Genomic DNA, 115343 nt, shown 5'->3' with positions numbered 1-115343 from the left:
CGCCAAGCGCAAAGCCGGCATTGTTTATTAAAATATCAATTGGGGGAAGATCCCGCAATTGATACGAGAAATTTTCTACGGATTTTGTACTTGCCACATCAAGCTGCAAATATTCCAGTCGTCCTTCTACATGACTTTCCTTGCTCAACTGTTTAATATAGGCTGATTTTTCCATGTTTCTCATTGTTGCAATGACAAAGAAGCCTTTCTTTGCCAGTTCAATTGCGGTCAGCAGCCCAAAACCACTGGATGCACCAGTAATCAATACCGTTTGACTGTTCATTTCTATTCCCTCGCTTAACTTGGTTGAACCTTCCTTATCATTATAAATGAAAAAGAAGGGGAAATTCTTTTAATCAAATGCGCCTTGGCGTATTTGCGCCTAGATTTTATCGAGCTTAAGCTCGATAAATTTCCTCTGAAAATCTGTGGCATCCGCCGGAGGCTTTCACTTTATTCAGCCGGGGTTTGAACCCCCACTGAATGGAATACCAATAGGCATTCATCTCACCACTTACTGAAGTGGGAGACTTCTGCTGAATGAAGTTAAAAGTATATCAACAAAAAAATCCCACCTCTATTAACATAGAAGTGGATTTGTTTTTATATCGATTTTATATATTTTTATACCTTTTCTTTTCATTTAAAAAATCCTTATAGACTAAAACAGCAACAAAAATAAAACTTAGACTAACAACCCGGAAGATCATCTCTAAACTAATCCATTCAGCTAAAATCCCTAATACAAATGCGCTAACTCCAACACCGACGTCAAAACTGGAAAGAAAGGTCGCGTTGGCTGCGCCACTTTTTTCTTGACTTACCTTTTGAACCGTCCATGTTTGTAAACATGGCATAACATTTCCATAACCTGCACCAAATAAAATCGCTGCAATAATAAGATAAAGATTATTTGTCGTATAAGACAGCATTACAAGTGACAAAAATCCTAGCACTGCTGACACAATGATGATAGACCAAGGTCCTTTTTCGTCATACCACTTTCCTGTAAACGGACGTAGTAAAGTTGAGACAGTCGCATTGATAAGGAAGAATAGAAAAATATGATCTAATCCCTTTTGATTTCCAAAAAGAACTAAAAAAGTAATAATCGCTCCAAAACCAAGTGTTGTAATAACAGTCAGCAATGCTGGGAACCATGCGTCTTTTTCAAAAATCGCTTCAAAAAATTGAAATAGTTGCTTCTCATGTTTAACAGGAGTAGGTGAATATACAAATTGAAGCGCAATGACTGCCAATAGACTGAGTACTACTGATGACCAAATTAAAATATTGAAGGAAAAAGAGTCATAGATAAGGATACCTATACTAGGCGCAATGATAGCCCCGACCGTTGTTGAAATAGAAAAATACCCTATACCTTCTCCTAACCGTGTCTTAGGAATTAAATCGACTACAATTGTACTATTGGCTGTGGTTGATACTCCCCACGCTGCGCCATGGAAAAGTCGTAACAATAGTAAAAGCCAAATAATATTAAGAAAAGGATACAGCATTGTAATAATCATTAAAGCTGCACTTGCAATAATGGCAAGACTTTTCCGTTGGTTACTAATTAAATAGTACCCTACAAAAGGTCTGATTAGAACAGCGCCTAGTGTAAATAATGTTGTCATTAGACCAACTTGAATGGAAGATGCATTCATGCTTAACAAATAGGCTGGTAAAATAGGGAGCAACATTTCAAACCCTATAAAAACTAAAAAGTTACTTATAAATAAAAATAGAAATGATCTATTAAAGATTTTCTGTTTTTTCATATTATTATTCCTCGCTTCTAATTATTTTTCTAAATTAGAAGCGTTTGGAACACTGAGACGTTTCTATATTGCCTAAGATTTTTAAACAATTGTCTCACCCTTTCTATAACTCCTTTATTGGGATCACACCAATTATTACAACTTGGTTTTTCGTTATTTTGTGGTCTCTTACCTGAACCATTGACCACTTTTTCATGAATTTCATCCAACAAGAGGCTGTATACACATTCACCTCTCAATTCTTCTCCTGTAAAACGAAAAAAGACGCTATATAAAACCTGCGTCTAGTTATTGCTTAGTATTTAATCAAAATGCACAAACAATTTAAGGGTTTTCTACAGATTCTAAAATAAAAAGACAAAAAGCTTCCGGTAGCTGGTCTCTATATGAAGTTTGCTTAAAAAAGGACAGACTGGTCCCATTGAAAGTAAATCTCCTAAATGTAAATATGACTTTACTTCTGTTGCAATTCTTCTGAAAACAGTTCCCATGGCTTTTTGCCTCCTTTCTTAATACTAGTAAATAGATTTATCTACTTTAATATATGTTGATAAAAAAAGCAAATCCAACTGAGGATCCGTTATTGGCGTTACTAATCAGAACACCACTATATATAAGGGATGTACTTAAATTTGATAAAATGTGTGACATTAAAGACAAGTTGTTATTATCATAATAAAATCATACATTCACTTGTCTTTAATTTTACAAAGTACCCCTACTGTTTAAAAGTGATTAGTTGCTTTCAATGTCATTTGCAGTCCGTGGATTCTGATCAATATACGGCTGCAAGTAATTTTCCCTTAATTCATGACGCATCCATCCCATCAAGCTTAACACAACAAGAAAGGTGGTTAACGAAAGCATCAGATATCGTTTAACATCATGCTTTTGCAATTGATAGAGGAAAAAGACCATGACCAAGGTCAAAAGAATAGACACTAGCAACAGTGTTGTCAACAAAAGGTCCTCTCCCATATACAGCATCATAATTGGCCGTTCAAAGCTAATTAATAGGATGGTGCCGAAAATAAGCTGCAGTAAGGTTGTCCAAATCGCAACTTGCAGACCCAACCTTTTCCCATGTACATAGACTATGAACTTTTCCTGTTTTTTATTGTTTTCCATGGATTGGGTGTTCAGTTTTTTCTGCAGCCTGTTATTCCAAAAATAGAGGTAAATTCCCGTAACTGCAAAACTAGCCAAAATAAAATGAAAATACCGCTGCCAGATTTGAGGATAATAGAATAATCCATGAAAAAATCCTTTTGACCCCGCCCACATTTCCGGGTATAGCATAGATACAACATTAACAATGAAAATCAGCGGAACGAAAAGAAGTAGCAAACTGCCGCTTGCACCTATGGCAACATGCAGTACTTTTTTACCACCTTTATCCATTTTTCTCCAAAGAAACTTATAAGCATATAGAATCAGAAATGCGGTGATTAAAATAATAAGGAGTGAGAGCCAAGCCTTACCAATCAACAGCGTTGAAGGGTAGAAATATTGCGTATAGATGACACTGATGAGCAAAAGTGGCGCTACTCCTAATACGACGGCAATACTTTTTAGGATAGATGTGTGATTCGCCAATTGAAAAGCAAACTCATCAAATACCTTCTCTTTTTTCCGCATTCCTCTAACTTCTTGAAATACTGCAAGGGTTGATGAGCCCACAGTAATGTTGACAAATAAAATATGCATCAGAAAGCTCACTACAATTAACACTTCAAAAAAACCAATGTTTCCAGGAATGGCTAGTTCTATATCTTTCGGTATGATGGAAAATAATTGCAACATATCACTTTCCCTCCAATGCTGTGGATACCGGTTCTTTTTTAGTCACTTCAGCCAAATAGTGTGCCAACGCATTCAATTCATCTTCAGTTCCTACAAATGGTGGCATAAACGGTCTAGTTTCATGGAGAGTTTGGATATACGATGCAATGCTTTCTTCGTCCCAGCCAGCAAGCCTTTGTTTAAATGCCCGCTTCTCTCTCCAGCCGTCCACTGTGTGGCAAGACATGCATTGCCCCCTGTATAGTTCCATCCCTGCCTCAGCCCGATTGTCCTCCGTTACCTCTTTGACCTTTGAAAAGGTAGAATGCTTAAGGTACCCTTCCTTTTTATACAGTTCTTCATTTTTTGCCAAAACGCCGTTGGCATACATATAGTCATAAATAATAAATGGTTTTCGGACAGACTCGCGCACTGCTTCAAATTCTGCGATAAAAGCCATTGAGGTGCCAAATATTGCAATGGATAAAATAAGCGGCAGCTTCTTAGGCTTCATTACCATCCAGAAAGCAAAAATCACAAAAGCAAACAGACCCAAAAGATTCAGAACTTTAAACACTTGATCAGTCATTCCTGTGGACCAGACAATCATGTCATATGCTTCCGGGGGAATGCTCTGCAAATACCAAAGCCCACTAATTAATATTCCCGGCAAACAAATGGCTGTCCAAAAGCCCAAAACCTTGAATACATCTTCTTGAAGTGACTTGTTCTTGACAAAAATCTTTATTGGGAAAGATAGAAGTGCAACAGCCAACATCACAGCAAGAAATGTCCTGAAAGCTAAAGACGGCAAATAGGTAGGATTAAAGAAGGCATTCCAAAAAGAAAAGGTTTCCGTCCACCTGCCCGGTGTAAGCTTTGCTGATAAAATACCTGTAATGATAGCGGCAGTGATCCATGAGAATATAGCAAGTGCAACACCGATTCGGTTATGGATGATCCTTTTAGCACCTTCCCACTTATCCCACGTGTAATAATAAATAATGAGCAGAACAACCTCAGTAACAAATACAACCCATTCAACAAACCATGCCCAAAAAAAGATCCTCAGCAATGAGCCGATAGAGTCAGGTTGAATCACTGTCGTTGAAAACCAAATTCCAACACCTGTAATGGCTCCTATTGTTGTAGTTAAGATTAATACCCACTTACTAAGCTTTCTTGCCACATTCCTTAATTGCTCGTTATTAGTTTGTATTGCACGATATTCCGCAGTTACCATGAGCGTTGTAATCCCTATAGCCACACCATGACTGATAATGACATGAATAATAGCTATGATTGCTATGACAGTACCATTTCCCAGCCACGGGAACTCTACAACCGGAAAGTTCATGCAGGTCCCTCCCTTTGATGTTCTCCATTTCATCATAAGAGGACGTTGTGTGGTATCTGTTAAATTAGATTGACTTTTATTGGGCCATTCTTTGTTGGATGTGTGAATAACATGATCGGTGCAAAAGAAATGCTGTCTATGGAGCAATATGCTCCGTAGACAGCATCATATGAAGGTAAGTACTAGAATCTCACATTTACATTACCGCCACAGTTCCCAAGGATACTCTTTTGGCGGTCTTGATTCGAATCTGACCATTTCTTTTTTCGTTGGATGAGCAAATTCAAGAGTATTCGCCCACAGTGCTATTTGCTGCCCAGGACGATTCACATTCTGCCCGTATTTTTGATCTCCATACAAAGGATGGCCAATAGATGAAAGCTGTACCCGTATTTGATGGGAACGCCCAGTAAGCAGCCTGACAGACAACAGACTGAGGTTCTCCGCCATGCCGAGCACTCTATATTCCAAAATCGACTTTTTTCCTTGCTTATGATTAGAGGAAACCACCTTAACGATATTATTTCGCTGATCTTTATATAAGTAATGCACGAGCCGGGCTTCTTCCTGTGGAACCCCCCTGACAACAGCAAGATATGTCCTTTCGAACTGTTGCCTCCTGATTGCATCAGACAATCTGGAAGCTGCTTTGGAGGTTTTTGCAAAAACCATCACGCCTCCTACCGGGCGATCTAGGCGATGTACAAGCCCAAGATATACGTTTCCCGGCTTTTCATAGCGAATCTTAATATCTTCTTTTAATGCTGTAAGCAGATCCTTATCACCACTGTTATCCTCCTGTACAGGTAGATTCACTGGCTTTTCCACCACAAGAAGATGATTGTCTTCATACAAAATTTGAATCTTCATCTGCGCAACAAAATCCTTTCAATGCTTATTCGAATTCTTCCAAGCTGGAAGAATCAACAATCCAAGGCTCAAGGGTTTCTGCATCAATACAGTGAATCGTTCCACCAGAATCTTGAAATTCGGGCAAATAGACCAATTCATAATAAGGATCATCCCCTTCGCCCTCTTCCTTGGCCCAATTGAGCTTCATGAAAAATGCCGATTCATAAAGCTTCATGGCCTCCTCTACGGAAGCAGTTTCAGCTCCAGTCAATGTCTTATAATCTTGATTAACCTCTCCCCATACACACCATTCACACAATTCCCCCGTAGCGGCACAAATTGTAATGGATACCTCGCACCCTTCGACTTGAATGCCATTCTCAAAACGCACAAAATTGAACTGAAAAGCAAAAGGAGTGATTTCCTCATCTTCATATTCAATCAGCCCAGCCTCCTCAATCCGTAGTTTGAAAACCCGGTGGGCTTCTGGAAATTGGTTAAAAAGAATTCGTAAAGCGGCTTCGTATGCTACAGCTTCACTTACTCGATTTCTATCACGGTTTTCGTCTATGACAGTTATCATTCTGTTCAGTTTTCCGTCTTCACAGTCAAACGCCATTTTTATAACATGCTCAATCCCAATATCTAAGTCAAGCAAATCAGTATCTTCATATTCACTAAAAAGGTGACCAGCCGGTAAATGGCTCCAGACCTCGACTTTGCCTTGGTCTGAATCAGCAGTTAATATTTTCTGCATCGTTTCTGCACCAACAGTCCGATAAATGGAGGTCTCAGCTATTGGTAATTGAGGTAAAGATCCGTATTCGTATGTTTCCATTCCCAAATCTTCAAGGTTGGTCAACGCGCCGTCCATTTTGACATCCAAAGCAGCAGTATTGAGAAAATCATAGACTAATTTAAATTCATTGTTCCCGCGAATATACATTTCCTGATCATATTGCATAATCTTTAACTGAGGCTTTAAAGCTTTCAGGTACAATTCCATGGCATCTTGCTCAGTTAAAAGCTCCTCCGGATAGACCGCCTTAACATTCCCCAACTCATTTGTCATATCCAAAATAATCCCATTTATACTTATGGAAAAAGAAACACCTGAATTAGGAAGAGAAAGACCTAATTTATCATCTTTTTGTACATAATCGAATATGTAAAAGTCATCAACATCCACTATAGATGACAGATGAAGTTTCTGGATTGAATCCGGAAAAATCTCCTCAAGAAACCTCTCAACTATTCTACAAAGCTCTTCTTTCGACTTAACCACAAATAACCTTTTCTCATCGAATTCCACAAATTTCTTTAACCGTCCATTTACATCAAGAACGATTTCTCCTGCCTCTTCTCCGCTTTCCGCAAAAAGAAGCCTATATGTATCATCTTCATATTCAATTGGTACGGCTGCAAGCTTTTCCATCTTTCGCCTTTGAACAAATGCTCTCAATTTCATTAATAAATGATCCATAAGATATACTCCCGCTTCTCATATTGCTTTTTTTATTTCTATTTTCTTTCTCTTATGTTGGCTCGTTGTGGATACATAGACTCCAAATATGACCATCAGCATTCCTGCGATTTGCTGCCAGCTGATGGATGCATCGTAGAGGAAAAAAGCGATCCACGCAGCATTTATTGGAACAAGGTTCATATACATACTAGCTCTACTTGCACCAATTTTCTGAATCCCTTTATTCCATAAGAAGAAACCAACGATGGATGCACAAAAAACCATGAATGCCATCTCACCCCATGCTTGGTATGACATGCTTAAAACCTTTCCCCACCCTTTTTCCAATAAAGAGAGCAATGTAAGGAATATGGAGCCGACAATCGTTGTAACAGTTGTTGTCAAAAAAGGAGAGACTTTTGCCAAGACGACTTTTCCAATCAAACCGTGGACGACCCAGCAAATAAGGGCCGCAATAAAAAGCAAATCCCCCGCATTAAATTGTAATTCCTTTAATGTTTGGAAAGACCCATTAATAATGACAAGGAAGACCCCTGTTAACGATATAATGAGCCCAAGCCCTAAACGGGCACTCCAAGTTTCTCCCAAAAATAGAACAGCACCGAGCGTAACAAAAACGGGTGTCGTGGCAACGATTAATGATCCATTGACGGCCGATGTGTATTCCAGCCCCATAAAGAAAAAAACATTATATCCAAAAATTCCTGTTAATGCCATCAAAAGCAGCGCCATCCATTGTTCCTTTATTTTTGTACTGTTCCATTCCGAGCTAAACCGGGCTGCTGCAAATAAAATCAGGCCTGCCAGCCCAAAGCGAAATGCTGCAGTTGTAATCGGCGGCACTTCTGTGATAATATGCTTTGCTGCACCGAAAGCCCCTCCCCAAAATAAAGGAACCAATAATAATAAAAAATACATACCGGTAGTTTGTTTGTTCTCCTGCTGCATTATTTCACTCCCATTGCTGATCAACAAGACTTATCAACGGTTTCGGTCCTATGCATCCGAACGAATACGGTCATGTCCATCGAAGCTTCTGAATAAATTATTAATATAAGAATAACTTAAGTTTAACAAAATATTGGTCATTTTATATAATCTCATTAAAAGGAGGCTTTATCTATTGATAAAATCAGTTGCAGTTTTTTGCGGATCTAGACCCGGTGCATCCGATGCATATATAAAAGGAGCTAAAGCTGTTGGCAAAGAACTGGCCAAACGAAAAATAACCCTTGTTTATGGAGCTGCTAGCGTTGGTATTATGGGGGCTGTAGCAGACTCAGTGCTGGAAAATGGCGGACATGCCATCGGTGTCATGCCTGAATTTTTAAAAAGAAAAGAAATTGTCCATCCCCGCCTGTCAGAGCTTATCATTGTTGATTCCATGCATGAAAGAAAAGCAAAGATGGCGGACCTTGCGGATGGATTCATCGCTCTCCCAGGAGGCCCCGGAACACTCGAAGAATTTTTTGAAATTTATACATGGTCACAGCTTGGACTCCATCAAAAGCCATGCGGCGTTTTAAATATCAATCAATATTATGACCCTCTCATCACCCTATACCAGCACATGCTGAAAGAAAAGTTTTTGGATGAAAAGTTCCGGGACATGGCGCTGGTCGATGTAGAGATCGCCAGCTTACTGGACCAATTTGATTCATACGAGCCGCCAAATGTAAAAACATATTTGACGGAAGACCGAACATAAATATCCACCGCTCTTGTTTTTAGGAAAATATACATTCAGGGGTATTGATGATGTTAAAAATTAAAAAGTTAAGTGACATTCCCATCAGGGATGCCTGCGAGGTCTGGAATCAAGGATTTGTTGATTATTATGTAAACATGCAAATGACCGTCAGCCAATTCACTTTTAGATTAGGGTGGGACGAGCTCTCTCCCGATTATTCTTTTATCGCTTATTATAATGGCCTTCCCGCTGGAATTATTTTGAATGGAATCAACGAATTGAATGAAAAAAGGGTGGCCTGGAACGGAGGTACTGCAGTGGCCTTTTCTTTCCGGGGCAAAGGGATTGCAAAAAAGCTAATGGAATCAACAGTGGCTCTATACAAACAGGAAAATGTCGATACTGCAAGCTTAGAAGCTTTCACCGTCAATGAGCGCGCCATTCGTCTATATGAGAGTTTTGGATACCGAGTGGCAGATGAATTGGTATTTTTGAAGAAAACAGAAAGTAAAGAAAATAACCCAGATAGTATGTTAGAAATGCCAGGTTATTCAATCCATCACGGACTCGCGCATGACATTCGAGAACTATCGTTCTATCAGCATGATGCCCCATGGAAGACACTATGGAATTTCATCCGCAATGGAGAATCAATCGTTATGAAGGATGAAAATGAGAAGGCGGCAGCGTATGCCTTGTTTCAAAAAAAGAATGGAAACATCATTCTTTATCAATGTGCGGCAGATGAAAGAAGACCAAACAAACCAGAGCTTTTTCAGTATTTGATAGATTATTTACAACAAACGGAGTCCCGCATTATATCAACTTATAATCTGCCGGGAAAAAATCAGTTCCTCATAAACATTTTAGAAAAAGCCGGATTTAAACAAGAATTTGCGGACCAAAAAGTTCCATTAAAACAAGTGTGGATGAAGAAAGAAATACCATAGTGCAAACTGTAAAGAAACTGCCCAGCAGCTGACTGGGGAGTTTTTTTTGCCTTCACCTTATGATCCCCCTACCTATTACCGTGCGCCCTCCCTAGTAGTTTAATTCTTTCTCCTACTTCCAATTTTTCATAAAATTAGATATTTCAGTATAACAATTTTATAAATATCTGGATGGGATTCCATTATTCCCCATAATTACCGTCACAAAAAATACAATACTAAGAACCTTTTGTGACAACGACGTTATAATTATTGTCTTTTTTTGTCGATAGGAATATTATTTTTTCGCATGGGATTTTCTTGAAGAGTTTTACAAAAATTTGAAGTTTATTACTATTCTCAAATACAATTCCACGCAATTCCGAATGAAATGAGGGGAGTATTCCGTGAAGACTAAATGGTTGCTTTTGTCACTTACCGTCTTGATTTCTTCCGTCCTTTCGGGGTGTGAAAATTCATTAATGATTTTTGATCCGAAAGGTCCGCAAGCAAAAACATTATCTGACACCATTCTGTTCTCTATCTTCATGATGATTGGTATTTTATTAGTCGTCTATATTTTGTATACTTACATGCTTTTAAAATATCGTTCATCCAAACTGGACAAAGACTATGAGCCTCCCCACGAAGAAGGCAGCAAATGGCTTGAAATCACTTGGACAGTCATTCCAATTCTCATTGTGATCGTACTATCCGTCGTTACTGTACGTACAACGGGGGATGTTGAGAAAGCACCGAAAGCTTACGCTGATGATAAGCCACTGGTTATATATGCATCTTCATCCAACTGGAAATGGCATTTCAGCTATCCCGAAGAACAAATCGAAACAGTAAACTATGTGAACCTTCCGATAAACAGACCAGTTGAATTCCGCTTATATTCTTACGGGCCAATTACAAGCTTTTGGATCCCTCAGCTTGCAGGTCAAAAATATGCGATGAGCGATATGGTGACAAGAATCCATCTCGTTGCAGAAACTCCCGGTTCATATATTGGGAAAAACTCAAACTTCAGCGGTGAAGGCTTTGCTCATATGGAATTTGAAGCTCAGGCAATGACTGATAAGGAATATCAGGACTGGATTCGCGATGTGAAGGATACAGCACCAAAACTGACAGAAAAAGAATTTGATAGTCTGTTAGCAACACCGCACGTTGGAAGAAAAACCTATATGTCAACACATCTAGATTTCAGGCCGGCTCCAGAGGGTAAAGACGCAGGCCATCATCATAACGATGCTGAAAAGAATACAGACTCTTCAGATGTACATGATCATATGCAACATGGACATGCTGCACACGAATCATAAGAACCTCAGCCATGAAACCCAATCTTGAAAGGGGATAAAATAATGAAATGGGATGAATTTTTCGTAACTGGCGAGCCGATGATCTACGCTTCAATGGTAGCCATCGCACTTGTTTCCATCGCAATTCCCGTTGCTCTCACCTATTTTAAAAAATGGGGATACCTTTGGCGGGAGTGGCTGACAACAGTCGATCATAAAAAAATCGGCGTTATGTATATTATTTCTGCTTTATTGATGCTTTTCCGCGGAGGAGTTGACGCTCTTTTAATGAGAGCTCAGACGGCCATCCCAGAAAACGGCCTTTTAGATGCACAACATTACAATGAAATATTCACAACACACGGGGTCATTATGATCCTGTTCATGGCGATGCCCTTTGTAATCGGGTTGATGAACGTTGTCGTTCCGCTTCAAATAGGAGCCCGCGACGTTGCTTTCCCGCGCTTGAATGCAGTCAGCTTTTGGCTCTTCTTTGCCGGAGCAATGCTGTTCAATATTTCTTTTATTATCGGGGGATCTCCTGATGCTGGTTGGACAGCCTATTTTCCTCTTTCCAGCCTTGAGTTCAGCCCAACTGTCGGAAACAACTATTATTCCTTGGCGCTCCAAATTTCCGGTATCGGTACTTTAATGACAGGAATCAACTTTATTGTCACCATTATTAAAATGCGTGCACCAGGCATGACATTGATGAAAATGCCGATGTTTAGTTGGTCAATTTTAATCACAAATGTCATCATCGTTTTCGCATTCCCTGTTTTGACCGTTGCGCTTGCATTAATGATGCTTGACCGTCAATTCGGAACTCAATTTTTTGCTATGCAAAATGGCGGAATGGACATGCTTTGGGCCAACTTGTTCTGGGTTTGGGGCCATCCTGAAGTTTATATCGTCATTTTGCCTGCTTTTGGTATTTACAGCGAAGTCATTTCCACTTTTGCTCGTAAAAACCTATATGGATACAAATCCATGGTGTTCAGCATGATTGCCATCTCCGTTCTTTCTTTTCTCGTATGGGTTCACCACTTCTATACGATGGGTCACGGAGTCATGGTCAATAGCGTATTCTCCATCACAACGATGGCCATTGCAGTGCCGACCGGGGTAAAAATATTCAACTGGCTCTTTACACTGCGAAAAGGAAAAATCAGCTTTACGACACCAATGCTGTATGCACTCGCCTTCATTCCGATTTTTACAATCGGCGGCGTAACCGGAGTTATGCTAGCCATGGCAAGTGCTGACTATCAATACCACAACACGATGTTTCTTGTTGCCCATTTCCATTACGTCTTGATTCCGGGTACTGTGTTTGCGGTAATTGCCGGATACCATTACTGGTTCCCGAAAGTGTTCGGATTCCGTTTGAATGAAAAGCTTGGAAAGCTTGCCTTCTGGTTTATTGCAATCAGCTTTAACGTTACGTTCTTCCCTCTCTTTATACTGGGATTGAACGGAATGACAAGAAGGATGTATACCTATTCTGCAAGCACCGGCTTTGGACCGCTGAATATGCTGTCCGCTATTGGCGCGTGCGGTCTCGCAATCGGGTTTATCCTGCTTGTCTATAACATTTACTACAGTGTCCGCTATAGTCCAAGAGATGAAACAGGCGACCCTTGGGATGCCAGATCTTTGGAATGGAGTACACACAGTCCAGTTCCGGTTTACAATTTTGCAAAAGTCCCTGAGATCCATAGATTGGATGAATTTTGGTTTGCCAAAAAAGAAAAGCGCTCATTAGCAGAAGGAGCATTTGAGCCGATCCACATGCCAAGCAATAATGGGCAGCCCTTCATTATGGGCGTGATCTTCTTTTTCCTTGGATTCTTCATGGTGTTCAGCTTGTGGATCCCGGCAATCATTTCAGGGATTGCCATTCTTGGCACTATGGCCTATCGCTCATTCGAGCGTGACCACGGCTATTATATATCAGTCGAAGAAATCAAAAAGACTGAAAACACGACGCGAGGTGAAGCAATGTGAAGATCGATCATTCAGTACCTCTTGAATACAGTACAGAAGAAAATCAATTGAAGGTTATCGGTTTTTGGGTTTTTCTTGGAGCAGAAATCGTCTTGTTCTCTACCCTGTTCGCCGTCTATTTCACCTTGCAAAACAATGTAGGAAACGGCCCCAGCGGCAGCCATATTTTCGAATTAACACCAGTCATGGTAGAAACAATTGTCCTGTTATCGAGCAGCTTTACGATTGGGCTCGGCATTCATGCCATGCGGCTCGGCTTAAAAAAAGCGATGTTGGCATTCTTTTCGATCACACTATTGTTAGGTCTTGTATTCCTTGGAGTGGAGATCACCGAGTTTGTCACGTACGTGCACGAAGGTGCAACAATGCAGACAAGTGCCTTCCTTTCAAGTCTCTTTACACTACTAGGAACGCATGGTGCCCACGTTACATTTGGCTTGCTATGGGGAATAGCCATTTTGATCCAGGTGAAAAAGCAGGGCTTTACACCTGAAACAGCCAACAAATCATTTATTTTCTCACTCTATTGGCACTTTCTTGACGTTGTCTGGATCTTCATATTCAGCTTCGTCTACCTGAAAGGAATGATGTAAGATGAAACAATTATTTCCCTTGCCACACGTGATGGGATTCGTCTTCTCACTCATCCTTTCACTTGTTGCCCTGGTTGTTGTCTTATTTGATATCCCCTTCAAAGCCGGAATGGCTATACTTGTTATAACCGCATTGATACAGGCAAGCCTGCAGCTATTCCTTTTCATGCATGTGAAGGAAAACGGCGACAGCAAAACACTTTACACAAATATCGGTTATGCGCTATTTGTTGGAGTCGTGACGATTTTTGGAACTCTGTTCGCCATGCTTTGGGGTTACAATATGATTTAAACAGTACTAGCCCGGCATTGTCCGGGCTTTTTTACATTCTGAATTACGAGATTGACTTCTCCTAAAAAAATTTGAACTCCCCTCCCCCTCCTGAATATCAGAATCTACCAAAATTATTTTTAAAATATGTCTAAAAATATTGTCTTTTCTAAATTATTCATGTATGATAGTCACTATAAAACGCTTACATAAATATAAAATATTAAAAGAAATCCTATCATTTTAATAAAAACAATCGAATGAATTACTGGAAATCGGAGACTTTATTGTTCAATCAATAAGGTTCCGAAGCAGTTATTGCCCTTCATTAAACCTTGTTGACCGAGGTTAAGGAAGCCGCAATTAAAAAGATGCATGTCGCCTCTTTTTTAATTGCGGCTTTTTTCGTTTCTAAAACAAAAACAACAATTCAAAGTTTGGAACATAAAGAGGTGATGGAACAAAATGAAACCAAAAGCTTCCCACCCCAAAGTCTACCTGCCCATTCTTTATTTACGAGGCTCTCCAACCTATTGTTATGCTCTCAATCACAATACCAAAGGAGGAATATTTAAATGAATAAGCATTTAGGTTTCTGGAAGCTGGGGACATTTGGCATGCAGCATGTTCTTGCCATGTATGGCGGGGCAGTCGTGGTCCCTTTGATCGTCGGTCCTGCAATCGGTTTAAACGAAGCAGAAGTTGCCTATTTAATCTCCATTGATTTATTCACTTGCGGATTAGCAACATTTTTACAGGTGATCGGGAATAAATTTTTCGGCATCCGAATGCCGATCGTCATGGGAGTTGCCTTTCAAGCTGTTGGACCTATGATCGCAATTGGTACAATGCAAGGTGTTCCCGCTATTTTCGGCGCGATTATTGCTGCAGGTGCCATCGTGATTTTTTTAGCTCAATTTATGGACAGGATCATCCCTTTTTTTCCTCCAGTGGTTACAGGCACAGTGGTCATCATAATCGGCACCTCCCTAATTGGCGCTGCGATGGGCAATATTACTGGACAACCTGATTCATCCGGTTACGGAAGCCTTACAAATCTATTATTAGCCGGGCTTACTCTGGTAATCATTGTCTTGCTAAACCGCTTCTTCCGAGGTTTCATGAGAGCTATTTCAATTTTAGCATCTTTGGTTATCGGTACCATCATCGCTGCTTTTATGGGACTTGTTGACTTTTCAAGTGTTGGTGAAGCTTCTTGGTTCCATATGGTTACTCCGTTTCGTTTCGGTCCCCCGGAATTCCATTTAAGCGCGATCCTTAGCATGGTTCTAGTTGGAATTGTCAGTATGATGGAAGCAACAGGAGTCTATTTTGCCCTGGCAGAAGTAATTGATAAAAAGTTAACTGGAAATGATATAAAGAAAGGATTGCGTGCAGAAGGACTTGCACAAATAATTGGCGGTATTTTTCAAGCTTTTCCTTATACGACATTTTCACAAAATGTCGGCCTCATTGCTTTAACAGGGGTCAAACAAAGAAGGGTAGTTGTAGCATCCGGTTGTATTCTAGTCATTCTTGGCCTTTTGCCAAAAGTGGCAGCCCTGACTCTAATTATTCCGGATCCTGTACTTGGAGGAGCAATGATTGCCATGTTTGGAATGGTCATGGCTTCCGGAATCCGCCAACTATCATCTGTTGACTTCCGAAGAACAGAAAATCAACTGGTCATTGCATTATCAGTCGGTCTTGGCTTAGGCGTATCCATCGCTCCCGATGTATTTGCTAATGTACCGCAAAATATTCGGATCCTTTTTGAAAACGGGATTGTGACAGGCGGATTCGCTGCTGTCGTGTTAAACCTTATATTAAATGGTGTCAGCAAAGGTGATGGAAGGGACATTAAATTGGATCATACATCTGATATTGCTTGAATGAAATGTCGGCAATGATGAACATGTCATTGTCGACATTTCATTCAAATGCGCCTTGGCGTATTTGCGCCCAGATTTTATCGAGCTCCGCTCGATAAATTTCCAATAAAAATCTGTGGAATCCGCCGGAGGCTTTAACTTTGTTCAGCCGGGGTTTGAACCCCGCTGAATGGAATACCAATATCCATTCATCTCACCACGTACAGAAGTGGGAGACTTCTGCTGAATGAAGTTAAACTAAAAATGCTGAAGGTTCTTGTTCCCTCTCTCCTACATTATTTCTGCTTATCAAAGAGCTACTGTTGGAATATGTCCTTTTGGACTCCTGAACGGTTCATTTTTGAAAAATCAATTCTTGTAAAAACTGCACTGGAAAGCATAAAACACAAGATTCCGAACGAAAGTACAATGACAAAGCTGATTTGAGGTGTGATAACAAAGCCGCTGACTTTAAACGCAAGCTGTTCCGCAATCAGTTCATCCGTTGTCAATGACATCTTTTCCAAAGTTAAAGTTCTGAAAAATGCGGCTGCATACGTCATCGGATTTAATAGAGCGATATATTGAAGACCGTTGGGGAGCAAGCTAAGCGGCACATAGACTCCGCATAAAAAAGTGATAGGTGTTGTAACAGCCATGGTAACAATTTGGAATGTCTGGGAATTCTTCACTGATGCAGCTAAAAGTAAACCGAAAGAAGAAAATACGAACCCTACAAATATCATAGATACAACGACTGCGATGGGAGTTAAAATAGAATTGTATTTCAGGCCAATAAAATAACCGACGATGAGAATTAGAAATCCTTGAATGGTAGCTACAGTTGTGGAAGACAATATTTGGCCGGCAGCGATCTGGATTCTTTTTACAGGGCTGACAAGCACTTCTTTCATATAGCCCGAAACAATATCTTCAATCGTAGACGTGGCAATATTCAATGATGTTTGAAAAACAACGATGATCACGATTCCTGACAAAACATAATGAACCGGATTGCTGATGAAAGCACTTTTGAAAATGGTGCTCAGCAAATACAAATAGAAAAATGGCATAATCAGAATCAATACCAGTTGCGTACGATTCCTGAAAAACAATTTTATATTTCTTAACCATAACGCCAAAACGATGCGCACCGTTAATTCCCCCTTATATCCCTTCCTGTAATCTCTAGAAATACATCGTTCAATGTTCCTTTCTTAATCTCCAAATCTGTGATAAAGGGCCGATGGACCGTCAAAGTCATTAAAAGATTCGTAAGCTCATTAAATTCAACAGTAAAATGATTTTCCTCTCTTTTAAATGTTAGTTGATGCTGTTTCAACACTGTTTCCAGTTCTTGTGGATTAGCGCTTTCTATGTGAGCTTTGTCTTTTGTATACTGCCGCTTCAATCCGTACGGAGTGTCAAGTGCGATAATTTTACCATTGTCCATTACCGCCACTTTATGGCAAATTTCAGCCTCATCCATATAATGTGTTGTTAAAAAGATCGTTATCTTCTTTTCCTTTTGGAGCTTGATAATATATTCCCAAATTTTCGCTCTTGTTTGCGGATCAAGCCCTGCGGTTGGCTCATCTAAAAACAATACTTTCGGAAAATGCAGAAGACTTCTCGCTATTTCTACGCGTCTTTTCATGCCTCCCGATAAACTGCTGACCATTGCCTTTTTCCAATCTAACAAATCGACGATTTCCAAGACAAAGTCAATCCGATCAGAAATCAGTGATCTTGGCAAATTGTAAAAATGGCAATGCATTTTCAAATTCTCTTCAACTGTCATTTTTTGATCAAGTGTAGACTCCTGAAAAACAACACCGATGGCACTTCTAACAGCATTTTGACTGCTGACATCTGTCCCATCTATTAGAAGATCTCCAGAAGTCTTTTCAAAAATTGTGCAAAGTGTATTGATGGTTGTGCTTTTCCCGGCTCCGTTTGGCCCCAAAAAAGCGAAGATGCTGCCGCTTTCCACTTCAAATGAAACATGGTCAACCGCCGTATAATTTCCATATTTTTTCACAAAGTCTTTGACGACAATCATATTCTCCATCCATATCACCTTGATTTGTTTTTTAGAAATCCCAATACGTTATAAACTTTATTAAAAGCGCTGCCTATATCTTTTGAACTTGATAATTCATTCGCTAAAACTTCTTCAAAAGCATCCAATACTTTTTGACAATCCTCGGTATTAACACCTGATTTCTCTGATACTTTGGCAATCATTTCCGAATTATTCATTTGGTTTTCTCTCCTTTTCGTTGTCATACATTCCAAGGATGTAGGCAAAGCTACCTTTTTCAGCACCCAAAGTGGTCTCAATGATGTGAGTCAATGCCGTGGCCTTTTGCATGATTTCTTGATGCTCCCATTGAAAAATACCTTCATCAAGCAAAAACTGGGAAGATGCCAATAAAAATTCAACCGTTTCTTTTGGAAAAGGGGTTTTGAAAACCCCTTCTTCAATCCCCTGTTCAATCACTTCAGTAAGAACCGGGGTCAATTGAAGGATCGTTTCCACCAGACTTTTCTGATGCATTTCTGCATTGTTCACTTGGTGAAGCTCCTCGATCATTTGTCCTTTTTGCCCATCATCTGCTCTTTGTCCCACGATGATTTGGAACAGCTTTTCAGGTGCCTTCAGGTTGGGATCCGCAGCGACCGCCTTTGCCGCTTCTACCCCCTTATCAATGAATCGCATGACGATTGCGTCCATCACCTCTTCTTTTGATTGAAAATAATAATAAAAGGTACCTTTTGCGATGCCTACTTTGCTGAGAATGTCATTAACAGTGGTTGCCGAATAACCTTTTGTGGTAAATAGCATCTCAGCTGCGTCTAATATTTCAGTTTTTCGATCTTCTGGATTTTTTGAGATTCTCATAAATGAAAATACCTCCATTATTATAGACCGACCGTCGGTCTATAATAAACTTAACATGAGATAAATTGGAAAGTCAATACTCATTTTCATAAAAACACAAACCTCTGGGAAATTTCGTACTAAAACATTTTTTTATTGATAAAGCCGGACATCCTGTCAAATGTCAGCTGTGCCGATTGTTTGTTGAAGACCGGAGAAAACGGATCACTGAAACCATGTTCCCCTTTGACTGTATGTATTTCGATATATTTTTCCTGCAAGTACACAATTAATTCGGACACATTGAAAGAGTGCTCTTGTTCCGGAAAAAACAACAGTGTTGGACAAGTCGGGGATATTTGTTTGTAATCTCTAATTCGTGAACCATAATATCCCACAATACCATTGAGCCCTTTTTCTTGGCTGCATAACCAGGCGATGGTGGCACCAACGCTAAACCCGACAATAAATATTCGGTTGTACTCAGCCTTCATTTCACGAAAAGCATCCTTCACTTTATTGAATGCATACATGAAACCAACATGATCCATGAAGTATCGATAGGCTTCTGCTTCCTGGGCATAGTCAAAAGATATGCCTTGTTTATATAAATTGGGGCAAATGACATCAAGGCTTTCTTGTGATAACATTTCACAAAACCACTTCATATGATCATTGATTCCGTAAATTTCATGAACAACAATAATTAACGTATCTGAATAATTATTTATGCGTATCATTCCGCACCTCGACAATAAGGACATTAATCTTAATATTTTTCATCAATTCCGAAGGCCATTTAGCCTGCATTATTTCATCTTTTGGCAGTAACTCTTTAATCGCTTCATATCAATGATTATTGGTAGTTCCTAAGTTTATATAACTTCTTTTGCATAAATAAAAGCACCTAGTGTAAAGTTACAATAAGGTTATAAAATTTTTTCACCCAAACACATAAAACCCCGTCCTCATGGGAACGGGGTAAAAATAAAGATGTTAAATGTAATTACTTCATTGCACATCAAATGCGCCTTGGCGTATTTGCGCCCAGATTTTATCGAGCTTCGCCCGATAAATTTCCTCTGAAAATCTGTGGCATCCGCCAGAGGCTTTAACTTTATTCAGCCGGGGTTTGAACCCCCACCGAATGGAATACCAATATGCATTCATCTCACCACTTATAGAAGTGGGAGACTTCTGCTGAATGAAGTTAAAATTTAACAATAAAGTCGTTTAAATCTTAGCGTTATTCCATAATAGCGCCCTATAACGGAATAACTTAGAAGATTTTTAGTTTGATTCAATACCTAACTCATTCATAATGTGGTCAACTGTTTCATGCGGTTGTTCTACACTATTATCAATCCATAATCCAATATGCGGAGTAGTTTTTAAAAACTCTTTACACAAATTATCAACGTCAAAGCCGATATAACCAGCCTTGCCTCTATTATGTTCTCTTTCTCGGATAACGTCAGCAGTAGGAGTTAATACAATAGTTTCCACTTTCTCAGGAGCCATTAATTCAAGAATATACGGAAGTTTTTCACCATAGTAATTATCTTGTACAATAACAGTAAAACCTGCGTTACTGTATCCTTTTGCAACTTCTGCTGTTAATTGATAGCGCAAATTCAGCTGAAATTCGGCTTCTTCACTAGGATTTTCGCTCATTTCTTCTCGGCCAGAAGCAATCATTTTACGAAAAACATCCCCACGTAAGTGTACTGACCTCTTGAATTTTTTTGCCATCAATTCTGCTACAGTAGATTTACCACTTGCCATCGGTCCTGTAATTAAATAAATCACTGAAATCCCTCCATTGTAGCTTTGGAATAAAGTTTAATCAAATTAAAAGAATCCGTTTTGAAAAATGATCAAAATGGATTCTTCTCTTATGAATTAGTATACATTTTTTATAAAAAAGTTTGATCAATTTCATCCTATGATCTTCCGCAATCGCGCCCTTTGCTTGAATAACTATGTAGAAATATTTATTACCAATAACCTATAAAGTTAATTAAGTTAGCTTTATATAGCGTTTGAACAAATATCTTATTCTTTAACTTTTAATCCCAACATTGCGGCAAATCCAATTGCTTGTTGGGGAGAAACCTCGCATCCATCTAAATCTTCCAAGGATACGCTAATTCTTTCAAACGTTGAACTACTAATATCAATCCCTTTAAGTGATGTCCCAGAAAAATTCACGTCATTTATATCACATTGATGGAACCCAACTTTTTTAAATTTGCATTCATAGTAATCAGCATTTTGCAAAGAACAATTAACAAACTTCACTTGCTTTAAACTACCGTAACCATACGAACTCAGATTCAAAATACAGTTCTCAAAAAGTACATTTCCTAAACCAGCATCTGAAAGATTTATTCCTAACATTTTTGATTCTTTAAATTCTACTCTGTGAATAATCGCTTCCATAAAATCGGCATTGGACAAATCACAGTTTTCAAAAATAACATCTGTTAACTCAATATTTTTAAAAGATATATCATTAAATTTTACATTTTTAAAAATAACTTGTGAGAATTCAATTTTATCCATTTTTTCTCTATCAACAGAGCAATTCGATATTATACATTTGTCTAGATAGGGTTCATCCCTATAATATATTTCTTGAAAGTTTGCAGACGGTAAATTATGAGGGATTTTTGGTTTTTCAATTTTTATTTTTGACATATTATTCTCCTTACCCAGATTTTTTAGAAACACTTGTTCTTATTTGATGATAACATAAAATAACTCTCCTTCAGACCGATAACTTTACTATCAATTATTTAAGAAAATAGCCCTATAGCTAAAGAAGGCACAATTCTTTTTAAAGAATTGCGCCCGATCGTATTATAAGGTCAGCCAGAAAATATTTCTGGTTAACCATTTTTTATATCGATATATGATAACGGTGGCCGGGGTAGAACGTTCGGGCCCGTGGGGCTAGGACCCCGTCCGCAAAACGGTTCGCTCCCTACTTATAGAAACATGTTTGAGGCTGGTTGGGACAATGATCTCGTATAACAAGCGAAGCTATGACACTATAAGGAGGATTTAGGGGTTACCGGCATTTATATTTTGGAAGGGGGAACTTTATGAATCCAGTCGTTGGTCTGGATGTAGCAAAAAGTGAAAGTTAGGTTCAAGCATCCTTGGAAAGAAACCCTACAAGAAAAGTTTCAAAGTAAAACGTACTCTAGATGGGTTACCGCATAAAGCTCCTTCACCCGTAAAATCTGTTGAATTTGTTGGAATGGATGCGCCGGATACGAGTAAAAAACGCTCAGCCATGTACAGCGATGCATCAGTTGTTGTGACATTAAAGGATGGTTCCCAAAAAACCGTTCCGATGGAATATAAATCCTTGGCCCGCCCGGGAGAAGTCATTAATGGAAAAACGGTCGGTGCAGCGTATGATGTAAATGGCCATGTGATAAAAGATAAAAATGGCAACCGATTGTATCCACAGCGCCAGACGCCAACACCTTACTGAGCGTGATAGTTTTGGATTAGCTTTTTGGTTTGGTACATTTTTTTAAACATAAGATGACAGCAGACTTGCGCTATGCAGGATTTAGAAGTGTTATCCAATAGTATACTCTGTCGCCATACAAAAACCGCCATTCATACGTAAACAATGAATGGCGGTTCTTCTTATATTTCCTATGCCCACAACCATTTCCAAATTTCTTTCATTGTGGCATTTTTTCCATACATGAGAATTCCTATTTTAAACACTTTTCCTGCTGCTTTCATCATCAGCCAAATCGTGGCAAAAAGAATGACTAACGCGATGACAATTTCAATCCAAGGCCATTCGTCCAACATAGAAAGGCGGATGATCCAAACAGCGGGTGATGTAATCGGGAAAAACGAGCCAATTTTAGCAATAACTCCGCTTGGGTCCGCCATAATAGGCCCAATAAAAATAAGCGGTAAAAATGGAAGCATCATGACCATACCTTGGAAATTGCTGGTCGCTGTCATGTCCTCTACTGTCGCACCAATTGCAACGAAGATTGCGGAAAACAATAGATATCCGGAAACAGCCAACACTAATAACAACATTGTTTCTGGAACTAATAAGTACTTCATCAACGGTAGCTCAAGCTTCCAGGCTACTAAAGGCAATCCAACTGCAAGCCACACTACAACTTGGGTAATACCTAAGACGAAATAGCCGATGATCTTTCCTTGCATTAATTCACCAGGAGTCACGGAAGACAAGATGATTTCAGCTACTTTCTCTTTCTTTTCCTGTGAAGCAGATGTGAAAATCATCATGCCAGTCATGACAATCGAAAACAATACGATTCCTGCAAACGCCCCTGGAATCACTCTTTTAAGAGGATCACCTTCATCCGTAACAGCTTCTTTATTTTCAATAGAGTTATCAAATTCCGCTTGCTGCACCGCGATGCCTTTCGCAATCATATTTTTCTGTTCCTCTGATAATCCGAGTCTATCAATTTGCAGCTGCCGTAAAGGAGCTTCCAGAATGTAAGCTTCATTTATAAAATCTTTTCCGACATCTTCACTCATATATATATTAATGGTCCCTTGATCCAACGTTTTTTCAGAAAGTGGAATATACACTGTTTTGTCAGTATCGGCAACTTGTTTCTTCATCTCAGACTTGCTTAAATCTGTTGAATGTAACTTCCAGTTTAAATCCTGCGACTCAATAATTGCCTTTACTTCATCCAAAACCCCTAACTCATCTGAAATAAAAACATCAATATCTTTGGAATCATCCCCACCACTAAATAATTGAGGAACGAAAAAGAAGAACATGAACAGAACGGGGGTTATTAATAGAGAGATAATGAACGATTTATTCATCATATTTCTTTTAATCTCCCATCTTGCCACTTTTAAACTATTACGCATTCACAACACTTCCTTCGTTTTCGACATGTTTATCCGTCGCTATATCGATAAAAATTTCATGGAGTGATATCCGATCAATGGAAAGCTCTTGAATATCCAATGTCTCAGGTAACTGTCTAAGCCAAAGTGGCACAACCACATCCTGAGTTAAATAAACCACGGAGACATCCTCTTTTTGCTCAACACGATTTACATGAGTAAGCCGCTCCAATTCAGAAATGTTATTTTTTCCTCGAATGGTACATTTAAAATTGGCATATTGATTTTTGACATCCTCCAACGTTCCATAAATCACTTTTTGACCGCGATGGATCATAAACAAGCGATCACATACTTCCTCGACCATATTCATTTGATGGGAAGATAATAATATCGCTGTCCCCTTACTCGCTAAATCTTTAATTTCATTTTTAAAAACTTCCTGACTAACTGGGTCTAGACCTGAAAAAGGTTCGTCTAAAATCAATAATTCCGGTTCATGAATAATCGATCCGATAAATTGTACCTTCTGCCCCATCCCTTTTGATAATTCTTCAACAGAGACTTTTTCTTTCCCTTCAAGTCCGAGTTTGGCTAAGTACTCAAGTGCTCGCTCCTTTGCCTTTTTAATCGGGTAATCCTTTAGTTCCGCTAAATATAAAATCATATCCATCACTTTGACATTTTTATATAATCCGCGTTCCTCCGGCAAATAGCCAATTTTATTACGAGGTATTTCACCGGCTGCATGGTTATGAAAATTTATGGTCCCTTCGTCTGGATACATAATTCCCATTATGTTTCTGATGGTCGTTGACTTTCCCGCTCCATTCGGACCAAGAATAGCCATGATCTCCCCTTTTTTTACGTTAAAGGAGATGTTCTGGATTATTTGAGTTTGCTTAAAAGACTTCCCTAGTTCTTCGACTGACAAAATTGTTTCCATCGCACCTTTTCACCTCTTCATCATTCTTAATATTAATATTTTGATTAAGTAAATCATTTATTTTTCTATTCCTTGTTTCCACTTATGATAATAAGTTGCCGTATATGTCATGATTGCTGGTATTGTAAATACAAATGTAATAAGAAATGCCCCTCTGCTGATATTTTGAACGAATCCCGAAGTCAATGTCATCATTAGCCATGAAATTACTGTCAATCCAACAAAGAATGCCACTGCTATTCTAAGTGATTTTGCTAAGCGTACTATTTTATCTCTAGAAGATTCTACATCACTGTATATCGGAACTGTTCCCTTCTTTGCTTTAAAAATATGCATATTATGGCTAGAACAAACATGTGTCCAACCTGCATACGAAAACATTTCAAAATACTCATTTTCTTCATTTGGCTGCAATGTACGATAATCTATGTTGAAAATTACGTCTTCGCATTCACCTTTTTCTAACTCATAACCTGCACAACGAAACCTTTTCAAGTGCCAGCCCTTTAATGCTTTTTGTCGCAGCTTATCCATATCTTTCTCTTCAAAAAACGCAAGACCGTTTGACATGAGATATTTTGTACTTGGCATTACTGAATCCCCCTATCTAGACCTTTTTCCGCCAATTCAATCATGGCTTTTCGACGTAAGATATCTCTATGTAACACCTCGCGGCCTTTTTGGGTTAATATATATATTTTTCTACGCGAATCTGAGTCATCATGCAACACGATAAGTTCCTCTTTTAATAGTTTCTTAATAATCGTATAAAGAGAAGCAGGTCCTATAACAAATGAACCCTTTGTTGTTTCTTCCACTAAACTCATCACTGCATATCCATGCCTTGGTTCGGTAAATGCAGCCATAATATAAAATACAGAGTCTGTAAGATGCTCAATGGATTTCAATCTTTGCCCTCCCTTTATATCACTTTGTGATATACCCAAAAGAAATATATCACAAAGTGATATATTGGTCAATGCAAAGTTTGCATCTTTATCAAATGCGCCTTGGCGTATTTGCGCCCAGATTTTATCGAGCTCCGCTCGATAAATTTCCTCTGAAAATCTGTGGCATCCGCCGGAAGCTTTGACTTTATTCAGCCGGGTTTGAACCCCTACTGAATGGAACACCAATCTACATTCATCTCACCACTTCCAGAAGTGGGAGATTTCTGCTGTATGAAGTTAAAAGATAAATAAAAAATAGAAGGGGCAAGGCCCCCCCATTTCCTTGCCCCTTCGTCTCTATTGCGCACTCACTTTTTTATCAAGTGATCTCGCCTGCATTTGATACATTTTGGTATATATGCCGCCCAGCTTCAATAACTCATCATGAGTTCCCTGCTCTTTAATGATCCCCCGTTCCAACACAAGAATCCTATCCGCATTTTTTATAGTGGAGAGACGATGAGCAATGATGAATGTTGTTCGTCCTTTCTTCAGGACATCCATTGCATGCTGGATGATCTCTTCTGTTTCAGTATCAATGCTGGAAGTTGCCTCATCCAATATTAATATAGCGGGATCAAAAGCTAGCGCCCTTGCAAATGAAATGAGCTGGCGCTGACCAGAAGAGAGTGTACTGCCTTTCTCAACAACAGGCTCATCAATGCCTTTTTCCAAATTTCCGAGTACATGTTCCGCACCTACTGCTTTCAACGCTGCTTCAGCCTTTTCTCGAGTAATTCGCGGTTCATTTAAGCTTATGTTTGACAATACTGTCCCCGTGAACAAATATGGATCCTGTAACACAATCCCCATATGCTGGCGGATTGTTTGCCTTGGCACCGATGTTATGTCTACTCCATCAATGTAAACTTTTCCTTTTTGCGGATCATAGAACCGAAACAATAGATTCATGATGGAGCTTTTTCCGGAGCCCGTATGGCCGACCAGTGCCACAGTTTCGCCTTGTTTAGCTGCAAAAGATATGTTTTGCAACACATATTCATCATCTTTATAAGCGAAAAACACATCTTTGAAAACAACATTTCCCTTATATCTCGGTATTGTTTTCTTCGATACTTTCTCCCCGTCCAGATCCAATACTTCGAACACCCGGTTTCCAGCAACAAGGGAACGCTCAAGCTGTGAAAACTGATTGACGATGTTCGTAATCGGGGTAAATAACTTCGTTAAATAATCCACAAATGCATATAAGGTACCAGCAGTTACAAATGCTCCTGCTGTAATTGATCTGGTACCAAAGTAGAGAATAAAAATCGCAAACATGATCAGGCGAATCGCGCTTACCAAGTTAAAAGAAGTCGCAGAATCTAAAAACAATAATTTTCGCTGATAAGCATAATGTTCTTCATTCATTTCATCAAATTCTTTCGTCATCTGCTTCTCACGGCGGAAGGCCTGTATTATCGACATTCCCTGAATGGATTCATTAATCATGGCATTAAGATCGGCAATTTTTGTACGGATCACCTTGTTGTATTCCGATGCATATCTTCGATACAAAATCATCCAAAGATAAACACCAGGTATCATGACCAAAGCAATCACTGCCATTTTCCAATTTAAAATAAACAGCGCTACGTATACTCCGCCGATTGAAATGACACTTGTTGCAATATTGGAAAGGACCTGGACGTATAAATTTCTGACTGCCTCTGTATCATTCGTAACACGTGCAACAATTTTTCCGGCAGGGAGATGATCAAAATACTGGATGGGCAAAGTTTGAATGTGCCCAAACACGTCTTGACGCAGCTTTTGTACAACGCGGTTTGCGCCTATTTGCAAGTAAACAAACATGAAATAACGCAGCACAGCTGTAATCATCGCCAAAATTAAATAAATACAAAGTAGCCAGGCAATCGGCTCCACTTGAATATGTCCCATCGTCATATGTTCATCGATGATATGCTTTGCGATAAACGGGCCGGTAAGCTCTGCAATGACTGCCCCTGTCAGGAGAAATAAACCGAGAAAAATAGGCTGTTTAAAATACAAAGCATATTTTACTAAACGCTTACTTGTACTCATGATGAGCTTCCTCCTTCCAACTGCTGGCGGTCAAATTGTTCTTTATACCAGCCGTTTTGTTGAACAAGCTCCTCATGTGTTCCTTGCTCCACAATTCGCCCTTCATCCAGTACGATAATTTGATCTGCGTGTTGAACACTTGATAAACGATGCGTCGTAATGATAGTAGTTTTCCCTTTTCTTTCATGTTGAATATTTTTGATGATATTCGCCTCTGTATTTGCATCAACAGCCGACAGCGAATCATCCAAAATCAATATTTCTGGATCTTTGATAAGTGCACGTGCAATGGATACACGCTGCTTTTGACCACCTGATAAAGAAACACCTTTTTCGCCTACAAGTGTTTCAAGCCCCATCGGAAGATTTTCCAAATCTTTTTCAAAGGAGGCAAGGCGAATGGCTTTTCTAATATCGGCATCGGTGGCATCTTCTTTGCCAAAGAAGATATTCTCTCGGATTGTTCTTGAAAAAAGGACGTGGTCCTGGGGCACATACCCGATCCAATCCAGAATCTGCTCCTTTGATTGTGAGGTTAGTTCTATCCCGTCAATCGTCAATCGGCCTTTATCGAGGGGGTATTCACGCAGCAGTTGTCTTAAGAAAGTAGTTTTCCCAGCCCCTGTTTTTCCAACGATGCCAAGGGTCTCTCCTCTTGCAATAGATAAAGAGATCTCCTGCAAGTTTTTCGCTTGGCTTGTTGGATATTGAAAGTCCAAATCATGAAACCCAATCATATTTGGCCTCTTTACCATCTTAGGATTCGGTTCATTCTGTACGTCCGCTTGGTAATCAAGAGTTTCCTGGACCCGATCAAGTGACGCATTCCCCTGCTGCATCACATTGATCAATTCACCGATTGCAAAAATCGGCCATACGGCAAGTCCTAAATAAACAATAAAGGTGACAAGCTGACCGACCGTCATTGCACCGGTTGATACCAAAAATGCTCCATATCCTAACGAGATGACATAGCTGATCCCCGTACCTAATTTCGTGATCGGACCAAAAAGAGCATTGATTCTGGCTGTCTGGATATTTTTTTCATATACTTTTTCACTCATTTCAGCAAACCTGGCTTCGTCCTTCTTTTCCTGAACGTATGCTCGAACCACACGAACTCCTGATACTGATTCCAAAACACTGTCATTTAATTCACCAAATGCATCCTGTGCCTTCACATATCGTTCATGTACAAGCCTGCCATAATATTGGATCAATACCGCCATAATCGGAACAGGCAGCATAGCAAATAAAGTCAATTTCCATGAGATCATAAAGCCCATGGCACAAACAATCGCACCTAGATATAAAGTGGAATCAATAAGGGTCATAATGCCAAATCCAGCCGTCAACGAGACAGCATTCAAATCGTTTGTGGCACGTGCCATCAAGTCCCCGGTACGATTTTTTTCATAAAAAGTCGGCGTCATTTTCAAAAATTGAAGCATTAATTTACGACGCATAATCTTTTCTAGATTGATGGCCCCTTCAAATAAGCGATATTCCCAAACAAAGTTTAATAAATAGCCTCCGACAATGATTACAGCAAAGATGAGCATATATTGTGCCAATATGGTTTTCGTCATTTCACCGGCGGTTAAAATGTCGATAATATTGCCCAGCAAGTATGGTGGCACGACTTCCATTGCACTGGCAATGATGAGCAAAACAATCGCAATGGTATATTGCATCCAATAACGCCCGAAGAACCATCCCAACTTTCCCAAAACATCAAACATAGATTAAACCTTCTTTCATAGGTTTTGAATATGGCTACCCGCTATCAAGCAACTTTTCTTTCCGTGACATCCTTTTTTGATTTTTGATCATGATCATCTACTCCTTTTTGTCATTTTTACAAGAATTTACCAAGCACAAAAAACGCATACCCTAAAAGGGTATGCGCCTTAAATTGGGTATAGAAGTTTCATCCAACCCTTTTGTCTAGTTGTAATCACATTTATACATTGAACTGGTTTGGATAATGTATGAAATTTAACGGATCATTTATTGTACGAAATAGCATTATCCATACCCCCTTGGAAAATCTTGAACAGAAATTATTTTACTGAAAAAGTATTTAGTGTTCTTGAATATTATCATCCTTTTCAAATAATTGTCAACAGTTAGGGGATTTTTAGTTCCGAGTTTTCAGCCTGATTTAGATTTTAGATACTTTCGCCCCATATAAGATGATGCTCGCCTTTCCCCCAATAATCTTTTAATATAAACGGGGTTTTCCCAATATATGTTCCCAATATTGTTGAGAGCTTGAAAATCCGGCATCCAAGTAAAACTTCTTATGCCCTTGCCGAATGAATTCATTTTTTATATGGTGAAACAATGTTTTCCCAATTCCCTGACGTTGATAAGAAGGATGTATAACAAATGCGCCTTGGCGTATTTGCGCCCAGATTTTATCGAGCTTCGCTCGATAAATTTCCTCTTAAAATCTGTGGCATCCGCCGGAGGCTTTAACTTTATTCAGCCGAGGTTTGAACCCCTACTGAATGGAATACCAATTTGCAGTCATCTCACCACTTATAGAGGTGGGAGAGTTCTGCTGAATAAAGATAAACACTGGCCATCTCATATACATTTGGCTCCATTTCTATATTTTCAGAGATTAGTTGATTTGGATTCTTTTGCGCTATCGTCCCAACGATTTGTCCATCTATTTCCGCAACAAAAAAAAAGCGTTTCCGAATCAGCCAGAGCCTCCTTTACAATGCCGTTTAGTTGGTCAACTTCTTCCTTAATTAGTTTATGCTCTTTGTTTTCGTGTTTCACTAAATCCGCGATACAAACTCTAAATAATCCTAATATGCATGCCATCCCTTGTCATTTTTTCCTGATCTCCTCAAGAATTTCTATCATACGTTCATTTTGTTTCTCAATATTTTTTAATCTCCTTTCGATGATACTGGAAGAAAAAAATACGATTAAAACGACCGCCGCTCCAATGATCAGTTCCATATTATAGTTACTCCTCGCTTTTATATAAAAAATGTTCTTCGATCAGCACCTCGAATAATTCCACCAACGAGACCATGGAGGTTCAAGCTACGATTGAAGACGTATTCTTATTTAAGAACGCTCGTCGATCAACCGTTCTAAAAACTCCGCAAACGTCGAAGCATATGTGTCGATCAATTCATTCATGAGATCATAACACATAATCGGAAATTCACCCTGTTCATCTCTGGAAGACGTATCAAAAAAATAAAGCTCGTCACTATCCGGAACGAACAAATCTAGTCTATGGGGAAATCGGCTTACCCACCACTCCTCGGCCTTATTCAACCTATGTATATAAAGAAGATCTGTGTCGTCATATTCTCCGGGGAAGCGATTGATAAAATATTCCCCCCATTCAGCCGGGCATTTCCGTAATAAACTAGCCACCAGCGATATGACGGTGGCAAGCCGAATCCTACTTCCTCTTCCAATTCCGCTATCCAGTTCTCTTCCACCCCTCGACCAGGAAACCATTTTAAAGCGGAAGTTGTCTTCAGTTTATCTGCCAAACGCTCACCTATCAAATACTAGCTACTACTCTTTCCGCTTATAATATCATATATCGTTTCTATCATTCTATTATCGGTGGTATAGTAACCGAAACAAAAGGGAGGGATTATTTTGAAATATCTTATACGAAAAATGTTGCCTGATGACATTTCTCAAGTCCAACATGTCGCAAGAATAAGCTGGAATAACACATACGAAGGGATTATCCCGTTGAAAATCCAGGATAGCTTTCTAGATACGGCATACAGTGATGAGATGATAAGAATAAGATTGGAAAGGTCCAACATTTTTATTTCAGAAATGGATCATACCCTTACCGGCTTCGCCGACTTTTCTGATGTAAAGAAAAATGGAGAAGCTGAGCTTGCAGCAATTTATATTGATCCCGCATACCAAGGCAAAGGTCTAGGCACAGCTTTACTTGAAACTGGAATTAAAAATCTAAAAGACATCAGAAAACTTTTTGTGAATGTTGAAAAGAAAAATCGGAGCGGGGTGGCTTTTTACACGGCTAAAGGGTTTACAGCCTGCTCAGAATTTGAGGATGATTTTGATGGACATATTTTAAAAACGATCAGAATGGTCTTGTTGGTGTAAAAACCTGATGAACTGGTGTTCCTCACTGTAATAATGATTGTCAAAACTCTTTTTCTCAGTGTAATGGGACAAAGATTAGGCTGAATACAATGAATATGACTTACCGCCAGTCTATTTTTCTTATAGCCGAAAAACAGGGGGGAAGCTTTGTGAAAAGTAAAATGTCCATCTTTATGTCAACGGCTATTTTGGTATTCTTTTTGGCATCATGCTCTGCTCCTGCTAAAGAAGAATCAAATCCTTATCCTGATAAATCCATTACATACAGTATCCCATTTGAACCGGGTGGACAATCGGATGTTGAAGCACGACGCCAGCAGCCTTATCTTGAAAAGCAACTGGGGCAAAAGATCGTCATACAATATAAACCAGGCGGCGGGGGTTCAGTGGGCTGGAGCGAATTAACCAACAAAAAGCCAGATGGATATTTTCTTGCAGGTATTAATATCCCACATATTATTCTTCAGCCGTTGGCCAACAAAGATACTGGTTATAGAACAGAGGATATAATACCAATAGCGATTTTCCAAGCAACACCGATTGCAATCGCGGTTTCCAAAGACAGTGATATTCATTCGTTGGAACAACTCGTACAGAAAGCAAAGGCTTCGCCCGGAAAGATTACAGTAGCAGGCTCCGGCAATCATACTGGACATCATATGGCATTTTTACAACTACAGGAACTGGCTGGAATCCAGATGCAATATGTTCCTTTTGATGGTGCAGGTCCATCTATACAAGCTTTCCTTGGAGGGAATACAGAGGCAATTTTGGCAAACTCCAGTGATTTATTAACATACACAGAAGACATGAAAATCCTGGCGATCGGATCTGATGAAACATTTGAGCCAATGCCTGACATCCCGACATTCAAGGAAGCCGGCTATAAGATGACAGCCTCCATAGACCGCGGAGTAGCCGTACCATTCGGGACCGATCCAGAGATAATTAAAACTTTGGAAAAGGCATTTTTAGATATATTGGAAGAGCCTGGTGTAAAGGATCAAATGTATGAAGAAGGATTCGAGCCTAAAACGATGGGACACAAGGAGTCTCTGAAATATATTGAAACGAAAATAGAAGAATACAAAAGCATGTATAAATAATGAATGTCAGGATTGCCTTTTAAGTAAAGCGCCCCTAAATAAGGAGGCAAACAAATGGATTATTTACCACATATCATCAGTTCATTAACAGATCCAATGAATCTGCTTCTCCTGTGTCTCGGCGTGCTTATCGGAATTATTGTGGGTGCTTTGCCCGGTTTGACCGCTACAATGGCACTCGCTCTCCTATTGCCCTTTACATTTACCATGCATCCCGAAACTTCGCTCATTACAATGGGGGGATTGTATGTCGGCGGGATTTATGGAGGGTGTATCTCTGCCATTCTAATCAATACACCTGGAACTCCTTCGGCGATTGCGACCACTTTTGATGGTTACCCATTGGCGCAAAAAGGGAAAGCCTCCCATGCCTTAATCATGGCGGCCTTAAGTTCTGGAATTGGCGGGGTTATAGGGGGATTCGCCCTCTTATTCTTGACACCCGTATTGGCAAAGTGGGCCCTGAGCTTTGGACCTTCGGAATATTTTTGGGTGGCCGTGCTTGGTTTAACCATGATTGCCACTCTTTCCTCCGGCACGTTATTAAAGGGATTAATCGGAGGATGTATGGGGTTGCTTTTGGGCACCATCGGAATATCACCTGTCGGGGGAGAGTCACGGTTTACCCTCGGTTTTTCAAGCCTGCAGTCAGGATTGGATATGGTTGTCATTCTCATTGCCTTTTTTTGCATACCAGAAGTCATTTCAATGGTTAAAAATGAAGTAAAATCCCAGCAATTTATAAAAAAAGAAAAAAATTTAATGATGAAGGTTTTTTTCTACCTGATAAAAAAACCGATATTCATCCTTCGTTCCTCCATTATAGGAATAATTGTCGGAATCATCCCGGGAGCCGGTGGAAATGTAGCCGCTTTATTATCCTATGATGCTGCGGTCAGATTCTCAAAAGACAAACAATCGTTTGGAAAAGGTAATATCGATGGCGTAATGGCGGCAGAAACTTCCAATAATGCTGAGGTCGGAGGTTCTTTGGTTCCTCTTTTATCGTTGGGGATTCCCGGGTCGCCTCCAGCAGCCATCATCCTAGGTGCTTTAATGATGCAAGGTATTATGCCGGGCCCCAATCTGATGAAAGAACAAACAGGTTTGGTCTATACGTTTTTAATCGGATTTATTGTTGCGAACATACTGATGTTAATTTTTGCTTTAATCGGATCAAAATATGTCGGAAAGATTCTTGCAGTGCCCAATTATATTCTAGCTCCTTCTATTGTTTTTATGACGATCATCGGAACCTACTCCATTAGAAACAGTCTATTGGATATAGCCATGTTAATCGGATTCGGGATATTGGCATTTTTCTTGAAAAACTTCGGTTTTCATCCTGCGCCAATTGTACTCGGTTTTATTCTCGGGCCAATTGCAGAAAGAGGCTTTGCTCAGTCCCTTCTTCTTGGTAAAGCCTCTGGCAGTATCTATTCCTTGTTTCTTTCCCGTCCCCTCTCTGTTGTGCTGATTATTTTATGTATGATTTCGATCATAAGTCCTCTGCTTACTTCGATGGCCAAAAAGGAAGGTACGAAAACATCGAGTGAGGCCTATCCGAAAAAGAAGGCGAGTGGTGAAAGGTGGTAACGATTAAATCAAAGATCGATCTTATCAGCTCCTTTTTACTTCTTTTCATCTCCCTCGTTGGTCTTTGGGAAACAAGAGGCTTATCCGAGATGAGTTATATTTTTCCGCGAACCGTGTGTATCATTTTGTTCCTTTTGAGCTTTATTTATTTCATAAAAAGCCTTTTTAAAAAAGAAGCAGCAGACTATTTTATAAATGTTCGCAAGCGAAAGGTCATCCAGGTTGCCTCCGGTATGGTTTGTTACTTTATTTTAATCAGTTTCATTGGTTTTTTGCCCGCAAGTATCATTTATCTAGCGGCATCCATCTGGATTTTACCAAAAGAAGGAAATACTAAGAGCCGTCGCTTATTATTGTTTCAGGCATTATTCATTTCAATTGTATTCAGCACAACCTTTTATGTATTGTTTCGATACGTATTTAATGTTCCTCTACCTGAAGGTTTGTTAGGTTAGTGATCTCAGACTGCTGCCATCAAATGCGCCTTGGCGTATTTGCGCCCAGATTTTATTGAGCTTCGCTCGATAAATTCCCTCTAAAAATCTGTGGCATCCGCCGGAGGCTTTAACTTTATTCAGCCGGGGTTTGAACCCCCACTGAATGGAATACCAATATGCATTCATCTCACCACTTACAGTTGTGGAGACTTCTGCTGAATGAAGTTAAAATGATTGTAAGAAAGGGTTATCTAAAAAGCGCCTAAAGTAAATCAGCCGGACGGTTTCGCCGGCTGATTTTGCATTTTGAGCAGCTATCTTTCTTAGTTGCGTCAGTTTGAACTTAGTTTGGACTTAACGGACAGTATTTTCGCTGATACGGACAATATTTCTTTTTCTCGGATAGTATTCTGCTGGCACGGACAGTATTTCTTTTCTATGGACAGTATTCCGCTGAAACGGACAGTACTTACTATAATAGAGCATACTGCCATTCCGTACCCGGTTTGACTGGATACCACTTGCGATGTGCATCTCTCTTCACTAATCGTAGCTATTTTTAATAGAGGCAAGAAAGAACGTCCACTTCCCTTTTTGGGCACCCTCTGTCTAGTTTATAGACTAGTCGAGGGCGTCCAAGCTCCTTTTTTCTTTCAAAAGTCTTTGAAACTCCCTATCAAGCTCATCACTTGGCTCTATGCTTAAGCGGCTCAATATCTCTGATATTTTTGTTTCAAGTACAAGGCGTTGATCTTCCCTGCTATCCCGGGACTTTTTGTCTTTATGATTTTCAAATTCCCTATACGTTCCTTCAAACAAGTCAATTCTACCTTTTCGAATAGCCAGAATCCGTGTGGCAACATTTTCAATGAACCGGCGGTCATGCGAAACGAAAATGACAGTTCCTTCATATTCTTTTAAAAGTAACTCCAATGCATGAACCGCTTCAATATCAAGGTAATTCGTCGGCTCATCTAAAACCAATGTATTAATATCACTTAAAAATATTTTAGCAAGCGCCGCTTTTACCCGCTCACCCCCGCTAAGAACGCTCACTGCTTTAAGAACATCATCCCGAAAAAAATGTAGCCTTGCCAATACTGTTCGAATCAGCGCTTCGTCGTGCTTGGACGTGGAGCTAACATTTTCCAATACTGATTTTTGGATATCCAATATATTTAAATTTTGACTGAAATAACCTATTTTCATGGCCGGTGAAATCGTAATGCCTTCGCCTTGATTGATGATCTTTTTTACAAGAGTCGTTTTTCCGCTTCCATTTGGCCCGATGATGGCAAGTTTTTCTCCACCGCGAACCTGAAAGCTCGCTTTGTTCCAAAGCAGGCGGTCACCAGCGACACCGGTAATATTCTCTGCACGAAGAATAATCCGGTCTTTGAATGTATCCGCATTGGGTAGATTCATTTTCAGCGGTGGAGTTTCTGTAACTTTCTCCACCTTTTCAAGTTTTTCCATCCTCGTTTCAATTGTTTTTGCCGTCTTTTGCAGCTTCTTTTGCTTTTTCGCAAAGTATGGTTTCGCTCCCGTAATTTTCGCCTCTGATTTGCTCACCTTTTTCGGTGTTTTTGTTGCTCTTTCGGCTTTACGTTCTTTTACTCTCAATGCTTCTTCTAACTGTTTTTTCTTTGCTTCATATGTTTCATAAGCCAGACGCTTTTGACGAATTTCTAAGTCTTTTTGTTCTGCATAATCGCTGTAATTGCCCTTGTACACCTTTATTTTTCCATCATTGATTTCCCAAATCGTTGTACAAAGGGCATCTAAAAATGCACGGTCATGGGATACAAGCACAAAAGCTCCTTTCCACCCAGCCAGCTTCTTTTCAACCCATTCAATATGCTCAGAATCCAAATTCGTTGTCGGTTCGTCTGCAAATAATATTTCGGGATCGCTGATGAGTGCCTGATTAATGTACTCTTGCGTCACTTCTCCACCACTTTTAGTTGTGTCTGTCCTTTTTAGCTGAGGTAAAAGCTCTCTCGTTACATGATGTATTACTGAGCCTTGATCCGGTTCCAGCCTTCCGGACAGAATATTCAGCAATGTGGTCTTTCCGCTCCCATTACGGCCAACCAAACCAATCCGATCATGTTTATTAATCTGTAATTGTTCAATATCAAACAACAAACGCTCCTTAATATAGTGCTTTATGTTAGTTACTTCTAATAAAACCATCCAACCATCCCCATTCTCTGAATCTGCGGCATAAAAAAGCCCCCTATCTGCATTCAGAATAGGAGGTACAAGTATAGTGAGACGCCAAAAAGAGACGACTCCTTTTGGGCACAACTATATAAGTCCTATCCTATTCTGAAAACTCTGATTGAAGGCAGCAGAAAGAAGACAAAAATCTTCTGTTCATAAGACCTTCAATAAATGGTTTTCGAAAATAGGATTAGTACTTCATCTAGTTGGTTCACCCTTCCGTTCATTGATTTACATTTACTTTATATCGTATGATAAAAATTGTCAAATGCTCCGGTTCTTAAAGTTCGCATTTTCATACATGCTGTTAATTGAAAACCCAAAATTATCCTCTCATATTTCTCGTTTAAATAAAGCTCTTGGTACTGTTGTTACGGCTAAACTTATAAATTGCAACGAGAAAGAAGGCTGCAGCAAAAGCAAACAAGATCAGAATGTTTAAATACAGGCTGCCAAAATCCCTACCTTCCTGCAGTTTAGTCAAGGTATCCAACGTCCAGCGCTGGGGCAGAAACTCAGATATTTTTTGAATCGACTTTGGCATGACCTCAATCGGCCAAAAACACCCTGAAAGCATGACAGTCGGTATAATAATCAGACTGGATAAACCACTTGCTGCTTTTCTGCTATTGGAGAAAGCAACAATAACAAGTGAGAGACCAACAGCAATCAAGGAAAAAATGACCATAACCACTAAAGCCTTCCAAAGCGGAATATTTAAATCAATATGAAAGACCAGTGAAAGGGCACTAAGGGTAACAACTGCCTGAATGATCATGACAATCATATTCACTATTACGTTAGAGAAGATATATTTTCGCGCTGTAACCGGAGTCGACAATAGACGAAAATATGTGCGATTTTCCTTTTCTGCCAAAATGATCTCAGACAAATTATTCGATGATTGCATCATGATCATGATTAAAAAACCAATGGACATATACGTCATATTTTTGCTGGTAGAAGAATCTTTGAGAGCTGTCGTTTTTAGTTGGAAATCCGCTTGTCGATAATCGTTATACATCCTGGCAAATTGGTCCAAATCTCCATCTGCATTCATGGCAATTAGAGTTAGATTATCGATATATTGATACAAATAGGTTTTGATAAAGCCCGTCACGCTTTCTCCCTTGATGGATGTGATGTCAATATGATCCGGTTTTCCGGTTAGAACACTTTCTGAATAGCCCTGCTCAAATGTTACAACACTATCCATCGAACCCGACGTTAGTTTATTCGTAATGGAAGTATCCTTTATTTCCTCCACCTTGAGATGGTCCAGCCTTTTTAAAAAGGCAATGGTCTCGGTTGAGATTGTTCCCTCATCATGGTTTACCACACCAATAGTTGTAACTTTATCCTGCCCCCCATAAGCAAGTAAAGCAATGAATATCCCTGCCAATGGAGTGATTAAATATAATAAAATGTTTTTCTTGCTCCGAAATGTAGTGCGCAATGTTTTACTAACCAGCCAGAAAGTATCTTGCATTTTACAATCCCTCCTGTCGCCTTAGTGAAATACTCGAAATCAGTAAAAATAAAAAGGCAAGACTAAGATTCATTCCGATTGCTGGTAAAATGAACGATAAATCGTTGGCATAAACCATATTGATTATTGCTTTATTTTCCAAAGTCAACGGAGAAAGATAAGTAATGAACTTAAATACTCCTTCCGGGTTCTCAATTTTAAAATAGGCTCCACCGAAGAACGATGCCAGCTGTACGACGATCATGATTACCGGTATCGGCGATTTCATCAGAAAGCCCATCCCAAGCCCGAAGCTAACAGCAAGAATCACTTCAGTCAGCAATACTAAAAATACCAAACCCAAGTGCTCTCCCCAATTTGCACGGTATACTATCATGCTGAATACAACCACTAAAGCAACACAAACACCATTCATAACGATACTTCCTAACACTTTCCCAATAAAAATGTCACGTTTATTAATCGGAGCCACCATTAACCTTGCAGCTGTATTGCGCGATCGTTCATGTCCAATTAAATGGGCTGAGGCCATCGCTGCATACAATGCTACCATCGTTGTCACCACAATAGCATAATAATCCATCGATCCAGGTTGCTTTTTCGGAAGAATGGCATGTTCCTGAATATAATCTTGTTTGGCCTGGAGCGTAAATTCCGTCTCAAATTTTCCAGAATCCTTCTTTGTCACCTCTGTGATCAAATTGAATGTGTCAACATAGGAAGCAAGAAAGCCTTGTAAAATACTTCCATTTAAACTGTTTCGTTCATTCACATACAGATGGATTCCTGCTTGATCACTTATTACAAACCCATCCGCATTCCCTTGCTCTACCTCATCTTTACCATTTAAACCCTCTGGCAGCATCTTAAAATGAATCCCTGATTTAGCCGCCTCCTTTGCAAAGGTCTCAAATGATTGGGACTCGCTGTTGTTCGTATCCTCATATAAAACGTACAAATCGTCAATGGAAATCTCACCTTTAAATGCACCAGAGAGCGCTGATCCGAGCACAAGAATGAGTACAATGGGGAAAGCAAACATAAACACAAGTGTCCGAATATCCCTAAAGTCATGCTTAATTTCCTTTAAGGCTATTTGCAGCATATTCATCACATTTTTCCTCCTTATTTACGAATCCCGCAAATTCCTACCCGTCAATGTTAAAAATACCGTTTCCAGATTAGGTTCTTTTTCATCCAAGGATCGGATTTCAATGCGATGATTAATAAAATAAGCGATGATCTGATTCAAATTGTTGACACCTAGTTCCGTATGGATTTGCACCGTGTTTTCAACTACTTTTACGTTTGCCACCCCTTGAATACCATGAATTGCTTCCACATCAATCTTATCCGAAGATTTTACCTCGATAAAGATAACCTTGAAATCTGTTATTAAAGATTTAAGCTGTTCTTTCGTTCCTTCAGCAATGATTTTTCCATGGTCAATAATGGCAATCCGCGTGCAGATTTCTTCCACTTCTTCCATGTAATGGCTCGTATAAATGATTGTACAACCCATTTCATTCAGCTTTCGGACCGATGCCAATATATAGTTTCTGGATTGTGGATCAATTCCGACTGTCGGTTCATCCATAATGATCAATTTAGGTTGATGGGCAATCGCACAAGCGATATTGAGCCGTCGCTTCATTCCGCCAGAAAAGGTTTTGGGATAACTTTTCTTTTTTTCAGCTAAACCTACGAATTCCAGTGCTTCCACCGTCCGCTCCTCAAGCTCCTGTCCGCGCAAACCATATAAACCCGCAAAAAATTTCACATTTTCATAGGCGCTTAAATCTTCATAAATCGCTAACTCCTGAGGTACCAGTCCGATATGCTTTTTGATAAACTCGCTATGCTTGCTCGTCTCTTTCCCTAGAATCTTGATTGAACCTTTATTTTTACGCAATAGACCTGTGATCATATTGATGGCCGTACTCTTACCGGCTCCATTAGACCCTAAAAACCCAAAAATTTCCCCCTCTGATATAGATAAAGACATGTCATCAACAGCAATAAAATCACCAAATTTCTTTGTTAAATCATGAATTTCCAAAATATTCATATTCTCATCTCTCCAATCAGCTTTGTTGTGAACCAACTTCTAGCCTTGTAATTAGTATAAAAAAAAAGAACGCACAGAATAAGTGCATTCCTTCATAACTTGACATGAAGTTTTTCATGATTTCGAATGAAAATCTCACTGATGAACCGGTAGAAGGGTCGTCACAGTGAATCCATTGCTTCCATCAATAATGATTTTTCCGTCAATTGCAGCAGTCCTCTCCTCCATTCCAATAATGCCCAATCCCTTTTCGATTTTTTCCGCGCCTTTGCCATTATCCTTTACTTCAACCTTAATTAGCTTGTTCAAGACTTGAACATCAATTGAAATCTGCGTACTCCCCCATGCATATTTCAGTGAATTTGTTAAAGCTTCTGTTACATTTTCCTGAATAATCTTCCATTGAATCGGGGTAATCCAATCCATATTCCCGTTATAGGTTAGGACAGTCCGTTTATTATGCTTAGCTGCAAATTCATCAATATACAGCTTCAATCGGTTAATTCCTACCTGCTCGATTGGGGGTTTCATATTTTTCAATGTTAACCGAATACTGTCAATACCGTCTTGGGTGATACCAATTGCATTTTGAAGTAGCTCCGTCGCCTTTTTGCGATCTTCCACCATCAGCCTTTTCGCCGCCTCCATTTGAATCAGAGCTCCAGTAATGGAATGCCCAATCGTATCATGGATTTCCTGTGAGATTCTGTTTCGCTCCTCTAACTTAAGCATATAAGCAGATTGTTTTAAATACGCATCATTTTCATTGATTTGTTTTAGAAGCTTCTGTTGCTTCATATGCAGGACATCTACCTGACTTTCTTTCTCCATATGCCGTTCATGAAAAATCATGCTCATGGTATATGTCAAAAACGTATAAATCATCACCAATACATATTGAGCCTGTATTTCTGATTGAATATAAAAAACAGGGATAACGGCTAAGATGAAAGATAATATTTTGGGTGTCTTCCACATACCTAAGAGTTCTACAATCGATAGCGGTAAAAGAAAAAAGAACAATGGATAAACATATATACCACCAATAATAGATGTTGTCATGGAGGCAAGCAAAAACAGAGTCATGAGAACGCGTTGAGTAAAAAGATGTGAACAAATATTGATACATAAATAAATCAATAGTAAAAATACAGCCCACGGAATGCCTTGAACGTCCTCAGAAACAAGAACCAACGCAATATAGAAAATGAGAATTAGTTTATTGATGATTGTCCAGCGTTCCATTGTCAGTAAACTTTCCCTGTCAAATAATAAACAGCTATTTGAGTACGATGCTTTAAGCCCGTTTTATCTAAAATAGAGGTGATATAGTTCGCAACAGTTCCTCCAGATATATACAATTGTTCTGATATCTCTTTATTGGAATACCCTTTGGCAATAAAGGACATAATCTCCAGCTCCCGTTGCGTGAACATTGTTGTATCAAATTTCGCCTCGGATACTTGAGGCCCGCCTGATAAAGAATCCTTGATTTTATCCAGCATTTCATCCTGGATAATGCTTGTTCCATGGTAGACGCTTTTGAGGGCATCCCGGATTCGTTCCGGATCATTGTTTTTTAACAAATATCCTTTTGCTCCATTTTTAATCGCTCCAAGTATGTAGTCATCATCATCGAAAGTAGTCAAAATGACTGGTTTCGTTTTCGTGGATTCCACAATTTTCCTGGTCGCTTCCACACCATTCATGTGAGGCATGCGCACATCCAATAACGCAATATCCACATCATGCGACCGGCAATATTCCACCGCTTCTTCCCCATCATTCACTAGTGATACTACGTCAAATTCTTCATATGTATTCAAGATGATTTTCAAACCCTCCCGAATAAACGGGTTATCATCCGCAATGATAATTCTAATGGTCATCCAGAACCCCCTCCCATCTTAAACATCATACTTGAATTTGATAGAATTGGGAACATTTCCTAAAATGTCCTTAGGGCAATTTTACACTATAATGCCGTATTCCTTTTGGAATTCCCTTTATCTCAAAAACGCCTTTATATATAAGCGTCCTTAGCCTGTCTTCTAAAAAAGCATCCCCTATCGGCTGATCCAAGTCCCCTAAAACTTCCCCAATGAGTCTAGCAGATAATATGAAATCATGTTTTTCCTGCTCAGCGTGGAGTTTTCGGGCTTGCTCAATAATGATTGGATCGAAATAATGATCATGCACGGATTTTATTGTTCCTTTTTTCCATACGCGTAAAACCTCTTTCGTTTCCGCCAGTGCAATCCATTCTTCTTCGTATTTTCTTCTTGTTTCTGCAGAGAGCGGATGTAAGCGTCGATTTTTAGCGATTGAATTTATTTTTTCGGATTCAATTCCTCCTGTATGCCAAAAAAATTCGTCCTCCCTCTCTGCTTCTGCTTCATATAGCTCCTTAAAACCCACAGTCGAGTTAATGAGAAAAACATCATTTACTTTATCCTTCAACAAATAAATGATGTAAAGCATTCCTGCTTGTTCATGCGCATTTTCAGCCGTCCATAACACAATCGGCATATGCATAGGAATCGCCTTCAATTCCTCGAGCGTTTTGAAGATCCTCTGCTCATATTCTTCTTCCATATAATTATTTTCTATATTGAGGTGATCCTTTAGCCATTCATAACGATGTTTACGGCCTGCATCCTGATGCAGCTGCCAGATCGGTCCTTCAGCAAAGAAATCTGGAAAGCCGATCACCTTATTTCCGAACCCCAGCCCCACACGTAAAGTTCCCGCTGCCGCTTCTCCGCATACAATATGTACAGTTTTATATTCTCTCGCCAAGTATTGATCATTTTTTCTAAGAGTCTCATCGTATAGAGAAATAAGCCCTTCGATTATCTCATCCCGATCTTCCTGAGATTCCTTCATGATGTTCAATTGACACATGACATTACTTAACAAATCTTTTGCCTCACTACAGGGGAGTTTGTCTATTGATTTATGTAGTTCTTCCATGGTAAAGATTCCACCTCTCTCGTCTAATCACCCATCGATTCTGTTCCAGACTCTTAAAGAAAAGTACATAACCACTTCAACAATTGCATATTTAGAAAATGCAAACAATACCTTCATTTATACTATCACATTGGGGATTAACACCTCTTCCATTCTACAAAAAATCCGAATACAATCATTTGCGCCTTGGCGTATTTGCGCCCAGATTTTATCGAGCTACGCTCGACTAATTTCCTCTAAAAATCTGTGGCATCCGCCGGAGGCTTTAACTTTATTCAGCCGGGGTTTGAACCCCCACTGAATGGAATACCAATAGGCATTCATCTCACCACTTATAGAAGTGGGAGACTTCTGCTGAATGAAGTTAAATATTGGCATTAAAAAGCAAACACGAACCCTTAAATAGTTGCAGGCTTAAAAAGAAGAAACCTTTTTCAACCTGATACATAAAAGCAATGGCAAACTACGATGAAATCATTTTTGAAAATAGAGTAGTATATTGTTGAAACTTTCACAGGAGTTTTCCGTAAATATAAATACCATCATGAAGCGTGAATGCAGCAAGAAGCTGCGTGATCAATAAGCAAATATTGGAGGGTACCTTCCTGCTTTCAAAAACATTGCTCATACTGTAATATGTCAGTGTAAAGATCAATTCCATGCCTAAATGCTGCCCCCATTTTGTCGAATGTTCCCAAAATTTCACTCATATCTTTTTTTGTTTATCACTTTAACATGAGGAGTTTTCCCTAAATGAAAAACCAAGATAGCCCAACAACATATGAATACTTAGCAGATGATCCAAATGTGAAAGTAATGCCAATAATGCTGTCACTCATTATTGGTGCCTTTTTTGCTATATTGAATGAAACATTATTAAATATTGCCCTAAAAACCTTAATGGAAGAATTCCATGTTACACTTCCCACCGTTCAATGGATGGCAACTGGATTTATGCTTGTAATGGGAGTCGTTATTCCTGCTTCAGCCCTGCTATTACAATGGTTCACCACACGACAATTATTTTTGGGGATCATGATCATTTTTACGATTGGAACAACTATTAGCGCTCTTGCAGTGAATTTCCCCATGTTGTTGGCGGGACGTTTAATCCAAGCCGTCGGCACTGGGATATTAATCCCCTTTATATTTAATGTCTTTTTACTGTTGTTTCCACCGGAAAGACGTGGGAAAATCATGGGAATGATTGGACTCGTGATTATGTTTGCACCAGCCATTGGGCCAACTTTATCGGGAGTCATCGTTGAATATTTAGGTTGGCGCTACCTGTTCATCACTGTCATCCCATTCAGCTTATTTTCAATTGCTTTCGCCTATAAATATTTAATCAATGTATCAGAAGTGACGAAACCAAAGATTGATATTTTGTCGTTGTTTTTTTCTACTATCGGATTTGGAGGCATCGTCTATGGATTCAGTGCCGCCGGGGATAGTGAAGCAGGATTCCTGAGTCCGAACGTTGCTATAACAATCGTTGTAGGAATTGCAGGAATCATATTGTTTTCCATTAGACAGTTAAAATTGGAAGAACCAGTGATGGATTTGAGAGTGTTTAAATACCCTATGTATACACATGCGGTTTTCATGTTTTTGATTATCATCATGGCAATGTTTTCATCAGAGATCATTTTACCGATGTATATGCAGGGGCCCCTGGGGTTATTGCCCGCAACAGCAGGACTGGTTTTATTGCCGGGAAGCATTCTAAATGGAGTCATGTCTCCATTCATGGGCCATCTTTTTGATAAGTTCGGGCCAAAAATACTAATGATTCCAGCTACTATTGTGTTGAGCTTGACCATGTTCATGATGAGCAGGTTAAGTATGACCACACCACTATGGGTTATTGTCGTCGGATATTTGTTACTGATGCTGACTGTTTCCGCCATTATGATGCCTGCGGAAACAAATGGTTTGAATCAACTTCCTAAAAGGCTGTATCCGCACGGAACCTCACTTATGAGCACACTTCAACCTGTTGCAGGGGCAATTGGGGTATCAGTATTTATAAGCATTATGAATGCCAGACAGAATCATTTCTTACAAAAAGCAAGCAACCCAACGGACCCGACCACAATCAAAGAAGCGATGGTCGCAGGTGTTGAACTCGTCTACTTTATCGGTTTTGTTTTGGCCATTGTAGCGGTCATATTGGCTTTTTTCGTTTATCGAGCGAGACCAGCAGATGAAAAAATAATAGATAATAATTAAATCCATTTTTGCAAGTCATTAGCCAGGTGCTGAATTATAGAACAGATCATGCGTCTGGCTAATCGACACTCCATCTACCTTCCAATCAATCGATACTATGAAGTCAACCTTTTATCCTGTTGTATGGGATCGTTCCATATATCTCCTACTCCAAAAGTTTAACTAACAAGTAATCCATTCTCAATCACCCCATCTGTCTTGAAGTAATTGAATTTCTTTTGTATGCGGCACTTCCTCTTTGGGCGTTTCCAATATAAATGGCGTGTTTACCAACAAAGGCGTGTTGATTAGTTGGTCAAATTGCTCTAACGTTATACGGCCACCCTTAAAGATAGAAGCATGCCGGTCCTTTCCCTTTCCTGCTTCATACTTAGAGTTATTCAAATGAATAACTTCTAGTCCATCGAAGTAATGTAGTCCCTCTCCTTTTTTTAACACGTCATTCCAATTTTCACCATCCCATAAACCACAGGAAAAGGCATGACACGTATCAAGGCAAAAACCGATTTTCTCGGGGAACTCACTTAATTTGCGAATTTGCACAAGTTCTTCTAGAGTCGTCCCCATTGTACCTGGTATCCCTGCGTTATTTTCCAGCAAAATTTTAGCAGTTCCTTCCCATTGTTTGAGAATATCATTTAGCATCTCGATCATAAGTTGATAGCTTTCAAGGAGGGTCAAATGAGGTACGGGTTTGCCAAAGTGGACAACAACACCTATGGAACCACATGCTTCGGTAATTTCCAAGTCATTCAACAAAGAATCGATGATATGGACGCGCTTTTGATCATTGTGGGGAGTCAAACTGGTGGGATAGGGAGAATGACTTACAGACAATATGCCGTTTTCTTTGCAAAACGTTTTACATAATGCTGCATCTTCTTTGTTATAGTCTTTTACAGATAGACTCCGAGGATTTTTCGGGAAGTATTGAAAAGCACTGGCATTTATAGCATAGGCTTTTTTTGCAGCTCCGAGGTATCCATCCCGAATAGAAAGATGACAACCGAATCTCATATTCATTCTCCTTGCTTAATGCTGACAATTTTTACAATAATATGTTTTCCGAGAGGACATTTCAATTTTCACTATAGGAGCCCCGCAGCGCTTACATGCTTTTCCTTCGAGCCCGTGAACAACCATCTTATAACCACCTGTTTTACTATCTCCCTTAAAAAGTGGTCCCATATACCCTCCATGTTGAATACCATTCTGAAGGACAATTCTGATTGAATCGTATAGGCGGACAGTTTCGTCTTGTTCCAACTCGTGTATTTTTCTTTCTGGCAGAAGCTGTGCATCCCAAAGGATTTCATCTGAATAACGGTTGCCTATCCCAGCAAGGACTTCTTGTTTCAGCAGTGTTGTTTTCAACCCGCCTCTTTTGTTTTTCATTATGGCTAGAAAAGCATTCAGCGTAAAATTTGGGTCCAACGGCTCCGGCCCGATATTTTGAAGCTCATTGTTTATCATTTCTGGAGTGAGAAGATGTAAATACCCCAAACGAAGCCCTATGAAATAAAGATGTTGATCTCCAAATGACAATTGGACCTGGACCGTACGATCTGGTTGTTCTTCTTTCTTTCCATAGAACATCCATCCCCCAAGCATCAGATGCAATAATAAACAAGAGCCATTTTGCAGACGAAAAACTAAATATTTGGCTCTTCTATCAATCGCTGCGATTTTTTGATTCAACACCTTGTGAAAAAATTGGTCTTCTGGAACATTGATTGATTTTTTACGATTGATTACAATTCCTGAAACGGTATGGCCCCCAATCAATTGCTGAAGCTGGGACTTGTATGTTTCCATCTCTGGCAATTCCGGCATTGTGTATCCTCCGTTTATTATTGATCATTAACTCATTATTCCTCAAGATGCCAAAAAGCATAACTGAAAGTTGGATGGACCCTGGAATGAAAAAAACGGATCTCATCCGATCCGTTTTTTTTCATAAATAATAATGAACGATTTAATGACAATCCCAGTTGTAGAGAACCTTAGAAAAATCCCGTTTTTTTAAATCATCCGATGAGATAAAGAAGTTGGCAACTCCCCCGTCGCCCCACATAATATCCAGATCATCATCCGTATCTATTTGCAATAAAAGTGTGTCGTAGGACGGATAATCTCCATATGCCCTAGGATCCTCCTGAGTAAAAAACGGATATCCTCCTATTTTTGACCCCTGTCCACTCGCCAACTCGTAGTACTGATCCATAATCTCATCATATTGATCGTAATCTTCTTTTTCCAGCAGTACATTGAGCTTTGTTAAAGCGTTGAAACGATAATCATTAGCAGACATTATTTCTTCAGAACGCTTAAATGTTAAAGCACATTCCTTTTCTATAGGAAAATAATTATCATCCTTGATGGCTGGAAAATCTGTCATCCATTTGGACTCATTAGTTTCAATCGTTTCATGATAAACAACTCGAAATGTATCCTGAATCGTCATATCATCGAAATTTAAACCATACACATCATCATCCGCCACAAAAAACTGTAAGATTCCTTCCGTTGGATATTCAGGTAATGGGGATTCTATTTCATTAAAATTAATTTGAGCCAAAAATCGAAGCGGCTCCCCGTTTTGAGTTGCTGGATACGGATCCCCCTTCAGCCAGTACGGATGACCGCCAAACTTGCTTTCCAATGGCCCCGTCTTTTGAATTCTTCCATCAACAATCAGACTCGGCTCCTTGGTATTTTCTAAATCTTCAGCGAATGGTTTTAATTGATGTGGTAATTCCATTTTATCTCAACCTCCCAATAGAACGTTTGTTCCTATTATAAGTGAATATCTCATAGAATGGTAGCTTTTTCAATACACACAATACATCAAATGCGCCTTGGCGTATTTGCGCCCAGATTTTATCGAGCTCCGCTCGATAAATTTCCTCTGAAAATCTGTGGCATCCGCCGGAGGCTTTAACTTTATTCAGCCGGGGTTTGAAACCCCACTGAATGGAATACCAATATGCATTCATCTCACCACTTACTGAAATGGGAGACTTCTGCTGAATAAAGTTAAAATACTTATCGTTTATAATGAAAAAGGTAATTGAAAATCGTTTGTTATCCCAGAAGGATAGATTAATTCGTTTTTCAGATCAAAGGTCAGTGTTCAAGCAACATGATTAAAAAAGGGACAAGTTTTATTCCTTGTCCCCCATTTATTATCGGGAAAATTTCGCACCAAACTCTTTCATAATCGCTTCAACCTCGCTGACATGCTCTGGTTTTAACAAGTTTTTCATCTGCGGCATAAAGGTCTTTAAATATTCCTGGTCAAAACTTCTTACATCCAGCTTCTGAAAGCTTTCCGTGAGCAATGCCTCTGCATTGTCCTGCTCGCCTTCTTTGACTCTTTCTAAAATAAACGACTTGAATTTTTGTTGACCTAGGTTCATAAATCTATCCCCTTTTAATATTTTATTCGTATATTATACTCGGTCTCATCTTTCATTAATATTCACACCACTCAAGTTAAACGAAATACTTCAAATAGAACCAAATTATCTTTTTCAGCCCCTCCTATGCCGGTTCTCAACTAATTCCAGTAAAATTTTCAACCCTTTCTTTAAATCTTCTAAAGTTGCATAAGCATAGGAGAGGCGAATGTGATGCAGATCCTTTGTCTCATATATATAGCCTGGGTTAATTAAAACATTATGATGAAGCAAATTTAAAAAAAGCGCCTTATTCACAATAGGTTCACGAAACCTGAGCCAAATGTAGAAGCCGCCTTCGGACCTTTTCCAGGTTGCAGCTCTTTGAAAGTCCCGCTCTAATATAGCCTCGACAAATGCAGCTCTTCTTTTTAATTGTTCACGAAGTTTAATCAGATGTGTCTCATATAGGCCAGAAGAAATCCAATGGGCTACGATTTCTTGAGAAAAAGCACTGGAACCATAGTCCGTTTGCATTTTTATATCGCCTAGCCGCTCGATGACTGGTGAAGGTGCAACTACCCACCCGATCCTGAGTCCTGGACTTAAGGTTTTCGAAACACTGCCAATATAAAGCACTTGTCCTGATGTGTCAATTGACTTTATTGGAGAAGCAGGGGTTTCAAATGCCAACTCATGGTAAACATCGTCCTCAATAATTGGTATCTGCAGCTCCTTGCACGCATTGTATACCGCTTTCTTTTCCTCCATCGACCAACTTTTTCCTGTCGGATTATGTAAAGATGGCACACAATAAAATACTGATTGCCTTTTCCTTTTGAATTTCCGTAAATTGTTTGTTAAAGCTGCATCCCGTGAAATTGAAATCATCCGCATCCCCGCTGATTGAAACGGGTGGACCGAATTTAAATAGGATGGCTGTTCCTGGAAGACAATTGATTCTTTCTCCAATAATCCAATGGCAATTAATTGAAGTGCCTGCAGTGCTCCTGACACAATTAAAATATTTTCAGGGGCAGTTTCAATTCCCCTGCTTTTTAAATATTTACATAAAGTCACACGAAGCTTTTCACTTCCTTGCGGTGATGAATACCCTATTGCCTTTGGTTTAAGTGATATTTCCTTTAATGACTGCTCAATTTGTTTCGCAGGAAGCAAGTCCGGTGATAATTCACCTGTTCCCAGACGGATGATGCGATCCATTTGTTCATGTTCATTAATCAGTTGAATTGTATGGTAATTGGGCTTATATATGCTTGATTCAATGTGCTGATTCCAATTCAATTGGGCTTTGTCCAAAAACATATTCCAAGAATTATTGGCCACAAATACTCCTGCCCCTACTTTAGATTCGATTAAACCATCTGCTTTTAGTTCATCAAGAGCAAGCTGTACAGTGCTTCGATTCACATTAAACTCTGCTGCTAGCTGGCGCTGTGTCGGGAGCTTCGTTCCTACAGGCCAATCCCCTCGTTCAATTCGAGACTTTACCCAATCCACAATTTGATCATGAATGGTCAAATGGGAGTACCGTTTTGGTTTCCAATTCATCCAACCCCTCCTAAATTGGGTGGATAAAAAACCACCCAATTGGCCGTTTTCTTATATTTTTACCATAGTAAGATAGTAATTGAAAGGAGTTGACCACTTGGAAAGTATTATTCATGGAGTCATTTTGGCATTCGGACTTATATTGCCTTTGGGCGTGCAAAATGTATTTGTATTTTCACAAGGAGCAACACAACCGAATTTGGTTCGGGCACTTCCAGCCACGATTACCGCTGGTTTATGCGATACATTTTTAATCCTTTTAGCCGTCTTAGGCGTCTCTGTCATCGTTTTACAGTTTGAATGGCTTCGTCTTATTCTTATGATAGCCGGTATTTTATTTCTGCTTTATATGGGGTATGCGATCTGGAAAGCCCAGCCTGCAACAACTGAAACAAATCAAGCATTGCCCATCCGGCAACAAATCTTTTTTGCATTATCCGTGTCTTTATTAAATCCACACGCCATCCTGGACACTGTTGGTGTAATTGGAACAAGTGCATTAAAATATACTGGAACAGAACAAATCTTGTTCACAATCGCCTGTATTGCAGTATCCTGGATCTGGTTCATCGGGTTAACTTTTGCAGGTATGATGATGAAGAAGTTGGATGATAGTGGAGGTTTAATGAACATATTCAACAAGTGCTCCGCCTTGTTCATTTGGGCCACCGCCATTTATCTAATCATTGATTTGATCTAACCGCACAACATTTGCCTACACCCCTAACCATTAGGGGTGTTTACCGAAAGCTTGCTTCAATGAGATGCTTTATCCTTCTGTTAAATAGACATATCGTATGTTTTTGAGGGAAATCTATTTCTCTAGCTTGTTAAAAATACTTTCCCTCTCCTCATATTAAGAGTTTCACTGGATGTAACAGCTGCTTTTATTTCTGATAAGTTGTACCGGAAAGCGGGCTTCATTAGACTTAATTGGTTATTATTTATTAATGCGATCAAATGATTGAAGGTTCCTTGCCAGGTTTCTGTCGATACTCTATCATTCCAATGCCGCAAATGAAATATTTGAGCGCTCACCATTGTTTTCCTTGCAATCTCTGCCCAGTCTACGGGTATTCCAGATAAAAGTCCAATGCTTAAAAAAATCCCTTGAGGCTGTATACAATAAGCTAATTCAGTACCAGATTGCCCCCCCACTAAATCAATAGCAGCGGAAGCCCCCCGCCCATTCGTTAACTCCAAAACGGTCTCACGCAATGATTCCTTGGATGTATTAATGACATACTGGGCACCTAGGCGATTTAGCTCATCAGTGTATTGATCATTTCTGGTTACCGCAATTAACCGGAAACCCAGCACTTTTGACAATTGGACAAAAATACGTCCGATCGAAGAGCCGCAAGCATTGACCAACAACGTATCACCAGGACGTAGCCCAAGCTTTTCTGTACAAATCACCCATGCTGTAATTGGATTGATATACATTTGAGATGCAATGATGTCATCAATAGAGTCAGGAATGGGGACTGCAAATTCTGCTGATGTTGTCACAAATTCCTGCCAAGTACCTTCCCCACGTAAAGGCAGCACCCGCTTTCCAATGAGGTTTTTAGATACCGCCGCCCCTGCCTCCTCAACGATTCCCACTCCTTCATAACCAGGAATAGCCGGTAAAGAAATTCGATGAGCATAAGAGCCTCTTATGGGGATTAAGTCAGACGGATTAATTGGACGAACCAGCATACGCACAAGAATTTCATTATCAGCCGGAGTCTGAACACTTTTATATTCCATTTTTAAAACGTCTTCCGGATTACCAAACTCATAAAATTTAATGCATTTTGCTTTTTTCAAGGCAAGAGTCTCCTTTGACAAAGTTCAATTTACTTAATGATATCCCGTTTCAACCACAACGTACAATCAAAATTCAATTTGTTTCTTCTCGCCAACCCGTGACTTAGAAAATAGTATTGAACCATGACTTTCAAAGGATAAACTAGACAATGATTTCAATAGGTCAATCGAATCAAATGCGCCTTGGCGTATTTGCGCCCAGATTTTATTCAGCTGAGGTTTGAACCCCAACTGAATGGAATAACAATATGCATTCATCTCACCACTTACAAAAGTGGGAGACTTCTGCTGAATGAAGTTAAAAGTGAAAGCTAGTTGAATATTATTTTCATTTTCTTTATAATTAGCACCAGGTACTATAACTTGATAGTAATTTGGAGTGATTTCATGTACAAATTTGTTCTAGTATTGGCCACCATCATTTTGCGTACCCTCGGTAAAGTGGACGTCAGTAACAAACATGTACTTCCATCAGAAGGCGGTTTTATTTTAACATGCACACATAAAGGCTGGTTAGATGTTGTCATTCTGGGAATTTGTACGCCGCGCCCGATTCATTTTATGGCGAAGCAAGAACTGTTCACAAATAAGTTGTCTTCTTTTTTTCTTACTAAGATTAATGCTTTTCCTGTCAACCGTGATAATCCTTCACCAAGCAGCATAAAGACACCTATTAAGCTACTGAAATCAGGTGAAGTTGTGGGCATTTTTCCGGGCGGGACAAGAACGGCGGAAGAAGTTTCATTAAAAAGGGGAGCAGTCACCATTGCGAATTTAGCAAAGGTTCCGATTATTCCGGCCGCATATGAAGGGCCGGCAAATATAAAAGAGTTATGGAGAGCAAGAAAAGCCAACATCATTTTTGGAGAACCTTTCTATGTAAATACTAACAATAAATCTGAGCTGGCAGCATATACCGATCTCTTATCAGAAAAAATAAATTCCCTTAAAACAAAATAACAAAGCTGCCATGGGTTTTTCATACACTTTAATTAGCACTAAGTGATAGTACCTTATGATAAAAAAAGGAGCGATTTAATGACTAACATCCAATCCAAAGCCAGAATAACAGCATTTGGAACCTATGTCCCGGAAAAAAGATTGACAAATGAAGATTTAGAGAAAATGGTCGATACTAACAACGAATGGATCGTCCAAAGAACCGGAATGAAAGAAAGAAGGATTGCCGCTGAAAACGAATTTTCTTCAACATTGGCTCTCCGAGCGGTAGAGAACTTAATCAAACGATACAAAAAAGATGTTTCTGATGTAGATTGCATCATTGTAGCCACCTCTACACCCGACTACACATTTCCGAATGTAGCAAGCCAAATCCAAAAACATTTTCAGATAAAACAGACTGGTGCAATGGACCTGAATTCAGCTTGTGCTGGTTTCACTTATGGATTGCACGTAGCCAACGGATTGATTACGTCTGGACTTCATCGAAAAATTTTATTTGTTGCTGCCGAAACCTTGTCCAAAATCACGGATTACACAGACCGGACAACTTGTATTTTATTTGGTGACGGAGCCGCTGCTATTATAGTGGAAAGGGATGATGAAATGCCAGGCTTTATCGCCAGCCACATGGGAACCTACGGGGAAGGAGGCAGCCATGTATATAGCACAAATCTATCCACTACAATGCAGGGGCAGCCTTTGAATCCGTCTGGAATGCTGGTACAAAACGGAAGAGAAGTATATAAATGGGCTTCTCGCACGCTTCCGTCAGGTATAAATGAATTACTGCACAAAGCTGGGTTAAAGAAGGATGACATTGACTGGTTTATTCCGCACAGTGCTAATTTGCGTATGATCGAATCCATTTGTGAAAAATCAGAGATTTCACTTGAAAAAACATTGACAAGCGTTGAATATTTGGGAAATACTTCATCGGTTTCGATCCCGTTAGCAATGCAGTTAGGCATAGACGAAGGAAAATTAAAAAGCGGCGACACCCTGTTAGCTTATGGGTTTGGCGGAGGACTGACACATGCCGGGGTGATTTTGAAATGGGACGTTGAAGATGTTTGATGTTCAGGAAATTAAAGACACGATTAAACATCGCCATCCATTTCTTTTAGTGGATAAGATTATAGAGCTTGAGGAAGGCAAAAGGGCTGTCGGGATTAAAAATGTGACTGTAAATGAGCGTTTTTTTAATGGTCATTTTCCTGACGATCCAGTAATGCCTGGGGTGTTGATTATCGAAGCATTGGCTCAAGTAAGTGCGGTTGCCATGTTATCCCAAGAAGGCAACCGTGGACGCCTGGGTTTGTTAGCGGGAATAGATAAATGTCGCTTTAAAAAGCAGGTAAAACCAGGGGATCAGCTTCGGATGGAAGTTGAAATTACTCGATTAAAAGGAGCTATCGGCAAAGGAAAAGGAATCGCTACTGTTGATGGAGATTTAGTATGTGAGTTAGATCTTCTATTTGCATTTGGTGATCAGGGTCAATAGTCAGCCGGACTGCCCAATAGGGGGGATCCCCCTCCTATTGGTCTATGAGCCGTAACAGTGCCACCAATCTTAAGTTAAAGGAAGGATTCAATCGTTTTTTCATCCAACTGTTCTTCCGAAATAACCCGAAAGCCATTTCTTTTCAGTAAGGCGGACGTAACGCCGTCGCCGGCAATCTTATTGCCATTAAATTCACCGTCGTAAATCATGGAGCTGCCGCAGGATGGGCTGTTCTCCTTCAATACTACAAGTGATGCCTTGATTTCCTTTGCTAGTTTTAGCGTCGCGTGAGCACCTTTCATGTACAAATCCGTGACCTCTCTACCTGACCTATCTATTACCTTCGCCTTCCCATCAAGAACATCATACCCATCTCCACCTGTTATTTCCGCTGGCTCCCTTGGGGTGGAAAATCCCCCGCTCAGTTCAGGGCATATCGTGATTGCTTTATTTTCCCCCACCAACTTTTTTATTTTGTCATGCAGACTATGTCTCCCATCATATCTAACTTCCAAACCTGCCAAGCAAGAACTCACCAAAATCATCTGGCTACCCCCTTTTTTGTTCATTATACAGAACCCGTTGCTGATTTCAGGATATTTTTACAGTTCGCCTTTCGTCTTCGCTTTTTAATCAACGCAAGTATAATCAATGCAGGGACATATGTAAATGACATCCAGACTATAAAGGTAACGATTTGCACTCACTTAATTACGGAAAAACAAAGCGACGAGTGGCCCCGGAATGATCAAATGCGCCTTGGCGTATTTGCGCCCAGATTTTATCGAGCTCCGCTCGATCAATTTCCTCTGAAAATCTGAGGCATCCGCCGGAGGCTTTAACTTTATTCAGCCGGGGTTTGAACCCCTACTGAATGGAATACCAATAGGCATTCATCTCACCACTTACAGAAGTGGGAGACTTCTGCTGAATGAAGTTAATATCCCTTCATGGCCATCCTTCTTTATTATGAGAACTTTTAAACATAGTGAAAATGAGTGTTCCACTTTCACCCTACTTTCATAAACTTAGGAATGAAAAACAAAGGATAGAGCATCAGCACTAAATTAGGAATCCACCATACAGCGTCAAATTCCAGGCGAATCGCCCAAAATGATATGGCCATCAACCCAGAACAGAATGTTAGAACGAGTGAAAGCAAAGCAATTGATTTCCATTCAGCACGACCCTTTCGATGCAAATAAATCGAACTTAAACCAGTAAGCGAAATAACTATGTCAAGCGGCAAAAAAGACCAGTTCCAAGTAACCAAAATCGGATTTGTATAATCTGAATAGGCGTATTCAATTGGAATAATTCCAATGGCAGTAGCACTGAAATACAATATAAAAGAAAAATCCACAACAAGAAAAAACCACTTTAGAACTCGCATTGATGGCTCTTTTTGAATGCTTTTCATATTATGCTTCCATCTCATGCTGCGCATTCAAACGAGTCTTGTCTGTCTCGCTTGATTCCGAGCTAATATTTAGGAGGGCGACCCCGACAATGATTAAAATAATAGCGGTAACCTTCATGACTGTTAAAGTCTCTTTGAAAGCTATATATCCGATAACCGCAATGGCCGCCGTCCCAACCCCTGACCAGATAGCATAAGCGACACTGACCGGAATCGTTTTTAAGGTGAAATTTAAACAAGTGAAGGCAAGCAGATAAAATATAATCATGAGTACCGAGGGAATTGCCTTTGTAAATCCATGTGACAGTTTCATCGAAACGGTTCCAACTACTTCGAACAAGATCGCTGCTGTTAAATATATCCATGCCATTTCCATCACTCCTCCTCATTGATCAGTCCATGCATGATGACATCCACCATTGTTGCTACGTTTTTTTCCAAGGAATTCACATTGTGAGTATGAAAGTCGGGATCGAAAATGGCCATTGATGCTCCACGCAACAATTGAATTACGCTGGGAACATGAAGCGGACGAAATTCTCCATTTTTAATACCGCGTTCAATTACTTTCTGGACTGTTTGCCATCCATTCTGGATAAGTTCATCAATTTTGACCCATTCATTGGGGGCAAACCGTTTCATTTGCTCGAGCAGCACAGTATCCCCAAAGCTCAATCCACTTGGAACAATCGATAACACAGCAGTCAGTTTTTGTTTATAGCTTAACTCTTTTTTGTGAAAAATCTCTTGTTCGCGTTGTTTCACTTCTTCAATCGCATCATCTACAATTGTCTCGATCAAATGTTGTTTCGAATCAAAGTGTTCGTAAACGGTCCTTTTGCTGATCCCTTGTTTTGCAGCGATATCATCGATTGTAAACTTGAGCCCTTTTTGTACAATGAGTTCAAGTACGGTTTCTTGTAATTGCTTTTTCACGGAATAAATTCCTCGCCTCCACCTCGGTACTATTTTTTTATTTTTAGTACCGATCAATTGGATTATAGTATTCCAAAGCTAATTCGTCAAGCTAACCTATTGGTTATGTGCATAAAAAAAAGACCATCTAAACTATCTAAATTAGATGGTCTTGCCACGTTTTTTAGTGGATATGACTAATTCAATATTTTATAGGTTGTCTCCTACCCACTACCAATCTGATTTGATGTTAGTTTGCCGGGACTAAATGCTCCACAACAATGTTATTTATTGCATTGATAAATGCAAGTGCACTTGCCTTCATAATATCAGTGTCCGTTGCTTTAGCAGTATACTTCTCACCTCTGAATTCCACTTGAATTTTAACTTTCCCCACTGCCTCTTTCCCTCTTGAGACACTGCTGATGTTGTATTCTTGCAGTTGAATGTCAAGCTGGCTGATCTCCATAATAGCGGAATATAGAGCATCGATTGGGCCCGAGCCAACTGCGCTTCCCTCCAATATTTGGCCTTCCTTTTTTAATTTCACGCTGGCTGACGGAAAGCTTGTGTTACTGATCACTTGTAAATCCACCAATTCAAAGAAATTATCGCTAATATGAGATTCTTTGAAATAGTTCTCAACAATGATATATAAATCATGGTTATAAACCTCTTTTTTCTTATCAGCCATTTCAAGGAAGTCTGCAAAAATCTCTTCAAATTGTATATCCGTGAATTCGTTAAATCCTAATTTGTTAAGAGCATTTTTAACTGCATGACGGCCAGACCGTGCTGTTAATACAAGCTCCATATCGTCCAGTCCGACTTCAAGCGGGCTGATGATTTCGTAAGCATCTCTCGACTTCAGCAATCCGTCTTGGTGGATACCTGAGGAATGAGCGAAGGCATTGTCCCCCGTGATAGCTTTATTCACTTGAACATCAAGCCCCATAAAACTGCTTACCAGCTTAGAGGTATTCATAATCTCCTTAGTATTGATGTTCGTGTAAGCCTGATAGATAGATGAACGAGTATTCATGGACATTACGACTTCTTCAAGTGCTGCATTACCGGCGCGTTCGCCAATTCCATTTATCGTACACTCCACTTTATCCGCCCCGTTTTTGATTGCAGCTAAAGTGTTGGCTGTTGCCATGCCAAGGTCATTATGACAATGGACACTTAAAAGAACAGTATCATCCAAATTCTTCAAACGGTCATTTAGTTTAAAAATCAGTTCACCAAATTCTTCCGGCTCAGCATACCCGACCGTATCGGGAACATTAATAATGGTAGCCCCAGCCTTAACAACTGATTCAATCGTTTTCCATAAGTACTCAAAATCGGAGCGGGATGCATCCTCTGTTGAGTACTGAACGTCAGGCAATAAGCTTTTTGCATATTTCACTGCTTCCACACCAATATCCATTATCTGGTCTTTCGATTTTCCGAATTTCTTTTCCACATGAATATCTGAAGTACCCAAAACTATATGGATGAGCGGATTATTAGCATCTTTTACACTGTTATAAACCGCATCAATATCAGATTTTACTGCTCTTGCCAACGCAGTAATGATAATATCATCTGTATTTCCCACTTTAGTGGCAATTTCTTTCACTGCATTGAAATCGCCAGTGGAGGATGAAGGAAAGCCCGCTTCAATCATATCAACCCCAAGCTTTTTAAGCTGCTGTGCCACTTCCAGCTTTTCATATTGGTTCAGCTTTGCACCTGGAACCTGCTCTCCATCTCTTAAAGTCGTATCAAATACCCAAATTTTTCTCGCCATTTCAATACACTCCTTTTTAATATAAAAAAGCCCCGTCTCTATAAAAATATAGAGACGAGGCTGTGCTCGCGGTACCACTCTAATTGGTTAAATTAAAACATAAATAACCCACTCATTTTCGGCGGCTATCACCACCTATCCTTTTAACGGCAGAAACCCGGCATCCCCTACTGAAGTTTGTTCAGGGAGCAGCTCTTGGAGGAGTTCAAAGGGAATAACTACCGATTCTCACCAGCCATCGGCTCTCTGAAAAGCTTATTGTCCTTTTACTATTTCCAATCTTTGCTTGTTGTTATTTGATTATAAGCAATCATATATCGAGATATTGAAGTTGTCAATACCAAAATTAAATTTAGCTATAAAATTTATATTTTTATAGATTTATTGTTAATATTTATGGAAATCTCATTGGCACGAGGTGTTGAGCGTGCTGATTTAGTCGATGGACCTATAACAACAGATTCTGTAACTGGAAGCAATGCATCAGCTATTTCTTTGGCATCAACACCATAAGAAAGCTGAAAAACCTCCGGGGGTGTTAAACGTAACATATCGGACCCCTCCGCTGACTCAAATTGATCATTGTTAAAGAATAGGTGAAGATGCAATTTTTCTGTTACCGGCCTAATCCAATGCCACCATGCCATTGGAATAAAGACTACTTGGCCCGGCTTCACGCTGTAGTTATGTAGCGTTTTAGTATTTGGATCAACAATGGAAATAATGGCTTTACCTGAAACAACGACATCCAATTCCCAGGCATTTGGATGCCAATGCGGCTCCCTGATATTTCCTTTTGTAAGATGAAGATCTACAAACGCTCCTCCTACCATTGCCGGTATCTGGGTAGATGTGACTTTATAAGCGATATTTTCAGGATCTCTTTCAAAGAAAATATTATCCTTTGAATCAATAAAAAGATTAGGGGTACCACTCGTTTTCTTTATGTTTGTATTATCGGGGACAAAACCAGACTTGGTCATGGAAACCCTCCTATAAAGATGAGTGCCACTACCCTGTATATGCGGAAGTAACATACGGTGTGAACACTTCAGCATCCGGTAATCTACAAACTTCTTCTATAAATCCCATCCTTTCCATAAGCATACAGATATCTTCCCCGCATAAAAACTGGACCAATAATACGTTTGCCCCATTCATCCGTCAGCTGCATTTTTTCTTTTGGTGTAATCATCCGGTTTCTTATAGTGAAACGCATAATCGTATTCATATCCACTTGGCCAATTAAACCCGCCTCGTCAAACATGAATTGCTGTAATGTGTTCTTACCTTCAACACAATAGCGAACGGAGTCTTTCATCTCATTCAAATGAACAAGATAAAAGTCATCGTAGTAGTAAAAATAAACTTCCTTTGAATCCGCAACATTCAGCGCATAACAGTCAACAATATCAAAGCTGCCTGCCCCCCAAAGCTTACGTCCATTCATGGTGTAAGCAATAACTCCTTCACTCCCCATAGGCTGTTCCCATCCAAAATTTCCAAATACTCCTTCATCAAAATAACTTACCCAGATCGTATCTGTTTCATCTATTTGTACGCTTTCTATTCCATCTCCAAGCGTGAAAGCATCAATTAACTGCCCGTTAGGATTAAACCTTCTCGCATTTCTCTCAATATTTGCGCCGTCTTTCAAACAGCGAGACTGCACTAGTAATAATGTACCGTCGGAAAATAAATCTAATTTCGTAGGCATCAACGGGACTTTTTTCAATTCGACTGTTTCGATACTTTCATCTTTAATCATCCGAATAATCCAATTGCGTTTTGGCACGGGACGTTGAAAATAATCAAGCTCCTTCAAACTGCTTTCAATTATGAGCAATGTCCCATCCACTGTTATTTGACCAGCCACAAAAGTTAAGTCTGAAGTAAAGCTGATACACTTGTTCAGTATTAATTTTTCGATTTCAATCACCTTAAAAAAACATAATGTATAAAAACTTTAAAAACGAATAACTCTCCCACCAAGGCTCAAAGCTTTATGTTAAATATTAATTTATTCACCACAGTCAAAGTTCCGCACCTCTTTGCAAATATTAGTTAATTTGAAAGAGCTCCCTTAATTTTCGGGTCATCTCCGCTGAAGTTAGATAAACGGAATCGTCCGCAACATACATAAACATACTTTGTTCATTCTTTTCTCCCAACCATAAATGGAGCTCATGTGTGGGCAACTCCCCTTCTTTTGACTCATATTCCACCTTGACATCATAATCAGGGTCCGTAATCTTATCCTTTCCCGGCTGCTTCATGGCAGTTGTGATTGCTTTTTCCATTATGTTTAAAGAGATTCCTTATCTTTTATGGATAGAAAACTATTTTTATTCATCCCACCAAACCCTTTTGACTTTGAGGTTTTCACTTCTGCTATTTTTTCATCTAAAAGAACCTAAACCAATGTCAATCCTGCTTTCAAGAGCCTCTCCCCTTTCTTAATGCCATCATTCCATAGCTCCCTATAGTCACCGTTTTTTATGCATGTACTTCATCCATTTTTTCAGCTTATAACTGGTCATTGCATAACCCGCAATCGAAACAGCAGAGAGTGCGATAAAAAGTTTCAAGATTACCAGGTTTGATAGGTAGATTCCTGCGGCAGCCCCTGTTAACCCAAACAAAGTCATATGAAATAGCTGCTTTTTATGATTTTCGTAAATCGTAAATTGAAACTGTCTTCTTTGTTCAGTTTCCTTCATAAGTTCCAATTTTTCTGGTGCCTTTAAAAACTCTGTCACTGAGTGAAAAACCCCAAATATCGGCTGTGACTGGATCCATTGCCAGATGAAGGACCATTTATTCCCCTGGGACATTAACCATTCCATAAAAACAGGCTTACCCAGATCAAGGATTTCCTCTTCTGGCACCAAATGAGTCACAATTCCTTCAATCGTAACAAAAGACCGACCCAAAAAGACAAAGCGGGTCGGAACCTGGATTGGGAGCGCCTGAATCATGAGGTTAAGTTCACGTTTAAAGGCTATCAAATCCATTTCAGTCATTTGAACAGGTTGGAAATTCATCCATTCAGCCAACAACCTTTCCATCATCCTAGTGTCAGCCTCAGGTAGCAAGAAACCTAAACGTGACAGACATTCGACAGCCTTGGCATAATTTTTAGCCAGAAAGCTTTCAATTAAACTTTGAAAAGCAGAGGCATCATTTTTTGAAATTTCACCCGTCATACCGAAATCGAGCAGGATGATACGCCCCTCTTCAGATATAAGTATGTTTCCAGGATGTGGATCAGCATGAAATATACCGGGCTCAAGCCATTGCGGCAGGAACACCTTGATGAGCCGCTGAGCCAATTGCTTACGAGTTACATTTAACTGATCTATTTCCGTGGAATCGGTGATTTTTATTCCATCTACCCATTCCATCACCAATACTTTTGATGTGCAAAATTCAGTATATACTTTCGGAATTTGAACAATCTCACGACCCTTGAATCTTTCTTGAAAGTATAGAAGAGTTTCCTTCTCCTTTGTAAAATCAAGCTCCCTTTCAATCACTTGCTTTAGCTCTGAAAACAAAACTTTAAGATTAATAAACCTCTTTGGAATAGGCAAAAAATAGTTTGCAAACCAAATCACAATATCTAATGTGCGAAAATCGGTTTGAACAACAGAATCTATGTGCGGGCGTTGCACTTTAATGGCTACGGTTGATCCATTTTGGAGAACACCTTTATATACTTCTCCAATTGAAGCGGAAGCAATCGCCTCTTTTTCAATAGAAAGCAAGAAATCTTTATAATTGCTTCCCCACTCTTCTTCAAGAATCTCCTGAATTTCACTCCAATCAGAAGGTGGAACATTGTCGGTAAGAACCTCTATTTCGCGAATTAATGGCCGTGGAAACAGATCAGCACGACTGCTAATAATCTGTCCCACTTTAATAAGCAGTCCTTCCAATTCAAAAAGAGTCCTCCGAAACCTTTTTCCAACATTCATCCACAGCTTTTCCCATTCAGCCTCAGGCTTCCTACTCAGTTTGTACCAATAAATCTGAATAAAGAAAATAAAGAACATCGATAATACCTTATACACCCGTACTAATTTGCTTTTGTTCTTCATCGATCAACATCTCTCTTCTGATTAACTGCTTCTATTCAACTTTATTCAGCAGAAAGAGGCTTAACTCCTTCTTCTATTATTCAAAATATAAAATGAAATTATTTTCTCTTATCATCATTTCTTCGTAAAAGTAAGAAGCATTTTCTGCTATTAAAGTTTTGGGGGCGCTCCTTTTTTTAATCAAATCCGCCTTGGCGTATTTGCGCCCAGATTTTATCGATAAATTTCCTCTGAAAATCTGTGGCATCCGCCGGAGGCTTTGACTTTATTCAGCCGGGGTTTGAACCCCCACTGAATGGAATACCAGTAGACATTCATCTCACCACTTACAGAAGTGGGAGATTTCTCCTGAATGAAGTTAATTAGATTCGAGCTCAAAATAAGCATCAAATATCTTTTTGGGAATATCTAATATAGCATCTTCTTTATCAGTATCCATAAAAGGGAGAGCAACAGAAATAGCGATTTGCGGATTTTCTGATGGTGCATAACCGACAAAGGTTAAGTTCCATACAGCTGTCATATTTGCCGATTCGATAGGTCCGCTGTAAAATGCTTGAGCCGTTCCCGTTTTTCCTGAAATATCATAGGGTGAACTTGCAAGCTTTTTTCCCGTCCCGTATTGATTGCTGCCGTGGACAACATTATATAGCCCCATTTTGACTCTATTAATATATTGATCATCAATCTCTAAATGATTTAATACTTTTGGGGAAAAATCTTTTTTCAGCTCATCTAATTCCCCCCGCTCATTAGTGCCTCTAATTTCTTTTACAATCCTCGGGGCAATTCGATTGCCGCCATTCGCTATAGTCGAAATATATTGAGCTAATTGCAATGTTGTGTATGTATCAAATTGGCCGAAAGCAAGATCAAGTGCAAGGCCAGGATTACTTTCCAAGCCTTTTAAACCTGCAGACTCACCTGGAATATCAATTCTAGTCGGGACGCCAAGACCAAATTGGGAATAATAATATCTCAGTTTTTTAAATACTGCATCACTATCCATCCTCAAGGTTTCCCCAGGAGTGTACTGATATTTTCCACCCATTCGCATTGCCAATTGCATCATATAGGAATTTGAAGAGACTTCTAATGCTGTAGTATCATTTAATGCCATACTCCCATTTCGATTAAACCATGAACTTTTCGATTTGGTTTCTGCAAATTTAAGTGGTTTATCCATCATTACATTGTCATCAAGGGAAATGACTTCGTCCATGTATCCTGCAAGAACGGTAGCTGCTTTTATACTTGAGCCCATTGTATATTGTGTATTAAAAACACCCAGCGTATCATCTTCTATTTCACCTGTCGACATATTGATCTTTTTCCCGGACATACCAAGAATTTCACCATTTTGCGGATTAATAGCACTAATATAAAGGCGATCTGCCAATTTCCCTTTCCGTTGAGTCAATGCGTTCGTTGCAATTTCATCCAACTTTTTTTGAAAATCAATATCTATCGTTAGTACGAGATTATCTCCTTTTTTTCCTTCTGTTTTAAGGTTCGATTTTTCTAGTTTTCCATTGTTTATTGTTAACTCATATTGTTGCTTTGTCCCTTTCAAAATGTCTTCATACCCTTTTTCTAAATAGCTTTTTCCAACTCGATCGTTCAGCGCATAGCCTTTTGCCAGTAGGAGTTTTTCTTGATCACTGGGCAAACCCATTTTCTCGGTAGTTACTGAACCAAAAACACTTCTTAACATGGCCCCTTCCTTGTAATCTCTTTCCCAATCCATCGCAATGTCAATTCCCGGTAAATCCTGCAAATGTTCACTGACCTTGGCCACTTCTTCTTCTGTAACATGCTTATTTTTTATCATAACTGTATCAAATTCAGAAGTGCTATTCATTTTCTTATACAGCATAGCAACGCTTTTTTCTTTTTGGCTCAAAGAAGCTATATCCTTTTCGCTTACCTTTTTGATTTGGGCCTTATATAATTCCCCTCCTTGTAATTGCTTTTCTCTTCCACTTAACCTTTTATTGATCCTCTCCTGATACTTTGCAGCAAAATAATCTTGTAAATCACGATTTTTCAGCTCGGAAGTATCTATGGAAATATACTTCGTCAGCTCCTCGGCTACCTTCAACATAGAATCCGGCTTAGTATTATTCAAGCGAAAATATGTAATGGCTTTTATCCCTTTATTGCCCACTAGCAGGCGATGTTTGCTATCATAGATCAATCCTCTTGGAACAGGCTTTTTTACAACGATTACATTCGATTTATTCATTTCATTATTGAATTGCTCACCGTGCACGATTTGAAGATACCCCAGTCGAAAAATCAGCACACAAAAAAGTAAAAAAGCGATAAAAAACAGAAGATTCATTCGAAAGGTTGTCAGTTTTTTCTTTTTTTCTTTCATCGTCAAAACACCTTCTATTCTGGCAGTATGTAGTATGATTCATTTTCCACCTCAAATACTACAATTGTAGTATTTGAGGTGGAAAATGCCCAAAAAGGAAGAATCCTTTTTGGGATTGCATTTAATAAATATGTTTGTCATGTAGTATTTTGGTTGCAATATCTGCTGCTTTGCTTCCGTTGGCATGGCCTTTTTCATTTTGGATGTTTAAAGCAAAATAATAGGTGTGGTCTTCTTGTTTTACAAATCCAATAAACCAACCATTTACATGTTTCTCATTTATCATACCAGTGCCGGTTTTTCCATATAACTGACCAAACTTTTGCTTATCAATGAAGATAGCTTTTTTTACAGCTCGAATGTTTTCCTCATTAAAGCCGAATGTATTTTCATCTAGTGCGTAAAGTAGCTGCACTTGCTCAATCGGCGATATTTTTAATGAAGATTGTATCCAATAGCTGTCCAATTTTCCAGCCAAATTCTCATTCCCATATTCTATCTTATGAAGATAGTATTGTAACTGTTTTTTTCCCATTTCCCGATCCAAGTTTTGGAAGTACCAATTGACCGAATTACTCAATGCTGTAGATAAATCATGACTTTTATTCCAAGCCTTAAATGGATAAACTGTTCCATCCCAATTTTGTTTATCATTTTTTACAGAGATAATATTTTCTTCCAAAGCAAATAATGCAGAATAAATTTTATATGTGCTGTTAGGAGAGACCCTTTGTTCACTCTTTTTCTGATTATAAATTTGGTAGTTTTTTGTAGCAGAATCATATAAAACAAAGCTCCCAGAGTACCCGTTAAAATATGAACTTAAATCTTCATAAACAGTGTTCTTCTCGCTAAAATGATACACATTATTTGAATCGGCTAAAGCTGTGGGGAACGTACTAAGACATAACACAAAAAGTCCTAAAACCATGCAGATTCCTTTACTTTTCCATTTCAACACCAGTGAGTCTCCCTTGTAATCTGCAATACTCCGAATCCTCCGTTTAATCTGCTCTTTCGTTCCCCCTATTCCTGAGGCAAACTGACCATATAGCCGACCATATTTTTTGTCCGCAAAACGAATGATCGTGTATCCATATTCGGTATATGCACTCTCGTCCAAAACCTTTAGAACAGAAGCATCACAAGCCAATTCACGATCTATTCGCATGTTCTTTAAGGCATACCATACAAATGGATTAAACCAATACACCATCTGTAACAACCACATGGCATAATTAACCAATATATCTTTATTCTTTTGGTGGCTCAATTCGTGTAGAAAAACATATTTTAATTCATTTAACGAGAATGCTTCACCTGTATTCTTTGGCAAGAGTATATATGGCTGAAAAAGTCCGAGAGTTACTGGTGAGGTAATAAGCGAGGTTTCTCTTAATAAAATCTTTTTCTTCACTCCAACAACCTTTTTGCATACCTCTAACATTTCATTTACTTTTTGATTGTTTATCACTGTAGCTGATTTTTTTAAAAGATAGAGCTGATAGTTTGCAAATAACGCCATCCCAATGAAAAGGATTATTCCAATGACCCAAACTCCAATAAAGACATGAAGGAAGAATGTTGGCGTCGAATTATTCACAGATACTGCAAAATCATGCAATAAGTTGGCATTTGCCGTTTGCGATATATCCGATCCACTTATTCGTTCATCCTTAAATGCGGCCCCATTACTAACAAATAGCCCCTTAATATATTCATAGATTCCTCCTAGCTGGAAAAAATTCCAAGGTAAAAAGGTGGTCATAAAAGGGAGGAAAAGGAAATACCAAATTCGATAGTGTATTTTCATAGACATATGTTGATGAAATATTTTTTTCGTAGAAAGAATCGTTAAGACAAGGAAGGATACCACTAACGTACTTAATACTAAACGCAGTATAAGGGTATCCATCATTTTTTTCCTTCCTTCATATCCCTCTCAGATAATATTTTCCTTAGTTCAGAGATATCTTCCTTTGACAGCTGCTCATTTTCAATAAAATTCAACACCATTGAATTTAAGGCTCCGTCGAAAAACTGCTTAAGAAACAACTTGCTTTTTTGTCCCACATACTCATGCTCTTCAATCAGCGATGTATAAATAAAAACCCTCCCGCTCTTTCTCGTTTGCAGGGCCTTTTTCTTCACCAGGCGTGAAAGCATTGTTTGAATGGTATTTGGTTTCCAATCAACTTTCTTCGATACGATTTCCACTACCTCTGGAGTAGAAATCGGTTCATTTTCCCATACTACTTTCATGACTTCATATTCTGCTTCTGATATTTGTGGTATCTCTTTCATCGTGGCCCTCCTGCTTTTACATTTGTAGTATTTATTATAGCAGGTAGGGGCAATTGCTTAAAGTTCAATGTGGTTGCAGGTTGGAGTAAATGATTTCCTGAAAAACTAACGGATTTGAAAATATTCGTATAACTCCTCTATGAATGATTTATTCAACTGGGTTGCGGAACTGCCTGCAGTATAATGTTCTACAAGTGAAAGAAGAAGAAATTGATCATCCCCCGCATCAAAGGCAAGTAAAAAGCTATTTTCATCTCCTTTTTCTCCTTGCTGCGTTTTTATTTCTGCAGTACCAGTTTTGGCAGCTAACTGAAACCGTTGATTGTATAAAAGATGGGCAGTTCCATTTGGGTCATTTACTACTTCTTCCAAACAGTCTTTCATCTCATTTGCCGTTGAACTGCTGATGGCAGATTTTGTTTTCCACTCGCCTTTTTCAACTAGCAATCTTGGATAAACAACCTTTCCTTCGTTTTGAAAAACAGTATACATGGCTGCTTGCTGAATAGGAGAAATCAATAACTCTCCTTGTCCATATGCAGTATCGGCCAGCAGAATTTCTGATTCAAATGTTGGTTTATTAGAAACTTGGGCTGCATTCATTGCAATGGGCAAATCTAATTTCTCCCCAAAGATAAACTGTCTCAGACCATTTCTAAAAGTTTTTTCCCCCATTTCCAACGCTTCTTGAGCAAAGTAAATATTATCAGAGTAAATAAGTGCTTTTCTCATATCTACATTTTGTACATCAGAAACACGAGTAACTGAATATCCTCCCCAGGTTTTATCCTTTTGCCAACTTAAATCATTTATTTTTCTTAGTTTATTTGAGTATGTCACCTTGGCATCAAGACCGATGCTAGAGGTGATCGCTTTAAATGTAGAGCCAGGTGCATAACCTGTTGCAAACCTTGAAATAAATGGCTTATTTTCATCATTTGCATATTTATCGTAGTCTTGCTGGGATATGCCTTGAACCATTTTATTCGGATCAAATGAAGGAGAGCTGACTGCGGCATATAGTCCGCCTTCTTTCGGTTCCATTACAACGGTAGAACCAGCTTTTCCTTTCAAATGTTTGAATGCCTCCATTTGGATATAGTTATCAATTGTCAGTTTGATCGTTTTTCCGTCCACTTTCTTCAGAGTTTGAATTTCTTGTTTCTCTTTTCCATTCTTATCAACAATAAGGATTTCTCCTCCATCTTCCCCCCTTAGCTCTTTGTCAAGAGCTCTTTCCAATCCAGCTTTGCCAATCACATCCCCTTCTGTCAAATATGTTTTTTTCTCCAGATCTTCCTTTGTCGCTTTCCCTACATATCCGATTAAATGAGCCGCGGCTTCCTTTAAAGGATAATAACGTAGCTTTGTAGTCCGATAAGAAATACCAGGTATTACTTCCGCTTCATTTGATTCAATCACTTTTAATGGGACGAATAAGTCATCTTTTACCCAATCTTGATCTAATTTTTGACGTAGCTCCTCTACCGAGATATCAAATTGTTGACTAATTTTTTGCAGCCTTTTTTCTTTTTCATTCCCTTGGGATAAATCTTTCGGTACAATTCCCGCCTCTTTAAATTCTTCATTTATCGCCAACCCGTTGCCAAGATGATCTTTAATTTCTCCGCGTTCCGCTTTCCATTGATGAAATGTCACCTTGTCTTTTCCCTCCATTCCGGGAAAAATTAATGAAGGATCCCATTTTACCCTGTAATGGCCGTCCGTCTTTATGATTTTTGTATGGTATGCCAAATTGTCCAGCGATCCCAATGGAGTAGTAAAATTTAGCCGAAATGAAATTTCTTGTTCGTTGTCATTTATTTTTTCAAATGTAATCTCGGAAGCTTGGATGCTATCAATATTCATTCCGTTAAATATAACATCGTATTTATCTTTCACATCCTCCAAAGTATAATCTGCTGAAGTATACGATTGCTTTTCAAGTACATCACCTAATTTTTCATACTCTTTATTCTCTAAAATGTGTATAAAGTTATTTGCAGCTTCCCGCATCTGTCTGTTGTCAGTATGATGTTTAATCAAGAATAGACCAGTACTTCCGAGCCCTGCTAAAATGACCAATAACATAACGGAATAAGATTTGATCCTTATCCTCTTGCTTTTAACCCTGCTTTTCATGGTCTTTACCTTCTTTTCTTTCAATTAACTATTACAAATGTAGTAATTAACTTTAAAAAACTACACTTGTAATATTTGTACTGATTATAGCACAAATTTTTTAAATGGCAAATTCATCGCAACATTTTTTACATAAAAAAGGCATGGTCGGTCTGAGGTATTCGTTAAGAGTTGTCATTCTTTATTTCAACTCTGGATATTACAGCTTCTATTGTGTCCCCCTCTCACAAATGCCTTCCAATCGCTGCTAAAAGAGCAAATGATTATTTTGTGTAAAATAATTTTTTCTACTGTCAATGAAATTAATACAACGAGCCAACTGCTCTATTCCTGGTTTAATCTGACTCTCGTTAACTTGAGAAATGCATAATCGAAGTAGATTTTCCTTCTTATATTCAGGCAGGAACATTCTGGACGCATCATCAACATAAATATTCCGTTCTCTTAACAAGTTAACTACTTGTTTTGCTGTTACATCCTCTGGAAGAAATACAGATAGATAGAATCCTGTAGGCGGCTTGGTAAAAGAAGTATGTTCTGGAAGCAATAACTCGCATGCTTCTTGAAGAAGCCTCATCTTTTTATGATATACCTCTTTTATTCTTTTAATATGCCCATTAAGCATTCCGCTTTTTAAATAGATGTCCAGTGCCCCTTGAGAGAGTACAGAGCTATTAAAATCCGCACTAAATTTATAACGTAAAAAGTTGTTGATCATTAATTCAGGAAGAACAATAGTAGCCACCCGTAAGCCTGGAAGAAAAATTTTGGAAAAGCTTTTAATAAAAATTACTCTTCCGGAAGGGTTGAACGTGAAAAGTGGATCTGATTTTAAATTTGGATCAAGTTCCCCTAAAAAGTCATCTTCAACCAAATACACATCGTATTTTTCAGCTAATTCAACGATTTTTTTCTTTTCCATATTCGTATAGCTATGTCCAAGTGGGTTTTGAAATCTCGGAACAATATAGAAAAACTTAATATCATTATATCGAAAGATGTACTCTAAACGATCAAGGTCAATCCCATCCATTGTTAAATCAATACCAAAAGTAGTGGGCTTATGAATGATTGCCGACTCAATAAAACCAAAGTAAGTAGGTTGTTCAATCAGAATATTGTTTTTTCCATTTGGAAATGGCATAGAAACTAATAAATTTAGGGCTTGCTGAGATCCAGACACAACAAATAACCTTTCAGGATTGGTAAATACCTGTAGGCTTTGCAAATATTTCATTAATTCAACTCTTAGTGAGTAAAGTCCTTGCTGGTCGGAATAAGTAAATAATTCTTCTTTATATGTATCAATCGCTTGATTGATACAATGCTGGAATTCAATATAAGGGATTACGTCTTTATCTGGTCCTGCAGACAAGAAATCAATAGCATTCTTTTTGTTTTCACGGCTTTGAAATTCATTTACAACATAATAGCCGCTTTTAGGAACTGAATAAATGAAATGCTCTTTTTCCAGTTCATTATAGGCTTTAATTACCGTATTTTTACTACAAGAGAACTTTTCAGACAATTGGCGCACTGAAGGAAGTTTACTGCCTGAAATGAGTGTTCCTTTGGCCAGTCGATCTTTAATTTCTTCCATAATCCCAATATACTTTGCACTCATATTCGTTCTCCTTTCTGTACCAGTACAGATCAACAAAAATGTTGTTTATTTTTAAAGTAACTCCTCTTAACATTTTAATTATACTAGGACAGATTTTTCAATAAAACGAACAAAAAACTTTGTTTGTAAGGGAGAACTTCATTTATTGGAGCAGGTACAGAGTACAAAATATATAAAGTCAGGAGCTGGACACGATGCAAATAGAAAGAAAAGAAAAAGTGGGATTACTGTTAGGATTAGTAGGGGTCATCTGTTTTAGCTTAACTCTCCCTGCAACACGGATAGCAGTGGAGTATTTTGGAGCTACAGTTGTCGGTTTAGGAAGAACAATCGTTGCCTCTATATTAGTTATTCTTGTATTGATCATTAGAAAAGAAAAACTGCCCTCTGCCCGGCAATTCAAGAGTTTGGTTATTGTCTCCCTTGGCGCCGTTTTAGGGTTTCCTTTACTCACTTCGTGGGCGATGGAAAGTCTGCCTGTTTCTCACGGCGCTGTGGAATTAGCGCTATTACCATTGGCTACAGCTGGATTTGCCATATTGAGAGCAGGTGAAGTCCCTTCTCTTAAGTTTTGGATTTCAAGCATTGTTGGATCTTTGGCTGTTATTATCTATGCTGCCTATCTGGGATTTGGCCAGCTGCAGTATGCGGATCTAGCTTTGCTAGGTGCCGTAATTATACTTGGTCTCAGTTATGCAGAAGGCGGCAAACTAGCCCAAGAATTAGGCAGCTGGCAAGTGATTGCATGGGCAATCATTATCGCTGCTCCGTTTTTCATTGTTCCAGTTTTTCTAAACGTAACTGGCGAGATGCTTCATGCCCCTTTAACAGCCTGGGTTAGCTTTATTTATCTGGCAGTAGTGAGTCAATTTCTAGCTTATGTAGCGTGGTACAGCGGATTAGCGATGGGAGGAATTTCAAGAGTTAGTCAGATTCAATATCTACAACCCTTTTTAATGATTACATTTGCCGCATTATTTTTGAATGAATCCATCACCTTATTTACTATCCTTATGGCTGTAGTTGTTGTATTTTCCGTTATATTTGGAAAGAATGCTGCAGTGGTAAAGAAGGGATTACATCAGTAAAATAATAAATGGCATTTCATTCACAGTTTCAGTAATCATTGGAGTATATAGGCCTCCAGAAGAAATGTCTGGCCGTGATGGATGTGCAAGTAATGTGACAAGGACTTCAAATGATAGAGGTCGTTTTGGTCCATTTTGACCAAAACGACCTCTTAAAAATTAGTCCTTCCTGGCAAACAATACAACAAAGTTAAAATATTTGTAGACACAATCGACATCTTGAAAGCCGCTATCGCTCAACCATTTTATTTGATGATCTAATGTAGCCATCTGATCAAGTTTGGTTCGCTCGTGTGCGGCCTGAATCTCGCTCTCCGCTAAACCAGACATAGCAATTTTTTTATTCCAATCATTTTTATACATGGAATCTATGAATCGTGTATGGCCAAGCACTTGATCAGCATTTACGAAAATCCCTTTAGGGGTCAATAAGTTGTAAACATGATTGAACAACTTTTTTTTTGCTTCATCAGTTAAGTGGTGTATAGAAAGTGAAGATACTATAACATCAAACTGCTCTTCAAATTTATACTCAGAATAATCAGCGTTAATATACGCAATATTTTCCTCTTCTTTAAATCGACTCCGAGCTTTTTCCAACATATTTTCGGAGATATCGATTAGAGTGATTTTAGCTTTAGGGTACTTTTCTTTTACGAAAGAAGCAAATAACCCTGTTCCCGCCCCTATGTCTAAAATTTTTGGTGTCTCCTTGTCAGTCTCAATAATCGAGACTGGAACTGAATAAAAGTCCTCAAAACAAGGAATTAACTTTCTTCGTTGATTATCATATTGAAGTGCATTTTGATTAAATTTTTCTTTTACCTTATCAATAACAGTATCCATATCCATCCCCTCCGAAGATTTCTAATTCAATTGTAAAACATCTAGTATATAATTAGAAATAACAATATTATCGAAAATTGATAACGAACTGTTATCAATAAAAGGGATGAAACATATGGACATAAAGTGGTTAAAAACGTTTATCACAGCTGCTAAGTATGAAAACCTTCGCAGAGCTTCAGAGGATCTCTTTTTAACACAGCCAGCTCTCAGCAAACATATAAAGAAACTGGAAAGCCATTTGAATACTAAATTGTTTGACAGAGTTGGTAAAAATATTACTCTGACCCCTGCTGGTTATCAGTTTCTTTCGTATGCTAAAGAGATTGTAGAGAAATATGATAAGGGGATGGAAGAATTTGAAGCCTGGAAACAAGGATATAATCGAAAACTGACTATTGCTGTAGCTCCACAAATTGCATCCTCTGTACTCCCAGGAATTCTGCGAGGTTTTATAGATGAATATCCTGATATCGAGATCATTGTAGACATTGTAAATTCATTCAAAATAGGAGAACAGCTATGTCTTGGAAAAGCAGAGATCGGCATCTCCAGAATGGAGCCTGCTCAGAAAAACTTATCTTGTGAGATCATTCACGAAGATCCAGTTATCCTAGTCGCACCCTATAGGAAAAATGAAAACTTTCCTGTTGAGGAGGAAGTTCTTAAACAATACAGGGTGTTAACAAACAACCATCCCACTTATTGGAGCAATCTTCTAACCGAGATTAAAAGATCATATCCACGCATTCGTACAATGCAAGTCACTCAAATTGAAATCTCCAAGCGCTTTATTGAAAAGGGGTTAGGGGTATCGTACCTTCCATTATCTATGGTCCGTGAAGAACTAAAACAACGGACAATGATTGAAATAAAACATGATAAGGTCCAATCGACAACTTCTTTTACGTATGTAGTGACTAAAATCGAAACTCCCGAAGTGCAACTATTTACCTCTTTCCTGACAAAGGAATTTGAAAAAATGTTGATTACCTAAATCAAATCGGCTGTGAGAAAAGGAGGGCTATTTTAGTTATTCCATCTAATAAATCATGAAGTTCTTCCATGCCATGCGGATGAAATGGATACACGGGTGGTATCATGATAAAATCTTTTTCATAACTATCCTATCCACATTTATTGAATAATTATTTTTCAGATAAAAAGCTTCTGCATGCCCTCCAGTCGCAGTTAATAAATAAATACTATAAATATCTCTTTTCGTTAGTTCTTCTTCTAAATAAAGGAGTAGTTTGGAACCGTAGCCCTTGCCTTGAATTTGATTGTTTATACAGAACTCAGCTATATAAAAAGTTAATCCTGTGAACGTTTTCTTACTATTTCCCGCGATAAATCCAATTAAATTGTCATTTTCATATAATAAAAAACCAAGGAATTTAGGCGTAAGCATTAAGTCAGTAAGTCTTTCTTTAGCAGTTTGATATGTCCAAGTCTCATTCCAAGGTCCACTATTAAAAACATTAATATAAAGTTCAATACATTTTTCTATTTTCTCATTTGTAATCGGTATTATTTTTTCTGTCATTATGACTCTCCTTTAGGTTAATTTCATTATCTCTTGTTCAACTTATTTCACTTGACATCAGAAAAAACACAATCCTTATTCTTAAATAGCGCCAATGATGAATTAAAGGGCTGGAGCTAGTTTGGTAAAAAAGGTAGATTATAACGTCAAGCTCATAGTAACCGTTCTTATGCTAAATCCCATTTTTTTGTATAGTTTAATAGCTTGATTCCCTGCAAAAGCACTAAGACGTATTTCAGAGTATCCATCTTGTCTTAAGTAGTCAATGGCTGCCATCATTAACCGCTTTGAAATTCCTTTACCTCTAAATTCTTCTATAACAAATAGTTCATAAATAAATCCATTCATCTTATCAGTAAATTGGTCTTTACTTGGTCCAATCAGAATCCAGCCCATCAATTTATCGTTGTGTGATGCAATTAAATAATAACTTCCCTTTTCCAATAGTGTCTCAACAAGGTGTTTGATTTTTTCATTGGAAGGTAATACTTCTCCCAATGTGCCATCAAATACAGCTTGTGGAGAAAGTAACAAAATCTTTTTAAGCTCTGAATCAGTAGGTTTTCTAATATCCATTAATAAGATCGATTCCTCCTAACATGTTTTAAAAATCCCAATATTAAATCACCCATTCTAAATTACAATCAAATGCGCCTTGGCGTATTTGCGCCCAGATTTTATCGAGCTCCGTTCGATAAATTTCCTCTGAAAATCTGTGGCATCCGCCGGAGACTTTAACTTTATTCAGCCGGGGTTTGACCCCCCACTGAATGGAATACCAATATGCATTCATCTCACCACTTACTGAAGTGGGAGACTTCTGCTGAATGTAGTTAAAACTCGATAAAGACATACAGGGGAAGCTCTAAATAAATAATCGTATCTGCATATTCAGCCCTAATCTCATATGTATTAGTATAATTGCCTTCCATAATCCATTGGTCATAAATCATTAATAATCATCCTTTGGTCTGCTGAAAATTCGTCAATCGTCGCTTCCTTCCATCCAGGTTTCCAGAACAATGTATCTAGATGATACACATCAATTTTCAAAGCTTCTCCCAAATCTTTTAGCAAATGTAGATTTTTCTACACTTGCAGAAACTCCCGTCACCATAATTTTTTCCATATCCCCATCACCTTCTTTTCATGTTCAGGGTTATCCAATATTTTCTCTGATTGACTTATTTCTTCGATTTCGCAACAAGAAATTCCTTCTGTATTCCATCGACTGCGCTGCAAGGTGCGCTAGTCTAGACGTCAAAAAAGCCCTGCAATTCAATACAGGACTTTGACTCAATCTTTTTCATTAATTTCATTCTAAACCAAACAAATTCCACTCCTCCTTCAATTAAGGCAGTTTGTCCAGCCATGTAATCAGACCAGAATCGGACGAAGCCAGATAGGAAAAAAGTTTGCTATATCTTCAGATTATTCTGTTCTTCCTATTGTGATACCTTCTGCAAATTTCTTAAAGGCCTGCTTTTCCTGGTTTTAATCAAAAAATCCCTAATCCTCTTTATCCAAAATTTCAGATTGAGCAAACCCTGATTTTTGTTGAAAGTCAATTCGAGTTTCAATTACACCCTATTTTCTCCATCAAAAAAACTAACCACCACATATGGTGATTAGTTTTTTGCTTAAAGTGATGAACTGCTATCTTCAATGGCTGTTTTATCATTAAATGTTTTCAAATTCAATTTCCCCAAGATTCGTGCCGTTAACGTTCCGGCGACCATGCTGTCATTTACATTTACAGCTGTACGCCCCATATCGATAAGTGCCTCGATTGATATGAGCAAACCAGCTAAAGCGACAGGGAGCCCCATAGAAGATAAAACAATCAATGCTGCAAAAGTTGCCCCACCGCCAACACCGGCAACACCAAATGAACTGATTCCAATTATTAAGACCAGTTTGATGATAAATGCTGGTGTAAATGGATCAATTCCGACCGTTGGTGCAATCATGACTGCCAGCATGGCAGGATACATTCCTGCACACCCGTTTTGCCCAATTGTCGCTCCAAATGAAGCTGACATGTTCGCAATTCCTGAATCAACACCAATAGAGTTTTTCTGTGCTTGGATATTCAGTGGAATCGTCCCTGCACTCGAACGCGATGTAAAAGCAAAGCCCAATACAGGCATGGCCTTTTTCAAGTATGTCATCGGATTTAAACCGAAGAGGCCTACTAATACAAGGTGGAAAATCATGATGACGAATAAAGCTACATAAGAGGCAATCACAAATTTCCCAAGTTGAACAATACCAGCAACATCTGTTTTAGCCACTGTATTTGCCATCAAAGCCAGAATTCCAAATGGTGTTAGACGTAAAATAAGTGTTACGATTCGCATAACAACTGCGTAAAATGCGTTCACGATTTTCGTAAACATTTCTGCTTGTTCCGGATTTTTTCTCCGTAATCCAAGCACCGCGATCCCAACGATAATAGAGAAAATGACTACTGCAATGACCGAAGTTGCCCGCTGGCCTGTCATATCTAAAAATATATTGGAAGGGATAAAACTCAAGATTTTTTGCGGTGCAGTTAAATCCTGTACATCTCCAAGTTTTTCCTGAAGCATATCCCCACGCTCGACTTCTGCCTGCCCCGCATCAATTTGATCTGCATTCAAATCAAACAATGCAGCAGACCCAATTCCAATCAATGCGGCAATCATAGCCGTCGAAACTAAGAAACCAATAATCCAGGCAGACATTTTTCCAAGGTCTGCAGATTTCTCCAAATTAATGATGGACTGAATAATAGATACCATGACAAGCGGTACAACAATCATCATCAACAGTTGTACATACCCGCTTCCGACAATACTATACCAATCTGCCGTATTCGTTAAAACTTCCGAATCTACCCCATAGATGGCCTGTAAAATAGCTCCAAGCGCAATCCCAGCACCTAAACCCGTAAATACTCGTTTTGTAAACGATATATGTTTCTTTTGCATAAAAATAAGAAGACCAATAATCGCAAGTAACGCAACGATATTCACGCTAATTAAAAATATATTCATGATGTCCCCCTCCTTTGTGTGGGCTTCAATTGTGTTTTCATCATATGCACCACGAATCTACTATGCCACAGCAAAGTAAATAATTCCTATAGATTTAGTTGATTTAATAAATTAATAATATACATACCGCCAGCGATTCTGTCAACGATTTGGTTTGATGAAGCCATTCCATGTGTAAAAAATGAGTTTGCCTAAAGTGCCTGAAGGTTAGATAATAAAATAGCATGATTGACTTCTCCGCTTCACAAGGTATTATCCAAAAAATATACTTGGCTTTCATTCTTAAATGGAACAGCCTTTGGGTGAAATGGAAATCTTTTTCTTTTAGAGAAAAAACAGATGAATAGCTTATAAGAAAACAAAATAAAAACTTGTAGAGAAAAAACACCTAATCTCTACAAGTTGAGGACTTCATTTCATTGAATGCACACTAGAAATCAAATGCGCCTTGGCGTATTTGCGCCCAGATTTTATCGAGCTTCGCTCGATAAATTCCCTCTGAAAATCTGTGGCATCCGCCGGAGGCTTTAACTTTATTCAGCCGGGGTTTGAACCCCACTGAATGGATACCAATAGGCATTCATCTCACCACTTATAGAAGGGGGAGACTTCTGCTGAATCAAGTTAAATGCATAAGAAAAAAAAGAATATCATTCCGCTGATAGTAGCTTCGTTAATAATTTCTCAAACTTATTTGAACTCATCATTTCGTGTGTAATGAATTTTCCATTATAGAACATGCCAAAAGTTGTCCATATCGTCGGTGCGTTTTGTGCTTCTTCTTTAGTTGTTATTCTATAAGTATGGAAGGGGGCATTTTTGCTTTCTGCCACTTTTCTTAGGTCTTCCAATATGCCAACAGCAAACGGACATTGAGCTGTGTAATAAATGGAAATACCTTCATTCCTGCAAGAAGCCTCTACATTTTTTTTAAAGGACGGGTCAACAGCCTGTTTATTCCACTTCAATGCCATCAATTGAAAATATGGTTCTGCTTGGTCGATTAACTCAAACCCCATATGTTCAAAGAAACGTTTATCACTTAAATACGGGTATTTTTTCTTTCCTACTATATGGACAATCCCGTCCATACCACGATTGATTGCATCTCCTTTACAATAATCCAACAGCTGCTTTGCATGCCCGTTATTTTTATATCTCCCAGAAACCCATAAACAATTGATATACATATAATTGGGTGCTTGAATAGGAACCCACGCCATTTGGGCAGGTAAGTATTCTATAAATACTTTTGCACGTTCATCTAAACGATAGAATACTAAGCCTTCATCCATTCGTTCTGCCAACCATCTCTTCTTTTCACTTACTGCATCCTCATATTGTTTTGCTCCCAAAGCACAGCAGATGTGTTCAGTTTCAATTGTACTTTTTGTCATTTGAGTAAATCCCACTTTCCCACCTCCACCATCATTAAGATAAAGACCTACGTGGGCCTATTAAAGGAATTACAATCCAAGTGTAGAAGTATTATTTAACATCTATAAAATTTTGTAGAAGGAGGTATTTACATTACCGATAAATCCCCCTGGAATTTAAGTACAAAAGAAGTGCTAAAATTGGCAGGACTTACACTATTATTTTATACGTTATTCCATGTGGTTTTCCTTTTTCTCAAAGATATATGGAGTATTATAACAAATTAAATAAAGCTCGGTCATGCCGAGCCTAGCTTATATCAAAAATGACAACTAAGTTAAACAGGTGAATTAAAAATGACAAGTCAAAAAGAAATTAAACATATAGAAATATCAGGGGAAAGCATCAATGTTTATAAAAAAGAAATACAGAGCTTAACAAGCAAATTTGATTTAAACCTCAAACAATTATCCAAGTTATTGAACATGCCTTTGACAAAAATAAACAATATCATCCATCAAGAGAAAATAGATTTAACCGATCATGAAAAAGAAAATATCCAGCATAAATCAGCCATGTTACATTACGGACTCTCAGGAATTGAAGCAAAAGAAAGAGCTCAAATCATACTAGACACTTTAGCACAAGAATTTGATTTATCTTTAATGAATATTTCCAAATTATTGGATGTAAGCGAAAAAGAATTATTAAATTTCAAAGAAAATATACCAATCGAAAGAAACTTAGAATTGAATATATGTGTTAATATCATCATGCTTAATTTTACATTGCATCAAAATTTTCTATAATAAAAAACCAAGGCCGATCAAGTGAGCGGCCTTTTCTTGTTTAAAGTTATCTTATTTTTAATAGTTCATCTAGGACGTAAGAACTTCCTGGCAGCATTAGTATGAGTGAAATAAAAATGAACAGAATTCCAAACACAAAAAGTAATATGACGATTTTAACTGAACGAGATACCCCTTTTGTCGTTGCCCCCACTATTAAAAGAACGATGCCGATAAGTAGTAATAATAAATACCAAAACCCCATTGCTCCACCTCATTTTAAGTTTAGGTTGTACATTTATTAAAGGCATACAATCCCTATCTTAATCTTCCACATTTATATTTTTAGTTAAAAAATATAAAAACAATACCAACAAAAATAAACCTAAACTAATAGAAGCTACTAAAACCTATACCTGAAAACAAATTAAACAAAGATACTATACCTAAAAACGAAGTCCCCATTAATGGGAAACGCTCCTTTATCTTTACCAACACTATTCTTCCACGCTCCCTCTAGAAATAAATATGAAAGTTACCATACATAATTAATAATATTTAATTACATGTTTAGTATTTACTTTATTTTGGTTCAATAGGGGCAGTGTTTTAACTGTAACAGCAGCGACACACGCTAACTAAAAACTCACTCGATGCTGAAGTCGATGATGTTGAACTAATGGAATTTTTTACATAAGTTGCGTAACAAATTCGAAAAGATAGCCAACAAACATTACAAAAATGTTATGGTGTTCCCTATAATCAATATTTTTGATTTAATCATTGTTAACAAAATAATACCAATTCCAGAAAAAACAAACGTATAGAGCCATAAAGATGATGCTTCCTGAAACACAATATTAGGTAGCCAAAGTAGCAAAGAAATAACTATGGTAACAGTAGCCAATATCTTAATAATGTTATTCATTTGCACCTCTTATTTATTTTAATGGGTTACACCTATTTTTTAAAAAAATATAGACTTCTATGGTTGCAGCCCTTTCTTTCGTTTCATTCTACATAATTTGAACGTATATATCCAACTAGAGTTCTGTCACAAGAACATTTTTTCACGAAACATTAATCGTATTCTTTACAATACGCCTAAACAAACTAAGAAGTAAAGAAGGTGGCTTACAATGAGCAATGATGAAAATGCTTCACCAGAAAACAAAATGGATTATAGCAGGTTAATATATTACTTAAAACAAGGAAGAGAAATTGAATTTTTTTATGATGAGAAAGAATATTTTATTCCTAACTATGAAGAAGGAAGAGTTATATTAAATGAAGAAGGTGAAAATTTGAACCATTATATTGAAGATCCTGAAGAATTTGCAGAAAAAGCAAAGATAAACGGATTAACACTAAAGGACATTTTCCAAAACCAAAGTGACAAACTTGAAATTGGAACCATTTTTTAAACACTAATGCTCCTCTAGTAAAAACCAATCAGCGCTGGCTTTTTTCGCTTCGCAGGAAATGTTCGTCAATTAAAGAGGAAATTGGTCATCATTTGTAGAAATAGATGATTTAGGTTTAGATTGGGAGGACAAATTAGTGGAGAGCTCACTTAGGAAAAGTGCGATTTATGGTTTTTTTATCGGAATAGGGGCAGCGATTTTATTTGTAAAATATGCAGAAGTAGAGGATATCGGAGATGGGGCCACCCTAACTAATTATTTACCGATGGGTGAATATATAATAACTGTCCTTAGATTCGGTATTGTGGCATCTATTTTGGGATTAGTATGCGGACTCATTCTGCTAAATAAGAAAAAATAGTATAAGCCACATTAATCAAATGCGCCTTGGTGTATTTGCGCCCAGATTTTATCGAGCTCCGCTCGATAAATTTCCTCTAAAAATCTGTGGCATCCGCCTAAGGCTTTGACTTTATTCAGCCGGGGTTTGAACCCCCACTGAATACAGTAGACATTCATCTCACCACTTACAGAAGTGGGAGACTTCTGCTGAATGAAGTTAAACAAGCAGTTGAAAGGTATAGGTTTGGAATAAAATTTAATCAAATTAATGTTAATAACATTGTTAAATGAACAAAAGGAAAGAGCGTGTTCTGAAAAAAGATTGATCAAAACATGCTCTTATTTATTGTAACAGGTTAACTTCTTTATAAAAAATTTGATTACATTTGCGGAGCTTCCAAGCCAAATTTTGCCCATTCCTCTTTTGCTGGACCATAAATACCTGGCACTGTTAATCCTGCTTGTCTCATAAGAACAGTCATTTGTCCTCGATGGTGGTTTTGATGTTGAATCAAAAATAGCAAAAGTGAACCATTGGGCATTTGTTGACCAATAAAGTTGATGCGTTCTTGAAGGGTATGGTCAGTCCATTGGGCTTTTAATGCCTGTACAAATGCATTACTGGCTTGATAATAGCTATCTGCTATAAACTGAGCCGAAGTAGGAACAGGATAATCTTCAACTGGGGCATGAAACGTTAAGTCTGTGTTTGAGGTAATTATGCGAATGGCGGCAACAGTATGCCATGCAATACGACCTAAAGTCCAATTTTCAGAGGTTATTTCTTGTTCAAGTGATTCATCAGTTAGACTATTTAGCAGTTTCTGTGTAGCATTGGCTTCGAACTCCCAAGAATTAAAAAAATGATCTAAGGTTTGAAACATAAAAATCCTCCTTATAATATTTTTGTTTTCTTTCTAATGTATCTTAGTTCAATTATACTCCCCGTTTAGTTACACATAAAGATGTCTATTTATATTCTCTTTTATCTAAATGTAAACCTCTCTCTACTGATAAAAAAAGCCCCCTCTTGCGAGAGGAGCAAATGTGGAAGTATTTACTGTTAGTCTTATTTAATCACCGCATCAGTCTCTGACCCAACATAAATAACTTTTCTGCTACTTCAACATCTAGCTTTTTGAAGCATTACCTCATTTAGAACCAGGCCCTAAAAGAGAAATCCCTCCGACTATCACCTCGAGGGATTTCTCATAAGTCCTACCAATCAAACTCTTCATGCCTACGTCTGCGCTTTCTACATTTACACTCAAACTCACGCTCACGTTCTCTTTCGCGCTCACGTCTTTCTTCTCGGCATTCACAAATGAATCGTCTTCTCCGTCTTTCTCTTTCTCCACCGACAAAATCATCTTCAAAAATGAACATTCTACTAGCACCTCCTTTACCTCTATTAAAGCCGGCTTCGATATTAATATATTGAAAAATGTCGAATTTGATTGGACATACAGTCTGATAGAAATGAGGATTTTTATTGAGAAAAAAGAGGTTATTTACCTATTGCATATCTCTGTTATCACAGTAAACTCTAATTAAGCTCACTAATGAATTAAGGAAAAACAATTTAATGCAGATGGTGAAATTTTTATAGAAATTAAACATTCGTTTATCAAAAAACTTGCGAAGAAATAAAGTGCACGCTTTGTCGATTGATTTCATACTGCCCTTTGTAAGCTTTTCTTATCAAATGCGCCTTGGCGTATTTGCGCCCAGATTTTATCGAGCTTTGCTCGATAAATTTCCTCTGAAAATCTGTGGCATCCGCCGGAGGCTTTAACTTTATTCAGCCGGGGTTTAAACCCCCACTAAATGGAATACCAATAGGCATTCATCTCACCTCTTACAGAAGTGAGACTTCTGCTGAATGAAGTTAAACATTCCCCTCCTTTTTCAAAGGAGGAATGAGAAGTTTTTTAAGTTTTAAAGAAGCTAAAAGAGAGATAGTCAATTGATTGATAAGATGGAGGTTGATTCAAAATGGAGCTGTTTGGCGAGCATGTGTTGCTACAAAGTGCATCAATTGATGATTTAGATTTTATTTGCCGGATAGAGACTGATAAAAACTTATGGTACTTTGAAGAATATGTTGAATCGGACAAAACTATAGTGTATGAAGAATATATACAAAAAATTAAAAACGAAGAGGATCCAAAAAGTTACGATTTTATTGTGAGTGCATTTGCAGCTAAAAGTAAAACCCCGGTTGGTTTAGCTCAAATATGGAACGATAGTGAATTTAGAAAGAGCTGGGAAATTGGTTTTGTAATACTCCCTGAGTTTCGAGGAAAAGGTTATGGAAGGGAAGCAGCTAAACTTCTATTGCAACTTGCTTTTGAAAACTTAGGGGCACATAAAGTATTTGGAATGTGTAATTCAAATAATATACGTTCAGCAGTTTTGATGGAGAGCATTGGGATGGAAAGAGAAGCCATTTTCAAAGAAGAACTATTTTGGCACAATAAATGGGTCGACCAATACTACTTCGCTATCTTGGAAAGAGATTATTTTTGTAGGAACTAAATCCTTACGAAATAAATACTGACTAATATGAGTCCTTCTGCACTTCTTTTAAACCAAATAAGAACTTGAATTCCCTTTAAGAAAGTGAACTCAATGAAGAAAAAAGATAACTATCCAACAAATATATATCAGAAAGACTTAGACATGCGGAAATCAGAATAACAATGGATACATACGGTCATGCTTTACAAGTAGCTGATGAAGCCGCAGCCGGAAAAATCAAATGCGCCTTGGCGTATTTGCGCCCAGATTTTATCGAGCTCCGCTCGATAAATTTCCTCTAAAAATCTGTGGCATCTGCCAAGGCTTTGACTTTATTCAGCCGGGGTTTGAACTCCCGCTGAATGGAATACCAATAGGCATTCATCTCACCACTTACAGAAGTGAGGGACTTCTGCTGAATGAAGTTAAATAACCTTTTTACATTAAGAAAAACCCAAGAAAATTAAATTCGTCAACAAGCAGGGGTTCTGCTATTTTTGTACTGAACCCCAAAAGTTAGACTTAAATATTAAGCAGCTAGTTGGCTGGTATGAAGACGGTATTCAACCGGGCTCATGCCAGTCAACTTTGCTTTTATCCGTTCGTTGTTATAGTAAAAAATATAATTAGTTACTGCTTGCTTCAACTCTTTAAATGAGTGATAAACTTTCCCATAATACATTTCCTGCTTCATTATGCCAAAGAAATTTTCCATGGGCGAATTATCCAGGCAATTCCCTTTTCGGGACATACTTTGGAATATGTCATGATCTTTTAGTTTCTTTACGTATGCATTCATTTGATAACCCCACCCCTGGTCAGAGTGTATGGTCGTTCGATAGGGGCAATCTTTTGCTATTTCAATTGCTTCTCCCAAAGCATCCAAGATCGCTTTTGCGTTCGGACGTTCCGAAAGCCTATAGGATAAAATTTCTCCGTTAAACATATCCAAAAACGGATCTAAATAAGCCTTCTTGATGATTAACTTTCCATTCGTACCGGTTGTGCAATATTTGAATTCGGATGTATCCGTCGTTAATTTTTGGTATGGGATGTTTGTATAGAATCTACGGTTGACAAGGTTCTTCGAAATTTTACCGACGGTTCCTTTGTACGTACTATATTTACGGGACTTACGTGTGTATGATGTACAAATAATGCCAAGTTTGTTGGTAATCCGCAGGATTTTTTTGTGATTTACGCAATAGCCCCTCTTGCGTAATTCCATATCAATTCGACGATAGCCATAATTTCCATTATGCTTGTCTACGATTTCCTTGATAATCTTCTCAATCTTTTCATCTGGATTGGGATCATCAAATCGTTTTTGCCAATACATATAGGTTGCCTTTGGGAAGCCTGTTGCCTCAAGGATAACAGCTAATTTAAATTCTTTCCTGAGTTCGTGGATGACTCTGAATTCTGTTTTAGCAGTCGGCTCGGAATATTTATCCCTGAAGCTCGGAGCTTTTTTAAATAGGCATTCTCTGCACGAAGTAATTCTATTTCTTTTAATAGCTGTTGTTCTTTCGTCAACTTTTTCTCATTCTTTTTCTTCTTTGGCTTGTTGGACATGGATGGACGCCCCTTTGTTTTAGAGAGTCCTTCAACGCCTTGATTTTGCCATTTCTTCAACCAATTAAGAATCATAGGCGGTTCAGTAATGCCAAATTTCCTGGCCACTTCTTCAAAGGAATCTCCTGTTCTTAATTTATAGTCTATGACATCTAATTTAAATTGAACAGGATAAGTCGCGCTCGCCTTTTTGGTAACCAAGCCCTGTTTCCCAAACTGTTGGAACGCACTGACCCATTTTCTTATATTCGTTTTACTTTGAATTCCAAATCTATTAGCCAATGAACAATATCCACCTTCACCAGCTAAATAGCGTCAACCACTTTTTGTTTGAATCCTTCATCATATTTAACCACAAAAACACCCCAAAAGTTAGAATTGATTAGTCTAACTTTTGGGGTGCACATCACAACGCCGGGCTTGTTTTAATAAACTGTTTATTGACAATGAAGATGTCTAATGGGTACATTTAAGTTAAATTAAATCATTTTTAAAAACAGTAAGGTCTAACCATAGATTAGCTTTTCTTTCTTTTATCGTACAAATCCATTAAGAGCATAAATACTATAACTAAAACTGAAATTTGAATAGACTTAACAAACGTCAAACCTATAAGAAAGTGGGTAATCGCTGTGAACACAATAAACATAAGTATATATCTTAACATTTAATCATCTCTTTTTTTAGGATACCAATTTTTAAAAAAACGGTTCAATTATTGTCGATTTCTTGGTTCTTTCAGTAATCTGTCCACCAGTACCATTTGCATTTTTAGTAGTTCTTTCTGTTTTTTTAATCTGATAATTCCCCATATAACTACCTGTAGGACCAACCTTACCAGGACCTAATTCTCTATAATAGTATTTTGAAAAATAATAAACATTTTGCACATTACTATTTATAAAATAATAAGAACCAAACGCTGCAGCAGCTACTTTTGCAACACTAGCCGGCGTTGCAGTTTTTCCAGTTAACCAACTTGTCATACCTGCAGAAAAAGCAACCTTTGTAGCCATAGTGAATTTTTTAGAGAAAACTCTATCATAAGTCTTCATATATTGGTAAGGTGTTGGATACTTCTTAGCAGCAAAAAGCGCTACACTTCCTTGTTCCTCAAAGTCTTCTTCAAGTTTATTATTTACATCAGCTATAAGCTCAGGTGTAACATTATCAAGTTGAATTAAATACCCGTCTTCAATATGGAAATCAATATTATTCTCTTTTAAAAGATTAACAACCCTCTCATCAACCATTGGTGTTAAATTTTCAAATTCTGCATCATCACTTGGAAGTGCATCAACTTGTCCTGTACTAGCAAAGGTGGAAGAAATACTAAACATAAAGAACGTGCAAAAAACGAGTAAAAATATAAACATTTTCTTCATAATTTAAACCCCTCCTTATTTTAAAAAAGAATACCACATTTTAACGGAATTGTAAATTATTTCAGAAAAATAAAACAGTTAAACTTGGGCAAATGAAAAAATTCATTCTAAAAATATTGTTCAAAATCATCCACTGCTAATATCACATTAAGTAACATGCATATTTCTATGTATTACCCTTCAAAAGCTGCAACAACATCTATCGCTAAGTCCAGAGTACATCTTGGTTAATCTGAAAGGTGTAGAAAAAATATAAGAGAAAGCCCGGTCAGCGCCGGGCCTTCTTCAGTGCAAGTTCATGGGGCGTTTGTGTTACATTTGAATAAAATATCTGGTTATCGGGGTGTTCTTATTTATGAAGATAATTTGCCAAAAGTGTAATGTAGAAATCTCTAAACAAGTTACGGAATTGGATGATTTATCATTAATTAACGAAAATGATGGTAAAGCCTACATTCCTGAAGGTTTTTTTATAGTTGCTGAAGGTGAAGAGGATATTGGAACAAAAAACAAAATTATTATAAATTTGAAGGGTTTAATTAATTCCAACTATCACCCAGATGAAAGCAGACTAAATGGTTGTTGTGGCTATGACGGCTTAGATGGTTTAAACAGGGTTTGTGTAAATAACCACGAAATCGGAACCGAAAATTCAGACTGTTGGATGCCACATTTTATAGCATTAGAACCGCATTTAGTTAAATTGGTTAATAATTAAAGAAATTTCTTGTTGTGCTAACGGGAGCTTTAGTAAAAAAAACTGGGTGTATGCCATGAAAAGCTAAGCCCGGTGTTGACCGGGCCTGTTTTATTTAACCACGCAACTTCTTCAGCAACTGCGTGTTTTGGGTTTCGGTACCAGTATAGTTTTTAATGCCGTGTTTGGATGCCAACTTCTTCCGATTGGTGAAAGAAGAATCTTGGCCAATTGATTTGAGATAATCGACGATGGATCCGGTCTTCTGATCACCTTTCGGTTTTGAAGCAGATCCGGGCAGCCTTATTTTTTGGCCAACTTTGATGAGGTTTGGATTTTTAATTCCATTGATCTTGACCAACTCATTGACAGTCGTTTTGTCTTTTTTAGCGATAGCGGAAAGCGTGTCCCCTTTTTTGACGGTGTGAGCACCAGTTGTAGACGCAGGCTTATTATTAGCTGCAGGTTTTGATACCGCTGGCTTATCAGCAGGCTTTGCCACCCCAATACCGTTCTCCACATCCCTTTTGAATTGTGCTGCTGTAACCCCAAATTGAGCCAAATATCCGAATGGGTCTGTATGAGTCGTGCCGCCAAGATTGCGTCTGATCCAATCATGAGACTTGATTCCCTTTGTTGCAGAAGTCCCCTCGTCCAATTTTTTCGGGATGCCCGCCTGATCTGCAAGATGGCGCAAGAGCCAAATATAAGCCGCATAATCTTTTTTGAATGTTTCTGGATCCCTTGTCCGAGCCAGTTCCACATGAGCATAGCTGTATGGGTTAGCCTTCGGTCCTGCACCATATTGCATTCTGCCTACGGGAGCCAGCTGCACGATGCGTCCTCCGCCACCTACCCAATGGAAAGTAAAGGCGTTGCGAAAGTTCCTTGTCATAAAGTTGATTTCAGCTTCAAGCGAATTAGGCCCTGTGTTGTTTGGGTTACCCGATTCATGGCCCACAACAAAACGGATTGCTGTCAATGGAATATTCGGTAAACCTGGAATGATACGTTTTTCAATTTTGTAAGTCATTGTTTATCCTCTCCTTTTAGAAATAAAAAAGAGCAACGCTTATGCGTCACTCTTATCGTTTAATTTTTCAACTGCCTTTTTAAGCACATCCGGTACTGGCAAGTTCGTTTTGCCCACCGTCTCCAAAATACTCAACAACTCATTGGCCAAATAAAAGAAGATGACAGCGTCTCTTATAAACGTGCCATCTCCCATGATCGTATCAATTGCGTAAGCTACTGCTACCAATGACAGGATGATTACCTTTTTGGCAATCCCTTTGAATCCGATTGAACTGTTTAATTCTCCATGCGTTGCTGCAACCAAAAATCCCAATACGTAATCCATGACAATGAAAATAACTAGCACCTGTAACAAAGGCGACCAACCTCCCAATAAAAATGTAATGATCGCCCCGATGACAGCGACAACTGATTTAAATATAGTTTCCATATAGTTTCTCCTTTTTTTAAAAATAAAAATAAGCCGTCGAATGGTTATCAACGGCTTATCAAGCGCCCGAATGTTTTTTGTGCTGTAAGTGCCTTTATTGATGTCACTTTTATACAGAGGGTATACACCAGATTAATTGAATATAAATGTATAAGTGACCTCAACCATTTCAAGACACTAGGCGCATGAAAAACATATCTGGTATGCGGTAACCCCCTGGAGTGATGATAAAACTCACACAATCACCCCGCTTTTATATTAGCAGTTTGGTAAACTGCTATATTATCTATATTACCCACTTCGCCATGATTTAAACATAAAGCCCCACTTATTCAGTAGGACTCTCACCGTTCATAATCCGATTAATCAATTCCTGCTTGACTGTCGTTTCAAGTACGCCGAAGTCGATTGAATTTGTAAATTCAGCAACTGGAATATTTCCACTCAAGTTAATGTTTCCATCTGGTGTACGTGCTGTGAAATGAACCTGGACACTTGTGATTCCATTGTTTTCTCGGCGTGGCGTTATTTGGTTAATTGTGATTTGCATTATTGATCCTCTCCCTCTTCATCTACTTTGAATTGATCACATAGATAATCATAAATTTCGCTGTCTTGGCCTTCGTACTCTTCATCTTCTAACTTTTCCAGCACAACTTTGATGGTCCGAATCATTTCACGGTTATCACCGCCCTCAATCACGAGTTTTTCTTTATTTAACTCTTTCACATCATTAGAAAAAGCGACCATGTCTTTGACGTCATATTGCCCGTCTTTCACGATCGCTTTGCCTTCACCATCTTTATGAGAATGTTCTTCCAGGAGAGCTTTCCTGTCTTCCTCAACCTGTTTCAGTCTATCGCTCATTTGCTGAATGAAATGACGGCGGAATCTTGATTGTTTCCTTGCCAGTTTCACCCCATACATAAAATTAATGGCCGCAGCCAGTTTGCCGTTTTCGATTTCTACTTTCATGCAATCTTATCCTCCAATTGTTTAATTTTTTGTTTAAGATACTGGTTTTCGAGTTTGAGCCAATTCATTTCATCTTTGACGTGTTCAATCTCTCCATCCATACCCTTCACATCTAGGCTGGCTGGTTCGGAATCATTTTCATCCCAACTTTCTCGATGCAGTTGACAAGGAACGCTGTTATAAGCCTTTTTGAACTCATTTATCTTTCTATCAATGTAATCGACCTTCTCGTCAATGTAATCAGTCTTTTCATCGATGTATGCTGTTCTCATGTCCAATTCCTTTGTAGCTTTAGTGAGTAGCGTTGTCACTTCCGATAAACTGATAAACTCGTTGTCAGATGACGCAATAACCGAACTTGCCTCGGCAATAAAGCCGATACGTTTAGAATCGTCATGTTTATAGTTAAACTCAACAACTTCCAATCCGCTTATAGCATCTAAAGCATTTTCTTTAAAAGGTGTTATATTTTCTTTAGATTTTCGGCTCGATCGAACTTTAAAATCCGCTGCTGAGATTGGACGATAACTATCGTCTTGACGGTGTTTGATCCTGACTTCTGCATCGCTACCAACAACAAATAAATTAAGGTGTTGGGCATTTCCTAAAGCATTTAAAGTAATACTGCTGGCATATACGTCCGAAGCCCGCAATCTTCCAAGTCCATTATCATTAACTGATGACGATATCCTAACTTCATCGGGAGCATAGATATACAAATGCTTACTGCTCGTGTCAAATTCATTCAACATTATTCGATGCGCCAAAACGTTCTGCGCCCGTAAAGGTAAATAATCATTCGTTGTTTCGTTACGCGTAACTCTTACTTCTCCGTTGGATAGCGGTCTTAAATAGACGTTTACGGCGTCACCATACGGGTTCACGTTGAGAAAATTACCGTAGTAACCTTGCGCTCGATGTGGGACATACACGTAGTCATCCACGTAGCCCGATCCGGTTAGCGCTGTATCGTATGTGACCGATCGAGTCTCCTTGAATGATGCAAGATAAACGTTATGTTCGGACGTGCCAAAAATGTCGGAGGTAGTGAGTTTACGGCTCGACTGGAACAAAACGTCTCCGTTGGCGCCTTTGTAATATATCCCGCTATTGTCAATTGTCATTTTCCTGCCGTCATTAACAGTCATGAGCACGTTGCCGCCCTCTACATAAAAAGATGTATAGCCATCACTAGATCGAAATTTTGAGCCATACACATCAATCCCTCGAATGGCGCCAGCATTTAGTTTATCAGCGCTCAAAGTCGCTACTTTGGCATCGGTAATAGCCGCGTCCTCGATCTGCGCAGTACCAATAACAGCTTTTCCAAATTTTGCTCTTGTGATAGATGCATCGGCTATTGCAGCAGTACCGATTACAGCGTCATCAATCTCTGTTTGGGCTGTGATGTGGAGTTTGGTACCAGAAATGAGTATGCCCTCTTTAGAAAAATTAATAGCCTGTACGATACCGTCATTATCGACTTTTGCCTCCAATTGCCCAGGGATTAAGTTTAGGGTTGTTTCGGCGTTGGACATGCGACCAGTGAGGCTATCCACGCTTGTCGATACGGCAGACAATGCTAATTTATCAGCCTTTTGATCGATAAGAGTTTCGGCTGATTTAATACGGGCGTCTGTATCTTCGGGAGCTGGCGTCCAATCGGTTGCTTTGTTTCCTTTTTCTAATTGCAAGTCCCAAACTTCGGCAACATATTCATAAGCATATGACGGCGACACTCTGTTAGGCTGGATATAAATCCTGTCATTAGTAGTTCCTATTTCTGTTTTTGTTTTAAAGTAAATTGTATATGAATAAACTTTATTATCATCTGGGAAATTAGCGTCTCCCGCTGACCATGAAGATGAACTTAGTTTTACACCATCTCTATAAACTGCCTGAATATTTGAAAGCGCAGCATGGCCGGCAACACTTTTTATTGTCCCTGATATTTTTTTAAATTTAAAAGAAAATACATAGCCTGTATCAGGCTCATAAGTATTCTCATGAATGGAAAGCCCTGCTTTTAAACCAGTTAGACGAAAGGTGTTATCTGTTCTAACAAAACCATTCTCCCACGCCAATATTTTATTTCGTGATGCCAGGTTACGTCCACCAATCTCCAACCCATCTAAATCAGCCCGAACCTCACTCACACTCTGCGTTATCTGATTAGCTTTTATGTCAAGGCTGGCTACCTGAGCATTAACATTGTTTACCTGCCCAGTGAGACTGTCCACATTACCAGATATGTTTGTCACACTTGCATTAATTGTGTTGAGTTGAGTATCAACATCAAACATGGCGTTTTGAAAGTCGATATTATCCACTTTCGAAATCAACTGACCATTGACATAATCTAGGCCAGCTTTATTAGCTAAGTCTTCAAGCAGTCTGTTCTCAGTTGCTTGTATCTCAGCTTGCTTGTATTGGATTTCCTGCATTGGACCTTCGTTTATACGATCAATAGTGTTTTGAGCCAGCTTGTCGGCAATATCCAGATTGTTTGTTAAATGATCGGCTATAATTGAGCCAAAGAGAATATCATCAGTAATAATCCGCACAGTTGCTGCAGATACTTGCGGGCTGAAATCACCGGGTGTACCTCTTGTGTTGACCGCCCGTACACGGTAGTACCAAACCTCGTCAGTGCTGACTTCGTGGTTAAATGCAGACGTTCTACCACGCCATAGCATGTGTTGACTGTCTGGGATAAAGTCTTTTACCTGGGACCCATAGACTTCGTAATGGCTGATATAAACCTTGCTGTCGTAATCCCAAAACAAATGGATCGTTTGGAAGGCTCCGTTTGCTTCGACATTGACTGGTGTACCAGGCTTAATGTCCGGGAAGCTATTACCATCAATAGGTTTTGTCGGTCTTGGCTTGTTAAGAGATTCTTTTATATCATTGATTTCCCGATATAGATCATCGTCATGGGCAGATAAAAACTGGCCCATCTCAACAACGGTTGTGCCTTCGATGTCCAGCAGATCATATTCAATTGCAATGACCCTTGTTTGGATTTCAATCGGACGTGTAAATTGACGGTCAAACGCTCGAGCTGTATCACCCAAGCTAACAGGTTTGTCAAATAAATGGACAGCCAAACGATAATTAACTTCTGCCTTCTTCTCTTCCTGCAGCTGCTGCCAAGTGGCCCATAGCAATTCTGCTGGGTCTTCATAATCGCCATTCTCAAAAATGCCGTACCGGTGTAGCAGCTGACCATTATGCTTACGGCCATATTTTAAAAGAGCATCCGGATCCCCGACCCACTTTTGGCCTTTTGGCTTATCGACAGGATCACCTTTCGATTTCTTCCACTCAACATCTGCAAAGTCAATAAGACGTGTATATCCACCAGTATGCTCGCCTGTTTCTTCATCTTCGATTTCCAAAGATGCACCACGGCCATAAAGCGCTGTGACAGGATAAGACAAAACAGTACGTTCAATTTCTTCGATGTTATGGTCGATTTCAAACCATGCGCCCCTGTCAGCTCCAAGACGCTGTTTGATTCGGATTTCACGTTTCGTAATCTTATTACCGTCAAATGTAACAACGTCTTTAAATTCGCCGCCCCATACTTCTAGGATATTCCAGATGGCATCCACAGAAGAGATATAGTAAAAGTTTGTGGTAGCTTTGCCAAGCGAGACTTCAACCGTTCCTGTCCAGCGTGTGCCTTGTAAGGCGGCTGTTAAAGCTTCCTGTGCTTCTTTGTCCACGAAGCGCCTGTCCTCTATGACATGCTCATTAAGCTCCATAAATGCTGGCTCACATGTAGCCGTGGTTTGTGGGCCATCGTTATTGTCGACGTCATCCAATTCTTTTATGACGTACAGCCGCAGATCGCCTTCCTTGTCGCGAAAGACAACTTGATTTTCCTCTTTGACATGTTGCGCCTGCTTAACATCTGCATAGACGGTGAAAATAAATGGCTCGTCTGGTACGTTGTTTAATTGGTCCTTAAACATTGTACTGACAAGCCCAGTGGATTCAGATAAAGTTGTTAAAAGTTTGTCGTCCTGGCTAAGTATATAAATCTCTGATGAATGTTTTTTCCATTCATCAGTGTTTATGTTACTGTTATCCACCCATGTTCCACCAATCAACGTCGCGTTATTGTTATTCGATGTTTGATCTAACACTGTTCCTGTCCTAAAGTCCCACTCTCCTACAAGAGTATTGACATCGTTGTATACTTTTAAATAGAACAGGTCACCTTTAAACATACCCCACCACGTATCTTCTGACTTACCTATCCTAATAGGTGTAGACGCAGAGTCGAATGTTTCGTTAAAATGAATTGTTCCATCTAATGTTCCGTCAATGTACACTTTTATTGTTTGTTGGTCGAAAAACTCAATTTTGACAACATGTTGCAGTCCATCAGTAATTTGCATGCTTGATCTATGATAGTTAGATCCATCAGTTTGAACACTTTTTACTTGAACGAGTAAGAACCCTCCATTATCTACATACATACCAATGCCGTTTGTACTAAAGTATTCTCCGTTATATTTGCCGAATATCAGATTGCCCTCTTTTTCCCTTGATGGTGTACTTGTTCGAAAGGATATTTCATAAGCTCCTGTATTTGTGTACAACGGATTGCTGGGTATTTCTAAATAGTCATTAACTCCATCCAGTTGCAGATAAGAAGTCATTTGCATGATTCACCTCCCTCGATTATCAGTGTTACTTTATAGATGTAAAGCACAGGTTTCCTCCTTTCTTGCAGGATAACACCTCTTTTTGTCGAAATAGGACTAAAGGGCGGTCAAGAAATAGAAAAGAGAGAAAGTGATTAAAATTAATTTAACATTTGAAATCCACTGTAATTGTGGAGGTACACTAAGATTTAACGTCGTCTCCGTAAGCCATAATAAACAATATGTTTGCCCTAATTGTTCTGCTAATTTAGGCTCAGAAGTGTTGCATGTTCTAGAACCATTTAAGCACTTCGTTGAAAATCTACGTAAAGAATGTACTCAGCTAAACAATGTTAATGCTGTCTATTTGAATGGTCCTTTGATTTAAATTCAACTGACCGCCCTTCTAAATGTCCAGCCCTAGAAATTAATAAATTAATATCAGTTTGTAATACGCTTATATAGCCTTCCAAAACAGCAACTTTATTTTCTAACCTCTTAATTCTTTCTTCACTCATCCTTACCGCCTCCTAATAATATCTTTCCTTTATTTTTAAAAAAAGAATGCCCTGGTGGACGCCCTCACTTTGGAAACTCAATTACTTTTTCTCTTTCTACTACAATAAAACACTCAACTGTATCGATTTCATATTCATAAATTTTCCATTTACCTGGGTCTTGCTGAAAATTAACATAGTTCAAATTCCACTTTTCCTCTAAACCGAACCCAATAAATGTTATTAACTCTTCAATCTGTGCTCTACTGGGTTCGTTTTTTGAAATAATGATATCAAACCCGTCAGGTATTTTTTTCGAATTTAACGAAATAACAAATACTGTTTTCAATTCCCTCCACCTTTCTGCTAACAATTGCTTTCGACAAAAAGCGAGGGAAGTCCTTCTTTAACAACTTTAATAATATCTTTCGCTATACATTAACTCCGTCTGATGACTCGCTTTGATCTGCACGACCCCCGGCTCCAACTCTTTCCACACTGTCTCAAACGCAATGGAAACAGCCAAATCCTTGCCGTTTAGCCGTACGTCCCTTTTACCATAATCAATCTCCAACACATCGCCTGCAATAAAATCATAGTTTAGTAAGACTTTGCCGCCTTTGCTAGTTTCCAAGCTAAATGACGATTGTGGGACGGTGAATCGGGTTCGGCTGGTCCAAGGCGTTGATTCTTGGCCGCCGATAGTAAATATTTGATTTGAAGTTGTGATAGACAAAGTATGTTCAGCACCCATTTTATACAAACATGCAAATTCAACGGGAAAATGACACGATTTCATCTTCGTCTACTCCGCCATCTAATGCCGCCATAAAGTGCCTATTGGGTTGATCATCAAATGTAAGCTTCTCTGCTTCCTTCGTGATCAACCACCCGGCAACTTCTTCTGCTTTATTCAACAAATCCTCTTTACTATTACCATCAATGAATAAGGTAACAGGGATCATCAAGACCTCTTTTTCAGTGCTTAATAATCTGGTATGACCAGACCGAGTTGTATGGATATTTCTATTTAAAGGCGCCCAATATGGCCGCTTTTTCTCCAAAACGGTAACGAATGGTTTTCGTATTCCGTTAAAAGTCATGCTGATCATTTAGGCGCCCTCCTTGTACGTTTTGTTTTTCTGCCCTGCAACTTGGTAATAACAGGTTCCAAGACTCTTGCGACAACTTGATCATTCATGATGACTTGCAAGTCTTGTCCAGCTTCAACAGCTTCTGCTATCCTCATGAGCAAACTGATAACTTCACCATTGTCACTTCCTCGATCAAAACCTAACTCTCGTCCAGTCTGCTCCCATATAGCCCGCTGGCTCACTCGCTTGGCTGGATCATGGGAAATGATAGACTCAGCCCAACCACCTTCAGCGATCCACGCTAATTGCGGATAATCCACAATCCCACCATCTGCATACCCCCTGTAAGGGCCGCCACTCATCATTGACTTGATTCCTGGTGTATTAAAGACGGTGCCATAACGTTTCTTGATGTAATTGATTGCTGCAACAGCGTTGTGGATCGGGTTCATGATGCTATCCAAGCCTTTTTTCTTGTATGCCATGAATGTCGGCATGATCGTTTGCATAAGTCCCATGGACGGTGTACCACGCTTGGCGTTGATGTCCCAAGTGTTGACTACCCTTGGATTACCGCCGGACTCCTTCATCGCAATGGTTGTAAGTGGTTTTAACCAACTGTCCGGAACGCCCGTTATACCCATAGCAGCTTTGATCCAATTTCTCACACTAGCTGTACCGGCTACGCCGCCGCTGAAACTACCACCACCTAATGATTCGGGGTTGATTGCCTGTCCACCTTTCCTCACTTCAAAGTGAACGTGTGGACCCCTGCTATCGCCTGTGCTTCCGACTAATCCTAGGATCTGCCCTTTGCTTACGGTATCGCCAGCTTTAACCTTATTCTTGCTATTGTGAGCATAAAGATAGGATAAGCCGCCTGCACCTTGGACAAGGACATAGTTCCCGTATCCACCAAAGCCAGAACCGGATTTTCCGAAGCCAGCAGAAATGACTTTACCTCCTGCCTGCGCTGGAATAGGTGTTCCCGCCGGTGCAGCATAGTCAACACCTTTATGCAGTTTTCCCCAACGCATCCCGTAACCTGATGTTTTATGGAAAGGCGCACCAAAACTAAAGGACCCGCCATCAATTGCGGCAAAATCATTCATTTTATCTTTTACAAAATCAATAGCCTTATTTTTGATAAAGCTGATTCCGCCTTTAGCGATTTTTGACATTGCACCCGAAAGACCCATATCAGGAATATATTTCGCCCATACCTTTTTCATAAGTTCTTTTGGCTTGCTTATATACTCAAAAACATCTAGGGCTGTATGTTTTACTTTATTATAGGTATTTTTAACTCCTGATTTTAAGCTTCCTATAACATCACCGATACCTTTTTTATAGGCGGGGATATTTAAAAATGCTTCAGTTTCCTCTCCAGATAAAACAGATGTCCCTTCAGGCAAATTGACTAAGGTGTCCCTATTAGGGCTAAGCATCAAATTCCCATCTGGTGTCCGGATCAACTCTTGCTTACCGCCGTCACCTACAATTGCAAGCCCGCCAGGATGGCCTTTTGTTCCTTTTTTATACTTCGGGACAGTCCATGTACCTAAGTGGTTCTTTTCATTCACGCCCAATTTTCCAAGGACATCGTTGATCCCTCTGATAACACCATTAACACCTTTTCCTAGTCCTTGTACCATTTTGTTGGCAAGACCTTTCATGCCGTCGTAGACCTTATAACTCATTTCCGCGATGCCTTTTTTCATGCGCCCTGGCATATCCTTGACGATTTTGACCATTCCGGAAACATACTCGCCCACTTTATCCTTCGTTTTCTTGAAAATATCGGATATCGTCTGGCGCATCGTGGTAAACCTGTCTCGGATACTGGATACCGCTGACTTTACAGGGTCAACAATCCTCTTTCTGATGGAATCCCAGGAAGACTTGGCTATCTCTTTAATTTTATTAAAGATATTGCGAATATTATCGCGCGCATTAGTAAATCTTGTCTTCAGCGTATCAACTGCGGATTTCACAGGATCGATAATCCTTTTCTTAATACCATCCCATGCTGATTTCGCTATGTCTTTAATTTTGTTAAAGATAATTCGAACGGTGTCACGAGCTGTGGTAAACCTTGTCTTGATCGCATCAACTGCCGATTTAACCTTGTCAACAATTCTTTTTCTAATACCTTCCCAAGCTGATTTCGCTATATCTCTTATTTTGTTGAAAATTTTATAGACAGTATCACGAGCAGCAGTGAATCTTGCTTTAACTGCGTCAACCGCAGATTTCACTGGATCAACGATTCTTTTTCTGATTCCGTCCCAAGCTTTTTTCGTCAGCTCTCGTAACTTGAGAAAAATACCATTCACTGTATCTTTCGATTTTGTAAATCTATCTTTCACAAAATCTACGATACCCTTAACGATTTTGGAGATCGTATTTACTATGGCTTTCCAAGAGTTACGAAAAGCGTTGAACAGCAACTTTCCAATGGTGACAACGCCTTTCAGCAATTTACCCCACATCATCAACTGTATGCCATTCCAGATAAGTTTTAGGGCACCGAAAAAGATTTTTTTAATCCCTTCCCACATTTTCTTAAAATCACCGGTAAAGAGACCGCTGAACACTTCAATAATCCCCATGATAACCTTTATGGCGCCGTCTATAACGCCACTTATGTTGTCCCAAATTTCCTCTGCTATGAAAAGCAAAACCTTAAAGGTTACCTCGAATATTTTTCGCAGGACTGGTAGCGATTTTTCAAACGCAACAACTAAAAATTCAATGGTTGTTTTCACTACTTTAAAAATACCGCGTATGCCACTCCATACTGACTTTGCTATAGGGACTAAAACCTTAATGGTTCCTTCGAATATTTTTTTCAGAATCGGCAGTGACTTCTTGAACGCAATAACTAAAAAATCCATGACTGTTTTCACTACAGTCGAAATGCCCTCAAAAATATTCTTGAACGCCTGAAGAATTTGTTCTCCGTCTGAATCCCAAAAAGCTTTTATTTCGTATATTTTGTCTCTGAAAAAGGCGGCAACAGTTTTGATGCCTTTCCAAACCGCTCCGAAAACTTCACCAAAAAATGATAGAAACTTAGGCCCTTCTTTGGCTAAGATAGCTGAAATCTCTTCTGCTCTAGCCTTGAAAAACTCAGTAACGTCAGATATAACTTCCTTGACCTTCTGGACGACTTTGATGACACGATGCATTTCCTCGTTGGACAGAAAAGTCTGCATAAACTCAATAGACTTTCCTTTCTGAGTCCCAGAATCAGCCTGAAAGTAAGAAAGTGCACCTCTTAATAAGTCCTTAGCTTTATTTACTTTTTCAGTCAGTTGATCATAGAAATCCTTGAGGCCTGAAAAATAATCCTTAACCTTATCAATTACACCTTTGACTTTCTGTACAGCCTTAATAACACGGTGCATCTCGTCATTAGGAAGAAATGTCTGCATGAATTCAATGGATTTCCCCTTTTGGGTGCCTGAGTCGGCCTTGAAGTACGAGAGAGCACCTTTTATTAAATCCATGCCTTTTTTCACTTTTCCGGCCACTTTATCATAAAAATCTATAAGGCCAGAAAGTTCTTCCCTTATCTTCTTTGTAGTTTTCACAACCCATTGAACCTGTTCTGCTGGTAAAAGTTCTAGGAGAAACCCCATCGCTTTTCCTTTGCCAGATTGAGAACCAGCAACATCTGCTTTAAAGAAAGCAAAAGCGCCCTTAAGAACTTCGATGCCAAGTTTTACCTTATCAACGACTTTTCCAAAGCCATCTTTGAACTTTTTAGCCGCTTTATTATAGAATTCTATAAATCTATAAAATGAATCCACTGCACTGTCTTTAAAGGAAACGAAAGCATCTTTAAGGACTTCGATTACGGGTTTTACCTTGTCAACGACATTTTGAACGACATTTCTAAAGGTTTCCGACTTCTTGTAAGCAACCACGAAAGCCGAGGCTAACCCTGTTATCACAGATATCGTGATCCCTATTGGCCCAGTTAAAAAGCCGAACAAGCGCCCCAATAACCCTACTGCCTTACCTGATCTGAATACAGCCGAACCGATCTTTTTTATTTTGTCTATAGCTGGCGACAAAAATTTTAATAGTTTTCCAAGTCCATCAGATACATTGGCTATAAACTTTCCGAACATACTTAAACCTACTAGCACAGGTCCAAGTGCAACGGTTATGATGGACCCAACGATCGCAACCTTATCAATGATGCTTTGGACAGAAGGAGATAATCTGTCATAAGCTGACTTTACTGTTTTCGCTTTGTCTATAAAACTGGCAAACATTTCTCCGAATTTCACACCAGCTTTTTCCGCCATGCCACCCATCGTGTCAAGGCTTCCGGTAAAGTCCGCTATCAATGGTTTGAGTTGGGAGAAAAAACCGCCGCCCTTACCGCCTGCATCCAAAAAGGAAGCACCAATACGACCGACCGCTGCCCACATATTAGCGAGGCCGGCTGTAAATGACGTTTCCCCCATTTTCTTAGCTGCACCACCGATGTTTTTCTCGATGGCATTCATCAGCATTTCGGATGATATTTGTCCGTCGGAAGCCATATCAAACACCGCATCTGCGGCCACGTGGGCCTCCTTAGCCAGCCACTGATACACTGGCAAGCCCCTGTCAGATAACTGTTGAAGTTCGCCATTGTATGCCTTATTAGACGTTTTGACTTTGTTTAGGATAGACCCCATCTCGCTCATGCTTGCTCCAGCAATTGCCGCTGCGTCACCAGTCAAAGACAAATACCGTGTTAATGTCTTCCCTTCTTTAACTCCGGCAGCCACGGCATTTGCTGCTGTTGTTGCAGCTTCATCCATCCCAAACGATGTGCCACGAACGGAATCAAGGGCCGACTCCATGATTTTCTCCACGCCTTCAGCATCATGACCAAGACCTTGTAACTTTGCTCTGGCTGTGTCTATGCCTATTAGACGACCAAGACCTTTCACCATCGCTATACCCGCTAATGCGGATGCTGCTCCCGCGGCTGGTTTGGATATCTTTTTGGTTAAACTATCGCCCACCTCTTTCGTTTTGTTAGAGATGGATTTCAGGTCGTTCCCAAAATTAACTAGAGATTTTCCGGTTGAGCGGGTAAAGTCTCTAAACCTAGCACCCGCTGATTTAACAGACTTGGATAGATTGTCAGCCGTTACGCCTGTTGCCTTGAAACGTTTCCGAAGCGGTCATTAAATTCAAGAATCAAATAATCAACCGCATCGTTATGATCATTAATCATAATTCCTGTGTCGACGCTTTTGTTCCCTACTCCAAATTGTTGATCATCTACCAGCATTTCTAATTTTGACTTAGACAAGTAGATACCCTCCCTTTTGACTACTCATTTCACCAAAAAGGACTATTTACCTACTTAATTCGTTCGACATTAACCGACAAAACCATATTGAATATTTCCAAAGTGGCTGCATATAATTTAATACCTTCCTGGAAGGGAGGTGAAAGCATGACTTACATTGATATCTGCCTCATAGTAATTGATGGGAACTACATTATACCATTGCTACTGATATCTATTAATCTACCTAAATCCTAGGAAAGGTAATTGTGCTTTACCCTTACCATCGACACAAATTGTCAATGGTGAGTGGCCCGACATTAATAAAATAAAATTATATAATCAGATATGAAAAAGCGCCATCCTTTTCCAGAGGACAGCGCGACAGATACAAAAAAGATTCATCACTAGTACAGACTTCGCATGACAACCGCATGACATAAATTATTATCCCACCTCATTTATTCTTTTTTCCACCTTATTTCTAGCTCGTTTAATATGCGTTTGTACAGAGCTTTTACTGATGCCTAATTCATCGGCAATTGTCGCCCAGCTCATTCCTTGAGCTACATTCAATAAATAGCACTGCCGCTCCCTTCGGGAAAATGATGAAAGAATATCCTGGAGAATAATTTTTTCTTCTCTTGTCATCAGTGGCTTTCGTTCATTTACATCATCCAACTGATCCGCAATATCTGGAATCAAGTCCATATTCTCAAGAGAACGTATTTGATAAACCGATCTCTTATCAACGCCCCGATATGTTCCTGGTTGTCTCCCAGTTTCTAGCCACTCAATGGCAAAATCCATATCCTCTACCATGCTATTAATCATAGTTTTGTACTCACTTTCGACAGGATTCTTTTTATCCAAATTTTTGCTGGCTCTTAATAATTGGCTTTTTCCATCTGAGTATTCTTGAATCAATTTGTCCGCCCAATTTGGCATAAAAATACCTCCTAACGCTGTCTAAAGGAACCTCTGTGTCTCCTGTATGTCGGTCTGTTTACATCCATAAGGCTTTTGAGTTCGAATTCCGTCAATCGCTCTGTACGGCGTTTCTGTGGCTTCCTGCGTTGCTTTACTTCCTGATGCTGCTGTTTCCAGTTCCGCAGCTGCTCTTTAAATGTTTTGTTCATAGCCAAACCACACTCACGATGAATGCTACAAGGCTTGCGTAAAAGGCTCCCATCAATCTATCCTGTAAAAGCACATCATTATTGGTACCCATCACCCCTAAAAATGAAATAACGACGATACATAATAGGACTATTTGAAATGCGATAATCATAGTTTTTCCTCCTTTAAAATAAAAAGGACACCAAATAACGCTTTTTGCGTCATTCAGTGTCCTCTGGTTGGCCAGGGGGACTATTAAATAAATATACTTTTTTCGAATTCCTCCCGACTATACAACTTTCCGTCATTGACAATTCGAGTAAGTATCGCTCTAAAAATATCCTTGGTATTGTCTAGATGTTCATAAACCTGTTCCGTTTTTATTTTTGACCCATGTACTGCTCTTGACCTGAAACCATACATTTTTCTTAATTTGCGATAAAACTCATATCTTTCATTTCCCCTTTCATAGAGAAATGATGCAATAATTGTTGAGAGCCTAAAAGTAATTTCTTGGTTAACTTCAAATAATGACTCTATTCCTGCCCATATCAAAGCGGTGGCCATCCTCAAATTGGAAATATGATTAAAGGTTGTATAACTTTCAATCGCGGTGGAAAAGTGCTCATTTTGACATAGTTCTCTGAATATATCCATTTTATCATTTACCCACTGAATATCTTCTAACGTAATGTGATTACTTTTTCCGAATTTCCAAACCTTGTCTACCTCTTCATTTACTATGATTGAAATCGTTGAATTTTCCACTCCCATAATGGTTGACCATGACTTGGAAGCCCCAAATGAAACAACGAAATTTTCACCTGTCTTAATTCGCAACAGTGCAGTAAAATAAAAAAGTAAATCGGGATTTTTCTCCAAAGCCTCTGCTGATATAAATAGTTCAAACTTTGCTTCCTGGGCAAATCCGACTAAGTTACCGCCGAGGTGTTTGCTTTCTATTTCTAGTGCACTTGTTAACGACTCATAGTCTGGTGGATCTTCTATTTCCTGTATTCTCCCAAAATTTAATATTAATTTATCAGAAAAGTCATCCCTAAAGTTATTTAGCAGAAAATATGTTCCCTCAGCAATATACAAGTCATTTTCCAATCTTTTTTTGCACCTGCTAATTTTGTCTTTATGACCTTGAAATCTCGTTTTTATGTCTTTCAATTTGTCAGCATCAGATAATGAATCCCAGTCTTCACTTTTCAAAACTCCTCCCCCTCATCCCTCGTACTCAATTCACTTTTTTTCAGTGCCCTCCAGTGTGCCGGTAGAACTTTTTAAACTTTCATTTATTATATATATCAAGTGATCCGCTTGATGCACTGCCATTGAAATATGGTTTTTTGCCTCATCTTCTTCCGTAGCTAAATGCCCTTGAAAATTAATTTCTATATCATAGATTTTTTCGTTAATTTCAGCGAGTAGTTTATAGTTTTCTACAGATATGTACTTAAGATCAATACTTAGTAATGTTCTCGTAATTTCTTTTAATTTATATAATACAGCTTCTATTTCCTTTAAAGGATCAACGTTATACGGATTATGTGAAAGGTGGAGATTCCTAAAGAAAGAGATTCTACTTACTTCTTTACGCATTAATTTCAAATGCATATTAAGAAAAACATCATATTTTTGCTGGCTAACCTTTTCCTTTTCCTTTTCTTTAGCTGCATCATAATTAATTTGTTCTCTTACCGATTTTACAGTGTATTTACCTGCAAAATAAGCTCCTAAGAATGCTCCGCCTAATGTTCCTATTACACCTAGAATAGTTTTGGTGTCAAGAATCCTTTCAAATTTATACTCTTCTTGATACAGATAAAATATTAAAAAGCATAAACATCCAAGCAATATCCAGGACGCCCAAAAATAAAAGTCATCCCTAAGCCTCAAAACTCCTCCCCCTCTACCTTCGATTTTTGCCACTCAGTGTCCTCCAATGGGCTAGTAGAACTATACATCTATCAGGTATTGTTTATGAATGTCTATTCCATTTTCTAATTTTCCTTCCTTTATTTTAATAACCGGAGTTTTTATTTCGAACTTATTTCCTTCTATATCCATTCCAGTTATATGAATGGCTCCTTCGGTTGTAGCGTCTTTGGTTATTCTTACAACAATTGCAAAGCTATCTAAAGCACTACTTTTATCTGTTCCAACCTCTCCATTGAAGTATCTTTCAATTTCGACTCCAGAACCTGTGAAAGTCACATCTTTTATATGGTAAAATGGATGGCCTTTACTCTCTAAATCTAAGAAAAAACCATTAGTTTGTCGGCTTATCCCTCTAATCCTAAATATAGGTTTTATTTTTATTGCCTTTTGCTTTTCGTTTAGCTTATATTGTTTTACCGTAAGGTTAACGGCTTTCCATGAGGCTATAGCTGCTACTGTTGCTATAATGACTGAAATTAATTGTAACCAGTCTTTTAATTCTGTCTTTAAAATCCAGTTTACTAAATCTTCGTTCAAAACTCCTCTCCCTCTCTCCTCACCATATATTGAATTATAAAATCTTCGGTGGCTGTAATCCTTTTTTCTTTTAGGATATTCAGGTTTACCTTGAATAGTTGTGTCGAAACAGTATAAAGGTGTTTCTTTTAATAAATTCAATACATATTTATCTCTTCTTTGAAATCCCCCAGCTGCTCCCCAAGCCAATATAACTTTATCAGCATCTTTAATCGCATTCTCTATATACCAATTATTTAAATCTCCAACAGGATCAATATCATTATTCCTTACACATTCTTTTAATTCCTTGATGCTTCTGGTTCTAAGGGCAAACAAATTAACAATTTCCATGGCACCATATTTATTGTCCAAAGTATAATTAAAACAATAATTAGATGTAGAACCCAGTTGGATATCATCTCTAATGTTCGGGTTAAACATGATAAAAGTAATTTTGCCTTTTAATGTTGTTACTTTCCGTGTTAAAGAATAGCGATATTTTTTACATTCACTAAAAATCGCCTGAGTTTCAATAACATGAGATAATTTAATAGTTGAATTGTCCATTTTTTCTCCTTATATAAAAAGGGAGAAATTCAAAACTCCTCCCCCTCTTCCCTTCGCATCCGCTTCACTTTCCCCTGGTGTGTAACAATCTTGTATTCTCCATGAGGAGGAAGCTCTCTCAACTTCGCTTTTCCATCACAAATGACAATTACGCAGCTGGATGGTATTTCCATTAAATCTAATTGTAGTCTATTTGTACTAGTTAATTCAATATCTTGTAATCTCATGAAAGATCCCTCCCAAATATGGTATAATCAACTTGCCGATTTGATTAGCCGGGAGGGATCCTGGCTTTTTGTTTATTTTTGGTCTTCTGACAACACATTTCTGATCAACTCTCCTTATCGGCCACCACGCCCCCCTTGACTATGCCTCTCAGGCCCTGATTGATTTGTTGCATGGGATCACATCCTGTGCCCGTTTATGTTCATATCGCGAATTAATAATCAGAAAAATAAATAAATTAGGTGTTGTAATTAGGTGAAAAGAAGTAAAAAGGAGCCCTCTTATGAAAAAAATCGTCAATATACTACGATTTGTTTATCTTCCTTTATGCGGTCTTTTGGTCCTTCCTGTATCCTATTGGACAGCTTCCGGAGCTATATCAGAATATGGTCCAGATGCCCCCATGTTTCCAATGCCCCTTTGGTTAATTCCTGCAGCAGTCTTCATTCTTGGTGTAGTTATTCAATGTTGGAGGAAATATTTTTGGGTAGGTATAAGTTTAACCCTATTGTCTCTGTTAATTTTCTTATTACCTTATCTGTTCGCGTTCCTTCATCTTGGTTAAGATAGCTAGGGGAGGATGTTCCCCTGCTCTTTTAACCAGCGTATTTACTAAAATCTGTTCCTCTAACCGAAATAAATGTTAATATATCTTTAGATATGTTTTAAGGGACCATCTGGTCAAAGACCATTAGCAGTGTTATTTGTATTGCTTATTACATTGCAATTATTATTTAAAGCTAAAAACAGGGTGGTGGTTGATATGACAATTAATTTCTTGTTAGAAAGTTTAGCTGATATTACTGGTCATTTGACCGCGCTTTGTGGATCAGCTCTTGTAACAGCTGCTATGGCCCCTTAAGATATCTCTTCTTCTCTCACATTGAGCTATGCGTTAATCAAATAAACTTAACTGCCTTGTCTCATAATTCATGATCAGCAATTCCTCTGCCAGGCCTCCAACGTTCTGTCCGCCTACCGCCTGCTTAAAGGCGCTGTGTCGCTCAATGTTCCAATGACCATAAATTTCGGCGATTATTGGATCATCGTAATAAGATAGGATCACTTTCCCTCGAGCTGAATTAAGCAATTCTCCCAGTTCGTAATGATCTTCCAACGTGAACCCTCCTGCATAAGACTTTTCTCGGCCGGCATATGGAGGATCAACATAAAAAAAGGCTTCTTCCGAATCGTATTTTTCTATTAAGGTCCTGAAATCCAGCCTTTCGATCATTACTCCCTGCATCCTTTTGACGAACTTCCGAATGACCTGACAGGCGTTGACATACCCCATCGCCGGGTTTTGACTAGAGCTGGTACTATGCCGCCGAACCAAATTAAAGGTGATCTAGCTTTCATTAGTTCACTTCCTCAAATCTCCCGTTCTCGTATTGCACAATCGACAACTTGTGCGGGTACCGCTTATGAAACATCTTTTCCTTCATCCGGAAAACATCCGTCTTGACTCCCTTTACATCCACCACTTCAATGGATCCGTCCGTATGGTGTATCTCAAAGTCCGCAATGTACTCTATCTTTCTATGAGTCTTGCCATCCTTTTCAAAGGCTTCTTGGAGCAAGTACCTGGGCTGAGGACGGAAGAACAATATCTGCTTATTGGCTTCCAGCCACTTTAGTTGTTGGTAGTACTTTGACTCTGCGATACTGTCAAAAACATGGCCATCAACCTCGACCTTTTTGTTCCGGTACTTAGACCGTGGTCTCCTAATCTTTCTGTACTCTTGTACCGGCATACGTTGATTCATTTGTAATCTCCTCTATTAAATCTAATAAATTCAACCATTTTACTCCCTTTCCGCTTCTTACTAGCTCGTTTTATAGAAACTTGCATAAACTGAACTATCCTTTCGAAAGGTGGTGAATTATATGGGATGCTTCGGCGGTTGTGGACGTGGTGGTTACGGTTACGGCGGTGGTTATGGAATGGGCAGCTCCTTCGCGTTAATCGTGGTGCTTTTCATTCTGTTGATTATTGTCGGCACAGCATTTGTCCGTTACTAGTCCATCCACATACGTAGACCGACACCACAACGTTATTTAAGCCCTTTAACTCACCTCCTGAAGAGCGCTTCCGCCAGGCGCTCTTTAATATCCTGCCTCTTTCCTAAGTTCTTCAATTAACCTCAACATCTTCCTCTTTAAAAACAAGTGATCCAGTAGGAGAATATTCCTCAGACTCCCAATCTCTCAAAAACTCATCTCGCTGATCGATATAAGTGCCGAACATTTCATCCTCGCCCATGTCTGCGATTAGGCCGGACCGAACAGCATCAACGTACATTTTGACGAAGATGCGTGTCTCAGACTTGCCGGTAGTTAGCGAGTGCTCCGTTTGGGCTTCAATGCTTACGAGGTTGTCTTGTGAATCCGTGTAACCCAATCTATCAATTTCCTTACTCGTATATCGTCAGTAAAAATTAAAAAGTGGGACATTTATTTTGGAATAATTTTCCGATGTCACTAAGGAAGGATACGAGACTATCGAAAATTGGACCATTTTCCATGAAAAAACTTTTTAATGTTGTAGAATATTCCTGTATAAAGGACGCAGAGGAGAGTTATTATTGAACACTTTATTTTTCGTACTAGCCCTAATAGCCGTACCAACATTAATTGTGTCGGCGATTCTTGTAATTTTTAAGAGTATCCGAAAAATAGGCTTTAATAATGATGGGAAGCTGTATTGCAATTCTTGTTATATCCGTCATTGGATTCATCGCTACCACTGACACAGACGAGCCGGATAAATCAGATCGAGCAGTTGCAGATGTTAAGAATGACGACGACAAGCCTGAGAAGGATGCAGAGGAAGACGAGGTTTCCGATGATAAAGAGGAAGAATCCTCCGAAGGCATAGACCCTGTAGAAACAAGTGCAGAATGGTCGATAGAAAACCACATAGAAGAACGTACTGACAAGGAATATCATAAGACCTCGATTAGTAAAGTACAGGTATTCTATGTGTGGGACGTGAAGATTGGCGCCAAAAACACACGTAACATGACGGAAAATTACTCCGAAGATTTGGCCGCGAGTATGAAGGATTTCGACGAAGTAAAAAAGCTTACCATATTTTGGGAGGTTCCGTACCATGTTGAAGGCGACAATATCGTAAAGTATACGTTTGGGCGTAATGACAGCGGTATGTATTTCGATGATGTATGGTATGCCCCGGTAATCAGATAAAGACCCCGCTTAACTGCGAGGTCTTTATCTGATTACCGTTTAATTTTACGAGGTTTATTATTTTTTCCGATTACCTGGTTAATGCCAGAGTATGCCGCATGCTGCTTCGCTAATGATTTACCTGACAGATGCGTATACCGGAGCACCATCCGCAAGTCAGAATGCCCTAATAGTAATTGAAGGTGACGCATATCTCCAGCGTTTTCGAGGAACATAGTTGCGGCTGTATGGCGAAATAAATGCGGATGAACATTTTTCTTGATGCCCGCCCTTTTAGCGAACATATTATGCTGTTTACGGAAGTGATCCCGAGACACAGGCTCGCCGTAGTTAGCTAGGAAAACGTACTCGCTATCAAAGTCCTCTTTATTCTCCCGAATTAACTCTCCAATTAATTTCGTTGTCGATTGGCTCATTGGTAAAATTCGAAACTTACCGTTCTTAGCGATTGACGCCGGTATGGTTATGAGGTGTTCTTTCAGATTGAAGTCGGAAAAGCTTCACTGATCCGCGTCATGCCGTCGAGTAGGAAGTTCATTAATACGTAATCTCGGAAGTCCGCGAATTGCCGTTGATTTGGTGAGGATAATAACTGACGAAGTTCATCCGCTTCCAGTACGCATATCGCTTCTTCGGGTTCGGATACGTTCTTTGCGCCTAATGCGGGATTACTTCTAATCAGCCCTTTTTCTATTAAACAGTTAAACATAACACGTAACGTTTTAAGCCTCGTATTAATCGTGCTTGGCGCCAAGCCTTTTGTCTGTACGGCCTCAGGCTTATACTTGTGCCCCTAATACCGCGCGATTTCTTCACGCATATAAACTACGTAACTTCGTAAAACGTCCTCGTTTATCTTGCGTATATCATGGGGTATGTCTGCACAGTCTAAATAGTCGACAAAGTAAGCGAAATTCTCGTCATATTGACTGATCGTGCTGTAGGCAATACCTTCGGCTTTCTTTACTTCCTTAAACTGTTCGAACAACTTGTCGAGTTTGTACGTGTTTCTCTGGACTGTTGAGCGAGAGTTCTTAACGCGTTTCCCTTTTCGAATGTCCGTCAATTTGGTCGCTCCTTTCGATTATGTCACCGAACATGAGAACCGCCACCTTGTCGGTTTAAAGGACCGCTACCCTGACACCTAAGTCTTCGCTTATGTCAACGCATAGAAAAAGGCGCCAAACGCTGTAATACCAACGTCTGACGCCGTGCGATGATTCCGACTGGGTTCGAACCAGCGACCTCCACCCTGTCAAGGTGATAGGATATACTATCATCAAAAATCACCTACTCTCAAATCATTGATATGGCGGCATTACTTAACTTTTAAACTCTCAATAACTTTCTGGTTTTAACACTTTTGGTCACAAAATATCAAAAGTTGGTCACACGTTGGTCACAAGCGTTAAAGGATGAACTGGAAAACTAACTAATAAAAACAAAAGAGCACAGCGTGTATAAGTGGTGTCCCCACACCCTTATACCGTCCGCCTGACGCACCAGGCAAACACTTGCTGTACCCTTATGAACATTTTACAATCATAGGGTTTATTTAGCAACGGTTTGCACAACAGGCCGTTGCTTTTTTGTTTCCGCAAAGGAGACAGTATGATGAAAACCCGCATTGATGTAATTGCTCAAGAAGAATCATATACTAACCTTTCTACATTTAAAGACGTGGAATCATTAAATGAAGCTGTACGAACTTACAGAGACATTATCAAATCATCTGTTAAGCGTGCCGATGTACAGGCTAGGCTTATTGATCTATTGGAAATTTTAAAGCGCCACAGCTGTAAATATGTTGGCGTTAGTTTCCTATGCAAAAATTCAATTGCTGATAAATTAGAGGTTTCTTATAAAACTGTACAAAGATTAATGAAGAAATTAGAACAGTTGGACATGATCCGTCAGGTAGCCATGAAAAGAAAATCCGATATGCTGCAGACAGCTAATGCTATCATTATTCAACCTATTAATGAAGAAGTGTCCGACAAGGCCCCTGTTAAAAGTCCGACAAAGTGTCCGACCATTAAAACAAGTTCTAATCCTTTAAAACAAAATCTTATAAATAAACGTAATGATGTTGCTGTTAATGATTTTATGAAGGACTTTTCCCCATTTCCGGGGAAAAGCCGAGATGGCAGGCCTGCCACCGAATCTCTATTAACTAACGAGGATAATTTTAAACAAGCAGAGTTTGTGGGCTATTGGGTACCTAAACACTTTGCATCTTTGGTCAGCTATTTTTATAAAGATTCCTTAACCATCCAAGAATTTTGGAAGGTTGTTAAGCAATGCAATCGTGTTGTGAATGTCTTTACTGGCGACAGAGCATTTAATAGTGACCAGGAGTTGGCTATCGGTGTCAGAGCGATAAAAGAATTTGTCATGAAGGTTAAAACGGGCGTGCAAATGAATAACATCTTTGGATACTTTAATGGCATTGTCAACAACTTAATGGACAAGCTTTATTTTGATCGGGGATTTATGGCTGGATGAATAAAAGCCCCTCTCAAAAGAGAAGGACCTTCACTTATTGCATAAAGCCGAAGTCACAGTTTTCACAGTAAAACTGTACGTGTTTATTGTATTGCCAAACACAACCATAGTTGTCTGTTTCTGCTTGGCAAACAGGACAATTAATAAGAGGTTTAACTTCAGGCTCTCCATTTTCACGCTCATATATGTTCCTTACTTCTGAGATAAATTTTGAAATCAACTGTGCATATTGGGTTGGATTTCGCTTCATAATCTATGCTCCCCTCCTTTGCCTTACCGGGGCGACCGATAATATGTTGGCTAGGTTAAAGGTGCGGAATTGTCTTTTATGATAACAGTAGGCTTTTAATGCGGAATCAGTAACGGCTATCACTTTAATGACGCGCTGAGACATTTGGTTGTCCCTGTTTATGTAGATCATTTCAAGTCTCTGTTTGGATTCTACTGCACGCTTTAACAAGCTTTTCATATCATCACCCCGAACAATTGTTTGTATTTATTTTATATTATATGCGAACAATCGTTCTGTGTGCAATAGAAATAAAAGGAGGTATTTTGACATAAACGTTGAATCAAGGTTATAGGAATCAAATAAGAGAGGATGTTATTTTATTGAATGATTATAAAGATTTATATTTCGAACAAAAAATAAAGCCTAATCATTTATTGATAGGAAATGGTTTTTCTATTAGCGTATGGGACAAGTTTAGCTATAATTCGTTATATGAAAATGTAGAATACGAAATGGATGATATTGACCGAAAGCTTTTTAAATCATTTAATACCAGCAACTTTGAACACATTATGGAGCATCTTTTAAATGCGATTAAAATAAACAAAAAGTTTAACATTGATACAACCCAATTACAGGATAGCTACGAAAGAATAAAAAGTTCATTGATTTCGTCAATTATCAGTGTCCATCCAGATTATGAAAATCTGTACTTACAAACTAACGTAAAGCAAAACTATTGCTTCCGCGTTTTCACTGATAGCGTATTTACCACTAATTATGACTTAATACCTTATTGGTTGATAAATGAACTTTTAAGTAAACAAAGAAGAAACGTGACTGATTTTTTTACCAGACGTCCTAAAGGTTATTTATATTTTAACCCTAATAAAAATTTAGATGGATTGAAATTATTTTACTTACATGGTGCATTACACTTTTACATAAACCATTTGGGTGATGTTGTGAAGGTGGAAAATAGGCACGACTACCTTATACAATCAGTGGTGGAATCAATAAAAAAAGATCGTGCACCACTTTATGTTTCAGAGGGATCTTACGAAGGTAAGTTAAGACAAATAGAAAATAACCATTATCTATCATTTTGTTACGATTCGTTAAAAGAAATAGACGGTGACTTAACAATATTTGGGCTTGACCTTAGTACAGATAATGACAAGCATATAATTGAAGCTATAAATGCATCTGGTATTGAAAACATAGCATATGGAATCTTCGATAAATCTCGACAGGAATCAATCAAAGAATCAATAAATGACAAATTTAGAGATAAAACCATATTATTTTTCAACTCTGGGACATTTTATGATAACGTTATGCACATTAATTCCGATATTGTACTCAACACATAAAGCCCGGTCAACGATGGGCTTATTTTTATAAAAAGTTTTTAGAGGGTTTTAATGAAACTTGTAGAAAAGTAGTAGTTGGTATCGATTTACATACTGGGGAGAAAACAGCCAACTTTACAAAAAATGCTTTTGGGTTTGTAGTAATTTGTAAAAATTAAGGAGTTGATATTAGGTGATTTTTATTAGTCATACTTTTACAGACAAAGATTTTGTTAATGAAGTTGCGCTTCAATTAAAAAGAACGTACGGAAAAAATAATGTATTTTATGATACATGGTCAATCGAGTTTGGTGAAAGCATAATTGCTCGAATGAACGAAGGATTAACTTCAACTCAGTATTTCTTTTTGTTTATTACGAAAGAAAGTTTAGAAAGCGCACATGTTGAAAGAGAATGGCAAGCTTTTTTAAATAGCTATTTAACTAATAAAAAAGCAAGAGAAGGTTTAAATTTCATTCCTGTGTTATGTGACGATGTAGATGTCCCAATAATATTTAATGATCTGGTTTATATCAACTGTTATACAAATGGATTAGAGGTTACGATCGAAGAAATTAATAGGTTTATTGAAGGAAAACCAAACTTAGCTACAGAAAATATGTATAAAGAAAAATTTAGTAACCTTTATGCTGAAGTTATAAGTCAAAAAACTAACTCCGATAATTGCCTTGAGCTAGAAATAGAAGTTGGCATAAAAAGATTTATTGAAAACAACCTTACAATTGAGTTTTTATCTAATATTAAAAACCCATTCTATAAAGTCGAATGCCTTGTTTCAGGAATGTATGAACATGGCTATTTTGAAGGTGTTGCGGAAAACAAACACTTAGGATTAACATATAACTCTTACCTTTATAAGTTTAATATGCCCATAGATAAATATGAAAAATTAAGGTTTAAAATATATATAGATGAAAATAAAATCTCAGGATTAGGGTTAGATTTTAAACTATATCAAACTAAAGGTGAATCAAAAGAGTTAATAAAGTTCGCTAATGGTAGTAAAATTTTAAAAATATAGCCCCAGATGGGGCTATATTGGGTTTGTCAAATAAAGTGTGTAAGTACACTTTATTCAAGGTATCTTAAAACCCTATCTTTCAGTTCGTCGTGAAGGAGTAGTTGGTTCCTGACCATGGCCCAATTTTGGATACGGCCACCCTCCCATTTTGTTTCTAGTTCTTTAATACGTAAATACAATACTTTTAA

At 38.7% G+C, this 115343-nt stretch carries 122 protein-coding genes, 2 pseudogenes and 1 other annotated feature (1 of these 125 running past the window's edge); of the genes and pseudogenes, 30 read left to right on the top strand and 94 right to left on the bottom strand.

What is annotated here, in order from left to right; genetic code table 11:
* The 7 genes from D5F11_RS07665 to D5F11_RS07635 all read right to left on the bottom strand — a co-directional run.
* A protein-coding gene (locus D5F11_RS07665; RefSeq protein ID WP_120119308.1) for an SDR family oxidoreductase crosses the window boundary here: on the bottom strand, positions 1–283 show its start. 566 nt of this gene lie to the left of the window's left edge; only the first 283 of its 849 coding nucleotides appear in the window; the start codon lies at positions 281–283; the stop codon falls past the left edge of the window.
* Between the two features lie 331 nt (positions 284–614).
* Positions 615–1781, bottom strand: coding sequence for an MFS transporter (locus tag D5F11_RS07660; RefSeq protein WP_120119309.1), 1167 nt, complete (start codon positions 1779–1781; stop codon positions 615–617).
* 735 nt (positions 1782–2516) lie between these two features.
* A complete protein-coding gene (locus D5F11_RS07655; RefSeq protein ID WP_120119310.1) occupies positions 2517–3584 on the bottom strand; it encodes a cytochrome c class I in 1068 nt (355 codons plus the stop codon).
* Between the two features lies 1 nt (position 3585).
* Positions 3586–4920: a c-type cytochrome gene (locus tag D5F11_RS07650; protein WP_120119311.1), complete on the bottom strand. Its 1335-nt coding sequence runs from the start codon at positions 4918–4920 to the stop codon at positions 3586–3588.
* A gap of 201 nt (positions 4921–5121) precedes the next feature.
* On the bottom strand, positions 5122–5790 hold the full coding sequence (locus D5F11_RS07645; protein ID WP_120119312.1) for an RluA family pseudouridine synthase: 669 nt from the start codon (positions 5788–5790) through the stop codon (positions 5122–5124).
* A gap of 25 nt (positions 5791–5815) precedes the next feature.
* Positions 5816–7255 carry a YcdB/YcdC domain-containing protein gene (locus tag D5F11_RS07640; protein ID WP_120119313.1) on the bottom strand — a complete coding sequence of 480 codons (1440 nt, stop codon included), beginning with the start codon at positions 7253–7255 and terminating at the stop codon, positions 5816–5818.
* 18 nt (positions 7256–7273) lie between these two features.
* Positions 7274–8206: a DMT family transporter gene (locus tag D5F11_RS07635; protein ID WP_120119314.1), complete on the bottom strand. Its 933-nt coding sequence runs from the start codon at positions 8204–8206 to the stop codon at positions 7274–7276.
* A 178-nt stretch (positions 8207–8384) separates the two neighbouring features.
* Here D5F11_RS07635 and D5F11_RS07630 point away from each other — a divergent pair, with 178 nt between their 5' ends.
* From D5F11_RS07630 to D5F11_RS07600, 7 genes are all read left to right on the top strand, one after another.
* Positions 8385–8966, top strand: a complete 582-nt coding sequence (locus tag D5F11_RS07630) for an LOG family protein (RefSeq protein WP_120119327.1) — start codon at positions 8385–8387, stop codon at positions 8964–8966.
* Between the two features lie 50 nt (positions 8967–9016).
* Positions 9017–9898 carry a GNAT family N-acetyltransferase gene (locus tag D5F11_RS07625; RefSeq protein ID WP_185830562.1) on the top strand — a complete coding sequence of 294 codons (882 nt, stop codon included), beginning with the start codon at positions 9017–9019 and terminating at the stop codon, positions 9896–9898.
* A gap of 386 nt (positions 9899–10284) precedes the next feature.
* Positions 10285–11208 carry a cytochrome aa3 quinol oxidase subunit II gene (qoxA, locus tag D5F11_RS07620; RefSeq protein ID WP_120119316.1) on the top strand — a complete coding sequence of 308 codons (924 nt, stop codon included), beginning with the start codon at positions 10285–10287 and terminating at the stop codon, positions 11206–11208.
* A gap of 42 nt (positions 11209–11250) precedes the next feature.
* Positions 11251–13194, top strand: a complete 1944-nt coding sequence (gene qoxB, locus D5F11_RS07615) for a cytochrome aa3 quinol oxidase subunit I (RefSeq protein ID WP_120119317.1) — start codon at positions 11251–11253, stop codon at positions 13192–13194.
* Entirely contained in the window at positions 13191–13787 is a 597-nt protein-coding gene (gene qoxC, locus D5F11_RS07610; RefSeq protein ID WP_120119318.1) for a cytochrome aa3 quinol oxidase subunit III, read from the top strand. The genes qoxB and qoxC overlap by 4 nt, the downstream gene beginning before the upstream one ends.
* A gap of 1 nt (position 13788) precedes the next feature.
* On the top strand, positions 13789–14079 hold the full coding sequence (qoxD, locus tag D5F11_RS07605; RefSeq protein WP_120119319.1) for a cytochrome aa3 quinol oxidase subunit IV: 291 nt from the start codon (positions 13789–13791) through the stop codon (positions 14077–14079).
* A gap of 554 nt (positions 14080–14633) precedes the next feature.
* Complete coding sequence (locus tag D5F11_RS07600) at positions 14634–15950, top strand: nucleobase:cation symporter-2 family protein (protein WP_120119321.1); 1317 nt, start codon at positions 14634–14636, stop codon at positions 15948–15950.
* Between the two features lie 40 nt (positions 15951–15990).
* Here the strand turns inward: D5F11_RS07600 and D5F11_RS26145 are convergent, their stop codons facing one another.
* From D5F11_RS26145 to D5F11_RS07565, 9 genes are all read right to left on the bottom strand, one after another.
* Complete coding sequence (locus D5F11_RS26145) at positions 15991–16131, bottom strand: hypothetical protein (protein WP_185830561.1); 141 nt, start codon at positions 16129–16131, stop codon at positions 15991–15993.
* Between the two features lie 115 nt (positions 16132–16246).
* Positions 16247–17083 (bottom strand): ABC transporter permease, encoded by an 837-nt coding sequence (locus tag D5F11_RS07595; protein ID WP_120119322.1) that lies wholly within the window; start codon positions 17081–17083, stop codon positions 16247–16249.
* A 2-nt stretch (positions 17084–17085) separates the two neighbouring features.
* On the bottom strand, positions 17086–18000 hold the full coding sequence (locus tag D5F11_RS07590; RefSeq protein WP_120119323.1) for an ABC transporter ATP-binding protein: 915 nt from the start codon (positions 17998–18000) through the stop codon (positions 17086–17088).
* 5 nt (positions 18001–18005) lie between these two features.
* Positions 18006–18191 (bottom strand): HU family DNA-binding protein, encoded by a 186-nt coding sequence (locus D5F11_RS07585; protein WP_120119324.1) that lies wholly within the window; start codon positions 18189–18191, stop codon positions 18006–18008.
* A complete protein-coding gene (locus D5F11_RS07580; protein ID WP_120119325.1) occupies positions 18184–18834 on the bottom strand; it encodes a TetR/AcrR family transcriptional regulator in 651 nt (216 codons plus the stop codon). The genes D5F11_RS07585 and D5F11_RS07580 overlap by 8 nt, the downstream gene beginning before the upstream one ends.
* A gap of 119 nt (positions 18835–18953) precedes the next feature.
* A complete protein-coding gene (locus D5F11_RS07575) occupies positions 18954–19553 on the bottom strand; it encodes a dienelactone hydrolase family protein (RefSeq protein ID WP_120119326.1) in 600 nt (199 codons plus the stop codon).
* Positions 19554–19824: 271 nt separating this feature from the next.
* On the bottom strand, positions 19825–19983 hold the full coding sequence (locus tag D5F11_RS26140) for a hypothetical protein (protein ID WP_185830560.1): 159 nt from the start codon (positions 19981–19983) through the stop codon (positions 19825–19827).
* A gap of 120 nt (positions 19984–20103) precedes the next feature.
* On the bottom strand, positions 20104–20622 hold the full coding sequence (locus tag D5F11_RS07570; protein WP_245998133.1) for an AAA family ATPase: 519 nt from the start codon (positions 20620–20622) through the stop codon (positions 20104–20106).
* 246 nt (positions 20623–20868) lie between these two features.
* Complete coding sequence (locus tag D5F11_RS07565) at positions 20869–21513, bottom strand: pentapeptide repeat-containing protein (RefSeq protein WP_120117614.1); 645 nt, start codon at positions 21511–21513, stop codon at positions 20869–20871.
* Positions 21514–22078: 565 nt separating this feature from the next.
* On the opposite strand from D5F11_RS07565, the gene D5F11_RS07560 reads away from it, so the two are divergent.
* Positions 22079–22318 (top strand): hypothetical protein, encoded by a 240-nt coding sequence (locus D5F11_RS07560; protein ID WP_120117613.1) that lies wholly within the window; start codon positions 22079–22081, stop codon positions 22316–22318.
* A 170-nt stretch (positions 22319–22488) separates the two neighbouring features.
* On the opposite strand, the gene D5F11_RS07555 is transcribed toward D5F11_RS07560, so the two are convergent.
* The 9 genes from D5F11_RS07555 to D5F11_RS27320 form a co-directional block, all read right to left on the bottom strand.
* Complete coding sequence (locus D5F11_RS07555) at positions 22489–23715, bottom strand: ABC transporter permease (RefSeq protein WP_120117612.1); 1227 nt, start codon at positions 23713–23715, stop codon at positions 22489–22491.
* Positions 23708–24640, bottom strand: coding sequence for an ABC transporter ATP-binding protein (locus D5F11_RS07550; protein ID WP_120117611.1), 933 nt, complete (start codon positions 24638–24640; stop codon positions 23708–23710). Before D5F11_RS07550 ends, D5F11_RS07555 begins: the two co-directional genes overlap by 8 nt.
* A 57-nt stretch (positions 24641–24697) precedes the next feature.
* Positions 24698–25231, bottom strand: coding sequence for a DUF2812 domain-containing protein (locus D5F11_RS07545; RefSeq protein WP_120117610.1), 534 nt, complete (start codon positions 25229–25231; stop codon positions 24698–24700).
* Positions 25231–25548, bottom strand: a complete 318-nt coding sequence (locus D5F11_RS07540; protein WP_120117621.1) for a PadR family transcriptional regulator — start codon at positions 25546–25548, stop codon at positions 25231–25233. Before D5F11_RS07540 ends, D5F11_RS07545 begins: the two co-directional genes overlap by 1 nt.
* A gap of 339 nt (positions 25549–25887) precedes the next feature.
* Complete coding sequence (locus tag D5F11_RS07535; protein WP_120117609.1) at positions 25888–27639, bottom strand: ABC transporter ATP-binding protein; 1752 nt, start codon at positions 27637–27639, stop codon at positions 25888–25890.
* The gene (locus D5F11_RS07530) at positions 27636–29381 is read right to left on the bottom strand and encodes an ABC transporter ATP-binding protein (protein ID WP_120117608.1); all 1746 of its coding nucleotides are present in this window, start codon (positions 29379–29381) and stop codon (positions 27636–27638) included. Before D5F11_RS07530 ends, D5F11_RS07535 begins: the two co-directional genes overlap by 4 nt.
* Positions 29382–29863: 482 nt before the next feature.
* Positions 29864–29986 carry a hypothetical protein gene (locus tag D5F11_RS28030; RefSeq protein ID WP_373316435.1) on the bottom strand — a complete coding sequence of 41 codons (123 nt, stop codon included), beginning with the start codon at positions 29984–29986 and terminating at the stop codon, positions 29864–29866.
* A gap of 497 nt (positions 29987–30483) precedes the next feature.
* The gene (locus D5F11_RS27720; protein WP_280519799.1) at positions 30484–30618 is read right to left on the bottom strand and encodes a hypothetical protein; all 135 of its coding nucleotides are present in this window, start codon (positions 30616–30618) and stop codon (positions 30484–30486) included.
* A 323-nt stretch (positions 30619–30941) separates the two neighbouring features.
* On the bottom strand, positions 30942–31169 hold the full coding sequence (locus D5F11_RS27320; protein WP_245998130.1) for an SMI1/KNR4 family protein: 228 nt from the start codon (positions 31167–31169) through the stop codon (positions 30942–30944).
* 112 nt (positions 31170–31281) lie between these two features.
* Between D5F11_RS27320 and D5F11_RS07515 the strand changes: the two genes are divergently transcribed.
* The 4 genes from D5F11_RS07515 to D5F11_RS07500 all read left to right on the top strand — a co-directional run bounded on the left by D5F11_RS07515 (position 31282) and on the right by D5F11_RS07500 (position 34924).
* Positions 31282–31767, top strand: coding sequence for a GNAT family N-acetyltransferase (locus D5F11_RS07515; RefSeq protein WP_120117605.1), 486 nt, complete (start codon positions 31282–31284; stop codon positions 31765–31767).
* A 149-nt stretch (positions 31768–31916) separates the two neighbouring features.
* Positions 31917–32873: a tripartite tricarboxylate transporter substrate binding protein gene (locus D5F11_RS07510; protein ID WP_120117604.1), complete on the top strand. Its 957-nt coding sequence runs from the start codon at positions 31917–31919 to the stop codon at positions 32871–32873.
* A gap of 54 nt (positions 32874–32927) precedes the next feature.
* On the top strand, positions 32928–34469 hold the full coding sequence (locus D5F11_RS07505) for a tripartite tricarboxylate transporter permease (protein ID WP_120117603.1): 1542 nt from the start codon (positions 32928–32930) through the stop codon (positions 34467–34469).
* Positions 34463–34924 carry a tripartite tricarboxylate transporter TctB family protein gene (locus D5F11_RS07500; RefSeq protein ID WP_120117602.1) on the top strand — a complete coding sequence of 154 codons (462 nt, stop codon included), beginning with the start codon at positions 34463–34465 and terminating at the stop codon, positions 34922–34924. Before D5F11_RS07505 ends, D5F11_RS07500 begins: the two co-directional genes overlap by 7 nt.
* On the opposite strand, the gene D5F11_RS26135 is transcribed toward D5F11_RS07500, so the two are convergent.
* From D5F11_RS26135 to D5F11_RS07465, 8 genes are all read right to left on the bottom strand, one after another.
* On the bottom strand, positions 34916–35092 hold the full coding sequence (locus tag D5F11_RS26135) for a hypothetical protein (RefSeq protein WP_185830559.1): 177 nt from the start codon (positions 35090–35092) through the stop codon (positions 34916–34918). The genes D5F11_RS07500 and D5F11_RS26135 overlap by 9 nt on opposite strands.
* A gap of 435 nt (positions 35093–35527) precedes the next feature.
* Complete coding sequence (locus D5F11_RS07495; protein WP_120117601.1) at positions 35528–37102, bottom strand: Vga family ABC-F type ribosomal protection protein; 1575 nt, start codon at positions 37100–37102, stop codon at positions 35528–35530.
* Positions 37103–37478: 376 nt separating this feature from the next.
* Positions 37479–38621, bottom strand: coding sequence for an ABC transporter permease (locus D5F11_RS07490; RefSeq protein ID WP_120117600.1), 1143 nt, complete (start codon positions 38619–38621; stop codon positions 37479–37481).
* Between the two features lies 1 nt (position 38622).
* Entirely contained in the window at positions 38623–39732 is a 1110-nt protein-coding gene (locus tag D5F11_RS07485) for an ABC transporter permease (RefSeq protein ID WP_120117599.1), read from the bottom strand.
* 18 nt (positions 39733–39750) lie between these two features.
* Positions 39751–40689 (bottom strand): ABC transporter ATP-binding protein, encoded by a 939-nt coding sequence (locus D5F11_RS07480; RefSeq protein WP_120117598.1) that lies wholly within the window; start codon positions 40687–40689, stop codon positions 39751–39753.
* A 135-nt stretch (positions 40690–40824) separates the two neighbouring features.
* Positions 40825–41934, bottom strand: a complete 1110-nt coding sequence (locus D5F11_RS07475) for a sensor histidine kinase (RefSeq protein ID WP_120117597.1) — start codon at positions 41932–41934, stop codon at positions 40825–40827.
* A 2-nt stretch (positions 41935–41936) separates the two neighbouring features.
* On the bottom strand, positions 41937–42578 hold the full coding sequence (locus D5F11_RS07470; RefSeq protein ID WP_120117596.1) for a response regulator: 642 nt from the start codon (positions 42576–42578) through the stop codon (positions 41937–41939).
* Positions 42579–42648: 70 nt separating this feature from the next.
* Positions 42649–43662, bottom strand: a complete 1014-nt coding sequence (locus D5F11_RS07465; RefSeq protein WP_245998129.1) for a DUF1835 domain-containing protein — start codon at positions 43660–43662, stop codon at positions 42649–42651.
* 753 nt (positions 43663–44415) lie between these two features.
* Here D5F11_RS07465 and D5F11_RS07460 point away from each other — a divergent pair.
* Positions 44416–45894 carry an MDR family MFS transporter gene (locus D5F11_RS07460; RefSeq protein ID WP_120117595.1) on the top strand — a complete coding sequence of 493 codons (1479 nt, stop codon included), beginning with the start codon at positions 44416–44418 and terminating at the stop codon, positions 45892–45894.
* Between the two features lie 180 nt (positions 45895–46074).
* Here D5F11_RS07460 and D5F11_RS07455 read toward each other — a convergent pair whose 3' ends face one another.
* The 6 genes from D5F11_RS07455 to D5F11_RS07430 all read right to left on the bottom strand — a co-directional run bounded on the left by D5F11_RS07455 (position 46075) and on the right by D5F11_RS07430 (position 50864).
* Positions 46075–46911 carry a deoxyribonuclease IV gene (locus D5F11_RS07455; RefSeq protein WP_120117594.1) on the bottom strand — a complete coding sequence of 279 codons (837 nt, stop codon included), beginning with the start codon at positions 46909–46911 and terminating at the stop codon, positions 46075–46077.
* A 15-nt stretch (positions 46912–46926) separates the two neighbouring features.
* A complete protein-coding gene (locus tag D5F11_RS07450; RefSeq protein WP_120117593.1) occupies positions 46927–47727 on the bottom strand; it encodes an Fpg/Nei family DNA glycosylase in 801 nt (266 codons plus the stop codon).
* Between the two features lie 142 nt (positions 47728–47869).
* The gene (locus D5F11_RS07445) at positions 47870–48655 is read right to left on the bottom strand and encodes a YwqG family protein (protein ID WP_120117592.1); all 786 of its coding nucleotides are present in this window, start codon (positions 48653–48655) and stop codon (positions 47870–47872) included.
* 1 nt (position 48656) lies between these two features.
* The gene (locus D5F11_RS07440; RefSeq protein WP_120117591.1) at positions 48657–48890 is read right to left on the bottom strand and encodes a hypothetical protein; all 234 of its coding nucleotides are present in this window, start codon (positions 48888–48890) and stop codon (positions 48657–48659) included.
* A 189-nt stretch (positions 48891–49079) separates the two neighbouring features.
* Positions 49080–49313: a hypothetical protein gene (locus D5F11_RS07435; RefSeq protein WP_120117590.1), complete on the bottom strand. Its 234-nt coding sequence runs from the start codon at positions 49311–49313 to the stop codon at positions 49080–49082.
* A 114-nt stretch (positions 49314–49427) separates the two neighbouring features.
* The gene (locus tag D5F11_RS07430; protein WP_120117589.1) at positions 49428–50864 is read right to left on the bottom strand and encodes an aminotransferase-like domain-containing protein; all 1437 of its coding nucleotides are present in this window, start codon (positions 50862–50864) and stop codon (positions 49428–49430) included.
* Positions 50865–50961: 97 nt separating this feature from the next.
* Here D5F11_RS07430 and D5F11_RS07425 point away from each other — a divergent pair, with 97 nt between their 5' ends.
* The gene (locus tag D5F11_RS07425; RefSeq protein ID WP_120117588.1) at positions 50962–51564 is read left to right on the top strand and encodes a LysE/ArgO family amino acid transporter; all 603 of its coding nucleotides are present in this window, start codon (positions 50962–50964) and stop codon (positions 51562–51564) included.
* 122 nt (positions 51565–51686) lie between these two features.
* Here the strand turns inward: D5F11_RS07425 and D5F11_RS07420 are convergent, their stop codons facing one another.
* Both D5F11_RS07420 and D5F11_RS07415 read right to left on the bottom strand, forming a co-directional pair.
* Positions 51687–52619, bottom strand: coding sequence for a zinc-dependent alcohol dehydrogenase family protein (locus tag D5F11_RS07420; protein WP_120117619.1), 933 nt, complete (start codon positions 52617–52619; stop codon positions 51687–51689).
* Between the two features lie 126 nt (positions 52620–52745).
* Entirely contained in the window at positions 52746–52937 is a 192-nt protein-coding gene (locus D5F11_RS07415; protein ID WP_126646520.1) for a hypothetical protein, read from the bottom strand.
* A 129-nt stretch (positions 52938–53066) separates the two neighbouring features.
* On the opposite strand from D5F11_RS07415, the gene D5F11_RS07410 reads away from it, so the two are divergent.
* From D5F11_RS07410 to fabZ, 3 genes are all read left to right on the top strand, one after another.
* The gene (locus D5F11_RS07410; protein WP_120117587.1) at positions 53067–53639 is read left to right on the top strand and encodes a lysophospholipid acyltransferase family protein; all 573 of its coding nucleotides are present in this window, start codon (positions 53067–53069) and stop codon (positions 53637–53639) included.
* An 87-nt stretch (positions 53640–53726) separates the two neighbouring features.
* Complete coding sequence (locus D5F11_RS07405) at positions 53727–54716, top strand: ketoacyl-ACP synthase III (protein ID WP_120117618.1); 990 nt, start codon at positions 53727–53729, stop codon at positions 54714–54716.
* Complete coding sequence (fabZ, locus tag D5F11_RS07400; RefSeq protein ID WP_120117586.1) at positions 54709–55143, top strand: 3-hydroxyacyl-ACP dehydratase FabZ; 435 nt, start codon at positions 54709–54711, stop codon at positions 55141–55143. The genes D5F11_RS07405 and fabZ overlap by 8 nt, the downstream gene beginning before the upstream one ends.
* Before the next feature lie 74 nt (positions 55144–55217).
* Here the strand turns inward: fabZ and D5F11_RS07395 are convergent, their stop codons facing one another.
* From D5F11_RS07395 to D5F11_RS07330, 14 genes are all read right to left on the bottom strand, one after another.
* Positions 55218–55688, bottom strand: a complete 471-nt coding sequence (locus D5F11_RS07395; RefSeq protein WP_120117585.1) for a 2-thiouracil desulfurase family protein — start codon at positions 55686–55688, stop codon at positions 55218–55220.
* 464 nt (positions 55689–56152) lie between these two features.
* Positions 56153–56536, bottom strand: a complete 384-nt coding sequence (locus D5F11_RS07390; RefSeq protein ID WP_185830574.1) for a DUF5360 family protein — start codon at positions 56534–56536, stop codon at positions 56153–56155.
* A gap of 28 nt (positions 56537–56564) precedes the next feature.
* On the bottom strand, positions 56565–56933 hold the full coding sequence (locus D5F11_RS07385) for a DMT family transporter (RefSeq protein WP_120117617.1): 369 nt from the start codon (positions 56931–56933) through the stop codon (positions 56565–56567).
* Positions 56934–56938: 5 nt separating this feature from the next.
* Positions 56939–57499 carry a TetR/AcrR family transcriptional regulator gene (locus D5F11_RS07380; protein ID WP_120117583.1) on the bottom strand — a complete coding sequence of 187 codons (561 nt, stop codon included), beginning with the start codon at positions 57497–57499 and terminating at the stop codon, positions 56939–56941.
* Between the two features lie 229 nt (positions 57500–57728).
* A complete protein-coding gene (locus D5F11_RS07375; protein ID WP_120117582.1) occupies positions 57729–59273 on the bottom strand; it encodes a 2-isopropylmalate synthase in 1545 nt (514 codons plus the stop codon).
* Positions 59274–59320: 47 nt separating this feature from the next.
* Positions 59321–59565 (bottom strand) — a binding site (T-box leader).
* Between the two features lie 73 nt (positions 59566–59638).
* Entirely contained in the window at positions 59639–60256 is a 618-nt protein-coding gene (locus tag D5F11_RS07370; RefSeq protein WP_120117581.1) for a cupin domain-containing protein, read from the bottom strand.
* 83 nt (positions 60257–60339) lie between these two features.
* The gene (locus D5F11_RS07365; RefSeq protein ID WP_245998125.1) at positions 60340–61119 is read right to left on the bottom strand and encodes a hypothetical protein; all 780 of its coding nucleotides are present in this window, start codon (positions 61117–61119) and stop codon (positions 60340–60342) included.
* Between the two features lie 214 nt (positions 61120–61333).
* Positions 61334–61573: a YhfM domain-containing protein gene (locus D5F11_RS07360; RefSeq protein WP_245998122.1), complete on the bottom strand. Its 240-nt coding sequence runs from the start codon at positions 61571–61573 to the stop codon at positions 61334–61336.
* 186 nt (positions 61574–61759) lie between these two features.
* Complete coding sequence (locus D5F11_RS07355; RefSeq protein ID WP_120117580.1) at positions 61760–63373, bottom strand: ABC1 kinase family protein; 1614 nt, start codon at positions 63371–63373, stop codon at positions 61760–61762.
* A 358-nt stretch (positions 63374–63731) separates the two neighbouring features.
* Complete coding sequence (locus D5F11_RS07350; RefSeq protein WP_120117579.1) at positions 63732–65753, bottom strand: peptidoglycan D,D-transpeptidase FtsI family protein; 2022 nt, start codon at positions 65751–65753, stop codon at positions 63732–63734.
* A gap of 121 nt (positions 65754–65874) precedes the next feature.
* Positions 65875–67671: a BlaR1 family beta-lactam sensor/signal transducer gene (locus D5F11_RS07345; RefSeq protein WP_120117578.1), complete on the bottom strand. Its 1797-nt coding sequence runs from the start codon at positions 67669–67671 to the stop codon at positions 65875–65877.
* Entirely contained in the window at positions 67668–68057 is a 390-nt protein-coding gene (locus tag D5F11_RS07340) for a BlaI/MecI/CopY family transcriptional regulator (protein WP_120117577.1), read from the bottom strand. The genes D5F11_RS07345 and D5F11_RS07340 overlap by 4 nt, the downstream gene beginning before the upstream one ends.
* A 105-nt stretch (positions 68058–68162) precedes the next feature.
* Positions 68163–70199, bottom strand: a complete 2037-nt coding sequence (pbp4, locus tag D5F11_RS07335; protein WP_120117576.1) for a penicillin-binding protein PBP4(5) — start codon at positions 70197–70199, stop codon at positions 68163–68165.
* A gap of 247 nt (positions 70200–70446) precedes the next feature.
* The gene (locus D5F11_RS07330) at positions 70447–71823 is read right to left on the bottom strand and encodes an aminotransferase-like domain-containing protein (protein ID WP_120117575.1); all 1377 of its coding nucleotides are present in this window, start codon (positions 71821–71823) and stop codon (positions 70447–70449) included.
* A 194-nt stretch (positions 71824–72017) separates the two neighbouring features.
* Here D5F11_RS07330 and D5F11_RS07325 point away from each other — a divergent pair, with 194 nt between their 5' ends.
* Entirely contained in the window at positions 72018–72911 is an 894-nt protein-coding gene (locus D5F11_RS07325; protein WP_120117574.1) for a DMT family transporter, read from the top strand.
* Positions 72912–73070: 159 nt separating this feature from the next.
* On the opposite strand, the gene D5F11_RS07320 is transcribed toward D5F11_RS07325, so the two are convergent.
* The gene (locus tag D5F11_RS07320; RefSeq protein ID WP_245998119.1) at positions 73071–73757 is read right to left on the bottom strand and encodes a class I SAM-dependent methyltransferase; all 687 of its coding nucleotides are present in this window, start codon (positions 73755–73757) and stop codon (positions 73071–73073) included.
* A gap of 115 nt (positions 73758–73872) precedes the next feature.
* Between D5F11_RS07320 and D5F11_RS07315 the strand changes: the two genes are divergently transcribed.
* A complete protein-coding gene (locus D5F11_RS07315; protein ID WP_120117572.1) occupies positions 73873–74754 on the top strand; it encodes a LysR family transcriptional regulator in 882 nt (293 codons plus the stop codon).
* Between the two features lie 102 nt (positions 74755–74856).
* Here the strand turns inward: D5F11_RS07315 and D5F11_RS07310 are convergent, their stop codons facing one another.
* The 6 genes from D5F11_RS07310 to D5F11_RS07295 form a co-directional block, all read right to left on the bottom strand.
* Positions 74857–75303 (bottom strand): GNAT family N-acetyltransferase, encoded by a 447-nt coding sequence (locus tag D5F11_RS07310; protein ID WP_120117571.1) that lies wholly within the window; start codon positions 75301–75303, stop codon positions 74857–74859.
* A 138-nt stretch (positions 75304–75441) separates the two neighbouring features.
* The gene (locus D5F11_RS07305) at positions 75442–75879 is read right to left on the bottom strand and encodes a GNAT family N-acetyltransferase (RefSeq protein ID WP_120117570.1); all 438 of its coding nucleotides are present in this window, start codon (positions 75877–75879) and stop codon (positions 75442–75444) included.
* Between the two features lie 43 nt (positions 75880–75922).
* Positions 75923–76096: a hypothetical protein gene (locus D5F11_RS26130; RefSeq protein WP_185830558.1), complete on the bottom strand. Its 174-nt coding sequence runs from the start codon at positions 76094–76096 to the stop codon at positions 75923–75925.
* Between the two features lie 847 nt (positions 76097–76943).
* Positions 76944–78341, bottom strand: a complete 1398-nt coding sequence (locus D5F11_RS07300) for an L-cystine transporter (protein WP_120117569.1) — start codon at positions 78339–78341, stop codon at positions 76944–76946.
* A 430-nt stretch (positions 78342–78771) separates the two neighbouring features.
* Complete coding sequence (locus D5F11_RS26125) at positions 78772–78921, bottom strand: hypothetical protein (RefSeq protein ID WP_185830557.1); 150 nt, start codon at positions 78919–78921, stop codon at positions 78772–78774.
* A 70-nt stretch (positions 78922–78991) separates the two neighbouring features.
* Positions 78992–79738 (bottom strand): GNAT family N-acetyltransferase, encoded by a 747-nt coding sequence (locus tag D5F11_RS07295; protein ID WP_425470762.1) that lies wholly within the window; start codon positions 79736–79738, stop codon positions 78992–78994.
* Positions 79739–80074: 336 nt separating this feature from the next.
* Here D5F11_RS07295 and D5F11_RS07290 point away from each other — a divergent pair, with 336 nt between their 5' ends.
* Positions 80075–80527 (top strand): HTH domain-containing protein, encoded by a 453-nt coding sequence (locus D5F11_RS07290; protein WP_120117568.1) that lies wholly within the window; start codon positions 80075–80077, stop codon positions 80525–80527.
* Positions 80528–80573: 46 nt separating this feature from the next.
* Here the strand turns inward: D5F11_RS07290 and D5F11_RS07285 are convergent, their stop codons facing one another.
* Complete coding sequence (locus tag D5F11_RS07285; RefSeq protein ID WP_120117567.1) at positions 80574–80771, bottom strand: hypothetical protein; 198 nt, start codon at positions 80769–80771, stop codon at positions 80574–80576.
* Between the two features lie 874 nt (positions 80772–81645).
* Between D5F11_RS07285 and D5F11_RS07280 the strand changes: the two genes are divergently transcribed.
* A complete protein-coding gene (locus D5F11_RS07280) occupies positions 81646–81930 on the top strand; it encodes a hypothetical protein (RefSeq protein ID WP_120117565.1) in 285 nt (94 codons plus the stop codon).
* A gap of 136 nt (positions 81931–82066) precedes the next feature.
* The gene (locus D5F11_RS07275; RefSeq protein WP_120117564.1) at positions 82067–82291 is read left to right on the top strand and encodes a hypothetical protein; all 225 of its coding nucleotides are present in this window, start codon (positions 82067–82069) and stop codon (positions 82289–82291) included.
* Between the two features lie 11 nt (positions 82292–82302).
* Here the strand turns inward: D5F11_RS07275 and D5F11_RS26120 are convergent, their stop codons facing one another.
* The 3 genes from D5F11_RS26120 to D5F11_RS07265 all read right to left on the bottom strand — a co-directional run bounded on the left by D5F11_RS26120 (position 82303) and on the right by D5F11_RS07265 (position 83648).
* Complete coding sequence (locus D5F11_RS26120) at positions 82303–82449, bottom strand: hypothetical protein (RefSeq protein ID WP_185830556.1); 147 nt, start codon at positions 82447–82449, stop codon at positions 82303–82305.
* Positions 82450–82652: 203 nt separating this feature from the next.
* Positions 82653–83156: a DinB family protein gene (locus tag D5F11_RS07270; RefSeq protein ID WP_120117562.1), complete on the bottom strand. Its 504-nt coding sequence runs from the start codon at positions 83154–83156 to the stop codon at positions 82653–82655.
* 267 nt (positions 83157–83423) lie between these two features.
* The gene (locus tag D5F11_RS07265; RefSeq protein WP_126646518.1) at positions 83424–83648 is read right to left on the bottom strand and encodes a hypothetical protein; all 225 of its coding nucleotides are present in this window, start codon (positions 83646–83648) and stop codon (positions 83424–83426) included.
* A gap of 619 nt (positions 83649–84267) precedes the next feature.
* Here D5F11_RS07265 and D5F11_RS07260 point away from each other — a divergent pair.
* Positions 84268–84810, top strand: a complete 543-nt coding sequence (locus D5F11_RS07260) for a GNAT family N-acetyltransferase (protein WP_120117560.1) — start codon at positions 84268–84270, stop codon at positions 84808–84810.
* A 511-nt stretch (positions 84811–85321) separates the two neighbouring features.
* Here the strand turns inward: D5F11_RS07260 and D5F11_RS07250 are convergent.
* The 3 genes and pseudogenes from D5F11_RS07250 to D5F11_RS07245 all read right to left on the bottom strand — a co-directional run bounded on the left by D5F11_RS07250 (position 85322) and on the right by D5F11_RS07245 (position 87752).
* Positions 85322–86293 carry an IS3 family transposase gene (locus tag D5F11_RS07250; RefSeq protein WP_245998140.1) on the bottom strand — a complete coding sequence of 324 codons (972 nt, stop codon included), beginning with the start codon at positions 86291–86293 and terminating at the stop codon, positions 85322–85324.
* Between the two features lie 137 nt (positions 86294–86430).
* Positions 86431–86475: pseudogene (locus D5F11_RS27315) on the bottom strand (hypothetical protein); the annotation flags it as partial.
* Positions 86476–87065: 590 nt separating this feature from the next.
* The gene (locus tag D5F11_RS07245) at positions 87066–87752 is read right to left on the bottom strand and encodes a hypothetical protein (protein WP_120117559.1); all 687 of its coding nucleotides are present in this window, start codon (positions 87750–87752) and stop codon (positions 87066–87068) included.
* 355 nt (positions 87753–88107) lie between these two features.
* Between D5F11_RS07245 and D5F11_RS07240 the strand changes: the two genes are divergently transcribed.
* Positions 88108–88470 (top strand): hypothetical protein, encoded by a 363-nt coding sequence (locus D5F11_RS07240; protein ID WP_120117558.1) that lies wholly within the window; start codon positions 88108–88110, stop codon positions 88468–88470.
* Between the two features lie 94 nt (positions 88471–88564).
* Here D5F11_RS07240 and D5F11_RS26115 read toward each other — a convergent pair whose 3' ends face one another.
* From D5F11_RS26115 to D5F11_RS07165, 17 genes are all read right to left on the bottom strand, one after another.
* Positions 88565–89482, bottom strand: coding sequence for a LysM peptidoglycan-binding domain-containing protein (locus D5F11_RS26115; RefSeq protein WP_185830555.1), 918 nt, complete (start codon positions 89480–89482; stop codon positions 88565–88567).
* Positions 89483–89521: 39 nt separating this feature from the next.
* Entirely contained in the window at positions 89522–89914 is a 393-nt protein-coding gene (locus D5F11_RS07230) for a phage holin family protein (protein ID WP_120117557.1), read from the bottom strand.
* Between the two features lie 328 nt (positions 89915–90242).
* Positions 90243–90464 (bottom strand): hypothetical protein, encoded by a 222-nt coding sequence (locus D5F11_RS07225; RefSeq protein WP_120117556.1) that lies wholly within the window; start codon positions 90462–90464, stop codon positions 90243–90245.
* A complete protein-coding gene (locus D5F11_RS07220; RefSeq protein ID WP_245998115.1) occupies positions 90464–90889 on the bottom strand; it encodes a hypothetical protein in 426 nt (141 codons plus the stop codon). Before D5F11_RS07220 ends, D5F11_RS07225 begins: the two co-directional genes overlap by 1 nt.
* Positions 90886–95568: a phage tail spike protein gene (locus D5F11_RS07215; RefSeq protein WP_120117555.1), complete on the bottom strand. Its 4683-nt coding sequence runs from the start codon at positions 95566–95568 to the stop codon at positions 90886–90888. The genes D5F11_RS07220 and D5F11_RS07215 overlap by 4 nt, the downstream gene beginning before the upstream one ends.
* Before the next feature lie 332 nt (positions 95569–95900).
* A complete protein-coding gene (locus tag D5F11_RS26110; protein ID WP_185830554.1) occupies positions 95901–96065 on the bottom strand; it encodes a hypothetical protein in 165 nt (54 codons plus the stop codon).
* Between the two features lie 64 nt (positions 96066–96129).
* Entirely contained in the window at positions 96130–96393 is a 264-nt protein-coding gene (locus tag D5F11_RS07210; RefSeq protein ID WP_120117554.1) for a hypothetical protein, read from the bottom strand.
* Positions 96394–96459: 66 nt separating this feature from the next.
* Positions 96460–96843 (bottom strand): phage distal tail protein, encoded by a 384-nt coding sequence (locus tag D5F11_RS07205; RefSeq protein WP_120117553.1) that lies wholly within the window; start codon positions 96841–96843, stop codon positions 96460–96462.
* The gene (locus D5F11_RS07200) at positions 96818–97156 is read right to left on the bottom strand and encodes a distal tail protein Dit (protein ID WP_120117552.1); all 339 of its coding nucleotides are present in this window, start codon (positions 97154–97156) and stop codon (positions 96818–96820) included. Before D5F11_RS07200 ends, D5F11_RS07205 begins: the two co-directional genes overlap by 26 nt.
* The gene (locus tag D5F11_RS07195) at positions 97153–102096 is read right to left on the bottom strand and encodes a peptidoglycan DD-metalloendopeptidase family protein (RefSeq protein WP_120117551.1); all 4944 of its coding nucleotides are present in this window, start codon (positions 102094–102096) and stop codon (positions 97153–97155) included. Before D5F11_RS07195 ends, D5F11_RS07200 begins: the two co-directional genes overlap by 4 nt.
* Positions 102097–102296: 200 nt before the next feature.
* Complete coding sequence (locus tag D5F11_RS26105; RefSeq protein WP_185830553.1) at positions 102297–102461, bottom strand: hypothetical protein; 165 nt, start codon at positions 102459–102461, stop codon at positions 102297–102299.
* Positions 102462–102887: 426 nt separating this feature from the next.
* Positions 102888–103388 (bottom strand): sigma-70 family RNA polymerase sigma factor, encoded by a 501-nt coding sequence (locus D5F11_RS07190; protein WP_120117550.1) that lies wholly within the window; start codon positions 103386–103388, stop codon positions 102888–102890.
* Positions 103389–103575: 187 nt separating this feature from the next.
* Positions 103576–103731 (bottom strand): hypothetical protein, encoded by a 156-nt coding sequence (locus D5F11_RS26100; RefSeq protein ID WP_185830552.1) that lies wholly within the window; start codon positions 103729–103731, stop codon positions 103576–103578.
* Between the two features lie 83 nt (positions 103732–103814).
* Positions 103815–104777, bottom strand: a complete 963-nt coding sequence (locus D5F11_RS07180) for a HEPN domain-containing protein (protein WP_120117548.1) — start codon at positions 104775–104777, stop codon at positions 103815–103817.
* A 30-nt stretch (positions 104778–104807) separates the two neighbouring features.
* Positions 104808–105497 carry a hypothetical protein gene (locus D5F11_RS07175; RefSeq protein WP_120117547.1) on the bottom strand — a complete coding sequence of 230 codons (690 nt, stop codon included), beginning with the start codon at positions 105495–105497 and terminating at the stop codon, positions 104808–104810.
* Between the two features lie 27 nt (positions 105498–105524).
* Positions 105525–106592 (bottom strand): DUF1643 domain-containing protein, encoded by a 1068-nt coding sequence (locus D5F11_RS07170; RefSeq protein WP_120117546.1) that lies wholly within the window; start codon positions 106590–106592, stop codon positions 105525–105527.
* Positions 106593–106621: 29 nt separating this feature from the next.
* Positions 106622–106819 carry an XtrA/YqaO family protein gene (locus tag D5F11_RS07165; RefSeq protein WP_120117545.1) on the bottom strand — a complete coding sequence of 66 codons (198 nt, stop codon included), beginning with the start codon at positions 106817–106819 and terminating at the stop codon, positions 106622–106624.
* Positions 106820–107526: 707 nt separating this feature from the next.
* Here D5F11_RS07165 and D5F11_RS26095 point away from each other — a divergent pair.
* Positions 107527–107679: a hypothetical protein gene (locus D5F11_RS26095; protein WP_185830551.1), complete on the top strand. Its 153-nt coding sequence runs from the start codon at positions 107527–107529 to the stop codon at positions 107677–107679.
* A 33-nt stretch (positions 107680–107712) separates the two neighbouring features.
* Here the strand turns inward: D5F11_RS26095 and D5F11_RS07160 are convergent, their stop codons facing one another.
* Both D5F11_RS07160 and D5F11_RS07155 read right to left on the bottom strand, forming a co-directional pair.
* Positions 107713–108111, bottom strand: a complete 399-nt coding sequence (locus D5F11_RS07160) for a DNA adenine methylase (RefSeq protein WP_120117543.1) — start codon at positions 108109–108111, stop codon at positions 107713–107715.
* A 64-nt stretch (positions 108112–108175) separates the two neighbouring features.
* Entirely contained in the window at positions 108176–108583 is a 408-nt protein-coding gene (locus D5F11_RS07155) for a DUF1064 domain-containing protein (protein ID WP_120117542.1), read from the bottom strand.
* A 178-nt stretch (positions 108584–108761) separates the two neighbouring features.
* On the opposite strand from D5F11_RS07155, the gene D5F11_RS28025 reads away from it, so the two are divergent.
* Complete coding sequence (locus D5F11_RS28025; protein ID WP_373316437.1) at positions 108762–108839, top strand: YjcZ family sporulation protein; 78 nt, start codon at positions 108762–108764, stop codon at positions 108837–108839.
* Between the two features lie 112 nt (positions 108840–108951).
* Here D5F11_RS28025 and D5F11_RS27310 read toward each other — a convergent pair whose 3' ends face one another.
* A complete protein-coding gene (locus D5F11_RS27310) occupies positions 108952–109218 on the bottom strand; it encodes a hypothetical protein (RefSeq protein WP_245998113.1) in 267 nt (88 codons plus the stop codon).
* Between the two features lie 290 nt (positions 109219–109508).
* On the opposite strand from D5F11_RS27310, the gene D5F11_RS07140 reads away from it, so the two are divergent.
* Positions 109509–110024 carry a hypothetical protein gene (locus D5F11_RS07140; protein ID WP_120117540.1) on the top strand — a complete coding sequence of 172 codons (516 nt, stop codon included), beginning with the start codon at positions 109509–109511 and terminating at the stop codon, positions 110022–110024.
* A 32-nt stretch (positions 110025–110056) separates the two neighbouring features.
* Here the strand turns inward: D5F11_RS07140 and D5F11_RS27305 are convergent, their stop codons facing one another.
* On the bottom strand, positions 110057–110473 hold the full coding sequence (locus D5F11_RS27305; protein WP_245998139.1) for a tyrosine-type recombinase/integrase: 417 nt from the start codon (positions 110471–110473) through the stop codon (positions 110057–110059).
* Between the two features lie 344 nt (positions 110474–110817).
* A complete protein-coding gene (locus D5F11_RS27300) occupies positions 110818–111090 on the bottom strand; it encodes a hypothetical protein (protein WP_245998111.1) in 273 nt (90 codons plus the stop codon).
* Positions 111091–111638: 548 nt separating this feature from the next.
* On the opposite strand from D5F11_RS27300, the gene D5F11_RS07130 reads away from it, so the two are divergent.
* A complete protein-coding gene (locus tag D5F11_RS07130; RefSeq protein ID WP_120119599.1) occupies positions 111639–112529 on the top strand; it encodes a helix-turn-helix domain-containing protein in 891 nt (296 codons plus the stop codon).
* 34 nt (positions 112530–112563) lie between these two features.
* Here D5F11_RS07130 and D5F11_RS07125 read toward each other — a convergent pair whose 3' ends face one another.
* Positions 112564–112779 (bottom strand): hypothetical protein, encoded by a 216-nt coding sequence (locus D5F11_RS07125; RefSeq protein WP_120119598.1) that lies wholly within the window; start codon positions 112777–112779, stop codon positions 112564–112566.
* 3 nt (positions 112780–112782) lie between these two features.
* Positions 112783–112998, bottom strand: a complete 216-nt coding sequence (locus D5F11_RS28320) for a WYL domain-containing protein (RefSeq protein ID WP_120119597.1) — start codon at positions 112996–112998, stop codon at positions 112783–112785.
* Between the two features lie 143 nt (positions 112999–113141).
* Here D5F11_RS28320 and D5F11_RS07115 point away from each other — a divergent pair, with 143 nt between their 5' ends.
* Together D5F11_RS07115 and D5F11_RS07110 are read left to right on the top strand one after the other, a co-directional pair.
* A complete protein-coding gene (locus tag D5F11_RS07115) occupies positions 113142–114134 on the top strand; it encodes a DUF4917 family protein (protein ID WP_185830550.1) in 993 nt (330 codons plus the stop codon).
* A gap of 172 nt (positions 114135–114306) precedes the next feature.
* The gene (locus tag D5F11_RS07110) at positions 114307–115155 is read left to right on the top strand and encodes a toll/interleukin-1 receptor domain-containing protein (RefSeq protein WP_120119595.1); all 849 of its coding nucleotides are present in this window, start codon (positions 114307–114309) and stop codon (positions 115153–115155) included.
* A gap of 50 nt (positions 115156–115205) precedes the next feature.
* On the opposite strand, the pseudogene D5F11_RS07105 reads toward D5F11_RS07110, so the two are convergent.
* A pseudogene (locus D5F11_RS07105) lies at positions 115206–115343 on the bottom strand (IS256 family transposase); the annotation flags it as partial.

The organism is Siminovitchia terrae, assembly GCF_003605405.2.
GTDB classification, from domain to species: Bacteria; Bacillota; Bacilli; order Bacillales; family Bacillaceae_C; genus Siminovitchia; species Siminovitchia terrae.
Note: the sequence above shows the minus strand (reverse complement) of the source record. Positions and strands in the feature narration are given on the sequence as shown.

Coding starts and splice junctions, on each gene's coding strand:
- D5F11_RS07195 (WP_120117551.1), bottom strand. CDS start 102,096: ATGGTGAAAGGTCTTGGTCGTCTAATAGGCATAGACACAGCCAGAGCA.
- D5F11_RS07190 (WP_120117550.1), bottom strand. CDS start 103,388: ATGCCAAATTGGGCGGACAAATTGATTCAAGAATACTCAGATGGAAAA.
- D5F11_RS26120 (WP_185830556.1), bottom strand. CDS start 82,449: ATGAATGTCTACTGTATTCAGTGGGGGTTCAAACCCCGGCTGAATAAA.
- D5F11_RS07320 (WP_245998119.1), bottom strand. CDS start 73,757: ATGGATACTGTTATTGATAAGGTAAAAGAAAAATTTAATCAAAATGCA.
- D5F11_RS07225 (WP_120117556.1), bottom strand. CDS start 90,464: ATGCAAATCACAATTAACCAAATAACGCCACGCCGAGAAAACAATGGA.
- D5F11_RS07260 (WP_120117560.1), top strand. CDS start 84,268: ATGGAGCTGTTTGGCGAGCATGTGTTGCTACAAAGTGCATCAATTGAT.
- D5F11_RS07445 (WP_120117592.1), bottom strand. CDS start 48,655: ATGGAATTACCACATCAATTAAAACCATTCGCTGAAGATTTAGAAAAT.
- D5F11_RS07375 (WP_120117582.1), bottom strand. CDS start 59,273: ATGGCGAGAAAAATTTGGGTATTTGATACGACTTTAAGAGATGGAGAG.
- D5F11_RS28320 (WP_120119597.1), bottom strand. CDS start 112,998: ATGAAAAGCTTGTTAAAGCGTGCAGTAGAATCCAAACAGAGACTTGAA.
- D5F11_RS07390 (WP_185830574.1), bottom strand. CDS start 56,536: ATGCGAGTTCTAAAGTGGTTTTTTCTTGTTGTGGATTTTTCTTTTATA.
- D5F11_RS07270 (WP_120117562.1), bottom strand. CDS start 83,156: ATGTTTCAAACCTTAGATCATTTTTTTAATTCTTGGGAGTTCGAAGCC.
- qoxB (WP_120119317.1), top strand. CDS start 11,251: ATGAAATGGGATGAATTTTTCGTAACTGGCGAGCCGATGATCTACGCT.
- D5F11_RS07655 (WP_120119310.1), bottom strand. CDS start 3,584: ATGTTGCAATTATTTTCCATCATACCGAAAGATATAGAACTAGCCATT.
- D5F11_RS07205 (WP_120117553.1), bottom strand. CDS start 96,843: ATGAAATCGTGTCATTTTCCCGTTGAATTTGCATGTTTGTATAAAATG.
- D5F11_RS07295 (WP_425470762.1), bottom strand. CDS start 79,738: ATGACAAAAAGTACAATTGAAACTGAACACATCTGCTGTGCTTTGGGA.
- D5F11_RS07495 (WP_120117601.1), bottom strand. CDS start 37,102: ATGGTTTTATTAGAAGTAACTAACATAAAGCACTATATTAAGGAGCGT.
- D5F11_RS07460 (WP_120117595.1), top strand. CDS start 44,416: ATGAAAAACCAAGATAGCCCAACAACATATGAATACTTAGCAGATGAT.
- D5F11_RS07435 (WP_120117590.1), bottom strand. CDS start 49,313: ATGAACCTAGGTCAACAAAAATTCAAGTCGTTTATTTTAGAAAGAGTC.
- D5F11_RS07280 (WP_120117565.1), top strand. CDS start 81,646: ATGAGCAATGATGAAAATGCTTCACCAGAAAACAAAATGGATTATAGC.
- D5F11_RS07490 (WP_120117600.1), bottom strand. CDS start 38,621: ATGCAAGATACTTTCTGGCTGGTTAGTAAAACATTGCGCACTACATTT.
- D5F11_RS07170 (WP_120117546.1), bottom strand. CDS start 106,592: ATGGACAATTCAACTATTAAATTATCTCATGTTATTGAAACTCAGGCG.
- D5F11_RS07415 (WP_126646520.1), bottom strand. CDS start 52,937: ATGAATGCATATTGTTATTCCATTCAGTTGGGGTTCAAACCTCAGCTG.
- D5F11_RS26125 (WP_185830557.1), bottom strand. CDS start 78,921: ATGCCTATTGGTATCCATTCAGTGGGGTTCAAACCCCGGCTGAATAAA.
- D5F11_RS07640 (WP_120119313.1), bottom strand. CDS start 7,255: ATGGATCATTTATTAATGAAATTGAGAGCATTTGTTCAAAGGCGAAAG.
- D5F11_RS26140 (WP_185830560.1), bottom strand. CDS start 19,983: ATGAATGCATATTGGTATTCCATTCGGTGGGGGTTCAAACCCCGGCTG.
- D5F11_RS07535 (WP_120117609.1), bottom strand. CDS start 27,639: ATGAGTACAAGTAAGCGTTTAGTAAAATATGCTTTGTATTTTAAACAG.
- D5F11_RS07315 (WP_120117572.1), top strand. CDS start 73,873: ATGGACATAAAGTGGTTAAAAACGTTTATCACAGCTGCTAAGTATGAA.
- D5F11_RS07455 (WP_120117594.1), bottom strand. CDS start 46,911: ATGAGATTCGGTTGTCATCTTTCTATTCGGGATGGATACCTCGGAGCT.
- D5F11_RS07430 (WP_120117589.1), bottom strand. CDS start 50,864: ATGAATTGGAAACCAAAACGGTACTCCCATTTGACCATTCATGATCAA.
- D5F11_RS27720 (WP_280519799.1), bottom strand. CDS start 30,618: ATGGAACTGATCATTGGAGCGGCGGTCGTTTTAATCGTATTTTTTTCT.
- D5F11_RS07395 (WP_120117585.1), bottom strand. CDS start 55,688: ATGATTTTGGTGAGTTCTTGCTTGGCAGGTTTGGAAGTTAGATATGAT.
- D5F11_RS07635 (WP_120119314.1), bottom strand. CDS start 8,206: ATGCAGCAGGAGAACAAACAAACTACCGGTATGTATTTTTTATTATTA.
- D5F11_RS07240 (WP_120117558.1), top strand. CDS start 88,108: ATGAAGATAATTTGCCAAAAGTGTAATGTAGAAATCTCTAAACAAGTT.
- D5F11_RS07585 (WP_120119324.1), bottom strand. CDS start 18,191: ATGAATAATTCGGAAATGATTGCCAAAGTATCAGAGAAATCAGGTGTT.
- D5F11_RS07600 (WP_120119321.1), top strand. CDS start 14,634: ATGAATAAGCATTTAGGTTTCTGGAAGCTGGGGACATTTGGCATGCAG.
- D5F11_RS07160 (WP_120117543.1), bottom strand. CDS start 108,111: ATGGGGTATGTCAACGCCTGTCAGGTCATTCGGAAGTTCGTCAAAAGG.
- D5F11_RS26130 (WP_185830558.1), bottom strand. CDS start 76,096: ATGAATGCATATTGGTATTCCATTCAGTGGGGGGTCAAACCCCGGCTG.
- D5F11_RS07410 (WP_120117587.1), top strand. CDS start 53,067: ATGTACAAATTTGTTCTAGTATTGGCCACCATCATTTTGCGTACCCTC.
- D5F11_RS07245 (WP_120117559.1), bottom strand. CDS start 87,752: ATGAAGAAAATGTTTATATTTTTACTCGTTTTTTGCACGTTCTTTATG.
- D5F11_RS07345 (WP_120117578.1), bottom strand. CDS start 67,671: ATGATGGATACCCTTATACTGCGTTTAGTATTAAGTACGTTAGTGGTA.
- D5F11_RS07545 (WP_120117610.1), bottom strand. CDS start 25,231: ATGCCAAGTACAAAATATCTCATGTCAAACGGTCTTGCGTTTTTTGAA.
- D5F11_RS07220 (WP_245998115.1), bottom strand. CDS start 90,889: ATGAAAGTAGAAATCGAAAACGGCAAACTGGCTGCGGCCATTAATTTT.
- D5F11_RS07285 (WP_120117567.1), bottom strand. CDS start 80,771: ATGGGGTTTTGGTATTTATTATTACTACTTATCGGCATCGTTCTTTTA.
- D5F11_RS07565 (WP_120117614.1), bottom strand. CDS start 21,513: ATGTCAAAAATAAAAATTGAAAAACCAAAAATCCCTCATAATTTACCG.
- D5F11_RS07505 (WP_120117603.1), top strand. CDS start 32,928: ATGGATTATTTACCACATATCATCAGTTCATTAACAGATCCAATGAAT.
- D5F11_RS07625 (WP_185830562.1), top strand. CDS start 9,017: ATGTTAAAAATTAAAAAGTTAAGTGACATTCCCATCAGGGATGCCTGC.
- D5F11_RS07290 (WP_120117568.1), top strand. CDS start 80,075: ATGACAAGTCAAAAAGAAATTAAACATATAGAAATATCAGGGGAAAGC.
- qoxD (WP_120119319.1), top strand. CDS start 13,789: ATGAAACAATTATTTCCCTTGCCACACGTGATGGGATTCGTCTTCTCA.
- D5F11_RS07200 (WP_120117552.1), bottom strand. CDS start 97,156: ATGATCAGCATGACTTTTAACGGAATACGAAAACCATTCGTTACCGTT.
- D5F11_RS07590 (WP_120119323.1), bottom strand. CDS start 18,000: ATGGAGAATATGATTGTCGTCAAAGACTTTGTGAAAAAATATGGAAAT.
- pbp4 (WP_120117576.1), bottom strand. CDS start 70,199: ATGAAAAGCAGGGTTAAAAGCAAGAGGATAAGGATCAAATCTTATTCC.
- D5F11_RS07165 (WP_120117545.1), bottom strand. CDS start 106,819: ATGAGATTACAAGATATTGAATTAACTAGTACAAATAGACTACAATTA.
- D5F11_RS07550 (WP_120117611.1), bottom strand. CDS start 24,640: ATGGAAACAATTTTGTCAGTCGAAGAACTAGGGAAGTCTTTTAAGCAA.
- D5F11_RS07660 (WP_120119309.1), bottom strand. CDS start 1,781: ATGAAAAAACAGAAAATCTTTAATAGATCATTTCTATTTTTATTTATA.
- D5F11_RS07420 (WP_120117619.1), bottom strand. CDS start 52,619: ATGGAATATAAAAGTGTTCAGACTCCGGCTGATAATGAAATTCTTGTG.
- fabZ (WP_120117586.1), top strand. CDS start 54,709: ATGTTTGATGTTCAGGAAATTAAAGACACGATTAAACATCGCCATCCA.
- D5F11_RS07355 (WP_120117580.1), bottom strand. CDS start 63,373: ATGAAGAACAAAAGCAAATTAGTACGGGTGTATAAGGTATTATCGATG.
- D5F11_RS07325 (WP_120117574.1), top strand. CDS start 72,018: ATGCAAATAGAAAGAAAAGAAAAAGTGGGATTACTGTTAGGATTAGTA.
- D5F11_RS07215 (WP_120117555.1), bottom strand. CDS start 95,568: ATGCAAATGACTTCTTATCTGCAACTGGATGGAGTTAATGACTATTTA.
- D5F11_RS07300 (WP_120117569.1), bottom strand. CDS start 78,341: ATGAATATATTTTTAATTAGCGTGAATATCGTTGCGTTACTTGCGATT.
- D5F11_RS07480 (WP_120117598.1), bottom strand. CDS start 40,689: ATGAATATTTTGGAAATTCATGATTTAACAAAGAAATTTGGTGATTTT.
- D5F11_RS26110 (WP_185830554.1), bottom strand. CDS start 96,065: ATGAGTGAAGAAAGAATTAAGAGGTTAGAAAATAAAGTTGCTGTTTTG.
- D5F11_RS07310 (WP_120117571.1), bottom strand. CDS start 75,303: ATGACAGAAAAAATAATACCGATTACAAATGAGAAAATAGAAAAATGT.
- D5F11_RS07155 (WP_120117542.1), bottom strand. CDS start 108,583: ATGAATCAACGTATGCCGGTACAAGAGTACAGAAAGATTAGGAGACCA.
- D5F11_RS07580 (WP_120119325.1), bottom strand. CDS start 18,834: ATGAGAATCTCAAAAAATCCAGAAGATCGAAAAACTGAAATATTAGAC.
- D5F11_RS07555 (WP_120117612.1), bottom strand. CDS start 23,715: ATGCGTAATAGTTTAAAAGTGGCAAGATGGGAGATTAAAAGAAATATG.
- D5F11_RS07330 (WP_120117575.1), bottom strand. CDS start 71,823: ATGAGTGCAAAGTATATTGGGATTATGGAAGAAATTAAAGATCGACTG.
- D5F11_RS07350 (WP_120117579.1), bottom strand. CDS start 65,753: ATGAAAGAAAAAAAGAAAAAACTGACAACCTTTCGAATGAATCTTCTG.
- D5F11_RS07575 (WP_120119326.1), bottom strand. CDS start 19,553: ATGATACGCATAAATAATTATTCAGATACGTTAATTATTGTTGTTCAT.
- D5F11_RS07645 (WP_120119312.1), bottom strand. CDS start 5,790: ATGAAGATTCAAATTTTGTATGAAGACAATCATCTTCTTGTGGTGGAA.
- D5F11_RS07470 (WP_120117596.1), bottom strand. CDS start 42,578: ATGACCATTAGAATTATCATTGCGGATGATAACCCGTTTATTCGGGAG.
- D5F11_RS07370 (WP_120117581.1), bottom strand. CDS start 60,256: ATGACCAAGTCTGGTTTTGTCCCCGATAATACAAACATAAAGAAAACG.
- D5F11_RS07440 (WP_120117591.1), bottom strand. CDS start 48,890: ATGAATGCATATTGGTATTCCATTCAGTGGGGTTTCAAACCCCGGCTG.
- D5F11_RS26115 (WP_185830555.1), bottom strand. CDS start 89,482: ATGACTTACAAAATTGAAAAACGTATCATTCCAGGTTTACCGAATATT.
- D5F11_RS07360 (WP_245998122.1), bottom strand. CDS start 61,573: ATGGAAAAAGCAATCACAACTGCCATGAAGCAGCCGGGAAAGGATAAG.
- D5F11_RS07650 (WP_120119311.1), bottom strand. CDS start 4,920: ATGAACTTTCCGGTTGTAGAGTTCCCGTGGCTGGGAAATGGTACTGTC.
- D5F11_RS07465 (WP_245998129.1), bottom strand. CDS start 43,662: ATGGAAGAACTACATAAATCAATAGACAAACTCCCCTGTAGTGAGGCA.
- D5F11_RS07475 (WP_120117597.1), bottom strand. CDS start 41,934: ATGGAACGCTGGACAATCATCAATAAACTAATTCTCATTTTCTATATT.
- D5F11_RS28025 (WP_373316437.1), top strand. CDS start 108,762: ATGGGCAGCTCCTTCGCGTTAATCGTGGTGCTTTTCATTCTGTTGATT.
- D5F11_RS26100 (WP_185830552.1), bottom strand. CDS start 103,731: ATGATTATCGCATTTCAAATAGTCCTATTATGTATCGTCGTTATTTCA.
- D5F11_RS07305 (WP_120117570.1), bottom strand. CDS start 75,879: ATGGATATTAGAAAACCTACTGATTCAGAGCTTAAAAAGATTTTGTTA.
- D5F11_RS07340 (WP_120117577.1), bottom strand. CDS start 68,057: ATGAAAGAGATACCACAAATATCAGAAGCAGAATATGAAGTCATGAAA.
- D5F11_RS07230 (WP_120117557.1), bottom strand. CDS start 89,914: ATGGAAACTATATTTAAATCAGTTGTCGCTGTCATCGGGGCGATCATT.
- D5F11_RS07485 (WP_120117599.1), bottom strand. CDS start 39,732: ATGAATATGCTGCAAATAGCCTTAAAGGAAATTAAGCATGACTTTAGG.
- D5F11_RS07125 (WP_120119598.1), bottom strand. CDS start 112,779: ATGAAGCGAAATCCAACCCAATATGCACAGTTGATTTCAAAATTTATC.
- D5F11_RS07140 (WP_120117540.1), top strand. CDS start 109,509: ATGGGAAGCTGTATTGCAATTCTTGTTATATCCGTCATTGGATTCATC.
- D5F11_RS07450 (WP_120117593.1), bottom strand. CDS start 47,727: ATGCCGGAATTGCCAGAGATGGAAACATACAAGTCCCAGCTTCAGCAA.
- D5F11_RS07385 (WP_120117617.1), bottom strand. CDS start 56,933: ATGGCATGGATATATTTAACAGCAGCGATCTTGTTCGAAGTAGTTGGA.
- D5F11_RS26135 (WP_185830559.1), bottom strand. CDS start 35,092: ATGAATGCATATTGGTATTCCATTCAGTGGGGGTTCAAACCCCGGCTG.
- D5F11_RS07530 (WP_120117608.1), bottom strand. CDS start 29,381: ATGTTTGATGTTTTGGGAAAGTTGGGATGGTTCTTCGGGCGTTATTGG.
- D5F11_RS07560 (WP_120117613.1), top strand. CDS start 22,079: ATGGATGCGCCGGATACGAGTAAAAAACGCTCAGCCATGTACAGCGAT.
- D5F11_RS07130 (WP_120119599.1), top strand. CDS start 111,639: ATGAAAACCCGCATTGATGTAATTGCTCAAGAAGAATCATATACTAAC.